Consider the following 115,343-nt stretch of genomic DNA (forward strand, 5'->3'; position numbering starts at 1 on the left):
AAATGTTTGCTACTATACTTTCTGTCTGGTGCCCGAATGTTCATTTCAGTATGTACTTAAAAATCTGCGCACTCTCCTGCTTCTCATCTCTTCACCCTTCCACTCACCTCCACCTCCATACTCTTCATTTCCTACTATCCATACTCAATTTTCAATTTCCAATTCTCAATTTTCACTTCTCATTCCCTCCTTTCACATTTCCTACTTCCTCACTCCCTCACTTCCGTACTGCCTTACTTCCTCACTCCTTACTCCCTCACTCCCTCATTCCCTCATTCCCTCACTCCCTCACTCCCTCACTCCCTCACTCCCTCACTCCCTTACTCCCTTACTCCCTTACTCCCTCACTCCCTCACTCCCTCATTCCCTCACTCCCTTACTCCCTCACTCCCCACTCCACACTCCACACTCCAAACTCCCCACCCCAATCTCCTCAATCTCTCACTTCTCTCCCCAACTTCCCACTCGACACATGTCCGCTCCCGCAGCAGCTCACAAACAACCAACTATAGCAGCCAGCCAAATCAGTTACACAAAAAAACGTTCCCCGGACCTACATCCAGAAGAACGCTTAACTATATTTCCTGAATTACTATACTTCGTACTTCCAATAGCAGATTTGTACAGCGCAATCAGCGCCGCACACCCCCAGGCAAGGAAGCCGCCGCAGCAACCGCAGCGCCAAGCGCAAGGATCGGATCAAACGCACGGATACCGAGCTGTTCTTCCAGTTCCGCCGCCAGACCGATGGTGGCAAACCCGGTGCAGGCCAGTACTATGGCCTCCGCACCGCGCTCCACCAGCCGGGCTGCTCCGGCAAGTGCGCCTGCCCGTCCGGCAGGGGTACCCAAATCAAGTGTGGTCGTTACCCCATCTGGCCGATCCATGCCGAGGTAAGCATCGCCGAGAATGCTGCGGATCAGCGGCGGCACTTCGGTCAGAATCGTCAGCACGCCGATCTTATCACTGTATGCCAGCGACATATGGGCTGCACACGAGCCTGCGCCCAGCACCGGTACGTTCACTGCCATCCTAGCTTCCAGCAGCGCCGGATCTGCGGCACAGCTGATGCCGATGGCCGTACAGCCCTGCTGCTCCAGTTCCCGGGCCAGGCTGATAATCTTCGGCACTGACTCCGCTTCGGTCTCGGCATTGTATACGCCCTGAGGCTGATCCGGAATGCAGCGGCTGATTACCGGCAGGCCATACCGGTGTTCAATCAATTCTCCGTGCAAATGAATTGCAGACTCCTCTTGCAGTGTAATTACACGTATAATTCCAAGCATCCTTATCTCCCCCTGGTCAGCCATTGTTGGGCGTTCTGAATATCCTTACCATATTCTCTTGCTTCATCCCGTACCGCGATAACCCTGACAACAACACAGCATCCGCGCAGCCTAGAGCAGTTCTCCTGCACGCATAATCAGCTTATCATCAATATATACATCCGGTTTCATAACTACAGCATCAATATGAACGCCAGCCGCTACAACCCCGCCGAACGTATTATTGCTGCCAAAAGCGACATGGATGGTCCCGTAGACCTTCTCATCCTCCAGCACCACACCTGTAATTCTGGCCTTGTTGTTTGTACCAATGCCGAACTCGCCCAGGAGCCTGCCGTCACCGGCACCTAGCATATCCAGAAGCCTGTCACCGCTCTCGCCTTCTGCACTAATTAATCGGCCCTGCTCCACTGTCAGCACCATCGGGCAGTTCAGCGCGCCAATACCTGCAATCGAACCGTCCACCTTAATCTGGCCGGTGGCTGTACCTTCCATCGGCGCAATATAAGCCTCGCCCGAAGGAAGGTTACCCGATTCGCCCGGATTCAGATATAATCCGGTGCTCAGCACGCCATCCCGGCCCTCAATCGAAAAGCTCAGACTCAGACCATCCTTCTCCACACGAACCTGGCTTCCCTCAGACAGCAGCGCAGCTACCTGCTCCGTTAATGTCTTCACCTGCGCATAGTCCGCAGTGATCGCGCCATGGCTGAACATGTCATCTGTCATGCCCGGCATGGTCGCCACCCGCGTTCCCGCTGCGGCTGCCTGCTTGCGCGCCGCCGTATGTGTCATCGAATGTGTCGTAATGCATACTGCCACATCCGCTTTGGCCATAGCTTCGGCAATCGGAGCCGGCGGCTCCTCGCCGGATTTGCTCCGCGCCTGCATAATCAATAGCATCGATTCCGCCCCGAGCCGCTTCCCTGCTTCATAGACGGATTCGGCAAGCTCCCGCTTGTCGTCATCGGCCACTACAGCCAGCAATTCACCGCTGCCAAGCCCCAGACAGTCCTTAAGGACATTCATGCTGATCAATATTCGTTGCTCACTCATTATACTTTCCTCCCGGTTACACCATTTCTGCTACCAGCTTGCCCATGAGGGCATTGGACAGCACGGCAGGCACTCCTGCGGAGGCCGCCCACTGTCTATGCTGCTCCACATATCCCATGCAGTCAAGCACAATCACATCCGCCAGGTCCCTCAGACGCTCAGCAGCCGCTCGGAAATCCGCTTCCGTACCGGTATACGGAGAAGCAGCTGCAAACGGCAGCCTCGCTCCGGCTCCCGCGAATTTCTCATTCATGCTCTCTTCCTGCTCGGGCAGGGGACCTATAAGCCCCAGCCGGCGTCCGTCAAGCATCGCCATTACGACCGGAGGGATAATCCGGTCCGGTTCAATCAGATGGGCCTTGGCCGTATGAAGTCCCGGAAAAACACCAGTACAGGCCAGCAGAATCGTCTCAATTCCAGCAGCTTCCATAGCATCAACCTTCCCCTGCAGAACTGACTTTATCCGTTCACGGGAGATCACCGCAGCTGATCCGTCCGCCATACGGGTTGTAAGCACATACTCCCCAGGACCAGGACTATAGAATTCGCGTACCTGGTCAGCAGTGAACCCGTCAAGCACCCCGGACTGAACCAGTCCTGCCTTACCCTCCAGATACTTCTCAATAATCGGCGCAACATCGTTCCTGGGAGCTTGTCCGATCGTGATTAACCCTATATTTTTACTCATCTTACTCCCTCCCGCTTCTCCATACGGATTGAAATCATGGCAACTCATGTCTGTATATATTGAGCAGGCGCTGAACCTTGCTCAGCGCCTGCCATTATTCCGTTCTATTCCTAGTGAGAGGTTACAGCCGGTTTACCCAGTGTCTGCAGCACTTTCATCGAACCGTACAGCTCAGTAATCTGTGCAAATTCAGCTTCGTTGTAGAAGGAGCATATGCCTTGGGTGAATTCTTTGGCTGTCTCAATGGCAAACCGCACCGCCTGGGCGATATCAATCTCGTGGCTTGCCCCTGTCCCGCAGCCGGGCACCATGGACTGGGCAGTAATCGCCAACCCTACAACGGGAGCCGAAGTCGCTACTGCGGGCTGCAGGATGGAATTGATATGATATAGTCCGTTACCGTAAGGCGTAATGTCCTGCGTAGTTACCGGAAAAGTTACCGGATACTGTCCTGTCGTCATTTCCTTAATGCGCAGCAGATCCTCACTGACCCGCAGAATGTACCCTTCTTTGACCGTAGGTGAGATTGCAATGCCTTTGTGATTCACCACACGGTTGCCCTTGGTCGTATCAATAGAAATAATCGCTTCCATCTCCGGCAGCACCTCATGCTCATTCATCTGCAGGATATCCACCGGGGAATCCATGAAATCAACGGGTTCATGCGGCAGTGTCGGAGCATCCGGGCAAATATGAGTCGTAACCAGGACGTCACCCTGCAGCACATCCCCTTTGGTCTGCATGTTTGCCAGCTTCAGTGCCGCAGCGATTGCCGCCACCGCTCCGTCTGCATCAGAGACAATGCCGATCCGGCTGGGGCGCGCCCCTATGCCGCCAAGCCTGCCGACAATTCCGAAGGTTGGCGCACTGCCGCCTCCAAGCTTGCCTTGACTGCCCGGAATGGTGATTTTGACGAATTCCGTACTGCCCTTTTCACCTTCCACTTTCTGAACCTCAACCTTAACCGCAGGATATGCTGCGAATAACTGCCTGACCTGCTCACCATTAACATAAGCGCTGTCCAGTGCGTTCAAAACTGTTATCGTCTGATGAAGTGCCATTATAATTCCTCCCCGGATGCATGCTCATGATTGTGATGTTTGAATTCATACTATCTTAAAATTCGAAACGTCCACAATGTACCGCCCTGCCAAAACTAAGTTGTTTTTCTTGTCCTTTGCACATAAACCTTACGCGCAAGGTACACTCTTCGGCCTTTCGGCAGCATCCGGCATCCATTAAACCCCTAAAATCCCCGCTCCATATCATACAGAAATATAAATAAAGGTTAATTATTCCATATTGGCGAATTACAAGAAGGTTACACATTATCAAGTTATGGAAGAGGGTTACTACATGAAGCAGAAACAGACTGAGCATCAAAAAGAGCTCCAACATATCATCGACCAGGAGGTTCTGCTGTCCGGATTTTCGGGGACGGTACTGGTTACGCAACACGATCAGACCCTCGCAGCGGCTGCTTGCGGACAAGCCAACGTAGCTGAGGAACGGATCAATCAGCTTAACACCCGCTTCGGGATTGCTTCCGGCAGCAAACTGTTCACAGCAGTAGCTATCTGCCAGCTGGCCGAGCAGGGGAAGCTTTCTTTTGACGGCAAGGTGCTGGAGGTCTTACATGAGCAGAAGTTCCCCTTGTTCAGCCCGGAGATCACGGTTCATCAGTTGCTGACGCATAGCTCGGGCATTCCGGATTATTTCGATGAGGAGGTTATGGACGATTTCGCAGCACTATGGGAGGACATACCGATGTATACGCTCAGGCGACCGGGTGATTTCTTGCCACTATTTGCAGCGCTGCCGATGAAATTCACTCCCGGTGATCGTTTCCACTATAATAATGCGGGTTATATCATGCTTGGCCTGATTGTCGAAGCGGTCAGCGGAATGAATTTCACGGATTATGTGGAGCAGCATATTTTCCAGCCTTGCGGGATGAAGGATTCCGGTTATTTCGCCCTGGATGCCCTCCCGGCCAATACAGCTCTCGGTTATATTGACAGTGAGACCGGAGAGAATATCAGCAACATCTACTCCATTCCGGTAGTGGGAGGCGGCGACGGCGGCGCTTTTGTCACGGCAGCGGATATGAAGAAGCTGTGGACATGCCTGCTCGGGCACAAGCTGCTGCAGCCAGAGACAACTGCCCTGCTGCTCACACCGCATATTCATGAGGATGAGGATACTTACTATGGCTATGGAGTATGGATTACGATCCGAAACGGCGGGGTGTTAAAATACCATCTCATGGGCTCCGATCCCGGGGTCTCCTTTCGCTCGGCAGTCTATCCGGCAAGCGGCGTAACTTTCACCGCTCTCTGCAACCGGAGTAGAGGGACTTACCGGATGATGCAGGTGGCTGAGAAGAACCTGCTGCTGAATTAGCTGCGCGCTCAAGCAGGAGCCCCGTTCTTCCACGGGCTACGAGCTACGAGCTACGGGTTACGGGTTACGGGTTACGGGTTACGGGTTACGGGTTACGGGTTACGGGTTACGGGTTACGGAATAAGTGGATTCCGTACACTTATTTTCATCGTGTGGACCGCATACCAAAAATAAGTGGATAAACGTCACCTAAATTTGCTGATTCCGCCGCCAAGTCGGTAAATCGGAAAATTAAATGTACTTTTTCCAACTAAAACCCAAATATCAGCGATTCAAGGATAATTAAATGCCCTTTTTCCACTTGTCTTACGGGGGCGGTCCTGAACAAACCAAAAAAGCCGTACAATCAGCGAATTGCTGATGTACGGCTTTTGGATTGTTAGAGTAACCGGAATCCGCTTTAGTACCGCGTTACGCCATCCTTAGTCACCAGCGCAAATACCAGCGGCTGCGGTGGAACCGGCTGCGCGGAGATGCGGTAAGCTTCCAGCACCTTGGCTTCGGCTTCCTGCACTTTGCTCTCGCTGGCATCGTTCACATGCAGCACAGCAAGCGTATCGCCTGCGGCTACGGCATCGCCGACCTTAATCGCCAGCTGAATGCCAACGGCCAGGTCGATGACGGATTCCTTCGTTTCGCGTCCGGCGCCGAGCAGCATCGCCGCTACGCCGATCTCTTCAGCCTGAATACTCTCCACATACCCTGCGGTTGCAGCCTTCACTTCGATGAACTTGCGCGCTGTCGGCAAAGTATCCGGCGACTCAATCTGCGTGGCATCGCCGCCTTGGGCAGACACCATCTGCTTGAACTTGTCCAGCGCACTGCCGTCATTGATATGGGACAGCAGAATGGAGCGCGCTTCTTGTTCGTCCTTCGCCTTGCCGCCGAGCACCAGCATCTGGCTGCCCAGAATGAGGCAGACCTCCTGCAGATCCTTCGGCCCGTGGCCGTTCAGGGTCTCAATGCCTTCTTTGATCTCCAGCGCATTGCCGATACCGAAGCCCAGCGGCTGGTCCATGTCGCTGATCACAGCGACCGTGTTGCGGCCGAGATGTGTGCCGATATCCACCATCGCCTGTGCGAGTGCAATGGAATCATCCAGCGTCTTCATGAACGCGCCGCTGCCGGTCTTCACATCAAGGACGATGGCATCCGCACCTGCGGCGATCTTCTTGCTCATTACGGAGCTGGCAATCAGCGGAATGGATTCCACGGTTGCAGTCACGTCACGCAGTGCGTACAATTTCTTGTCCGCAGGCGTAATGTTGCCGGACTGGCCGATGACAGCTGCGCCGATCTCCCCTACCTGGGTGAAAAAGCGCTCCCGGTCCATCTCCACGGAGAATCCGGTGATCGACTCCAGCTTGTCGAGCGTACCGCCGGTGTGGCCGAGGCCGCGTCCGGACATTTTGGCCACCGGAACTCCGGCTGCAGCTACAAGCGGGGCCAAGACAACGGTAGTCTTATCGCCCACTCCGCCGGTAGAATGCTTGTCCACCTTGATGCCGGCAATCGGACTGAGATCCACCTGGTCACCGGACATCGCCATTTCCAGGGTCAGATCGCCGGTTTCCCGTGCGTTCATTCCGCGGAAATAGACAGCCATCGCCCAGGCGGAAATCTGGTAATCAGGAATTTCACCTTTGCTGTAGCCTTGAATCAGAAAAGCTATTTCTTCACGGCTGAGCTCGCCGCCGTCTCGTTTTTTCTGGATAAGGTCAACTGCACGCATTATACCTGTACCTCACGGACAAAGGAGCGCACAAGGCCGATGAATTTCGGTTTGGTCAGGTTAGCTACTTTTACCACCTGCTCATGAGTAAGCGGCTCCAGCTCGTCCCCGATCGCCATATCGGTGATACAGGTAATGCCGAGCACACGCAGCTTGCTGTGGCTGGCTACGATCACTTCGGGCACGGTGGACATTCCAACGGCATCGCCGCCGAGGTAGGCCAGCATTTTGAGTTCAGCCGGAGTTTCGTAGGTAGGGCCGCTGATACCGGCATATACGCCTTCCTGCAGCACAAGCGCTTCACCGTCGGCACCCTTAACTTCACCGGCCAGCTTCTTCGCCAGCGCGATATATTCAGGGTCATAAGCACGGGACATATCCGGGAAACGTACACCCAGCTCCGGATCATTCGGTCCGATCAGCGGGTTGTCGCCGGTCATGTTAAGGTGGTCGGTAATCAGCATGAGGTCGCCGGCTTTGAACGCTCTGTTCATTCCGCCGCCTGCATTGGTAATCACAAGTGTGCCTACGCCAAGCTTAGCCATTACGTATACCGGCAGCACCACTTTGCGCATTTCATAACCTTCATAGTAGTGGAAACGGCCCTGCATGATAATAACATCCTTGCCTTCCAGCTTACCGATCACGAACCGTCCGGCATGGCCTTCTACCGTGGAGCGCGGGAAATGCGGAATTTCTTCATAAGGCAGATATACCGCATCTTCGATCTGGTCACCCAGATCCCCGAGGCCGGAGCCCAGAATAAGTCCGATAGCCGGTGTGTAAGAACCGAATTTGGATTGAATATATTCAGCAGCTTCTTTTACCTGCGTGCCGTATGGGACTGTTGATGGTGTTGTCATAGGTTGATCCTCCCGGATATGAATTGTCTTGTAAATAGCTTGAAGCAGGAACTACATCTTCGGAATAAAAGCCAGCACCAGCTTCAGGAATTGCTCGCGCACACGTTCCGCTGTCTCCATCACTTCTGCATGGTTCAGCGGCTGTTCCAGAATTCCGGCAGCCATGTTGGTGATACAGGAAATACCCAGCACTTCGATACCGGCATGACGGGCCACAATCGTCTCAGATACTGTGGACATCCCTACTGCATCTGCCCCTTGGCGGCGCAGCATAACGATCTCAGCAGGAGTCTCGTAGTTGGGTCCGAGCAGGCCGGCGTATACGCCTTCCTTGAACTCGAAGTTCAGCGCTGCTGCAGCTTCTTTGGCGGCTGCAATTAGGCGCGGGCTGTAGGCCGAAGACATATCCGGGAAACGTACGCCCAGCGCATTATCATTCGGTCCGGTCAGCGGATTGCGGCCTGTGAGGTTCAGATGGTCAGTAATCAGCATCAGATCACCCGGTGTGAAATCGGTGTTGACCCCGCCGGCAGCGTTAGTTACCAGCAGGCTGGTTACGCCCAGCTCTTTCATAACACGTACAGGGAAGGCAGTAGTCTCCGGTCCATAGCCTTCATACATGTGGAAGCGGCCCTTCATCATGACGACGCGGCGGCCTTCAATCATGCCGATCAGCAGCTCACCTTCATGTCCTTCAACAGTGGATACGGGGAAATGGGGAATTTCATTATAAGGAATGACTACTTCATCCGTGATCAGATCGGCCAGAACGCCGAGGCCGGAGCCGAGGATCAGCCCGATTTCGGGTGCGACGGTACACTTATCTTTGATATATACTGCTGCTTCTTGAATATTGCTTTGGGTAACTGCGGTCATGGTTGGTTCCTCCTTGAGGTGGGTGGGATGAACTTTAGTCATCGACGTAAAGCTGAGCCGTCACTACGGTGATATTTGGACTTCCGGCCGCTGTTGTCTACAGATTTCTTCAATTATGACCCGCTTAGCGGTTGAAATCCGTAGACAAAGGCGGTCGCTATCGCTCCTACAGTTCCAAATTTCCCCTTCGATTCTTCTCACTTTTAGTTATATCCTTCAGTTCATCTTGATTTATTATTTAAATTAAATTAATTCAGACAAAAAGCTCGTCCCGTACTGCGGTGCCTTCGCTCCGAAATTATCAGCGATGGTAGCGGCAACGTCAGAGAAGGTCTGGCGGATGCCCAGGCTGCCCGGAGTCTTGAATCGCGGGCTGTAGATCAGGAGCGGCACATATTCACGGGTATGATCCGTTCCGGCATGGATCGGGTCATTGCCGTGGTCTGCAGAGATGATCAGCAGATCATCTTCATCCAGGGTGGACAGCAGCTCAGGCAGCGCCTGATCGAATACCTCCAGCGCCTGGCCGTAGCCTTCCGGATCACGGCGGTGGCCGTACAGGGAGTCGAAGTCTACGAGATTAGTGAACAGGAATCCGTTAAACGGCTTGCGCAGCTCATCAATGGTGATCTGGATGCCGTGCTCATTGCTCTTCGTCGGGTAAGAAGCTGTTACACCTTCGCCAGTGAAGATATCATTGATTTTACCTACCGCAATCACGTCTTTGCCGATATCCTCCAGAGCGTTCATAACGGTCGGCTCCGGCGGCTTCACTGCGTAGTCATGACGGTTCGGGGTACGCACGAAATTCCCCGGTTCACCGATATAAGGACGGGCGATGACACGGCCGACAGAGAATTCGGGAGCCATCGTCAGCTCGCGGGCGATCCGGCAGGCGCTGTACAGCTCTTCAAGAGGAATGATATCTTCATGCGCGGCAAGCTGGAATACGCTGTCTGCCGAAGTATACACAATCCATGCGCCGGTCTTCATCTGCTCTTCGCCGTATTCTACGAGAATCTCCGTGCCGGAAGCCGGCTTGTTGCCAATCACCTTGCGTCCGGTTGCCGCTTCGAACTTCTCAATCAGCTCTGCGGGGAATCCGTCAAAATAAGTATTAAAAGGAACCTCAATCTTCAGGCCCATCAGCTCCCAGTGGCCGGTCATCGTATCCTTGCCTACTGAAACCTCCTGCATTTTGCCGTAATAGCCTGTTGGGGCAGCTACCGGTTCAAGCGGCGGCAGCGGAGCAATATTCGCCAGTCCCAGCTGCTGTAGATTAGGAAGCTTAAGACCCGGAACCCGCTCCAGAATATGGCCCAGCGTATGGGAGCCTGTATCTCCAAAATTAGCGGCATCCGGCGCTTCACCGATACCTACACTATCCAGAACAATAAATCCGATGCGTTTAAATGAGGACATTGCCGTCTTCACTCCTTCGTAGTTTGCATAATCGTAAGGTCTGCTCAAAACAGGAAGAAACTCCGGGAGAACCTCTCCCGGGAGCTATCCTTTCAGTATGATTCCATCATAACTTTCTTACTCACAAAAAGCATCTTTTCGGGCCAATCCAACCCATTACCCGTTATATCCACGGTTACACCATACCTCTGAATACAGGCTACCTCGCCCGGGGATGGTGATTCTCATAGACTTCCTTCATATTCTTGCGGGCGATACCGCTATAAATCTGAGTGGTCGAAATATCGGAATGGCCCAGCATCTGCTGCACAGAGCGCAGGTCTGCCCCGCCTTCCAGCAGATGAGCGGCGAAGGAATGCCGCAGGGTATGCGGTGTGATGTCCTGCTGGATGTCGGCTTCACGCGCATGTTTCTTGATAATCTTCCAAAAGCCCTGACGGGTCAGCCTCCCGCCCAGACTGTTCAGGAACAGCGCCGGCTCCTCCAGGTTCACCCGGAGCAGCTTGTCCCGCATCCCGCCGGTATAACGGGCCACACAGTCCGCAGCAATAGTACCAATCGGCACCACTCTTTCCTTGCCGGAGGCCACGCTGCAGCGGGCGAACTTCAGCCCGGTGTTCACGTCCTCCACATTCAGCGAGATTAGCTCCGTAACACGGATACCCGTAGCATAGAGCAGCTCAAGCATCGCCTTATCGCGCATCCCCTGGGCAGAAGATTCATCAGGGACGGCCAGCAGGCGTTCAATTTCTTCAATACTAAGAATCATCGGCGGTTTCTTGCTCGGTTTAATCGTTTCCATATCCAGTGTCGGGTCTTGCCCGATCAGCCGTTCTTTCAGCAAAAAATGAAAATAGGCGCGCAGCGATACCGTATTCCGGTTGACTGTTGCCGTTGCCTTGCCCGCTCCGCGCAGAGCGCCGAGGTAGAGCATAATATGTGATCTTCTGATTTCTTCCATCGCAGCCGTGCCGCGCTCTTCGGTAAACTCCAGAAACTGTGATATATCCCGTCCATAGGATTCCAGCGTACTAGGAGACAATCCCTTGTCCCCGGACAAATACTGCATAAACGGCTGCAAGTGTGACTTCATCTATTCACGCTCCTGTCATACTCAGGCTGCTTCATGCCGCTCTGCAGCGGTTGGGGTCCGGCAGCAGTCAGAACGCGGGGCGCCCCTTACATGCTCTAGATTCATTCGACAGGCTTCAAGCTTTTTCCTGCAACCGGCGGAGCGCTCACTCCCCGTACCAATAGTAGAACCGCAGGCGCTGACCTGCACTCAGCCCTTCATCGCTTTGCTTCACATCATGAAATGCCCGGATGGCTGTGCCCTCCGGAATATCATAGTTCTGAGCGGGGCTGATCCAGGCACTGACCCAGCTTAGGACATAATACAGCACACAGCTGATCGCAACGAGCAAGGTCATGAAATACAGCCGGCGTACGGTTTTGGGAATGGAGACAATCATCCGGACAACCTCCTAAAAGTTTTGGCAGCCTCTGCTTCACTATTCCACTTCGCAGAACTCGTCCTTCACTTTATGCGCCGGAGGGTGGTGTTATGTATTGCTCTTTGAATAATCAGTTAAAAAGCCCCCTCCGGCCATTCAGCCGGGGAGAGCTTGTGCGGTAATTCCTCATCTGTATAAGAGTTCATGCTCTATATAAGCTTATTCGGGAGTATTGCCTTCTGTAGGATTCTTATCCTTGCAGCGGTGGCAAATTCCGTGAAAATCAAGTCTATGATCAAGCACCGTAAAATTATAATCCTTCTCAAGACGCTCTTCCAGCGGACCCAGCCAATCCTCACGAATCTCATCCATGGTTCCGCATTGTACACAAATCAGATGATGATGATGATGTTTCGCTGTATCCGTCCGCAGATCATAACGGGCAACACCGTCTCCGAAATTAATCTTCTCCACGACATGAAGCTCGCTGAGCAGTTCCAGGGTACGATATACGGTGGCGAGACCGATCTCCGGAGCCTTTTCTTTCACCAGCATGAATACATCTTCAGCGCTTAAATGATCATCCTCGTTCTCCAGGAGAACTCTTAAGGTCGCTTCCCGTTGAGGTGTAAGCTTGTATCCTTGGGATTGTAGTTGTTGCTTAATCTTGTCTATCCGGGCTTCCATTGTCTGCCTCCCCCTTGGAAAATTACCGCACCGGGCTTCAAGCCACTTCTTCCATTATAGGGGGAGTTACTTTGAGAAGTCAAACGGTTTTAGCTTACACGGAGGCAGGACCCCGATGTTCAAGGAAGTGCCAGAATGGAAATTCATTCCACCGCATGTTCTAAGGACAGCTGCTGCTTCCTGAAGATTCCACGCTCATCCGGCTGACACCAGCATCGGCGTCACCCACCGCATCATCACCGGGGTCACCCAGGCCTCAAATCCGGAGATCCCCATAACCAGCAGGGCCATGCCGAGTGACAACAGGGTGTACATTACAAAAGGCCGTGTCACCTTGGTACGCCGCTGTTGTCCCAGCACCCGGCTGCGGATCATCAGCAGGGAGAAGGCGATCGCTGCCGCGCTGCATACAAGCAGTACCGGAATCAGCACCAGATTATGCGGGGCTACAGAAACCAGGGCAAACAGCATGCCATGCCAGGAATACTGGCTGACGAGACAGCCAACGGTGAAGCCGATCAGCACGCCTTTAAGGAAATCCAGAATCAGAATCCCCGGAAGTCCGATAACCGACAAGCCGAGTATCCAGATCAGTCCGACCCATTTCAGATTGAATGCGGCAATCCCCCAATACGAATCCTGCGCGGCAGGCAGTCCCTGCTGATCGACGGTCATGAAGAAATTACCCAGATAATCCCCCAGCTCCTGCTGCTGATCCAGCGTTAACGCACTGACAATGAGCGCTCCAAATACGACCCCGACCAGGAATAATACCGCGACAAAAATATAAAGAGGCGTCTGTTCCTTCATCATCAGCCTTAAACTGCGCATCAGGACATTCTCCTTTCCGGTCACATGTTACACCATATGAAGGAATGTCCCGCTCTATGACTTGTCCTTGGTTACTTGTCCTTGGTTACTTCCCCTTAATGACCTTGCCGTACGTCCCTCCGCCTCCTGAAGAGAGCGCAAGCCTGCCGGTACGGGCCAGTACGATCAGCTCTGCAAGCTCTTGTCCGGCAACAGCCGCAAGCTCAGCTTCACCCGCCTTGTGCAGTATATTCATCTCTGTGCCAAACGCCTGCAGCAGGGCATTCAGCTTACGCTTGCCAAGTCCCGGAATAAACTCCAGAGGCACCTGGTAATGGTAGGGCGGACGGTACGCCGGAACCAGCGGCTGCTCACGGTCAGCAATATCGAGAATACGGTCCAGCACCCCTTTCACCAGCTTGGGACTGCCGCAATACGGACAGCGCTCTGAAGTCGCATAAGCCTCATCGATAATGCTGCCGCAGCCGCCGCAATATGTGCGGTGGTATTTCCCCAGCCGGGGGTTCAGCCCGAAGTTGGCACTGATCCGGCGTCCCTCCGAGCGTTCCAGCGCCAGCTTCAGCTCATGGAAAGAGGGCTGCTGCATCTCAATCACATTATACTCACGGCCGATTTTGCCCAGGGAATGAGCGTCAGAATTGGTCAGGAAGCTGTACGGGTCAAGCTCTGAGATATATCCGGCCATTTCCGAATCCGCACTGAGTCCAAGCTCTACTGCCGCAATGCGTTCCAGGTCAAATAAGTCAGCCATGCGCTCCGCTGCACAGCCGTATAGCCCTTTGTGCGGAGTGAAAATATGTGCCGGAATCAGCAATCCTCCCCGTCCGGTAATCTCGTCCTGCAGCACCCGGGAGGGTGCATACAGGCGCTGGGAGCTTAGATTCACATTCCGCATATGGGCGCTCATCCAGCTGCTGAACTCTTCCATGGTCCCAAGGTCCGGCATGAAGGCCAGGACATGGCACTCTTTTCGCCCGGGCTCACGGATTTCAATCTCGGTTCCCAGAATGATCGTAGTCCCCCTGTAGGCAATACCTCCGCCTTCCGCCATCGTCATCTCGCCCGAATCCAGCGCCGCATGAATATCCCGCAGCACCCCCGGGGAGTGGCTGTCGATGATGCCGATCAGACCGATCCCCTTGCGCTCTGCCGCCTCTTTGGCAATCCCGGCGAAGGTGAGCTCGCGGCTGCCGCTGATTTTGACCGCCTGTCCCTCCGAAGTCCGCCCGATATGCACATGCAGGTCGCAGTAAACGCTCTGCAGCGTAGACTCTAGTGCCATTGTCCAGTCAGCGTATACAGATGCCAGGCGTAGACAGCCATCATGGTCTTGGCATCCGCAATACGTCCATCCGCGATATACTGGTACGCTTCCTCCAGCGTCAGCTCGGAAACCTCCAGGAATTCATCCTCATCCAGCGCCATCTCTCCCGGCTGGGCATCTTCGGTCACATAGAGGTGAATGATCTCGTCGGCGAAGCCGGGAGAGGTGTAGAACGACTTCAGCAGCTTCAGCCCGCCGCTGTGGAATCCGGTCTCCTCCTGAAGCTCACGGCCCGCAGCCGCCAGCGGATCCTCGCCTTTGTCCAGCTTGCCTGCCGGTATCTCCACCTCAGTCCGGTGCATCGGCTGGCGGTACTGCTCCACTACAAGCATTTTACCGTTATTCAGTGCCAGCACAGCTACGGCCCCCGGATGCTTCACGACTTCACGGGTTGCTGTATTGCCGTCAGGCAGCTTCACCGTGTCCACCTGCAGCGAAATAATGTTGCCAGTAAAGATCGGCTTCGTCGACAATGTTTCTTCATCCAATGCGGGGTTGCGGTTGATTTCATCGTTTTTCATAGATTTGTGGTCTCCTTTGGCATGGTTATGCATAGGGTGTATTATAGCAAACTTAAAAGGAAAGAAGGAATGCAGGCATGAATGATTGTCTTGTCCGAGCAAGCTCATCCGCAGTTACAATGGTAGGTAAACCGGAGCAGATCATGGCCGTAATGGCCGGATGGATGAAGCAGTACGGGCGCGATATGCCCCTATCCTATATCCTGCTGCTCCAGACGGAAACGCGGATCACAGCTTCCAAGGCAGGATAATGCCGCTTCGTTCTTCCGGATATCCGTGAGGAAGATTAGCTTCACCGAGTAACAAGAAGGAGCTGTCTCCCGGTGAATTCCGGAACAGCTCCTTTTTGTTACATTTAAGCGCAGCCGGCCCCATGATCGGCAGGCATCTGCGCAGTTTTTGAAATCAGCCTTTTTGGCTCTCGGCCACAATAGCTACAACCAGGCTGGCTACTTTGACAATATCTTCGGCTTTGATCCGTTCCTTCGTTGTGTGGATATCCTCATAGCCGACAGCCAGATTCACAGTAGGAACCTTCAGGCCGTTGAACACATTGGCATCACTGCCGCCACCGGAAGCGAACAGCCGGGTAGTCAGTCCAAGTGAAGTAATCGCGCGGTCTGCCAGCTGTACCACCGGATCATGCTCATTAAAGCTGAACGCCGGATAAATGATTTCACTGCGGAATTCACTCTGTGCGCCATTGTCACGTGCGGTTGTCTCCAAGGCTTCACGCATAGAGGCAATCTGCAGTTCTACCTTTTCCTGCACAATACTCCGGGCTTCCGCATCCAGCTGCACATGGTCGCAGACCACATTGGTCGGGCCGCCGCCGGCAAATTTGCCGATATTCGCTGTCGTTTCATTATCGATCCGTCCAAGCTTCATCGCCGAAATCGCTTTGCTCGCCACTTGAATCGCACTGATTCCATCCTCCGGATTAACTCCGGCATGAGCGGATTTACCGAAGATCTGCATCGTTACCCGCGCCTGTGTCGGCGCAGCAATGGCAATTGCTCCTACTTCACCATTGGAATCAAGCGCGAAGCCAAGATCGGCATCCAGATGCGCCGGGTCCATTGCGCGTGCGCCCATCAGCCCGGACTCTTCGCCTGCCGTAATGACAAACTGAATCTGCCCGTGCGGAAGCTTCTGCTCCTGAATTACCCGGATCGCTTCGAACAGGGCGGCAAGCCCCGCTTTGTCATCCGCTCCGAGAATTGTACTGCCGTCGCTGGTAATCCAGCCGTCTTCCCCAAGGGAAGGCTTAATATTCTGCCCGGGAACCACTGTATCCATGTGGCAGGTGAACAGCAGCTTAGGCGCGCTCACGCCGCTGTCCGCAGGCCAGGTCACGAACAGATTACCAGCTCCGTGTCCCGTTCTCTCCTGAGAATCATCTTCAACTGCTGTCAGTCCCAGAGTGCTGAATTTTTCCTTGAGTACATCGGCAATCCGCCGTTCATTTCTGGTCTCACTATTAATACGGACAAGCTCCATGAATTCATTGATCAACCGGTCTTGTGATATCACTTGGACTTCCCTCTCTTTCGCGGATACGTTACAATGGTTGTACTGCGTTCATTTACGCCTTCGTTCTTAACTTAAACTAATCTCAAAGGAGTCACTCATGCAACAGAAAAAATGGTTCCGCATCATTATCTACATTATGCTGATCGCTATGATCGCCTCTACGGTGCTGTTCGTCATCGAGCCGTTTATGGCCGGTTAGTCACGTTTAGTACTTGAATAACAGCGTCCGGGTTCTCCGGGCGCTGTTTGACGTTGCCCGGATTCAGCATTCCTTATTCTGCAGCACTTACAACCCCGGCAACCGCTTCATACGGAAACTGCTGCAGGAAATAAGGCACCAGCTCGGAAGCAACACTCTCCAGGCCAAAGGAGCGCCCGGTGCATTCCTCAAGTGAAGTAACCCCGTACTCGGCAATGCCGCAGGGTATGATTCCCGAGAAGCCGCTTTGGCTGATTCCGGCTGAGATGTTGAACGCGAAGCCATGACTGGTAATAAAACCTCTGCGGAATTTACTCTTGTTGAATTTGACGCCGATCGCACAAATTTTCTCATCGCCGACCCATACGCCCGTATATCCCTGCTTGCGGGTTCCTGATATCCCGTGTGAAGCCAGAAAGGCAATAATAACGGCCTCCAGCCTGCGCAGATATCCGTGCAGATCGACCTTGCCGTCTTCGCCAAGCTTCAGGAGAGGATAACCTACAAGCTGGCCCGGTCCGTGATATGTAATATCTCCTCCGCGGTCGATTTCAAACAGCGCAATCCCTTGTTTCCCAAGCTGTTCCACGCTAAGGAGCAGATGCTCCGGATGATTCTGTGAACCGATGGTATAGGTAGGCGGATGCTGCAGAAGGATCAGCCGCTCGGAAGCGGTGCCTGCGTCAATCCCCTGCACCGCTTCCTTTTGCAGCTCCCAGGCCGCGCCGTATTCCATCAGCGGGAGATAGGAAATTTCCAGTTTGCTTAAGTTCAGGTTGTCCATGGTCATAAGGTCCCCTTTGCTTCATATTCTCCCTGTCACAGGGTTCCGCAGCTGCCTTGTTCAAACATTAGTACAGCTTGGTGTCCGGCGTATAACCTTCCACATTATCCTTCACACGCTGCAGGAAGCGGCCGCTGATGACCCCATCCAGAATCCGGTGATCCAGCGACAGGCAGATATTGGCCATCGAGCGGACAGCGATCATATCATTGATGACTACAGGTTTTTTCACGATAGATTCAAAGGTTAGAATCGCCGCCTGCGGATAGTTAATGATCGGATAGGACAGAATCGAGCCGAATGATCCGGTATTGTTAACCGTAAACGTACCGCCCTGCATATCTTCCAGCCGCAGCTTGCCTTCACGGGTCTTCAGCGCCAGTTCGTCGATCTCGCGGGCCAAGCCTGCGACGTTCTTCTGGTCGGCTTTTTTGATGACCGGTGTCATTACAGAGTCCTCTGTGCCTACAGCGAGCGAGATGTTGATATCGCGTTTGACAATGATTTTGTCAACGGCCCAGACGGAGTTCATGATCGGATAGTCCTTGATTGCACTAACAACCGCCTTCATCAGGAAGGCCAGATAGGTCAGGTTAATGCCCTCTTTGCGCTTGAACTCATCCTTCAGCTTGTTGCGCAGCACGACAAGATTGGTCACATCGACCTCAATCATCGTCCAGGCATGCGGAATCTCCGAGACGCTCTGGCGCATACGGGTAGCGATCGTATTACGGATCGGCGTAACGTCGATCAGGTATTCCGAGCTGCTGCCCCGCCCGCCTTCCACTTCGATCGTCGGAATCTTCGGCGACTCGCTTAAGTGCAGGCCGGAGTGACGCAAATGCTGAAGCTCTCCGCGCACTTCTTCCTGAATAGGCTGGAATACAGGCTGCTGCGGCGCAGGAGCAGCAGCAGTTGGGGCTGTAGCTGCAGGCTGAGCCGCAGCTGCACCGCTCTCCAGGAACGCGAGCACATCCTTGCGTGTGATGCGTCCACCCAGGCCGGTGCCCGGCACGGCCGCAAGGTTGATGCCGTGCTCGGCGGCCAGCGTCTGCACAGCCGGAGAGTAACGGGAACGCATAGGAGCATCCGCGTCAAAAGCCGCAGCCGGCACAGACGGCCGGACGGAGGCGTGGGCAGGCTGCGGCGCTGCGCCGGGTGCCGCCGGGGCTGCGGCATTGGCAGGTCCCGCAGCGGCAGCTGCCGGGGCCGGGGCCGCTGCCGCAGGGGCAGCACCCGCTAATGCGATGCGGGCGATGATCTCGCCGACGCTGACCGTCTGGCCTTCTTCGGCAAGCAGCTCCACCAGCGTACCGTCTACGGTAGCCGGAAGCTCAGCATTTACCTTATCCGTAATCAGCTCACAGATCGGCTCATATTGCTCGATCGTATCGCCCGGCTGCTTCAGCCATTTTCCGATCGTCGCCGATACCAGCGATTCTGCCAGCTGCGGCATGATTACATCCGTCAGCTTTGTATTGTCAGACATAATGTCACTCCTTAAAGTTTTGTAAGCACAGGCTCCCTGAAGCAGCTTCGACAAAACTGGCTTCGGAAGCATGTAGCCACGAAATCCTGCCCAGAATACAACATTTCACCACTTAAATCGGCCAAAAATCAGAAAAGTTGTACAAAAGGCAGCATTTCTCTTTATTCAAGCGGATAAGCGTGCAAATTGTTGTATTTCATACAGCAATCCTGCCCAACCCACCGCTAATTTCGAATCTAAGCTGCAATAATTGCAACATTCATGCCCAATGTACATACAGGTTGAACATAAAAACCTCACCTGTTGTTCACATATATCAGTACTGCGCCAAACGCAGCATCTCCGCCTTTAATTTGTCCTTGCTCAGCATGAAGAACTTCTCCATCGGCGGGGAGATTGGCATCGCCGGCACATCAGGTCCGCACAGGCGGAAGATTGGCGCATCCAGATCAAACAGGCAGTGTTCAGCGATAATGGCTGCCACTTCGCCGCCAATGCCTCCGGTCTTGTTGTCCTCGTGGACAATCAACACCTTGCCGGTCTGGCGGACAGCGGCAATAATCGCCTCGCGGTCCAGCGGCTGCAGGGTGCGCAGATCCAGAATATGCGCGGTAATGCCCTGCTCGCGCTCCAGCTCTTCCGCTGCCTGCATCGCAAAATGCAGCGGAAGGCTATACCCGATCACCGTAATATCGCTGCCTTCACGCAGCAGATTCGCTTCACCGATAGGCACAATGTAGTCGCCCTCCGGCACATCTTCCTTGATCAGCTTGTAGCATTTCTTGTTCTCGAAGAACAGCACCGGATCAGGGTCACGGACAGCAGCTTTCAGCAGTCCCTTGGCATCGGCAGCCGAGTAAGGGGCTACAATCTTCAGTCCCGGAGTACCGAAGAAGATCGATTCCGGACACTGAGAGTGGTACAATCCGCCGAAGATCCCGCCGCCGATAGGCGCGCGGATTACCACCGGACAGTTCCAGTCGTTATTGGAACGGTAGCGGATTTTGGCCGCCTCGCTGATAATCTGGTTCGTTGCGGGCAGCATGAAATCCGAGTACTGCATTTCGGCGATTGGCTTCATGCCGTACATCGCCGCGCCGATCGCCACGCCGGCAATCGCTGACTCCGCAAGCGGTGTATCAAGCACGCGCTCTGCGCCGAACTGATCCTGCAGTCCTTTGGTGGTCGTGAATACGCCGCCCTTCACGCCGACATCCTCACCCAGCACGAACACCGAATCATCGCGCTCCATCTCTTCCTTCATTGCCAGCCGGATTGCATCGATATATTCCATCATCGCCATGGCTTATGCTCCTCCCTTAAGGCCGGATTCATCGTACACATGCAGCAGCGTATCTTCCGGTTTCGGGAACGGTGCATTTTCGGCGTAGGTTATGGCCTCTTTCAATTCAAGATTATATTCGGCAACCAGATCACGCTCCTGCTCGTCACTCCACAGACCCAGTCCGGTCAGGTACGTGCGGAACGCGGCGATGCCGTCCTTTTTCCAATTCTCGTCAACCTCTTCCTTGGTCCGGTAAGCCAGATCATTATCCGAGGTGGAATGCGGCGACAGGCGGTACATCATCGCTTCAATCAGGGTGGGTCCTTCTCCGGCGAGCGCACGCTCCCGCGCCTCTTTGACCACACGGTAGACCTCAAGCGGATCATTGCCGTCCACCCGTACACCCGGGAAGCCATAGCCGAGGGCGCGGTCACTGACCTTGCCTCCAAGCTGCTTGTGGGCCGGAATGGAGATCGCATACTGGTTGTTCTGGCAGAAGATGATGACCGGCAGCTTATTCACACCGGCGAAGTTACACGCTTCATGAAAATCACCCTGGTTACTGGAGCCTTCACCGAACGTGACAAAGGAAACAAACTTTTTCTTCTGCATCTTGGCCGCCAGCGCAAAGCCTACAGCATGCGGAACCTGGGTCGTAACCGGACTTGATCCCGTTACGATGCGCAGGCGTTTGCTTCCGAAGTGGCCCGGCATTTGCCGGCCGCCGCTATTCGGATCTTCCGCCTTGGCGAATACGGACAGCATCAGCTCACGCGTGGTCATTCCTACCGTCAGCACGAACGCATAATCACGGTAATACGGGAGGAAATAATCATTCTCCCGGTCCAGCGCAAAAGCCGCTGCGACCTGCGCCGCTTCCTGTCCGATGCCGGACACATGGAAATTGATCTTGCCTGCGCGCTGAAGCAGCAGACTGCGCTCATCGTATTTGCGCCCGAGCTGCATGAATCTGTACATATCGATAACCTGGCCGTCGCTGAGTCCAAGCTGTTTATGTCGGTTAACGGTTTCTACAGTACCTTGGGATTCCATATAAGAGGTACCTCCTAAAAGTTTTGTAAGCATAGCTTCCTGTATTCAGGTCGTACAACCGGCTCCGGAAGCGTTCGCTAACTTTGTTAAGCATGACTCAACAAAGTATATGCCCTGATCTTAAAACCAGGTACTAATTTCATTCTAAGTTCATTATAATCCCATTCCATACAAAAAGAAAAGCCAAGAAATGCCGCTATGGAGCTGTTTAGGCGCATCAAGCGCCCTCAGCTCCGTCCGGCATTCACTTTAGCCCTTTCATCTTATCCTAGAATCCAATTGCTCTTCCATCCACCGCCAGCATCGCTTCCCCGATGATCTCCGAAAGTGTCGGATGGGCATGGACCGCCTCGCCAACCTCCCAGGGTGTTGCATCCAGAATCTGTGCCAATGCCGCTTCACCGATCAGGTCCGTCACATGCGGGCCAATCATCTGCACGCCGAGGATATCCCCGCTCTTCGAGTCGGCGACCACTTTTACGAAGCCGTCCTTCATGCCGTAGACAATCGCTTTGCCGATAGCCGAGAACGGGAATTTGCCGGTTACAGTCTCATGTCCCAGCGCCTTCGCTTCCTTCTCGGTATAACCGACACTTGCCACTTCCGGCCGCGTATAGACACAGCGGGGAACAAGATGGGCTTCATACGGATGGAGCGTTTCGCCCGCCAGGTGATTCACGGCACGGATGCCTTCATGGCTGGCCGCATGTGCCAGCTGCAGTCCGCCGATGCAGTCGCCAATAGCGTAGATATGCGGCTCCCCCGTCTGCATGCTGGCATTCACTCCGATGACACCTTTGTCGAAGCGGATATCTGTATTTTCCAGGCCTATATTCTCGATATTCGCTACGCGTCCTACGGATACAAGCAGCTTCTCTGCCGACAGGCTCTGGCTCTGCTCACCCTTGCGGGCTTCAATTGTAATCCCGGATTCCGATATACTACAGCTCTCTGCATCCACGGTAGTACCGGTCAACACTTTGACTCCGCGTTTCTTGAGCAGACGCAGCAGTTCACGGGCAACCTCTTCATCTTCCTGTGGCAGCAGCTGGCCGGCGGCCTCAACTATAGTTACCTGCACACCGAAATCAGCCAGCATCGAAGCCCATTCCACGCCGATAACCCCGCCGCCCACAATAATAATCGAGGCCGGAAGCTCTTCGAGCGTCAGCGCTTCCTCACTGCTCAGAATCACCTTGCCGTCAGGCGCAAGGCCAGGCAGTATACGCGGACGTGATCCGGTAGCAATGATGAGATTGGTGGAGACTACAGTCTCCATCTCGCCATCCTCCAGCTCCACGGCAACTGCACCGCTTCGCGGAGAGAAAATAGACGGGCCGATGATCCGGCCTTTGCCTTTGAGAATCTGAATTTTATTCTTGCGCATCAAATATTGCACACCCTGATGGAGCTGCTCCACTACCGCTTCCTTGCGCAGCTGCACTTTGGGAAACACCAGCTCTACACCAGTTGTCGCTATACCGTAGCTTTCGCTCTCCTTGATTTCAGCAAATACCTCGGCACTGCGCAGCAGTGATTTGCTGGGAATGCAGCCGCGGTGCAGGCAGGTTCCGCCCAGCTTGTCCATTTCGATGACGACGACGGATTTGCCGAGCTGCGCGGCGCGGATCGCCGCCACATAACCGCCGGTACCTCCACCAAGTATCGCCACGTCACAGGTAATTGTCATGATATGTATCCTCCAGTCATTCCTCTAAAGTTCAGTTTAACCTATTATATTGTACTCTCTTTTGATTCTATTACAAAACTTATAAACGTCATGTATCCATGGACTTTTGCCAATTGAAGCGTTATCATAGGGGTGAATTCAAACGGCTGCGAAGAGGAGGGACGATTATGAAACTGCTCATTTCACGCTTCATTGCCATCCTTATCCTGGTGATCCCCGGCCTTCTGGCCATGAAGGGCTTCCTGATGATGAAAGATGATATTTTCAACTTTATCTCCATGCATGGCGACGAGTCCGTCACTCCGGATTTCGCCTGGCTGCATTTTGGCGGAGGATTGCTGCTGTTCCTGGCCGGAATGAGCTTCCTCGGCGGCTGGATACTAACCCGGGACCGCAAGAAGAACTACGTAGGACCACGGTTCAGAGAGAAACAGAAAGCGCAGCAGCCCCCGTCCACCAATGCCACACCCTAACAATAATCAATAACACTAATAAGCAGGGATGTCCCAAGCCAGGATTGAAATGGCTGCAGAGGCATCCCCTTTTGTCGTTCGAATATTCTGAAACCAACTGCATGTAGCTTGAGCTGGAGAAAATCCCGATCCGCACCCGGAATACAACACCCTCTTATACTTGATTCGTTTCGGACCTCGGAAGCACTGTCTATTAGGCCGCTGCAGACAAAAATGTTGTACGTTTTGCAACTTTGATACCCAGATAGCCAGGTGTTCAGATAGAATGTTGTATGAAATACAACAATAATCCGGCTAAGCCGCTTAAATAAGGTGAAATCCTGCATTTTCTACAACAATTTTGGTTTTAGGCCGGTAGGAAGAGGGAAATGTTGTATTTTGTGCAGGATTTCATTAAATTTGCCCGATCTCTGTCCACGGAAAGCGCATATAGTCGGGATATTCGTGAGGCTCAGCAACAGCAGCAGCCCGGAAGTCCATCCTGCACCGCCTATTTCAGCAAAGCATCTTCCCTATCCCATCCTTGCCGGCAGCACTTACTGCGCAGCAGCCCCCTTGCTCCCCTGTACCAGTTCGCTATAGAGACCGCCCTGCCGCAATAGCTCCTCATGGGAACCCTGCTGAATCAGCCGTCCGCCTTGGAGCACCAGTATGCGGTCAGCAGCCCGGATCGTGCCCAGCCTGTGGGCAATCACGAAGCTCGTCCGCCCTTTCATCAGCGCCTGAAGGCCTTCCTGAATCTTGATCTCGGTCACTGTATCAATACTGCTCGTAGCTTCATCCAGCACCAGCATAGACGGATTCGCGAGAATTGCCCGGGCAATAGCTAGCAGCTGCTTCTGCCCTTGACTGATGCCGCTGCCGTCTACGGACAGCATCCGGTCATAGCCCCCTTGCAGCCTCATAATGAAGGCATGGGCATTGGCAAGCTTCGCGGCTTCCTCCACCTCTTCATCGGATGCATCCAGTCTTCCGTAACGGATATTGTCGCGGATCGTTCCTTTGAACAGGAAAGAATCCTGCAGTACGAAGGCCATTTGGCTGCGCAGACTTTCCCGGGTAATCGTGGAGAGCTCTCTTCCGTCCAGCGTTATACTTCCTTTACTCGGATCGTAGAAGCGGGACAGCAGGCCGATTAGGGTGGTTTTGCCGGCTCCAGTAGGTCCAACCAGCGCAATCATCTCTCCGGGTTTAGCTTCAAAAGATATATCCTGCAGCGTATCTGCACCTCCATCATAGGAGAAGGATACGCCCGAGAACTTCACCGCGCCCTCCACATGCTGCAGCTTTACCGCTGCCCCCTCATCCCTGGCTTCGGTTTCTTCATCAAGTACTTCGAATACCCGCTCCGCTCCGGCAATTGCCGACAGAAGCGTGTTCCACTGGTTCGCCAGATCATTCAGCGGGCGGGTGAATTGACGTGCATATTCAGCAAAAGCAATAATTATCCCTACTGTTACGAGTCCGCGGATGGCGAGCAGCCCCCCGACTCCGGCAACGATTGCAAAGCTTAGGTTGTTCAGACCATTCATCAGCTTGGGAATGAAGCCGGAAATCGCCTGGGCCCAGTACCCTGACAGCATAATCCGTGTATTGCGCTCCCTGAAGCCGGTAATGACCCGCTCCTCCTGCGAGAACGCTTTGATAATCCGCTGGCCGGACAACGTTTCTTCTATAAAACCGTTCAGTTCTCCCATATTGCGCTGCCGTTCCTTGAACAGCGGGCCGGTCCGCCGGGTAATCCAGCGCATGCCCAGCATCATCAGCGGCACAACGATGAAGGTCAGCAGCGTCAGCAAGGGACTGAGCCACAGCATTACCCCCACCGTACCCACCAGCGTCAGGATACTGGAGAAAATCTGAATCGCCGAGCTGTTCAGCGTCGAGCTGATATTCTCAATATCATTGGTTAGCCGGCTCATAATCTCCCCCTGCTGCCTGCGGTTGAAGAAGGAGATCGGCAGACGGTGCAGATGAGAGAACAGATCCGTACGCATCCGGTATACGGTCTCCTGGGCAATCTCGATCATCCAGATATTCTGCAGCCAGGAAATCAGAGAATTAAGCAGATAGACAAGAGCCAGTGTGACCAGAAAAACCACCCAGGTTCTGCCCCCGTCCCCTTCAAGATAATGGTCCACCGCCCGGCTGATCAGGTAAGGTCCAAGCAAGGACAGTCCTGAGCTGAGCAGGACCATAAACAGTACCAATACCAGCTTAGCCCTGCGCTCCGCAAGGTAACTCCATATCCGTCCAAGCGTACCGGACCAGTTCTTGGCTTTGGCCTTCGGTTTCCGGGCGCCCATTGCCCCGAAGACCTTCCCTTCTCCCAGTCCGACCTCCAGCTTCGGATGGCGGAACGGCTCAATGAGTGCTTTGAACATGCTGCGCCTCCCCAGTCTGTGACTGATAGATTTTGCGGTACAGCGGGGACGCATCCATCAGTTCTGTATGCGTCCCCTGGGCAATCAGCCGTCCTTCGTCCAACAGCAGAATCAGATCGGCCGACACAGTGGAACTGATCTTCTGGGTGATGAGGAACGTTGTGCAGGACATCGTCTTCAGCTCCGCCAGTAAAAGCCCCTCCGTCACCGCATCAAGCGCACTGGTGCTGTCATCGAGAATCAGAATCGCCGGTTTGCGTACCAGTGCCCGCGCGATGGTCAGACGCTGCTTCTGTCCGCCGGACAGATTGACTCCGCGTTGCCCAAGCTGGGTATCGTACCCCTCCGGCAGTCCTGCAACAGTCTCATGAATCTGGGCGGCTGCGGCTGCCTGCTCAATGTCCTCCTGACCCGCCTGCCCGTTACCCCAGGCAATATTTTCCCGGATCGAGCCGGTGAACAGCAGTACCTCCTGCGGTACATAACCAATCGATCCCCGCAGTGCCTGTATGCCAATTTCCGTATGCTTCATCCCGTCAATCCTGATGACACCGCTGCCACACTCATACAGACGGGGGATCAATGTTACCAGAGAGGATTTACCTGAGCCCGTTGCACCCATAATCGCCACACGTTCTCCAGGCTGCACCGTGAAGGAAATGTCCTCCAGCACTTTAATCTCACTGCCGGGATAACTGAAGCCGACCTGCTGGAACTCGACCTTCCCCTTAATGGCTGGCAACTGATTCTGATTAAGAGAGCCCGTTTGCGCTGGCCCCATCCCGTTCAGAGGCGCCATTCCCAATTCCCCCGGACCTTCACTGGCCGACATCACTTCATCAATGCGCACGGAAGAAGCTCTGGCGCGCGAGAAGCTTACCATGATCCAAGACAGCGCAGACAGTGCACCCATGGTGCGCAGGGAGTAATTAATGACTGCAACGGTCTGGCCGAGCGTCGCATCACCTGTGGATATCTCAATCCGGCCAAACCATAAGACAGCCAGAATTCCAGCATTCACGATGATCATAATGAACGGTGTCGAGGTCTCCGTGAGCCGCAGCGCGGATACAGTCGATTGCATCAGCTTCCCGCTGAACGTGGCAAACCGGCCAATCTCATGACCCATGCGCACAAATACACGAATCAGACGGATACCGGTAAGGTTCTCCTGAATGACACCATTAACATCATCCAGCCGGTTCTGCACATTGCGGAACAGAACAGAGGCTCTCCGCATCAGCCATAAGAGGAAAATCACCAAAAACGGCAGCGTCACCGTCAGCAGCAGCCCCAGCTTGACATGCACCACGAGCGCCATAATTACGCTGCCCACCACTACCAGCGGGATACGGGTCATGAACCGCAGACCCATGAATATCGTATCCTGCAGCTGAGACACATCACCTGTAAGCCTTGTAATCAGCGATGAAGTAGGGAACCGGCTGAAGATTTCATAAGAGAAGGATTGTACCTTCTCATACAGCTTGTCCCGCAGGTCGAACGCGAACCCCTGGCTGGCATGCGAGGCAAAAAAGGAGCTGAGCACTCCGGCAAGAAACGCCACTGCAGCGCTTCCCACAAGCACACCGCCCCACAGCCAGACTACTGCTGTATCTTTTTCCCGGATGCCTTCATCAATGATTTTGGAGATCAGCAATGGCTGCGACAGCTCTACTGCCAGTTCGATCAGCATCATTACCAGTGCGGCAATGGCTGCGACACGGTATTTTTTAAGATAAGAGAAGGTTAGCTTCATCGGTTATACCCCATTTATTTATTCGTAGAGCGCATCCCGCAGACGGGTAGACATCGCTGAGCCTTGTCCCGATTTCAGGATGACCCGGCGCAATGCTTTATTGCTGCGGTGAAGCTCCGTCATTTCTGCCATCATTTCGACCAGTAAATCCTCCGACTCAGGGCTTAGTTCCCCCTTCTCCTGAAGTAGGTTTAACCGTTCCTTGTATTGCTCCAATTTCTCTGTCACCTGATAAACTTCCTTTCTGTTCACAAGATTCTCCTGCTGAAGACATAATTGCGTTCATTATATCACATCCCCGCTGGAGCAATCTTTTCACTGGCTACCCCGGCCCCGAATATGATACTCTAATAAGGTCGCATTTTTCGGATACTATTAACCAAGCTGAACAGCGAAAGGATAGATGGACGTGGCACAGTTATTTTTCAAGTATGGGGCAATGAATAGCGGCAAATCCATTGAGATTCTCAAGGTTGCACATAATTACGAGGAGCAGGGCAAGTCGGTACTCCTCTTCACTCCATCCCTTGACGACCGGGACGAAGTCGGTTACATCTCTTCCCGGATCGGACTGCGCAAGCAGGCCATCCCTATCGATGAGAATACGGATATCTACAGCATTGTCAGCAGCAATCTGCCGAAACCCCACTGTGTGCTGATAGATGAGTGCCAGTTCCTGACTAAGGACTGCATTCTCCAGCTCGTGCGCATTGTCGATGAGCTCGGCATTCCGGTCATGGCCTTCGGCCTCAAAAATGATTTCCAGAACAATCTGTTCGAAGGCAGCAAATACATGCTGATCTACGCCGACAAGATTGAGGAAATGAAGACCATCTGCTGGTTCTGCGCCCGGAAAGCCACCATGGCACTGCGGGTCGAAGACGGCAAGCCTGTATACAGCGGCAAACAGATTCAGATTGGCGGCAATGAAGCCTATTACCCGGTCTGCCGCAAATGCCACAAGAATCCTCCATTGTAAAAAAAGAATATATTTCTATTATTTAGCCTTTTGTTATTTCCTTTAATCACTTTATAGATAGAAAACACCAAAACGCATTCCAGCCATTGATAGGCTAAAATGCGTTTTTAGTGTGTTTTATTCTAATGAATAGCCTTCAGTGCTCTGTGCTCATCTTCCTTACGGACATACAGATCATGCTGAACCGTAGCCTTTCCTCCATAATTAGCACGCTGGGTGGTCGCTTTCATTCCCCCGTTAATCCTGGAGCGGTGCCGTACTCCTGCCGCCGTCAAAAGACCTTTTACCTTAAAATATTGTCCCTGGTCAAAAGTGGTATAAACTAATGTGCGTTCTCTCGGAATGAAGAAATGCCAGATGCCTTTTAGCAAGCTCATAAGCGCTCCTCTCCAGCCTAATTACAGCATTTTAGTTCAAGTAACGTTCATGAAGAATCCGCAGATGATGCAGCTCATGTCCGATAATCAGACAGGCCTGCGCCCGAACCGACATGGCTATACCCCCGAAGCTCCCCTTACGTGTATAGGAATCCTCCGGCAGGCTAACCAGCAGCGCCAGGGTGGACTCCCGAACGATCCGGTAATGCGTTATCATCTCCTGTAGCGAGAAGCAGTCGAATCCGCCAGCAGCAGCGTAATCATTCTCTTCATAGCCGGGCAGCGGCGCCTGCTCTCCTCTGGCAAAACAAAGCAGACGGTAGGACATAATCCGGTCGTTATCCGTTAGATGCCCTATCATTTCTTTGATGCTCCACTTCCCTGGTGCATACCGGTATGCGCCTTGCTCCTCAGTAAGTCCGCCAAACAGAGCCAATACTTGCTGCGTCTGCTCTCTTAGAATGACCCTCAAATCTCCTTCTGGCGGCACCAAAGTAATATATCTGGACTGGAATTCGGTGTATTCTCCCTGCTCTGGACGCTCCTGCATGGTAAAACTCCTCTCAAAATACATTTTTTAAGAAATATTTGCCGGAAAGTGTCAAAACCTGTTGTTGCATTTTATCCTATTATGTATAATATCACCAAGATTAGCTACTTTGGTGTTTGGGAGTGTAGGCATGTTGGATTTTGTGCTGTATATGGTATTTTCAATACTGGAGACATCTGCAATGTTTTATTTGGCTTTCAAGGTATTTAAGATTGATGTTTATCCCAAAGAAATCTTGTTCGCTGGTGCCCTTATGGCATTTGTGTCCTACGTTCTCCGTAACGACTATGGGCTTATACTTACAGACGTGGCTATTCAATATCTGTTAACTTTCTGCTTTTTATGGCTTTTGTTTCGAATTCATATTTTTTATGCTGCTATTATGACAGGATTAACTTATTTATCCTATATGCTCATTCAATCCACATGTTATTTTCTAATGAAATTGACAGGTTTATACTCTATAGAATTCCCTTTCTTGTCCGTTGGTGTGTATATTCTTCAATTAATCTCTGTTGTACTTACAATCATTATTGGTTTTAATATCGGTAAACATAGAAAGGGATTTGATTTTGTTCCTGACAAACAAAACGTCAAAGTAAAGATAGCCCTTCGTGAAATTAAAATCTTTATTCTAAGTGCGCCTGCTATATTCATCGTTATATTAATGCTAATTCTAACACAAAGATATTCTCAGTATTTCTTCCTAATGCCTATGCTTTATGGCATTTTGCTTTATGCCTACCTATATCTATCATATAAAAAGGATCGAACCGATGATGAATTCATTAGCCTTTAGAATTGCAATGGCAATAAAGAATGCAAATTCAGAGGAAACCCACTCTGTCGAAGTTATGCAGTATTCGCTGGGCATTATTTTAAATACACTGCTAATCATAGCGGGCACTTCGATAATAGGTTTTATTTCCGGAACATATGCCGAATGCTTAACCTTTCTATTCTGTTTCTCGATACTGCGCCTCGCCTCAGGCGGTTTTCATTTAAAAACAGCTACGGTTTGTAATATTGTTACTATTTTATTAAGCACCTTACTGCCTTCTTTAATCACCTTTCCAGACTCTGCCCTTTGGATTGCTAACATAATCAGTTTGATCATAATCGTTATATTTGCTCCAAACCCGGACAATAATGCAAGAATTCCCACTTCTATATTTCCATTATTGAAGTTGGTTTCTATATTAATGGTTTCCTCTAACTTTTTTCTTCAATCATCTGTAATCGGATTGGCTTTTATAGTCCAATCATTAACAGTAATTCCTTGGACAAGGAGGAGAATACATTGAAAAAAGCTATCGCTAAACAAATTTCAGCCGCTCTTGCCGGATCTGCACGTTTCTTTGTTTCAATTATGAAGCCAGCCTTTCACAGCCCGGAAGCACCCAAAGAATTGCGCAAGTAATTACACAAGGATGGGGAAAACATGCGTGTCTTACTAAACGACGGCTCTTCCCGGAGTATCCGGGAGGAGGATATATTGTATTTCTCAAATCATAAGAATACAATATTCGTCCATACGAAAGAAGGCGAATTTGTTCTCCCTACCACTCTTTCCGATTTATACGCAGCATATGGGGGCATCGGCTTTGAACGTCTTGACCGCAGTAATGTAGTCAACATTGGCAATATTGACGGTTATGACCCGGAACGGAAGATCGTTCTGTTCAATCAAGGAGAACAATTTGCTACCGTATCAGAATCGAATGAAGCACGGATCAGAAGATTTTTAGCCTCCCGGTGGAATGATTCACCGTAATCACAGAAGAATAGAATCATTCCCATTTCCCGGTGCCCATTGGCGCCGGGATTTTTCCTGCTATATAATTAATACAAAATCTTATACTTATGCTATTAATATATCCTCGCACCAAAGCCAATCATTATCCCATATTACCCATCTTTTGTAAAGATGAATTCAGAGGGCGAATGACAGCAGACGGATTAGCTTCCAAATGGTACCATTTTGATAGATTCGTAATGTTTTAAAACAATTCACTTATTTGTTAGCACTCTCAACTACAGATGGAGGAATCTAATGGAATATTATTTTCATCCTTCTCCGCGCCCCTCATCACTTGAGCTATTGTCTGACGAACAATTAATTAACATCTATGAATTGGCGCTGGAAGCTAAAGCTTCAGCTGATTTTATCGAAATCATCAGAAATGTCCTCTCTGGCCGAAATCTGTTAGGCTCAGATCATTATGATGCCTAATCCCTATTTTCAAGCCCTCCTATAAAACCATTCTGCTTATTGGTATATTGACCCGGCCTGCCGGGCAATATACTTTTTTGTCATTTTAAGATAATCAAATTTTAGTTTTTAATTTCAATTTCAATATCTTTCCTATATAATATTCTTTGTGTTTGTTACCTAACTTGACAATAGAAGGGATGAAAGATTGCATGAGGCATAATTTCCAGCACTTATTGCACAAAACTGTTCTATCCTCACTCGTAATTTCTATGACTGTATTGCCATTCAGTGGAATGTTCGCGGCAGCTGCGCCGGCTGACTCCACAATGAAGCTGCGCATCATGGAGACTACAGACATCCACACCAACCTGCTCCCGTATGACTATTATAAGAGCGCTACGTCTCTGACCGTCGGACTGGCCCGCACAGCTAATCTAGTGAAAGCAGCCCGCCAAGAGATTGGCAATACGCTGCTGGTAGACAACGGAGACCTGATCCAGGGTACACCTCTCGGCACATACAAAGCACTGGTGAACCCGATTAAGGGCACCGAGATTCATCCTGTGTACAAAGCAATGAACCTGATGGGGTACGATGTAGCCACCTTCGGCAATCATGAATTCAACTACGGTCTGGATTACCTGGATCAGGCGATCAAAGGCGCCAATTTCCCTTATATTAACGCCAATGTATATGTAGATGACAAAGACAGCAATCCGGACAACGATGTTAACAAATACAGCCCTTATCAGATCATTACCAAATCCTATAAGGATGAAGCCGGCAATGTGCAGACGCTGAAGATTGGTGTACTCGGCCTTGTCACTCCGCAGATTACCGAATGGGACAAGAGCAATCTGGAAGGCAAAGTCATTACCAAGGATATCGTAGCTACAGCTGAGAAATTCATTCCACAGATGCGCGCAGCCGGTGCAGATCTGATTATCGCCATGACCCATTCCGGGTTTAACGGCAGTGCCGAAGCTTACGTGAAGGCAGAGGATGCTATTTTCCCGCTGAGTAAGGTTGCCGGTATTGATGCGATCACCTTCTCTCATACACATAAAGTATTCCCTGCAGCGGATGAGAAGTCACTGGATGCTCTCTTCAAGGATGCATCCGGCAAAGTATTGCCTGGTGTCGACAATGCCAAAGGAACCATCAACGGTGTCCCTGCAGTACAGGCCGGCTACGGCGGCAGTAATCTGGGCCTCATCGATCTGACTCTGGAAAAAACAGATGGCAAGTGGAAGGTCGCTTCATCGCAATCCTCCACCAAGGCAATCTATGATGCTGTTGCCAAAAAATCTACGGTAGACGTGGATCAGGCCATTGTGGATGCCGTGCAGGCCGATCATGAAGCAACAATTGCCTATGCGAACAGTCCAATTGGCACAACGACCGCACCGATCTACAGCTACTTCGGACTGGTTCAGGATGATCCATCCGTACAGATCGTTACCACTGCACAGAAGCAGTATGTAGAAAATTACATCAAAGCTAATCTTCCGCAATATGCAGGTATCCCGGTTCTGTCCGTCGGTGCTCCATTTAAGGCCGGACGTAACGGCCCGGAAGAATATACTGATATTGCTCAGGGACCACTGGCCATTAAGAGCGCAGGCGACCTGTACCTGTACGACAATACGCTGAAGGCGATTCTCGTGAAGGGGTCTGTGGTCAAGGAATGGCTGGAAATGTCTGCGGGCAAATTCAATCAGATCAATCCGAACGCAACAGAAGCACAGGAGCTGCTTAATTCCTCCTTCGCCGTCTATAACTTCGACGTAATTGATGGTGTAACTTATCAGGTCGATGTTACCAAACCAGCCAAGTACAAACCGGATGGTACCGTGAATGACGCCTCCTCCAGCCGGATTATCAATCTGCAGTATAACGGCAAAGCGATTGATCCGAATCAGGATTTCATCATGGCAACCAATAACTACCGCGCAAGCGGCGGCGGTAACTTCCCTGGTGTCAAAGGCAGCAAATACATCATCGACTCACCGGATGAGAACCGCCAGATCCTGATGGATTATATAACGGCCAGCAAAACCATTAATCCGTCCGCCGATAACAATTGGTCGATTGCACCAATCTCCGGGAATGTGAAGGTCACCTTCACCTCATCTCCCAAAGCAGAGGCCTATGCCAAAACAACGGACAACATTGCCTATACAGGTCAAGTGGATGAGAAGGGCTTTGGTGTCTTCACACTGGACGTGAGCAAGGCTGTAACGCCATCTGTGCCCGCTGCTGATCCGGTTACGGAACAGCCTGCCGTTGAAGTATTCAAGGATGTTCCCGTGTCACACTGGGCGGCTGGTTACATCAATAGCCTCACAGCGGATAAGATCATTTCCGGCAAAACAGCCGATACTTTTGATCCGAACGGCCTGGTAACCCGCGCCGAATTCGCCAGCTTGCTGACCAAAGCTTTGAAGCTGCAAGTCAATGTATCTCCAGTCTTCAAAGATGTACCTGCATCCGCCTGGTATGCAGGTGCTGTTGCAGCAGCTCATGAGAACAAGCTGGTAAGCGGTGTAACCGCCGACACCTTCGCACCTAATGCTTCCATCACCCGTGAACAGATGGCGGTTATGGTGAAGCAGGGGCTGGATCTTCGTGCCGGTAAAATATTGACTGCCTCCACAGCAGTCAGCTTCAACGATTCGGCTTCCATCAGCGCTTGGGCAGCATCCGCTGTAGCTGTTGCTGTCGATAAGAAGATTATCGCCGGACGCACAGACGGCAGCTTCGCCCCTAAGGCTACTGCCACCCGCGCTGAAGCCGCCAAAGTAATCTCCAGCCTGCTGTCTGCTTCTGTAGAGTAACCCTCAGCTGCGAGGGCTGAAAGGCTATCCTGACCAGCATACACAGACGCAAAAAAGCCATCCTCCACATACGTGCGGGGATGGCTTTTTATGATGGTACGCAAGGATCTACTCGATGAATTCTGTTTTGAAGACATTCTCCAGCTTGCCGCCGAGTCTCTTCTTCAGCGGAACCTTGATATCGCGGCCCAGCTCTTTGAAGAACGTATCCACATCGCATTTCACATTCTGCGCCAGGGCAATGATCGTACCGTCGCCTACGATATTCTGGTTCACTTCAAGAGGCACATCCACTTCAATATCGTATTTCTTAGTAAGTGTTTTGATGTATCTTGCAAAGATCTCCAACAGCTCATCGTTATTGAAATTCTCGATTGCAGCTTTACCTTTGCTGGTAAACTTCATATTGATTCTCATGATTCGTATCCCCTTTTCTGTCTAACCATTTGTAGTTGTTTATGGATCAAGATGAATAGATGGCTGCAAGAAAGGGCAACATTATTCATTTTTGACAACAAGCTGAGCTAGGCCCTTCTTCACTTATACACGCCCTTGATCTGCTGAACTTTGAACTGGGTGAATTCCTTCAATGACTGGATAACCTGGTCCTGCTCTTCTTCCTTCAGCTCATAGATGCATTCGCGCAGCCATTCTCCGAACAAATAGGCCTGACGCCCTTTGCGGGGCTGTTTGCGGAGGCTGTCCAGACTTCCCACGAATTTATCGTTCAGGACATCGGTCAGGTTATATTTCTCGATCTTCTCTATTACCATTCCTGCCCCATATTCCGTTTCATAAACGATAACTTCGTCAGAATCAAACGAAACATATGACGTTTCTTTGTCTTCCTTAGCCCGGAACTCCTTCAGCTTGTTAAACGCCGTTTCATAGATGTAATCCTGGGACTGATTATGCTGCGGCAGCTTGTAGCCTTGCTTGAGAGTCTTAATGTATTCAATGTCAGGCATGTAGTCCGCCAAGTGATACATCCGGTTCTTAAGATCCCCTCCGAGCGCCTCAATAATCTTGTCCAGGTTATCTTTAAGCGGAATACTCTCTCCCCGTTCAATCTTGCTAAGCTGTGAATAGCTGATGCCGCTCTTCTCTTCAAGCCCTCGTAAGGTCAAACCTCGAGCTTTGCGGAAGTGCCGGATGAAATTCCCCAGCTCATCGGGATAGTTATCGAAATCGTTCATAGGAGCCACCTCTACCTATATCATAACACAAGATAACAATTTGTGTTTCATTATAACAATTGTTTGTGTAAATTCTTTAGGCAGAATCAATAAAAACTCCATTATTAGCACTCAGAGCAGCTAAGCTTAAGGCTAAATCCGCTCTAAATGGAGGTAATTCCCATAACTGTGAACTGATTCGATTTGATTTCCTTATTCTCTCAAATAGCCTGCATTCTTATCCGATAAAGACTAATGTAAAATCAAAATCACTACTGGGGGAATTATCATGTCTTACACCATGGAAGTAAATGTAGCGAAAAATCAGGTGATTGTTAGAGCCTATGGCCTCACCGAAGGTGACGTGCCTGCATACATAGCTGATTTCGAGAGTGCTCTGAAGAAACTGAAACCGGGATTCACCGGCGTAACCGATGTAACGGGTTCCCCGACTGTACTGTCTCCGGAAGTAGCAGCTTTGCTTGCTCCGACGGGCGACCTGGCAATTGCCGCAGGTGTCGGCGGCTGGGTCTACGTTGCAGATTCCCCGGTATGGAAAATGCAAATGAAGCGCTTGTTCGGCAAATTCGCTGTTCACTACCCGACCTATGAAGAAGCAGATGCTTACCTGAACGGCTTGTCTAACCAGTCGATCCACTAAAAAAACAGATAAAAGGTGATTCCTAACCGGTTGGGTTGGGATCACCTTTTTTTAATTTAAACAATTATTCAGGAAAGCTAATGTAGATTGAGGCATCATCGTTTGTTTTATTCCATTGAACCGCTGCCCCTAATGCTTCAGAGACAAACCTTAGATTAACGTAAAATATATTGTTGCTCGGTTCTAAGGTCGGAACCTGAGTTAAAGCAACCTTTTCTCCATTAATAACTCCATCATGAGAATTATGCGTTAATTTAATGACCGTACCCTCTTTCGTTGCAGTTACTGCTTTCGTAACATTATCCCATTCAATGCTCATTCCATATTTCTCAAAGATCGGCCGCATAGGGACCAGTGTCGTGCCCAGAGATGATACATTAGCATAAATATCTAATTTATCATTATTAATATAAATGCCTGGATGTTCTCTTGAAGCAAATGTACTTGTTACACCAAATACCATTGAAAGAACTGTTATACACAAGAATAATCTTAATGTTTTCATAATAGTCTCCTTTAACTTAAGAATACTATATAATTAAACCTTTATTTTCCATATCCATCATTTTATTTTACATCCTTACTTCAAAAAAAATCCCTCAAGGGATTTGCATACCCATGAAGGAGTGTGTTTTGTACATATTCTACGCAGAAACTGATTGACTCATCGTTTTCCCGTTAACCCTTTCACGTATCCTGATCCTTACCCCTTCAAGACACCTTATGCTCAATGCGCAGCTTGTCGGCTACCATGGCAATAAATTCCGAGTTAGTTGGCTTGGATTTGGAGATATTAATCGTATAGCCGAACAGATGGCTGATGCTGTCAATGTTGCCGCGGGTCCAGGCGACTTCGATCGCATGGCGGATGGCACGCTCCACGCGTGAAGGCGTTGTCTTGAATTTCTCGGCAATGGCAGGGTAGAGTGTCTTAGTGATGGCACCCAGAATCTCGATATTGTTGTAGACCATGGTGATGGCTTCACGCAGGTACTGATAACCTTTAATATGCGCAGGTACGCCGATTTCATGAATGATCGATGTAATATTGGCATCCAGATTCTTTCCTTTGGACAAAGGTACCACATTACTGGAAGATCTGGAACTCGAATAGCCGGACATGCTGGCAGAAGTGCTCATGCTGCCTTGGGCGCCCACAAGCTGACGCACACGGTTCGCCAGAACCTCCATATCGAACGGCTTCAAAATATAATAAGATGCTCCTAGCTGAACAGCTCTTTGGGTGATGTTCTCCTGGCCGAAAGCGGTCAGCATGATGATCTTCGGCTGCGGGTTCAGATCCATATCGCGCAGGCGTTCCAGAACGCCAAGGCCGTCCAGATGCGGCATGATGATATCAAGAATAAGGACATCGGGAACTTTACGTGCTCCGCTCAGCATTTGAAGCACTTCTTCACCATTATAGGCAATGCCTGTCACGGTCATATCTTCCTGTTCGGTAATGTACTCGGCAAGCAAGTTAGTGAACTCCCTGTTATCATCGGCCAACAACACTTCAATATTCTGCACTGGCTGCTTCCTCCTTATTATCTTCTCTCCCTTAAGTTTTCGACATGAAGATTGAATATCCTTCTGTCGAAAATTATTTTTCTTTATTTTTTTTCGGTGTTGATTTATAATTAAATATTTTGTTTCACGATTCGAGGTTTATCGCTGGCCTTCGACAAAAAAATCTTAAGGCTAAACCGCCTTAAGATTGTAGGGAAGCAAATTCTCTTGTTGCACCACACCGGAGTCACGAAGCATCCATTCGATGAAGCAGCCGTAACCCGACTTGGGATCATTGACGAATACGTGGGTAACTGCACCGATCAGCCGGCCATTCTGGACAATCGGACTTCCGCTCATCCCCTGAACAATCCCGCCGGTCTTATCAATCAGACGGGAATCGGTGATGCGCAGGACCATGCCTTTGGTCGCCGGAGTCTGCTGGCGGGCCACATGAATGATCTCCACATTGAAACGCTCCACCTGCTGACCATCGACTACTGTAAGAATCTGTGCCGGGCCTTCCTTCACTTCAGCGCTCATTGCAACGGGTATCGGTTCCTGGTACAGGCTGTGCTCCGGATTGCGGGTCATTTTGCCGAAGATTCCGAAATCCGTATTGCTCTCCACATTACCGAGAACCTGGCTTTCCTTCAGAAAATGTGCCCGTTTCTCCCCAGGATCGCCATCCTGGCTTTTGGAAATGGAGGTGACACTGGACTGGACGATATGGCCGCTGCCGACAACAATCGGTGTGCCGGTGTTCATGTCGGTAATGACATGCCCCAGAGCACCGTATACGCCTTGTTTCGGAGCATAGAAAGTCAGGGTACCCACACCTGCCGCGGAATCGCGGATGTAGAGCCCCAGTCTCCATACCTTGTCATTGCGGTCATACGCGGGTTTTAGCTGAGCTTTGTGCTCTTTGCCGCTGCGTTTGTACACAATACTTAAGGAATCATTGCTTTTACCGGCACGTTCCACAAGCTTTGCTACCTTGGATACCTCGTCCAGCTTGACCCCATTAATGGAGATCATCAGATCACCAGGCATCAGTCCGCTGTTCTCGCCGGGTGAAATCTTGGACTGCTCCGACACTTCAATCAGATGATGGCCCACAACCAGAACCCCTGCTGACTTCACTTTCACGCCAATCGTCTGACCTCCCGGGATGACTCTAAGCTCATTGTCATTCCCCTGAACCGCTTTATGCGGCTGATGTTCCAGCGGTGCTGCAAAGCTCTGTTGAGGTCCCGTTATGCCTGATAAGCTGAGAAAGAAGGCAAATAAAAGGCCGGGCATTAACTTCCTGAGGTTCGGCTTCAATGGCTGTCACGCTCCCTTTTGCTTCTTTCGCTTGACGAAAAAGGTGGTCGCCAATTGCGTACCTATAAGATAACCTTGCCCCCAGGCTTTTATTACTGTCAATCATTGTCCCGCTTACCCAGCAGCAGCTTTGCTGGCCTCAGCCAAACCGAGCATTTCCTGTGCGTGATGCAATGTTTTTTCGGTAATTTCCACACCACCCAGCATACGGGCCAGCTCCAGCACCCGGCCTTCCGCCGAGAGGGAGTCCACTTCGGTCATCGTGCGTCCGTCTTCGACTTTTTTGACAATCAGATATTGATGATCCGCCATACAGGCCACCTGCGGCAAGTGAGTAATGGAGAACACCTGACAGGTGGAGGACAGCTTGTATAATTTATCCGCAATGGATTGTGCCGCGCGCCCGCTGACACCGGTATCCACTTCATCGAAGATCAGGACAGGAATGGCGTCATGCCGGGCAAAAATACTCTTCATCGCCAGCATGATGCGGGACAGCTCACCGCCGGAGGCGATTTTGCCCAGCGGCCGCAGCGGTTCGCCCGGGTTCGGGGAGATCATGAACTCTGCGCTGTCAATCCCCTGCCGGGTAAGACGGTATCGCCGGTCCTGATACTCAATACCGCGCGGGTCTTCGAGCGTATCCATTTTGACCTGAAGCGAAGTCCGCTCCATCTGCAGATCCTTCAGCTCACCTTCCACTTGGGAAGCGAGATCCGTAGCACACTGGCGGCGTGCCGTGCTGAGCGCTCCGGCGGCTTTCATTAAAGTGCCGAGCAGGCCATCGCGTTTGGCCGTCAATTTCTCAATGTATTCGTCCTTATTCTCCAGAAGATCGGTCTCCCGGTGAATCTGCTCATAATACTCCAGAATCTGCTCTACACTGTCCCCGTATTTGCGCCGCAGCCCTGTGATCAGATCCAGACGGTTCTCAATTTCCTCCAGCCGTGCCGGATTGAATTCGATATCTTCGCGGTAGTCACGCAACTGGAAGGCCGCATCCTCCAGCTGGTAATACGACGACTGCAGCTGCTCGAACACAGCCCTCAGGCCCTTCTCGTCATAACGGATCGCATCCTCCAGCTTGGAGATGACACTCCCGATGGATTCCAGCCCTTGCCTGTCATACAGCAGCTCGTATGCGCCGGATACTGAATCCATCATTTTCTCACTGTGGGATAGTTTGACCCTTTCTTCGTTAAGTAATTCATCTTCTCCCGGTTTTAGTCCTGCAGCAGAAATTTCCTCCAGCTGAAAACGGTACAAATCAAGCATTTGATACGCTTTTTGACTGGATTCCTGAAGTTCCCGGAGTTCTTTTTCCACTTTGGCGAAGGCCGTATATTTCTCCTGGTAGTCAGCTTTGAGCGGGCCAATCACAGCTTCGCCGTAAGTATCCAGCAGCCCCAGATGACGTTCAGCCTTCAGCAGGTTCTGATGCTCATGCTGCCCGTGGATATTCACCAGCTGTTCACCGATTTCCCGCAGCATGCTGAGATTGACCATCTGTCCGTTCACCCGTGAAGTGCTTTTGCCTTGAGAGGTAATCTCCCGGCGGATCACCAGATGCTCTTCGCGTTCTGCTCCAATGCCAAGCCGTTCCAGCGTATCCCAGACCGGATGGGTTCCCGGCAAGCTGAAAAGCGCTTCCATTTCTGCCTTTTCACACCCATACCGGATAGAGTCCGCAGAACCGCGGCCCCCGGCAATGAGTGCAAGCGCATCGATAATAATCGATTTCCCTGCCCCCGTCTCCCCTGTAAGAACATGAAAGCCGGGATAAAAATGCACATCCACCGCCTCAACGACGGCCAGATTGCGGATTGATAACGTGTCTAACACGAATACAGCACCTCCGAAAAGATGATCGCTTATTTAAGTGTAAAAAGGTGATGAAGTTACGAGATGTAGCCCATAATTTGTGCAATAACGCCTTTGCTGTCCTCAGGCTGGCGGCAGATAATCAGAATGGTGTCATCGCCCGAGATGGTGCCCATAATTTGCGGCCAGTCAATATTATCAATCAGTGCAGCCACAGAATTGGCTGTTCCCGGAAGACATTTCATAACCACAAGGTTGGCGGAGAAATCGATCTGCACAAAATTATCCACCAGCACCCGCTTAAGCTTCTGGGTCGGATTATAGCGCTGGTCAGTCGGCAGGGAGTATTTGTAGCGCCCGTCATCCATCGGCACCTTAATCAGCAGCAGTTCCTTGATATCACGGGATACTGTGGCCTGGGTAACCTGAAATCCGGATTCACGCAGAGCCTCCACCAGATCATCCTGGGTCTCGATCTCCCTCTGCGTAATAATTTCTCTTATTTTGATGTGCCTGTGTCCCTTCATTGTTGCCTCCCGTATTTATAAGTTGATCTCAATTGGATTCACCATCGTCTTTGCCTAACTTAATCACATGAATTGCTGAATTCACCGTATCCACGTACAGCACACCGCTACAATCCGGATAAATTAGCAGATAAGGAAGCAGAGTGTCGCGAAGTCCGCTGCCGGTGAACTCAAGCCCTTTGCGCGGCCGGGACAGAATAACCAGATAGAAATGCTCCTCATCTTTGCTGGCCACATAATCAATGAACAGCCTGCTGTACATCGGTGCCCCGTTCACTTGAAAGGACAAAGGAATCTTCAGCTTGCCGCCTATGACCTCGTAACCGGCATCCTCTAATAATCCGATGGACGGATGAGGCTGAATAATGGTATTGATCGGTACCCTGTCCTTCATGAACGATCTTGGGGAACCTTGGAGCCAGATGTAGATCCGGTAAACGATAAAGATTGCCGCCGCCAGTCCAATGAGTGCTACAACGGCCTTGTCAGAGCTCGCCACTCCCATCACCTCGGTGAATCTATTCGCGTGAAGGCAGGCGAAATCCTGCTTGAGGGGAATAACAGAGCCTGATCCGGCAGCAAAAAGTTGAAGCTGACTGCAGATGAAGCGTTGCCTGCTTAAGTTCATTAATTATAACGTATAACACCGCTTGAAGCATGTATATTGCAGGCAGAAAACGATTATTTTTGCAGCAAAAGAAACTCATCGTTTAGATGAGTTTCCATTGTTCGTAGCGCTAAAGGTTGCATTCGCTTCCTTGATTACGGATTCGGCAAGCGCGGCGAAAGAATTCGGCTGTGCTTCAGCCGGGAAAAGCTGCTGTTCGTGCTGTTCGTCCGTAGAGTTATCTACTGCTACAGGCAGCAGCTTCCAGTGAGCCAGGAATTCAATATTGCCTTCCCCTCCGGTAATTGGAGAGAAGGTCAGCCCTTCCAGCTTATAGCCCAGCCCGGCCGCCATTGACAGCACATTAACAAGCACCTCTTTGTGAACGGCTGATTCGCGGACTACACCGGATTTCCCCACCTTTTCCCGTCCGGCCTCGAACTGCGGCTTGATCAGCGCAGCGATATCGGCCGGGCGGTTCAGGAGCGCCATCAGCGGCGGCAGAATAATCTTCAGTGAAATAAAGGACACATCAATACTGGCAAAGTCAGGTACCGGCCCCTTCAGGTCAGGCGGGGTCATGTAGCGGAAGTTGGTCTGCTCCATTACGGTTACCCGCTCGTCGTTGCGCAGGCTCCAGTCCAGCTGGTTATGGCCGACATCAATAGCATACACATGTGCTGCCCCGTTCTGGAGCGCACAATCGGTGAAGCCTCCTGTAGAGGAGCCGATATCCAGCATATTCCTCCCGTTCAGGTCAATGCCGAACTGCCGCAGTGCTTTCTCCAGCTTCAGGCCGCCCCGGCTGACGTAGGGATGCACAGCTCCTTTGACTCTTAAGACAGAGCTGCGCAGCACCTTCATTCCCGGCTTCTCAATCCGTTCTTCATTCGCCAGCACAAGACCCGCCATGATTGCTGCCTTGGCCTTCTCACGGCTGTCGTAGAAGCCTTGCTCAACTAACAGTACATCTATACGTTCTTTAGGGTGTTCCATGTTCATCTCCTGGTCACTTGGGTCCGGCTTCCACCCTGTACTCAGGAATTGGAAGTCGACTTGTAAGTATAAGTGCTTAGCGCCTTCATCGCCTTGATCCGCGTACACAAGGCTTCAACGGTGAGGCCGGTTTCCTGGCGCTGCTCCTTGATCGAACCATGCTCAACGAAGATATCCGGCACGCCCATCAAGTGAACTCGTGCATCATAAATCTCATGTTCCGCATAGAATTCGAGCACTGCGCTGCCAAGACTGCCTGCCTGGCTGGCTTCTTCAAGCACAACCATGCTGGTTCCGGCATGAGCCAGTTCAAGCAGCATGGTATTATCCAGCGGCTTCAGGAACCGGGCGTTCACTACGCTAACCTGAATGCCTTCACGCTTGAGCAGCTCAGCTGCCTCCTCGGCTAGCTGAACCATCGGGCCGCAGGCCAGCACTGCGTAATCATCCCCGGGACGCAGACGCTCCCAGGAGCCGATAGGCAGACAACGCAGTTCGGCATCTACAGCCGCCCCGGTGCCCTCTATCCGCGGATAACGGTAAGCAATAGGTCCGTCATTGTATTCCAGTGCCGTCTTCATCATATGGCGCAGCTCATTCTCATCCTTAGGCATCATAAGCACTATATTCGGGATGTGCCGCATGAAAGCTATATCATATACCCCTTGATGGGTCTCCCCGTCCGCACCGACAAAACCGGCGCGGTCGATGGCAAACATTACATTGGCATTATGTCTGCAGATATCATGGACAATCTGGTCATAGGCACGCTGCATAAAAGTGGAGTAAACGGCATAGACCGGCTTCATCCCCTCCATGGCCAGAGCGGCGCACAGCGTGGCTGCATGCTGCTCAGCGATACCGACATCGATCATCCGGTCCGGGAATTCCTTCGCGAACGGGAACAGGCCCGAGCCGCCCGGCATTGCCGGTGTGACCGCAATCAGTCTTGAATCCTGACGGCCCAGCTCAATCAGCGTCTCCCCGAATACTTCGGTATACATCGGGTGGCTGACAGCCTTCACAGCCTTAAGAGACTGGCCGGATTCAATTTTGTAGGGTGAGATCGCATGTGATTTATAGAAGTCCGTTTCGGCCGGCTTGTAGCCTTTGCCCTTCGTCGTCAGCACATGTACCAGCACAGGACCAGACACATTATCTGCCTGATGGAAGGTGTCGATCATTTTCTCCAGATCATGACCATCCACGGGTCCCAGATACGTGAATCCGAGCTCTTCGAACAGAACACCGGGAACCAGCATATTCTTCAGGCCGTCCTTCACATTCTGCGCCGTCTTGGCCAGCCGCCCGCCAATCGCCGGGATTTTTTTGAGCAGGCCTTCCACTTCATCCTTCGCACGCAGATAATGGCGGTCCGAGCGGATTTTGCTCAAATAATTATGCATGGCTCCTACATTCGGTGCGATAGACATCTCATTGTCATTGAGGATCACCATCAGCTTGCGGCGTTCATGTCCAATATGGTTCAGCGCCTCAAAGGCCATCCCCCCGGTAAGCGCACCGTCGCCGATCACAGCGATGACCCTATTGTCCTCGCCCTTCAAATCCCGGGCCATGGCCATACCCATTGCGGCAGACAAAGAGGTACTGCTGTGTCCGGCTTCCCAGACATCATGTTCGCTCTCCGAACGCTTCACAAACCCGCATAAGCCGCCCTGCTTGCGCAGTGTATCAAACCGGTCCTGGCGGCCAGTCAGTATCTTGTGCACATACGCCTGATGACCGACGTCATATATCATCTTATCCCGGGGACTGTCATAGCAGTAATGCAGGGCCAGCGTGAGCTCCACTACCCCCAGGTTGGATCCGAGATGCCCTCCGGTTACTGTAAGTTTGTCTATTAAAAACCGGCGGATTTCTTCCGCAAGGGCTGCCAGCTCCTCGACTGACAAAGATTTAAGTTGCTGAGGATCATTTATTTGTGGAAGCAGCACGAGTATTCCCCGCTTTCCTAGATGTTGTAAAATATAAACCCCATTATAACACAAACGAAACGGCTGTCGAAACACAGCCGTTTCCGAAATGTACCTAATGATCGCGTGACATCAAATAATCTGCAATTTCAAGCAGCCGGGTATGATCCTGAAATCCGCCCTCAAGGACCGCGCTGTGCGCTTCAGCGGTCAGCCGCTTCACCTCTTCACGCGAGGCTTCCAGGCCGATGAAGTAGGGATAGGTCACCTTTTGCTGCTTGATATCACTGCCGGTTTTTTTGCCCAGCTTGCTCTCATCGCCGACCAGATCAAGGATATCATCCTGAATCTGAAAAGCCAGGCCAATCTGCGTACCGAACTGGCGCAGCGCCTCCAGCCGACGCTCATCCGCACCGGCGATTCTGCCTCCCGCCAGCAGCGAGAAGATCATCAGATCGCCTGTCTTATGAAGATGGATATACTGAAGCTGATGCAGGTCGGTTAAGCCCTGCTCGCCTTCCATATCGGCAACCTGCCCGCCGACCATTCCGCGCGGACCGGCCATTTCGGCCAGATCCTCAACAATGGACAGCACATTCTCTGCCGGAACGCCAAATTTACGCGAAGCTTGTACCACACTATAGAAGGCATGCGTCAGCAGTGCATCCCCGGCCAGGATCGCCGCAGCTTCCCCGAAGACCTTGTGGTTCGTGAGCTTGCCGCGCCGGTAGTCGTCATTATCCATGGCCGGCAGATCATCGTGAATCAATGAATAAGTATGCACCATTTCAATCGCTGCCGCTACGGGCAGCGCAGCCTCACGGCTGCCGCCAAGCGCTTCACAGGCGGCGATGACCAGCAGCGGGCGCAGGCGTTTGCCTCCGGCCTGCAGCGAATAGTCCATCGCCTCCCTGAGCACCTGAGGCACAATCCACTGCGCAGGCAGGGTTGCCGTCAGTGCATCAGCAACCCAGTGTCCCACCTCTGCAATATACTGCTCAAGCGGTGCGCGCCCGTGTGCTTCCGCTTCACTGCTGCCCGGTTCCAGCTCAGAACGACTCATCGCCATCGCCTTCCAGCCGGGCTCCGAATGGCTTCTTGCGCAGCTCGCCATCCTCTACCGTAATCATCTCGATCTTGCGCTCTACCTGCTCCAGCTTACTGCCGCAGAGCTGCGACAGCTTCATTCCCTGCTGGAATAAATCAATCGCCTTCTCCAGGGGAACGTCGCCATGCTCAAGCTCGCGTACGATTACCTCCAGGCGCTCCATGGCTCCCTCAAAATCCAGTTCCGCTTCTTTTGCCATCGTCTTTAACATCCTCCTTCATTCCCCATACCTGGCAGTTTAGCTGTCCGTCATTAAGCTTTATGTTCACCTTATCGCCAACTTCAACTTCCTTCAGCGATTTGATTAAATGCTCTTCGTTCTCGTCGTACACGAGGCTGTAGCCCCGTGACATCACCTTGAGCGGGCTGAGCGCATCCAGATGGCGCAGCTCAGCCACATAGCGCGCGCGCTTATCCTGGAAGCGCGCCTGCATCGCCCCCGTCAGCTCACGGGTAAGGCTATCCGTGCGCCGGCGGGCAGCGCTAATGCTGTCCCGCGGATGGAAGCGCTGCAGGCTCTGATGCAGCAGCGCGCTGCGCCCCTGCGCGCTGCTGTGCCTTGCCTCGGCTGCGCGGACCAGGGCCGCGCGCAGCATGTCCAGCCGCTGCGCGTGCTGGGCCAGCTGCCGGCGCGGGCCGGCCAGCGCCAGCGAGCGCTGCAGCGCCGCGAGGCGCTCGCCGCTGCGCTGTGAGCGGCGCAGCAGCCCTTGGCGCAGCCGCTGCTGGGCGGTGCGCAGCTGCCCGGCGAGCTCGGCTGCGCTCGGCACGGCAAGCTCCGCTGCCGCCGTAGGGGTCGCCGCACGGAGATCGGCGGCGAAGTCGGCGATCGTGAAGTCGGTCTCGTGGCCGACGGCCGAGATGACCGGAATTCTGGAGGCCGCAATCGCGCGGGCGACGGCCTCTTCATTGAAGGCCCAGAGCTCCTCCAGGGAGCCGCCGCCGCGCCCTACAATCAGCACATCGGCCTCGCCCATGGCGTTCAGGTTCTCGATGGCCTTCACAATGGAAGGGCCGGCGCCTTTACCCTGTACAAGCACAGGATAGAGCACCACCGCCACCTGCGGATAACGGCGCTGCAGGGTGATGATAATATCCCGCACTGCCGCTCCTGTCGGCGAGGTAACTACACCGATCACGCGCGGGAACCGCGGCAGCGGACGCTTGCGCGCCGCTGCGAACAGCCCCTCCTGCTCCAGCTTGCTCTTCAGCTGTTCGTAAGCCAGATACAGGCTGCCGATTCCGTCCGGCTGCATGTGGGTGGCGTAGAATTGATACTGCCCGTCCCGTTCATAGACCGTCACGTTGCCTCTGGCAATGACCTTGGTCCCTTCCTTCGGTACAAAAGGCAGCCGCGAGTTATGTGAAGCAAACATGATCGCCTTGATCCGGCTGCTCTCATCCTTCAGCGTGAAATACATATGCCCGCTTCCGTGGTGGGTGAAATTCGATATTTCACCGCGGATCCATACATCGGAGAGCACCGCATCCGAATCCAGCTTCATGCGGATATACTTGTTAAGTTCCTTAATGGAGTAGACCTGCCGCTCTGCCGCCATAAGCTTAGCCTACTTCAGGCCGTGGCGGCGTTTGGCCGCGATCAGCGTGTTGCTCATCAGCATCGTGATCGTCATCGGCCCTACTCCGCCCGGCACAGGCGTAATAAACCCGGCGACTTCACGGGCACTCTCATAATCGACATCACCGGCAAGCTTGCCGGTATCCAGACGGTTCATTCCGACATCAATGACAACTGCACCCGGCTTCACGAAGGAAGCATCGATGAAGTTAGCCCGGCCGATGGCAACTACCAGAATATCCGCCTGGCGGCTGAGTTCAGCCATATTCGCGGTGCGTGAATGGCACATGGTAACCGTGGCATTCTCACGCTGCAGCAGCAGGGACACCGGCTTGCCGACAATATTGCTGCGGCCGATAACCACAGCATGCTTGCCGGAAATATCAGTGCCTGTCCGTTTGATCAATTCGATGACTCCCGCAGGAGTACAAGGGAGCAGACTGTCATCACCAATGACCAGGTTCCCTACATTGACCGGATGGAACCCGTCAACATCCTTCTCCACGGAAATGGCATTAATGACTGCCTTCTCTTCAATATGCTTGGGAAGCGGCAATTGCACGAGAATGCCGTCAATATCATCACGGCCGTTCAGATCAGCCACCAGAGCGAGCAGATCCTCCTGGCTCGTTGCTGCATCCAGCCGGTGAACCTCGGAATGGAAGCCCAGCTCAATACATGATTTCTCCTTGTTACGCACATAGACCTGAGAAGCCGGATCTTCACCGACTAGAACGACAGCAAGACCGGGCTTAACGCCACGTTCCGTAAGCTCTGCAACCTCCCGGGCAATGCTGATCCGAATTTCGTCCGATACCTGTTTACCGCTGATAATCGCTGCTGTCATGTAAGTCTCTCCCCTTTTGTCTATTTAACGATTACAGATCCGCTCTAAGCGTATCTACATCCTGAATCATCTTGCCGAGTACGCCGTTCACGAATTTACCAGAATCATCGGTGCCGAAATGCTTGGCCAGATCAATTGCCTCATTGACAGCTACCTTGGCCGGCACATCACTGGCAAAGATCATCTCGAACGTGGCCAGACGCAGAATCTGACGGTCAACACGGGACAGGCGGCTCATCTGCCAGCCTTTGAGGTAATGCTCCAGCATTTCGTCGATGGCCATTTTGTGCTCCCAGACGCCGTTTACATGGGCGATCACATAAGCCTTCAGCTCGGTCTCGTCAGTGATGACGCGTTCGGTTTCGTTCTCATCGGCAGCTTCCTCAATGAGCATTTCTACAGCCTCAGTAACTTCCACATCATTCATTTCCATCTGGTACAGGCTCTGGACAATAATTTCTCTCGCTAAACGTCTTTTCATTTGTTCCTCCTACAGTCTTTAACTAGCATACTTTGTATTTGAATTTCTTAAATCTTCTTACCAAAAAACCGCGCAGCCGTTCTTCCGCAGGTCAGCAACTCAAAGTAACGGGTTCCAGGCTTCCGGGAGAAAGACTATCGCGGTTCATTTGAAGGGACGCCAGCGTCCGGACAGCCGGCTCACGAGCTCCTGCCACTGAAACAGGGGAGCCTGTGCGGTATCCTTTCTTTTGCCAAGCGTATATCCGATGAACACTACCAGTGCAAAGAACAGCATATCCCAAAAACCGCTAATCAGATAAATCAGACCGAGAACGACCCCGAAGGTAACTCCGGCAATTCTACCCCCGTGACTTTCCCATACTTCTCTCCAAGACATAAGGGAAACTCACCTCTATTCCACTCGACTTTTGAAGCTTGGTGACTGTGTGAGGTTAGCAATATATACAGATACATCCGCTACCGGAATTCCGGTTGTTTCCTGCACGAAATCATGCACCTGGCGCTGAACCTCCGTAGTAAGCAGAGGCAGGGAATGCTCGCCGTCCACAACTGCCCGGATCATAATTTCAAGTCCGGCCTGCGAGACGCGGATGCGCGACTTCAGATCACGGATGCCCTTCACTTTGCCTGCAGCCTTGAGGCTGAGGTTCTCGATGGTTTCCATGGAGATCTGAATGTCCCCATACTCTGTACGCTGATCCACGGACGGCAGGGAAGCACGGTCGCGGCGCAGGGAGATGTAGAAGAAACGGATGCTCAGCAGGAAAAGAATAACCGCAGCTGTAATCGCAGCGATATAGGCCCCCGGCCCGTCAGGAATCTCAAACGTGTCCGGAATGGCGCCGCTCAAGAGGAGGATGGCAATTACAGATAGTATTCCGATACTTAAGCTGTAAAGGAACAGCAGAAGCCTGTCCAGAATTTTGGCCACGAGTCACATAACCTCCTTAAATTAAGGTAAACCCTCGACCTACGTCGGGGGTTTATGGAAGAACAAAGGCCTTTACTTCACGCGGATAACCGCGTCTGTATCTTCGCTTTTGTCAACACTTGTGGCGTTTCTGAACTGCACATCATGGATATGCACATTCACTTCTACAACCGTCAGGCCGGTCATGGTTTCGATGGAACGCTTAACGTTGCGCTGAATTTCAGCAGCCACTTCAGGAAGACGGTTGCCGTATTCAATGATTACGGATACATCCACTGCAGCTTCGCGTTGTCCCACTTCAACCTTAACGCCCTTAGACAAGTTCTTGCGTCCGAGAAGCTCCACGATTCCTCCGGCGAAACCGCCGCTCATTCCGGCCACGCCTTTAACCTCTACGGTTGCCAAACCTGCGATAACCTCGATCACTTCAGGAGCAATCTGGATCTCACCAATTTCCGTACGTTCGTATTCTGTCGGCAATGTACTCATTTTGGACTTCACACCTTTCCGGTAAAAAAGTTATTCGGGCATTTCAAGCAAGGCAGCACGTCTCTTATTAAACATACTATATCATTTGACGAACTTTATGACAAACAATGAGAAGTCGTCCTAAATTTCATACTCTTCCAGGAATTTGATATCGAAATTCCCGTCCAAAAATACCGGATGCTCCAGCAATCTCTGATGGAAAGGTATGGTTGTATGTATGCCTTCCACAGCGAATTCGGATAAAGCCCGTTTCATCTTGGCAATGGCTTCATAGCGCGTCGGCGCCCAGACGATCAGCTTGGCGATCATCGAGTCATAAAAAGGTGAAATGGTGTAGCCCGGATAAGCCGCGCTGTCCACCCGCACTCCAAGTCCGCCCGGCGGCAGATAGAAGCCGATTTTGCCCGGAGACGGCATGAAATTACGTTCAGGGTCCTCGGCGTTAATACGGCATTCGATTGACCAGCCGTTGATCACAATATCCTCCTGGGTGAAGGACAAGGGGTTGCCTTCCGCCACAGAGATCATTTCCTTGATCAGATCCACGCCGGTGACCATCTCCGTTACCGGATGCTCAACCTGGATACGCGTGTTCATCTCCATGAAGTAGAACTGTCCGTCCGGCCCCAGCAGGAATTCCAGCGTACCCGCTCCCGAGTAATTTACCGCCTGCGCAGCCCGTACAGCCGCTTGACCCATTGCATCACGGACCTCCGGGGTAAGCACGGAGCAAGGCGCTTCTTCAATCAGCTTCTGGCGGCGGCGCTGCACGGAGCAGTCCCGTTCACCCAGATGGACTACATTGCCATGATTATCGGCGATAATCTGAATCTCCACATGCTTCATGCCGGTCAGGAATTTCTCAAGATACACACCAGCGTTGCCAAAAGCCTTCTGCGCTTCCTGCTGGGCAGCCGTAATCTGCTTCACCAGTGATGCTTCGTCCTCGGCAATGCGGATGCCTTTGCCTCCGCCGCCTGCTGTAGCCTTGACGATGATCGGATAACCAATATCACGGCCCAGCATAACCGCTTCCTCTATGTCGCCGACAAGCCCGTCAGAGCCCGGAATAATCGGAACTCCGGCCAGCTTCATGGTTTCTTTGGCTACAGCCTTGTCACCCATCCGTGTGATCGCATCCGGAGAAGGGCCTATAAATGTAATATTGCAGGATTCACAAATCTCCGCGAAATCCGCATTCTCGGCCAGGAAGCCATAGCCGGGATGAATGGCATCACAGTCGGTGAGCGTGGCTACGCTCATAATATTTGTAAAATTCAGATAGCTGTCCTTGGCGGGCATCGGACCAATACAGTACGCTTCATCAGCCAGACGGACATGCAGTGAATCCCGGTCCGGCTCCGAATAGACTGCTACGGTGGAAATGCCCAGTTCACGGCAGGCCCTGATAATGCGGACCGCGATTTCGCCGCGGTTGGCAATCAACACTTTTTGAATGTTCATGCTTTTCCTCCCAAAGTTTAGCGAAGCTTGCAGGCTCCTCATGATTCTCGCGGCAATTATTCCGCTCTCACCAGAAACAGCGGCTGGCCGTATTCCACTAACTGGCCGTTCTCGGCCAGGACGGAGACGATTTCGCCTTTCACTTCCGCTTCCAGCTCATTCATCAGCTTCATGGCTTCAATGATGCAGACCGTTGATTTCTCATGAACCCGGTCTCCCACACTTACAAAGGACGGTGTTTCCGGAGAAGCAGCACTATAGAAGGTCCCTACCATCGGAGAGACGATTTTATGTAATGCGCCTTCAGCGGAGGATGCTTGCTGCTGCGTTACAGCAGGAACTTCACTGACAACCGGAGGAGCAACATGCTGCGGACTTTGCGGCTGCGGTGCTGGCGTAAAGGGGTAGGCATAAGGAGTCGCCTGGATTGCTGTTCCATCAGCTTCAGGGCGATCCGGTTTGCGGATAGCCAGCTTCATACCTTCGCTTTCAATCTCCAGCTCATGTACGGAAGAGGTCTGGTCCAGCAATTTAATTAATTCCTTAATCTCGCTTAACTTGAACATTGGGTAGTTCACTCCTTCAGCTTTCTCTCGAAGCCATTTTGGACGCAGATAAGCAGGGTACGATATTCCGTTCTTCCCGGGTAACCTGTGATTCGGTCTGCTTGCGGTTCTTTAGAATCGCTTTCAGGATAACCGCTGCCTGCGTATTCTTCTTATATTTCAAGATAACTTTATGTATTATATCACAAACGCTAGAAATGGAAAGAGCCCGGGACGTGCCCGGGCTCTTTCGGCATTTTATTCTATTTTCTTTCATTTAATTCAGGAGGCCTTACTGTTCCGATACGTATTGGACTTTAATCTTGTCCTGGGACACACTCAGTTCTTTCATTACAAGGTCAACGATGCCCACGGCCTGCTTCACATCCAGCTTATCGCTGAGCACTACGATTGTGTACGCATCTCCGGCTTCCTCTTTCACAATAGCTTCACCGTATTTCTGCTGAAGCTGCTCTTCAATTCCGGTGATTTTGGATTCTTTTTCCTCCAGCTTGCTGAGTTGTTCCTGGGCAACCGCGTTCTCCGCAGGTGTCTTATCCATGTCATTAATCAGGGCCAGCAGATCATTGTGGTCCTTAAGATTCTGCTGCTCGCGTTCATACAGGTAATTCGTGAACATGCTGCTGGCCGATACGCTCTGGGAAGCTACTTCATCCAGAATAGCCGCATCATCCTTGGCCGGAGTCTTCTCTGTGGAAGCTGCTGCTGATTTGTCGGCACTAGCAGCCGGTTTCTCTGTCTTGTCCGCTGTATCTGCTGCGGCCGTATCCTTGTCAACGCTGGAGCTGTTAGCTGCTGCGCTGCTGTCATCTGTTACTGCTGCGGATGTGCTGTCATCCGTCACGGCAGCGGCAGCGGTCTCGTCTGCAGCAGCTTTGCCGGCATCCTCAGTTACAGCAGCAGTTTTGCTGTCATCTGTCTGGGCTCCCGCATCGGCAGTAACGGAATCATCAGTTGTTACTTCGTTGATCACGAGCCCGCTGTCAAGCGTAGTAGCGGTCCCGCCGCCCGTCCCGTCCTTCACGGTGTCCACCTGAATGCTGCCCGCAGTTTCTTTGGGAATGGAAGCTCCAGTGTCTTCCGTGAACAGGTAATAAGCCGAGAGCACCACCATTAAACTGAGCATCGAAACCAGCCAAATTGTTTGTCTTTTGCCCTTCATTTGTGATTCCTCCTAAAAGTTTTATTGAATATGCCTCTACGAATTCGCTTGCGTATGTCTGGCTTGTAAGCTGAACGCCTATTCCTGCTTGCGCGGAACGACGGAGATCCGGTAGCTCGGCACGTTCAGCCCTTTCTCGACAGCCTGCTCGATCAGGTTACGCACCACTTTATTCTCTGCCCCTTTGGCGACAACCAGCACACCGCGCACCTGGGGTTTGATCCGTTTGGTGATAATCGGGGTTTCGTCGCCGGACTGGCTGTAGGTTACGATTTCGCCGTCCCTGGTGTATTGTGTAGTATGGCGTTTACCGCCGCTGGCATCGGTTTCCTCACTCTGCGCCTGCGAATCATTCATATTGCGCTGCACGACTATTTCCTCTGTGGAATCCACGGTGACCATAATGTCAACTGTGCCGACCCCGACGATCTTCTCCAGAATCTCCTTCGTCCGGTTCTCCATCGCCAGCTCGATGCTGTCAAAAGAATTGGGTTGCACCGCCTCCTGCTGCAGGACCGCCTGAGAGGTCTCGCTTACGGGCGGTTCACGTCCCGTATTCTCGCTGTCCAGCTTCTTCACATTCACGAAGGAGTTGAACAGCATGATAGCAACGCCCAGCAAGCCAATAATGATCAGCCAGCGGAAAGTATGACTCCTCTTCGGGTTGCCGCTTCCGCCACCGGCCCACTGCTCCAGCTTTTTCAGCCAATTGGCCATTGATTTCCCTCCTTCTGTATATGGCATTCTGCCTTGTGTTCCCTGGTCTCTGTCTTATGATTTCACGGCGCTGGTGCCGCCGCTCAGCACATGTATCGAATCCGGGTCCAGGTTCCAGTTCTGCTCGAGCAGCCTTTTGACCGATTCGGCCTCTATAACCGCTGCAGCCTGTTCCTCCTGCGTCCCGTTTCCTGCGGCTGAAGGCTGCGAAGCACCCGTTGCGGCTCCAGAGCCTTCACTTGCCGCCCCGTCCTTGTCCAGGCTGACCTGGACCGGTTCAACAGGGGTAATCCGTATCGGTTCGGATGCCGGGCCTGCTGCAGGCTGTGAGCCCTCTGCTGAACCCGGTATGCCGCTTGCAGCAACCGCTCCCGCCACTGGCATATCTACTGTGACCGAAGAGATCACCGGCACCTCTTCGCCCAGAGGCGCACTCGGATTCGGCCCCATGCCCAGCGTTACCGTAACATTCACCCCGCGGATGCCGGTGCTGCCGGCAATCTGATCGCGCATCTGCCCTGCTATTTCTTCGGCGGCAAGCTTCAGGCTCTGATCACGCGCCCCCTCTGCCAGCATCCGCCCGTCCGCCAGAATCTTCTCCAGCGAGTCCGCGCCGTCTCCTGTACCAGAGAGCAGCCCGCCGCTCCGCTCCTGCTGCTCCATGGCCAGACTAAGCTCCTTGCTGGCGTCCCCCTTGAGCATGGAGACGATCGGACTAAGCATCGTCAGCAGAACCAGCAGACTGAGCACCAGCCTGGCATAGCGTTCCATGGATTTGCTGGGCAGCAGCATCTCGACAAACGCGGCCATCAGCACCACCAGAATCAGTTCATGGAGCCATCCGCTGAGCCAGCTCATGGCGCACCTCCTGAAAGTTTGTTTACACAACCTGCCTCATATCTCATACAAACGGACCCGGATGATATCCGCCTCACCGCATCATTACGGTGACATTGCCTGCGGTCAGCATGATGGTGACGGCCAGGAAGAACATCAGCGATACGGCAGCCAGCGCGGCGAACACGTAGATCATGCTTTTGCCGATCGTCTGCAGGCAGGTCACAATCGGCGTTTCACCCAGCGGCTGCATAACAGCGGCGGCTACGTTGTAGATCAGGGCCAGCACCAGAATTTTGATTGCCGGGAAAGCACAGAGGAAGAGGATGATAATGACCCCTGAGAGCCCGATGGCGTTCTTCACCAGCAGTGATGCCGAGATTACGGTATCCGTGGCATCTGCGAACATTTTGCCGATAACCGGCACGAAATTGCCTGTGATATATTTGGCGGCGCGGATGGTTACACCATCAGTAACCGAGCTGGTGATTCCTCTGACCGAGATTACCCCGAGAAAGACGGTAAGCAGTACTCCGAGCAATCCGGCCCCGATATTGCGCAGCAGGTTGGCCAGCTGGGTCAGCTTATATTTCTCCGACATCGCACTCACCAGATGCAGCACCGCCGAGAAGAACAGCAGCGGGAACACTATGGTGTGAATCATCGTACCCACTGTATGGATCATGAACACGATCAGCGGATGGGTCACCGACACCGTTACGATATTGCCCATCGAAGCCAGCAGTGCGAACAGCAGCGGAATCATCGCCATCATGAAGTCGATCATCCGGTCAATGGCATCCTTGGCGTAGCCGATGGAGATGTTGAAGCTGTTCACGGCAATGACCAGTACCACCATGTAACAGAGCATATAAGCGATTTTACTGACGGATTTCCGTTCAAAAGCGGTCTGCAGCGTCTCCAGAATCATACTCAGCACGCTGATCATCACAATCGTAACCAGCAGCTTGCCGTTGTAGAGCACCTCATGCCACATGAAGCGGGTCAGGCCGGACAATACACTTTTGAAGCTTAATCCGTCTTCTCCGGGCAGCAGCATATCCATCAGCGAGGGAGTTTTACCTTCCGGGAAGAAGCCCCCGTAGTCCTTCATCAGCTGATCCCAGTACGTCTCTACCCCGTCTGTAGGAAGGTTCTCTACCTGCCCCTTCACCCACTGGTCTACAGGGGATGAGGAGCCTCCGCTGCCTCCCGTTTGCGTTTGCGCCTGTGTTTGCGCCTGTGTTTGCGCCTGTGTTTGTGTCTGCGCTTGAGAAGCCGGAGCTGCATAAGCGGTTCCTGCACACAGCAGAAGCAGCAGACAGGGGAGCAGAACGAGCAGCCTGCACCCTTTTGGCGGACGAAAAATACTGCGCTCCTGCACACCCTCACCCCGCTTTCCTGTGGCCTTCTGCTACTCCGTCTGAATCTCAGGCAGGCAGCAGCTTCATCACCGTTTCTATAATGATGCTGATAATCGGTACGGCCAGCACCATGATCAGCACCTTGCCGGCCAGCTCGATTTTGGAAGCGATCGATTCCTGTCCGGCATCGCGCACGATCTGTGCCCCGAACTCCGCGATATACGAAATGCCGATGATTTTAAACACGGTTTTGATGTAGATCATTTCCATCCCGGAGGATTCTGCCACCCGCTCCAGCGTGCCGAGAATCGTTCCGATCTTGCCGATCAGGAACAGAAAAATCAGTATGCCTGCCGCAGTAGTCAGCAGAAAAGCGAACATCGGCTTTTGTTCCTTCAGGACAAGGATGAGGACGGTCGACAGAATTCCTATTCCCACTACTTGAATGATTTCCATAACCCCAACCTATTGAAAAAGAAAGATCGTTTTGATTTCCTGAAGCAGTCCGTCCAGCATGCGGATGACCATGAACAGCACGATGATAAAACCGACAATTGTTACCCAGTGGGCGATGTCCTCTTTGCCCATCTGCTTAAGCACCGTGTGGATCATGGCGATAATGATGCCGATGCCGGCAATCTGAAAGATCGCGTTGACTTCAATATTCATTCCTGGCACCTCGCTAAAAGATCAAAATGACGATCAATGCTCCAAGCAGCAGACCCAGGCTTTTGCTCACTTTTTCATATTTGCCCTGATCTTCTCTGGCCGCTGTCTCTTCCTGCTTCAATTGCTGTAAAGCCAGTGCAATATGCGTGCTCTGATTCGATCTGTCACTGGTTCCGAGTGTGCAGCTGAGCTGCCGGAAAATTTCCTTCTCTGTTCCTTTCAGGGAAGCGCTGCTCCAGTGAATCTCCATGGACCGCTGCACGGCTTCCTCGGCGCTGCAGTTATGCGGCGGGCTCATCTCTTCCGCTGCGGTGAGGAAGAATGCTCTCAACGGCTCCTTGCTCTGCATCCCGATCCGGCGCAGCGCCTCCGGCAGCGGGGTATAGCCGTACTGGATCTCCGTCTCCAGCCGCTGCAGCGCTGCGATCAGGCCTCTGATATGCCGGGGCCTGTCAGCATACTGGGCAGCCCGCTTGAAGCCGGCCAGCGTGCCTGCAAGCACGATGAGCACTGCCCCGAGCAGCTTAAGCATGCCGGTCACCGCCTATCCGCTCTTCCGGAGAGATCAGCAGCAGCCCGCGCTTCTGGGCGTCCAGGATGCGGAAGGACAGGCCTGACTCCGAACGGTGCAGGATTACATACCGCTCGAACATCCGGTGCTCGAGCAGACCGCCAAGGCCGGGCCGGCGGGCCAGCTCGGACACTTCCTTGCCATGCGCGGAAGCGACTACCGAGATGCCGGCGTGCAGCGCCTCGGTTACTGCATCCGCATCCTCCAGGCGGCCGATCTCATCGGCGATCAGCACGTCGGGCGACAGCGAGCGGATCATCATCATCATGCCTTCCGCTTTGGGACAGCCGTCCAGGATGTCCGTGCGCGGGCCGACGTCGAAGGCGGGAATCCCGCGGCGGCTGCCGGCAATCTCCGAGCGTTCATCGACGATGCCGACCTTGAGACCGGGGCGGCTGCCCTCGCGTCCTCCCTGCCCTCCGGCCGAGATCTGTCTGGCGAGGTCGCGCAGCAGCGTGGTCTTGCCATGCTGCGGCGGCGAGAGGATCAGCGTATGCATAATCCGCTGCCGTCCCCGGTCCAGCAGATAAGGCAGCACGCCGTCTGCCAGCCCGTGCACTTCGCGGGCAACCCGCACATTGAAGCCGGTAATATCGCGGAGATGCTCAACCCCCCCGCCGCTTAAGACCGTCCGGCCGGATAAGCCGATACGGTGCCCGCCGGGAATCGTGATGAAGCCCTTGCGCAGCTCCTCTTCCATCGTATACAGCGAATGATTGCTGATCAGGTCCAGCAGCCGGTGCGTATCCTCCCGGTCCGGCTTGTAGGCTTCAACGGGAAGCTGTGTCAGACTGCCGTCCACGCCGACAAAATGATATTTGCCGGAGTAATTAATCTCTAGCGGCCGTCCTTCACGGACGCGCACTTCCTCCACCTTGTCCAGGAGCGCAGCGGGGAGGCCGCCGAGCAGCGCTCTTACTTTTTCGGGAAACAATAGAAGCCAATCATTAGCCATACAAAGTACCCCCAAGTTGTCCTCTACTTAATAGCTTTATTCCATATTTATGCTTGTACTTGTACTTTATGACTATCATCTATCATTTCTTCAGAATGCCGATTAAGAGAAAGGCTACGCCGCAGCCGATCCAGCCGAGCTTGCCCCACGACAGCTGCTGGGCCATCCCCGTCAGGCCGACCGCTGTGGTCAGAATAAGGATTGTCGGCCCGACCAGCGCCAGCCCGGAATTAACCGCAAGCGCCTTATCCACCTGGTTCAGCCTCAGCATAATCAGTGCAGCAGCAATCTCCACACTGCCTGACAGCAGCCGAAGTCCCGCCATCCAGCTCACATACTTGTCCAAACTGTTCAACTCCCTTGTACAAATCTATGGATACCAAAGAATCCGCTGCGCAATAAACAAGCTGTTATCCATGGATATGCAGAAGCTGTCCACTTTAGACAAGAAGAAATGCAGGAAGCTAGCAGAGATTTTAGCAGGTGTGAAAGAAATCATAGTGCTCTCCTCTATAAAAAAATATCATCGGTATGATAAAATTAATTTTGCGCGTGCAAAAAAATGGAGCTCTGGAAAATAGAAGGGCAGGCTGCTGGAGAAACTAAGCCTTCCTAACTGCTTCTGGAATGGGTCCGAGCGCCGCAGAAATGTAGATAAAGACATCGGAAAAAGAGGGGATCACAGTCATGCAAGTTCGTAATTTCGTAGTACCGCTCGTATCGGGAACAGTAGCCAGACAGGTAAAAGAAGTAGCCGTTATCATTTTTTCAGCCTTTCTGGTAGCGGGCGGGCTCCGGCTGTTCCTGATTCCGCATCAGCTGCTCAGCGGAGGCGTGGCAGGGACGGCATCCATTATTGGCTACTTAACGAATCCTAAGTATATCTCGCTGTATTATTTCGCCATTAACCTGCCGATCCTGATCTGGGGTTTCGTAGCCGTGGGGAAGAAATACATCTGCTATAGCATGCTGTCGGTTATCTCCACGACCTGGTTCCTGAATATCATCCCTGTGGTGAAGCTTACCAAGGACCCGATTCTGGCTAGTATCTTCGGCGGTGTGATCATTGCCGGCGGTGTCGGCTTCTCGCTGCGTGCGGGGGGATCTTCCGGCGGATTCGATATTCTGGGCTCCATTATTACCCGCAAACGGGACATTCCCATGGGAACGGTACTGTTCGTGATGGACGGTCTGGTAATCTTAAGTCTGGGCTTCTTCAAAAGCTGGGATTCGGCGCTGTACGCTATGCTCTGTATCTTCGTCAAAAGCCGTGTGGTAGATATGATCCACATCCGCCACGTCAAGCTGACCTGCTTCATTGTCACGAAGGAGCGGGAGAAAATGCTGAACCGCCTGACCTGTCTGCCGCACGGCGTCACCGTCGTGAATGCGGAGGGCGGATACAGTCATGAAGGCAATACGATGCTGATGACGGTAACTACCCGCTACGAGCTGGCTGACCTGCGCAAGACCATTCTTGAGACAGATCCGAAATCCTTCGTCAACGTGCTGGAGACTGTGGAGATTATGGGCCGGTTCAGACGGTTGAGTTAAACGAGGATAGTTGTATAATGTGCAATTAAAACCAGCGAAAAGGGATGCGGACATCTTATAACTGTATTCCGTACAACTAAATTTGCCCAAATGGGCGGGAATCAAGGTACAAAGTCAGTTTAATTGTATGAAATACAACTATATGGATAATCGCTAGTAAATCAGACGATTTAGTTGTACAAAGTACAATTAAGCATATCGCCTATACCGTTGCTAGCCACATTTACTATGCAAAAAGAGTGCTGCTCTCCGCTCGCGCGGGGAACAGCACTCTTTTTGACTAATGATGGTTAGTTACTAATAGGATGCCGACAGACGCCAAACAGGGATGCCCTCCAGCCTTCCGGCCAAAGAAACATCCCTGATATTGTCATGCTGCAGAATTATAGACCAGAAGCTTAGCGGCGGTCCTGCGGGCCGCCGACGAAGGCCTGCTCTGCGGTGTCGAGATTATAAGCCGTATGCAGCGCCTGAATAATCTGCTGCAGATTGCCGGATTCAATGACACAGGAAACCTTAATCTCCGAGGTGCTGACCATCTTGATGCTCACACCTTCGTTCGAGATCACCTCGAACATTTGGGCCGCCACCCCCGGATGGCTGACCATGCCGGCGCCGACAATGGACACCTTGACCAGACTATCCTCGGAAGTCACTTCACGGTACGGCAGCACACTGTGCAATCCTTCAATGACCTGCTTAGCCTTCTCCAGATCGCTAAGGGCTACGGTAAAGGAGAAGTCTGCGGTCTGATTCTGAACGCCGCTCTGTACGATAATATCGACGTCCACACCCTCTTCGGCCAGCTTGCCGAAGACCTGGGCGAGTACACCCGGAACATCCGGAACTCCCAGAATACTGATCCGGGCCACATTCTTGTCATACGCGATGCCGCTAACTACTACACCCTGCTCCATACTTGCTTCCTCCTTCACAACAGTTCCTTCATTATGGTTAAAGCTCGATCTGACGACCAGCTTCACTTGATATCGTTTGGCATATTCCACTGCACGCGGATGCAGCACAGCTGCACCGAGATTAGCCAGCTCCAGCATCTCGTCATATGAGATTTCCTTCAGCTTCCGCGCTGTCTTCACAATACGCGGGTCTGTGGAATAGATGCCGTCTACATCGGTATAGATTTCGCAGACATCCGCTTTGATCGCAGCAGCCAGCGCAACCGCCGTTGTATCCGAACCTCCGCGGCCCAGTGTGGTGATCTCACCGTCCAGTGTCATCCCCTGGAACCCGGCAACGATAACAATCTGCTCACGCTCCAGCGACTCCAGAACACGGCGTGGAACGATTTCACTAATCCGCGCACGGCCATGGGTCTCATCGGTTCGGAACCCGGCCTGCCAGCCTGTATAGGATACAGCATTCCGCCCGATTCCATGAAGAGCGATGGACAGAAGCGCTACAGAGATCTGTTCCCCCGTAGTCATCAGCATATCCATTTCCCGTGCGGGAGGCTGCCCGTTCAGCTGTTTTGCCTGATCGATCAGTTCATCTGTTGTATCCCCCATAGCGGACACAACCACAACGCAGCGATGTCCCTCATCCTGCTTATCTGCGATGCGCTTGGCGACACGCTTCATACGTTCAATATCGCCGACGGAGCTGCCTCCGAATTTCATGACATAAAGTGACAAAGTCCCATTCACTCCCTATTTCGCTGTAAGTAGTAGCTTTTATTTGGTTTTCGCTTTAACACAGTATAATACGAAAATCATAACATGCGTTAATGGTTTCACAAAAAAAGCGCCCAATTTTCCGAACATGGCCATTCCTCTATGCCTGGCACGGCAAATTATATTCAGCTGAAGCTGTACAAAAAACCTCCGCCGCATACTGCGGGGAGGCCGTCTTGAATAACGTTGAATCCGGAGCTACGTAAGCTCCTACGCGCGGGAGATGTATTTACCTTCACGGGTATCGATCAGGAGAACATCGCCTTCATTAATGAACAATGGAACCTGTACAGTATGTCCGGTTTCCAGAACAGCCGCTTTAGTTGCACCTTGAGCCGTGTTGCCTTTAACGCCCGGTTCTGTTTCAGTAACCTTCAGTTCAACACTTGTAGGCAGGTTGATCCCGAGGATTTCACCCTGGTAGCTGACGATATTTACCGTCATATTCTCTCTCAGGAAGTTAAGCTCCCACTCCAGCTGCTTCTCAGTCAACTCGAACTGGTCATATGTTTCGTTGTCCATGAATACATGCTCAGAACCGCTGGCATACAGGTACTGTACACCACGGTTCTCGATGATCGCGCGGCCGATTGTTTCGCCTGCACGGAATGTGCGCTCAACGGTATTGCCGTTACGCAGGTTCTTCAGCTTGGAGCGGACGAATGCCGCACCTTTACCCGGCTTCACGTGCTGGAAATCAATGACGGTGAAGATATCCCCTTCTACTTCTACGGTCAAGCCTGTCTTGAAATCATTAACTGAAATCACTAAAAACCCCTCCTGGAATCGATGAATTAACTGAATAAGTTTGTCTTACAGTACCGTGTATTCCTTAGACGAATGTGTCAGCAGCGCGATGCCGCTTTCGGTAATGACAATATCATCTTCAATCCGCACGCCGCCGAGACCGGAGAGATAAATTCCCGGTTCAACGGTAACAACCATGCCCGGCTCCATAATTTCATCGGCAAGCTTGGACAGACGCGGAGATTCATGAACCTCCATGCCCAGGCCATGGCCTGTGCTGTGGCCGAAATACTCCCCGTATCCGTAACGGGTGATAATATCACGGGCCAGGGCATCGCATTCGCGGCCGGTCATGCCCGGCTTGATATGTGCCAGCGTATGCAGCTGCGCTTCAAGCACAATATCATAGATTTCCTTCAGCTTGGGATCTGGCGATCCCAGAGCAATCGTACGTGTTACATCGGAGCAGTATCCGTCCAGCAGAGCGCCGAAATCGAAGGTTACGAATTCATTGTTCTGGATGATCTTGCTGCTGGCTACGCCATGCGGCATGGCCGAGCGTTCGCCGGAAGCAACGATCGTATCGAATGAAGACGAGGTTGCACCATGGGTACGCATGTAGAATTCCATTTCCAGATCGACATCACGTTCAGTCATGCCTGGTTTGATCACGTTCAGGATATGACTGAACGTGGCGTCGGCCAGATCGGCCGCCCGCTGCATGACAGCCAGCTCTTCTTCGTCCTTGAACATGCGCAGATTCTCCACGGCTTTGGATACCGGCACCATAACAGCCGGCTGCAGAGCCGCCGCATAGGCAGTGTACGCGCTGAAGCTTACATCATCCTGCTCGAATCCAACCCGGACTTGTCCGCCCTGCGGCAGCAGCTCGCGTACGGTGTCAATGAATTTCGAAGCATGCTGAACAACCTTCAGGCCGTTTACCTGTTCCGAGGCCTGTGTCATATACCTGAAGTCAGTCAGCAGATAACTGTCATCACCGGTAACCAGCACATAACCGGAGGAGCCGGTGAATCCGCTCAAATAGCGGCGGTTATAGCCGCTGGTAATTAACATCGCATCCAGTCCCTGTTCCTGCAAAACCTTACGCAGCTTGGAGACGCGCTTGTTGCTCATTTTCATTCTCCTCTCGAAATAGCCACATTGTATTTTAACATAGTGGCATGCCACCTGAGAAGTTTTTTCGGACGCTTAAGCCAGCTTTGTCTGCTGCTCCCGTTTCCGCTCATCGGTGTACTCAATCGCCGCCGTATATCCGATGAATAATCCCCAGAGCAAAAAGAGGCAAAATTCACTGATTACAGAGTTCCAGGGCAGTCTGAAAGGCGGCTGCATCAGGAACTGCCAGGAGCCGGCAAGGAACAGGGCCGACCACCAGAGCACACCGTAAATCATACCCGGCCAAGGCCCCTTCAGCTTGCGGAAGATAAGCACATAGATCAGGGAAACGATCACCGAGAAGACGATAAAGGATAAATATCCGAGCAGATGCCCGGCGGGCGACACCAAAAATTCATGTTTAAAGAAGGGCTCCGCCAAAAATCCCGGAATCACCTTGGTGAAATGCAGGACATACATCAGCCAGCGGGCTCCTCCCCAGATGATGCCGGCGAAAAAGCCCAGTTCAATGGCAAAATAAAACGGATTCGTATGGACTGACTTTTGCTTGTTGGAAGAACTCATAGAGCAGCCTCACTTTCAATATAGGGTTAATCCGGTTTCCACTCCGCTCTCTATAGACTAGTATGTACAGCAAACGGCAATCCAACTAGTAATGTGCTTAAAAATTAGTTACAATGTATTATATAAATCACATTAAAATACGGGAAGGTGAATTGGTTGTCCCAGGAAACTCCCAGTTACGGCGGCCAAGCCGTCATTGAAGGCGTCATGTTCGGCGGCAAGCATATCAACGTAACAGCCGTAAGAAGGAAGAATCAGGAAATCACATTTTTGGAGGTGCCGAAGAGCGATAAGAGCTGGGTCCTTAAACTGCGCAAGATTCCGCTGCTTCGCGGCATTGTCAGTATTATAGATTCCAGCGCCAAAGGCTCGAAGCACCTGAATTATTCGGCGGAATCGTATGCCGAGGATGAGACAGAGCCTGAAGAGCTTGCCAAGCAGAAAGAGAAAGATAAAGACAAGAAGAAAGATGAAGGCTGGAGCCTCGGTATGATTTTCGGCGTAGCTGTCATGGGTATTCTTTCTTTCCTTTTCGGCAAGATTATTTTTACACTGGTGCCGGTATTCGTAGAAGATTTTTTATTCAAGAATGCATTTGATAACTATATTCTGCACAACCTTGTTGAAGGCGGCATTAAGCTGATTCTCCTGCTCGTTTATCTGTTTGCGATTTCACAGACTCCTGTGATCAAACGGCTGTTCCAGTATCACGGTGCCGAGCATAAGGTAATCAGTGCTTTTGAAGCCGGCGAAGAACTGACTGTTAAGAATGTACAGAAATACAGCCGTCTGCATTACCGCTGCGGAAGCAGCTTCATGATGCTGACCATTATCCTCGGTGTGATTATCTACTCTGTTGTCCCATGGGATAATCTTATGGAACGGGTACTGCAGCGGATTATTCTCCTGCCGGTAGTTATCGGGATCTCCTTTGAGGTGCTGAAGGGCACCAATGCCGTGAGAGATATTCCCGGGCTCAAGTATCTGGGGTATCCGGGTCTGTGGCTGCAGCTGCTGACGACCAAAGAACCTAAAGACGATATGGTTGAGGTGTCCATCGCCTCGTTCAACCGGATGCGGGAGCTGGATGCCGCAATTGAAGCAAGAGGATATTCGGAGGCAAGTGTGTCAGGCGGCATTTTGGATCCTGCGAAAGGATGATTAGCCCATGATCAGACATGCTTTGATTTTTTGGATTTCAATAGCTCTCGCAGCATGGGGGCTGGTAACGGAATTTATGATACGCGGCCTTGCTGCCCTATCTATCTTTATTCTTCCGCTAGTCCTGCTGGCGCTGCTGTATTATGCGTACAAGATCGTTCCCGGCAGAACAAACGGTGGTCCCGGCCGGCCGCGCACCAAAGTCAAGCCTTCGGCCAAGACGATGTCCAAGGTTGCGGGTATCCGCAAAACCCAGGCCGCCTCACCCGGCAAGCGTAAAACCTATCCATTCCAGGTGATTGAAGGCAGCAAGGGTAAGAACGACGACCAGCTTCCCAAATATCATTGAACTCCAGGCTATCCGCTAAGATTCAAGCAACAAAAGGCATCTCCGCGTTGTCGTTACGACGTGCGGGATGCCTTTTTTGGTTATAATTCAGGTCCGGCGCGTTTAGGCCGGGTGAATATATGGACGGGTACTAAGCGGCGGCCGCCAATTTTTGAAAAAATCCGCTCCGGCCGTCAGCCCCGCAGTATAGATCGCCTCACTCTGTTCCGGGGAGATATGAAACTGGGTGGTGGAAATGCCCAGCGTGGGAATTTTGACAGTGCGTACGAATTTATCCGTCTCGATATAACGTTCATCATGGGCAGAGAGCATCGTCCCTACCATGGCCTGAAGCATGCTGAACGGCCCGGTAATGCGGTGAGGCTGCGGCTGTGTCTTACCGATCAACTGGTAGCCCACCGTGGGCGTACGCCGCTCTGGGGACTGGAAGCCATCCTTCTTCTCATCAAACAGCCACAGCGGAAAATTGCTGAGCATCCCCCCGTCTACCATATACACAAACTGCTCGGCAAAAGATTTTCTCCGGGCTGCCTCTCCGTTCAGCCGCAGCATCACCGGATCGAAGAAGTAGGGAATGCTGCAGCTCATCCGCACAGCCTTGGCGACTTCAAAGGACTCCGGTGAAATCCCGTAGAGCTCCAGATCATCCGGCAAGACGACTATCCTCCCGTTAGTAATATCTGAAGCGATAACAGTCAGCCTGCCGCGCGGCAGATCGCTGAACGTAACCACTCCCTTCTCCAACAGAATGCCACGGATCCAAGATTCCAGAGCCTGGCCCGAATACAGGCCTTTTTTGATCAGCACACGGATTGCCGGTCCTATTACAGCGGTGTTATATAGCGCTCCGCGCTTGAGAAAGGATGTGAAGGGCGTCTCCCTGATAATCCGGCTCATCGCCTCCCCGTTATAACCGGCGGCCAGCAGCGAAGCAATAATGGAGCCTGAAGAGGTTCCGGCTACTCTCCTGAAGGTTCGGCCCGCCCGCTCCGTTGCCTCCACCGCACCTGCGAGCGCAATCCCCTTCACGCCTCCGCCTTCAAAAACTGCGTTAATCTCCATACCTAAGAGTCCCCCGTTCCATAGATCTTATTGCTTATCTATGAGCACGGGGGACTATTCATGACTGACTATGATTTGAAATAAAAGCTGAGCAGGCTGGCCAGGCCAAATGGATCACGGACCACAATATCATTGGCCCGGAACAGAATGCTGCCGGAAACCTCATCGTATTTCTCGTTATATTTCAGCTGGTTGATAATCTGATCGCCGCTCTGCCATTCCGCGGTTTGTTTGGTATCCCCTACTTTGTAGGAGGCCAGGCCGATATACAGCTTGACGCCCGTGCCAGTGACCTCGTTCACCCACCAGTCGACCAGCTTGTCATAACGGGCGGCGCTGAAAGAGAGACTCCAGTATATCTGCGGAGCCACATAGTCGACCCAGCCGCTCTTAATCCATGTGCGTACATCCGCATACATGTCATCATACGCAGACACGCCTGCCGTGGTATCCGAGCCGGAGCTGTCCGCCTTTTTATTGCGCCATACCCCAAAGGGGCTGACGCCAAACGAAACTGCCGGCTTCACCGCATGAATCTCTGCACCCAGCTGCCGGATGAACTGATTGATATTATCCCGGCGCCAGTCTCCCTTGGTGGCAATTGCCTGAGAGTTGTAGGTCTTAAATGCCGTATCATCGGCAAAGGTTACGTTGGAAGGATAGAAATAATCATCCAGATGCACACCGTCAATGTCATACCCTCTGACCACTTCCATTACGGTGTCAATGATATGCTGCCGCGCTTCCGGAATACCCGGATTTATGTACAGCTTACTGTCAGCTTTGACGATCCACTCTGGATGCAGCTTGGCCACATGATTGGCGGCAAGGCCTGTAGTGGAGGCATCGGTAGTTGCCCGGAACGGATTGAACCAGGCATGCAGCTGCATGCCGCGTGAATGGGCGCTGCTGACCATATACTGGAGCGGATCATAGCCGGGCTCCTTCCCTTGGGTACCGCTAAGCACCTTGGACCAGGGAACCAGCTGCGAGGAATACAGGGCATCTGCGGCGGGTCTGACCTGTACGAATACACTATTGAAACCGGCAGCCTGCAGCTTGTCCAGCATGCTGTCGAACTCTTTCTTCTGCTTGTCCGCATTACCGGCCGAAGCCGTTGACGGCCAGTCCAGATTAAATACGGTGGACACCCACGCGCCCTTCATCGCCTTTCCGGTCTTGGCCCCGGGAATGGAAGGTACGGTTGGCGTTGGCACGGACGGTGCCGGCACTACAGGCGTTGGTACGGATGGTGTGGGCACTGTCGGAACAGACGGTGTCGAAGGTGTAGACGGCCCGCCAATCTCTACATTTGAATATAAAGCAATATGCTTAGCAGCCTGATTCCAGACTACCTGCAGCCCGAGCTGCTCGCTGACAAACCGCAGCGGCACCATTACTCTGCCCTGTGTAATCTGCACAGAGGTATCCAGAGGGACTGAAGCACCGTTAACGATAGCACTTTTGCTTCCGCTAGTCAGCTTAAGCACATTATTCCCCTTGCTGATTGTAGCCGTCTTACTGGCCTGATCCCAGACCACACCGGCACCTAGTCCTTTACTAACTACCCCGACAGGGACCATGGTAACATTGGTCCGCGTAATATAAGGCGGAACATCCGTGCTTAAGCTCTCTCCATCCAGTTCAATGGTAATCTGCACCGAAGCAGCGCGTGCACCGGTTGTCCACACAGGCAGACATAGCATAACCACCAGCAATCCTAATATCCATTTACGGTAATTCATAATTCCTCCCAAATGTTGTAGTGATATAACAAAGAAACGGCCTTCTCGTCCTTGAATCAGGGAGAAGGCCGTTTCTTTAGTAAACGGAGTCCTTCCTTAGGTGAAAAAGGAACGGTATCCGTTTTGACGTAATAAAACTGGAAAGGTTGCGCTAATCAAACAAAAACAGCCAAAATTATGAATCACTGACCATTTCATGGTGAATATCGTATAAGGTCTGCAGACGCGCTTCATCCCGGCGGAAGTACTCCACTAGTGTCTCGATCCGGGTGATAGAATCCCAGCTCAAATGATGCTCAATGCCTTCAACATCCTTATAAATATGTTCTTGCTGAACTCCAATAAGCCCGAGGAATTCCTCCAGCAGCTGATGGCGGTCCACAAGACGTTTTCCCACTTTTTTTCCTTTGCTTGTTAGGACAAGCCCACGATATTTCTCATAGATGAGATATTCGTCCTTATCCAGTTTTTGGATCATCTTGGTCACAGAGGAGGGGTGTACTTCCAGTCCCTCGGCAATATCCGAGACCCGCGCATAACCCTTCTCATCGATGAGCTTGTATATGCGCTCCAAATAATCCTCCATGCTGGGTGTTGGCATTAACTTTACCTCTTTTCTATATTGAGCGTGGCGATGGGGCCGGGCCTTGCTCTAACAATGATACATGTTTCTGCCGCTCCTTGGCAAGTCCTACAGGTCAGCCGCTTCTCCGCTTAGCGATGTTTACCATGATTTCATTCACCCGCTTAACGGCACAATAACGGTATCCTCATCTATAAGGAGCGTGAATTCATGAACGTTGTCACCCCTGAACGCCCTCCTGCCAAAAGACCGCGGAAGCCGACGGGTCTCTTCATTCCGGAGCTGGTTTTTTTCGAACCGGATGCCTTGAATTATCCAAAAGGGGAGCGGATTATGGAGTGGGTCAAGGCCCGCAACATTCCCTTCCGTATGACCACCTCGCATAACCGGATCACCAATTTGCCCGGCGAAACCGAAGTGGAGCAATACAAAATCGCTAAAAGAACACTTGTCGTCGGTCTCCGCAAAACGCTGACTTTTGACCAGTCCAAGCCGTCTGCCGATTATGCGATTCCGATTGCCACCGGCTGTATGGGCCACTGTCATTATTGTTACCTTCAGACTACATTGGGTTCCAAGCCTTACATCCGTGTATATGTTAACACTGGAGACATCATCGATGCGGCCAAAAAATATATCGGCGAGCGCGCACCAGAAATCACTACGTTTGAAGCTGCCTGTACCTCGGACCCGCTGGGGCTGGAGCATATCACGGGCTCACTGACCGAGCTGATCGAATTCATGGCCGAAGAGCCGCTCGGACGGCTGCGCTTCGTGACGAAGTACCAGCATGTGGAGCCTCTGCTTGGACTGAAGCATAACGGCCATACCCGCGTACGCTTCAGCGTGAACGCCGATTATGTAATTAAGAATTTTGAGCCGGCCACCTCGCGGTTCGAGGAGCGGATTGAGGCTGCCGGTCAGATTGCCCGTGCCGGTTATCCGCTTGGCTTCATCATCGCTCCGATCATCTGGCATGACGGCTGGGAAGAAGGATATGCCGAGCTGCTGGAGAAGCTGGCCCGTACGCTGCCGCCGGGAATTGGCAAGGGTCTTACTTTTGAAATGATCCAGCACAGGTTCACCAAGACGGCCAAAACCGTGATCGAGAAACGTTATCCGAAATCCAAGCTGGAGATGGATATCGAGAAGCGCAAGAAGAAATGGGGCAAGTGGGGCCAGAACAAATATGTCTACCCTGATGAACAGCAAACCGCCCTGCGCGAATTCATCACAGAGCGGATTTTTGAACATTTTCCGGAAGCGGCTATTGATTATTTCACTTAACATTTAGATCTTAGAAAATCAGCCACTCCGGCGTAACCCCCTGCAGCCAGATCGTTATCCGGAACATCTGGTCGGTGAACAGCAGAATGCCCATGAACACCATCAGTGTGCCGCCAAGCTTCATCAGCAGATTGGAATATTTCAGGATCTTCCGCGCGCCGCCCAGGAAAAAAGCAAGTCCGAAGAACGGCAGCGCAAACCCGATGCTGTAAGCCGTAATCAACGTAAACCAGGTTCCCGGATCACTGGCAGAAAGGGCAATAATCGCCGTCAAAATGGGACCGATGCACGGTGACCAGCCCGCTGAGAAGCCGATGCCGAAGATAAACGAGCCCAGATATCCCGCAGGCTTCCATTTCAGCTCCAGCTTGCGCTCCCGGAGCAGAAACTGCGGCTGAAAAATACCGAGCAGGAACAGCCCCATCACAATAATCAGAATAGCCGACAACTGGCGGATCAGATCCCGCTGGCCGTTGAAGAATTCACCAAACAGTCCCGCCCCGAAACCAAGGGTATAGAACACAGCCGAGAAGCCCAATATAAAGGCCAGCGTATGCGAGAGGGTCCGGAAACGGACCTCTTTGCTGTTGCCTCCACTCTTCAGCTCCTGCACTGATAATCCGGTAATATAAGATAGATAGGACGGGTAGAGCGGCAGACAGCAAGGCGATATGAACGACGCCACTCCGGCGGCAAAAGCGATTCCTGCATTCAGGTTGGACACTGGCGCATCTCTCCTTCCCTACTCGGGTTCAGTTCACGAAGGCAGCATTCAAGCATATGTAGTTTAGGCCGCTGGATGCTTCAGCCTTTAGGCTGGCAGGCCTTTTTTGCCGATCAGTGTTAGTGTCAGCAGTGCAATCAGGAGCAGAACAATGGTGGCTCCGGGAGCCAGATTCCACACACCGGCAATGACAAGTCCGCCGACTACGGCGATCTCAGCGATAGTCACGGACAGGATGACTGAAGACTTGAAGCTTCGGGACAGCAGCAAACTGATCGCCACAGGAATGGTCAGGAGTGCAGATACCAATAGCGAGCCGACAATTTTGATCGCCGTACTGATTACCAGCGCGGTCAACACGGTTATCAGCATATTAAGCAGCTTCACCGGCAGTCCGCTGACACTGGCTGCATCCTCCTCAAAGCTGAGCAGGAAGAACTCTTTGAAGAACAGCGAAACTACAACCACAACCGCAATGGTAACGATACCTACTACAATCAGATCGGTGTTATTCAGCGTATAAATGCTGCCGAACAGGTAACTCATTACATCCGCATTATAGCCTTTGCCCAGGGTGAAAAAAAGCGAAGCCAGCGCCACCCCGCCCGACATGATGATGGCAATGGAGAGTTCGGCGTAGCTTTTGTACGCCTTGCGCAGCTTCTCAATCGCAAACGAGGCCACTACGGCAAAGATCAGCCCCGCTCCAAGCGGGTAGAATCCCGTCAGGAAGCCAAGCGCCACCCCGGCGATGGTCACATGGGCCAGCGTGTCTCCGATCATTGACAGGCGCCGCAGCACCAGGAACACGCCTATCAGCGGCGCGGTAATCCCAATCATCAAGCCGCCGGCCAGCGCCCGCTGGAAAAAGTCACTAAATAGAATTTCCAAGATATTTTTCTCCTTTTATGATCAAACCTTATCGAGAATTTAGATCATAACCTTTTCGATCAAAAACTTTTAGATCAAAAACCTTTAGATTTAAACCTTTCGATCCCAACCTTTAGATCAAAAACCTTTCGATCCCACCCAAACCCTCCCTTCCAAGGGAGGGCCCCAAGGGCTCTGCCCTCTGGACACCCGTTTAAGTGCAATTAGCGTGGGACGGCAGACTTTCGCTGCTTAGGGACGTTGAGCTAGGACCGCTTTTCCTCCCTGCGGGATACGCTATACTATTGACGGATTTATCTGCACATTTAACTTCAAAGAAACTTACAAACAAGTTCAAAGACCAGGCCGTCCGATGTTGTACAATGGACGACCCAGGGGACAACTAAGAGCAGGGCAGAAGAGCCTTGTCCGTTGGAATCAAGCCGTTTAAATGTACTTTTTGTACAACTATTTGTCTTATTTAGAACCAGATCAGGAAAATAAGTGTATTTCATACAATTATAAAGAGGGGTAAGCGGATTATCGCCAGTTTTCCGCAAATATAAGTGTACAAACTACAGTTATAGCTTAAATCCGCGCCTACAATCTAAAAATAACTGTACGAAATACAGCTATCTTTAGGATGCTTGAGAAGCTGATTTTGCAGAATGTCTGAAACACCTCTGCGCTCCCTTTTTTCAAGAGAGTGTATGCTGCAGGTTATCGACAACGCAGTCCTGAACATCATGAGAATGGCGGCAATAGAAATTGATCTTGCCGTTCTTCTGCACCGGCTCGTTGCCGAGATAGTTCTTAATCATATCGATGTCATGCGACACCATCAGAAAAGTCATGTGGTGATGGGCATGCATATGCATGATCAGGTCGAAGAATCCGGCCTGCGTCTCGGCATCAATACCGACGGTAGGCTCATCGAGGATCAGCAGATCCGGATGATTGATCAGGGCGCGGGCCAGAAAGACCCGTTGCTGCTGGCCGCCGGACAGCTGGCCGACTCTTTTCTCCGCGATATCCTGAATCCGCATCACTTCAAGCGCATCCTCACACTGGCGGTGCTGGGCTTTGGATACGCGGCGGATCAGATTCTTGTTATTGTACAGGCCTGACAATACCACTTCGCGCACGGTAGCCGGAAACAGCGGATTGAAGGCATTCTTCTGCGGAACATAACCAATCCGTTCCCAGTCCTTGAACTTCCGGACCGGCTGGCCGAATAATTTGATCTCCCCGCTGGTAGCAGGCAGCAGACCGACAATCATCTTGAGCAGCGTAGTCTTGCCGGCGCCGTTGGAACCAATGATGCCCAGGAAATCGCGTTCTTTCACTGTATAATCCAGATTGGAGATTACCTTCTGTTCGCCATAGGAGAAGGACAAATCCTGTATTTCGATCATATGCTGATGGCAGTCCAGGGATACCGGTTGCATGTGAAGTACCACCTTTCAACTTATACTTTCCTTATTATTGTAAAGCCAGAATGAGATTTTGCAAATTTTTCTCCATTAGTGTGAAATAGTTGTCGCCATTCTTCTCCTGGGCTTCAGTCAGACCCTCTACCGGATTCAGCACCATCGTGGACACGCCGGTTTCACCAGCCAGTGTCTTAGCCAGCTTGTCGGATACCAGTTCTTCGAAGAAAATGTACCGGATGCCCTCTTCTTTGACCAATGCCGCCAGATCAAGCAGATCCTGTCCCCTTGGTTCGGCATCCGGTGACAGCCCCATAATAGCGTGCTGTGACAGACCGTAATCACGCGCCAGATATGAGAAGGCCTGATGAGAGACTACGATCTCTTTATTCGGCAGCTTGCCCAGTTCCTCGGTAAACTTGCTGTCGAGCGCACTCAACCGTTCAGCCAGCTTCTGGTACCGTTCTTCATAACCTGCGGAATGCTCAGGATCAACGGACTGCAGGCTTTCCTTGATGTTCTTCGCCATCACGAGCGCCGACTTCGGACTTACCCAGGTATGCGGGTCCGTGTGCAGGCTATCACTATGTTCTGCTTCTTCCTCCTCATGACCATGATCATGACCGTCTTCCTCGTCGGTCATAATCAAATCAATCCCTTGGCTGACTTCTACAGCCTTGGCTTCACTGTCACTGTCGAGGCTTTTGAGGAAATTGGGCACCCAGCCCTCCAGTCCTGCTCCGTTATACAGGAACAGCTGTGCCTTCGAGGTATTAATAATATCCTGGCTGCGCGGCGTCCAGTCATGCGGCTCTACCCCCACCGGAAGCAGATTGATCGCGTTGATATCTTCCCCGCCGATTTCACTGGCAAATTCATATATAGGATAAAAAGTAGTGATGACATTCACTTTTCCCTCGACGATACTTCCGCTGCTCTTAGGACCGCATGCGGCAAGCATCATTAGCAGCAATATGGTAACAACGAGCAAAAGCCCCTTATGCAAGCTTCTATATAACATTTCTCTATCGACCCCTTAAATCGTAAAATTTACTATGAGAATTATAATAGTAATCGTTACGATAAGTCAACTCTGATCTTCCAGCCAGACTCCCGATAATTAGCCTGAATCCGCTTATCCTTAAGACCAGCACCTAATAACGTATATTCTCTATTTACACTAAAATAATCCCCGCTGCATTAAGGCACACGGGGATCGTTCATATCATTCAACTATGCAGCTTGTCTTATTTCACAATAGCTCCATTCGGCATGCTGTCCGGCACGGTGGCGATCGTCAGCTGGTCGCCCTTGGAGGCTGCCAGGATCATACCCTGCGACAGCTCACCGCGCAGCTTCACCGGCTTCAGGTTCACGATGCAGATCACCTTGCGTCCCACCAGCTCTTCCGGTGTGTAGAACTTGGCAATGCCCGATACGACCTGGCGCTGCTCGTATCCAAGATCGAGCTGCAGCTTCAGCAGCTTGTCCGCCTTCTTCACCGGCTCGCAGGCGATGACCTGGGCTACGCGCAGCTCTGCTTTGGCGAAATCGTCGATGCCGATTTCTTCCTTATGCTCCTCTTCCTCCGGATCGGCAGCTGCCGCATCCGGCGTCACAGCAGCCCCTGCAGGCGCAGCTTCCGTAGCTGCTTCTGCAGGCTTGCCGGCTCCCATCGCTTCGGCGATGTACGCCACCTCCTGCGCCACGTCCAGGCGCGGGAAGATCGGGTCGCCCTTGGCCAGCTTGGTTCCCGCTGGAATCAGGCCGAATGATTTGCCGCTCTCCCAAGTGGTCAGCTCGCCCGGCTGAATGCCCAGCTGCTCCCAGATCTTCGCCGGAGCCCCGGTCAGGAACGGCTGCAGCAGGATGGACGCCGTGCGCAGTCCCTCTACCAGATGTCTCATCACCGAAGCCAGCTCGCCGGTTCTGCTCTCATCCTTAGCCAGCACCCATGGCTGGGTTTCGTCGATATATTTGTTCGTCCGGCTGATCAGGGCGCCAATCGCGGTCAGGGCTACGGAGAATTCCATTTTCTCCATCGCTTCTTCTACTTTGACATAGGTGCTCTGCACTACCGCTTCCAGTTCCCCGTCAAATGCCGTCACCTGGCCAGCATAAGCAGGAAGCTCACCGGCGAAATATTTCTCTACCATCGCCCCGGTCCGGTTCAGCAGATTGCCAAGGTCATTGGCCAGATCATAGTTGATGCGGTCCACGAAGCTCTCCGGAGTGAAGGTTCCATCCGAACCGAACGGAACTTCGCGCAGCAGATAATAACGCAGAGCATCCAGACCATAGCGGTCGATTAAAGTAACCGGATCAACGACATTGCCTTTGGATTTGGACATTTTGCCGTCCTTCATCAGCAGCCAGCCGTGCGCGAACACCTTCTTCGGCAGCGGTTCACCGAGCGCCATCAGAATGATCGGCCAGTAGATCGTGTGGAAACGGACAATCTCCTTACCGACAATGTGCACATCCGCAGGCCAGAACTTATCATACAGGCTGCGATCTTCCGAGCCATAGCCGAGAGCCGTAATGTAGTTGGTAAGTGCATCAATCCATACGTACACTACATGCTTCTCATCACCCTTTACCTTAACGCCCCAGTCAAAGGTCGTACGGGATACGGCCAGATCCTCAAGGCCCGGCTTGATAAAGTTGTTAATCATCTCATTCTTGCGCGATTCCGGCAGGATGAATTCCGGATTCTCTTCGTAGAACTGCAGCAGGCGGTCGGCATACTTGCTCATGCGGAAGAAGTAGCTTTCTTCCTTGACCAGTTCAACCGGATGTCCGCTGTCCGGACTTTTGCCGCCGGTAATATTGCCGTCAGCATCCCGTACAATATCCACCAGCTGTGTCTCGGTGTAGAAGGTCTCATCCGAAATACAGTACCAGCCTTCGTATTCCCCTTTGTAGATGTCGCCCTGCTTCAGCAGGCGGTCAAAAATATCCGCCACCACTTTCTTGTGACGCTCCTCGGTGGTACGGATGAAATCATCATTGGAGATATCCAGCTTGCGCCACAGATCCTTAATGCCTACGACAATTCCGTCAACGAACTCCTGAGGGGTCTTACCGGCCTTGCCGGCCTTCTCTTCGATCTTCTGCCCATGCTCATCCGTTCCAGTCAGATAACGGACCTCATAGCCGCGCAGACGCTTGTAGCGGGCCATCGCATCACCGGCCACTGTTGAATACGCATGTCCGATATGCAGCTTATCGCTCGGATAATAGATCGGTGTAGTTAAATAAAAGGTTTTGTTCTCACTCATTACATTGTCATCCCTTCGTTATACCTTCTCATTTTGACACAAAATAGCCCCACAAAGTGATGCTTTAATTTCGACGCTTACTCAGGTACTTTGGGGGGCCCCAAAACTTATAAATTCTTAAATAACAAAAAACTCCCGCCCCTATATGGGGCGAGAGTAAACTCACGCGATACCACCCAAAGTTCCCCGGCTCCTCACAGAGCACAGGCTTCGCCAGTCCCTTGCGGAACTGTCCATTAACGCTGGAACACGCCGTTATCTTACGCAAGCCGCAACAACAAGGCTCCCGCTCGAACACAGTTCCTCCCGGACCATATTCAATCTGGCATCCCATACCGGCTTCCAGCAGCCCCGGCTCTCTGTAATGGTTGTCCACATTTACTCATCCGTTCCTCGGAATATTGCTTATTATTCAAAATATACCCATCACAGCGGCTCATGTCAAGTCGTATGAACAGGCTTATCTCCTGGTGATTGCTCTTTGCGCGGCGGCACCGGGTCCAGCCCTCCCGGATGAAAAGGATGGCAGCGGGCGATCCGCCTTGCAGCCAGCCATGAACCCTTCAGCGGTCCATGGACCTCAATAGCTTCAAGCGCATAGGCTGAACAAGTCGGATAGAACCGGCAGGTTGCCGGCTTAAGCGGCGATATGAACCTGCGGTAGACCCGGATTGGAACCTGGACCGTTCTTCTTAAGGTAGCCATATTCAGCGGCCTTCTTTGCCGTGAGCAGCTACGGCGGACTCTTCTTCGCGGCCCTGTTCACAGTCCTTGCAGTAACCGAACACCTCAAATTTATGCTTGACCACCCGGAATTGATCCGGTGTATCTGTTAAATTCATCGGACAGAAATGAATCGGGTAAGTCTTCATACACTGAAGACAAATCATATGATGATGATGGTGGTCCTGACTGCAGCTTGCTTTGAATTTGACGCCGTCTTCAAAGACAATCTGCTCCAGCACACCAAGCTCCTCCATGACACGCAGGTTGCGGTAGACCGTATCGAAGCTGAGTCCGCTGTATTTGCGGCCCATATGCTCATATACATCCTTCGCAGACAAATATCCCGTATTCTCGCCGAATAACCTGGCAAGCGTTTTGCGCTGATCGGTGATTCGCAGTCCCTGCCCCGACATGGCTTCCAGTATTTGTTCTGTCGACAGCATTCGCTCATCTCCCATAACATAGGTCGTTTGTATTGCACTCTCTTTATAATGCCCCAAAAGTACTGCCCCGTCAATGAAGTGTGCCTGTCCTGCAGCCTTCTCCACATTCCTGCAGGTGCATAGCGCAAAATAACGCCGCAAAGCAGAAACTTATATTCCATGATTTCACACTAAAAAAAACGGCAGCCGTCCCCTCAGGAACGCTGCCGTTTGCATTTGCATTGAAGTTATATTTATTTTTTGGCCGGAAGCGGAGTAAACACAAAGTTTACAGGAAGATTGCTGCCGGAAGCTACGGAGAAGGTAATATCGACCGGACCTTCATATTCGCCGGTACGGAAGACTACTGCATTCATGTCCGAGCTGGACAAGCTTCCCTTGTTCGGCAGATTCACAATCGTTCCGTTCACCAGTAACGAACCCAGATAATTACCTCCACGTGGGTTGAAGGTGATCAGTGTGTTCGCTGCCACACGGTCCAGAACGATTTTGTACAGTACACCGAAGTTGCCGGAATTAGAAGCCTCTGTTCCAGTCATCGGATCAATACCAATCAGATTGAGGTCATTTTTATTATCCCCCAGGATCAGCTTGGATTGCGTTGTGCCTACAACATCAGTCACATTGATGATGCGTGTTGAATCCGGATACGTTCCCCGGTTATGCACACCGTCGCGGTCAAGAATTGGCAGTGTCGGCAGCAAAGCTACCGGATCTTTAGTCTGCTCAACCATTACCACATTATATAGAATAGGATAATCACTAATCAGATCGGCGCTGAGTGAGAGCACCTCTTTCGGTTTCATGGCAATCTTGTTCAGATCTGTCAGGATCGGCACACTTTGTCCCGGCTGCAGGACGATTTGGGATGCGCTTGAACCTGTAATCATGGAATTGTAGTATTTCTGAATCGAAATTCTGCCTGTATATTCCGGAGAAGTTACCGGACCGGCAATACCTGAGTATTCGGTCGTAATCGTCGCCGGATATATGCCGTTGTTCGTGGCGATCACATACAGCTTCTGTCGTGTAGTCATATTGTTCATATGGTGTACCAGGAAACGTGTCTTCCCTACGGAAGTCTCGCGGTACAGCACACCCTCGGTATTAACCGTTTCAGGGCTGTTACTGCGGATCAGCGTATAACTGTCAGATGAAAGATTGTACGGCAGGTTAGGAAGTCCCGGGATCAATCCGCCGTCAAACGTCAGAACATCCCCTGGAATAGTGAACAGCTTCGCTACTTCATCCTGGGTATACAGTTGTTCGCTTGTAATGTTAATGGTCTTCTCAAAAGTGCTGCTAAGACCATGCTTATCAGTTACTGTCAGCTGGATGGACGTAGGACCGGGGTTGAAATAGGCCAGGCCACGGTTGCTCCAGGTGGTCGTTAATTCTTCATACTCAGGGTCATAGCTGGTATCTGTCAGAATTACCGGCTCACCCATTTTGTATTCATCTTTATCAGTCGTGAACTGGGCCACAGGCGGCTGATTTGGCTGCAGCACCTGGATCGTTACAGAGTAAGGATCACTCCACAAATTATTCGCATCACGCACAGAATAAGTTACGGTATAGAATCCCGGCTGATCGTACATATCCAGTTTGTTGCCGCCCCATTGTTCTTCAGCCATCGGCGTACCATTCGGTGAAGAATACGAAGTAACATAATTCACAGTCGTTTGACCTGCATAAATCTCAGTTGGTTGGACTGTAAAGGATGCTGTCGGCTTCGTGTTCAGCGTAAGAATGACACGCTTCTGCACATTGTCCACCGTATAAGGAATATTCAGCGCATAGGTAATGGAGGTTAAAGGAACCATGAAGGTGCCTTTGAACTGGTAGGCCGGGCCTTTCATAGTATTCTTGGCGCCATTTACCGTATAGATCTTACTGTCGGTCTTGAAGCGCATAATACTGGTGCCTTTAGTAACGATAACTTCCTTGGTTTTGTAGTCGTAGGTATAGCTTACTCCGACCATTTCCACCATTGCACGGATCGATACATACGAGACCCCGTTCTTGACAGCCATCGGCTGGTTGGCAGTATACGGTGTACCGTTTCTGTACATTTTGTTACTGTTCATCATCAGGATGAGCTGGCCGCCGCCAGTGGCGGAGGTAGTCAGACCTGATGTTGTAAGCGTCTGCCCTTCCGGGGTGCTGACGGGAAGCGGGGTAGCCGTTGGAACAGCCCCGTCTGTTGAAACAGCACCATCAATAGGAGCCTGAGTCACTGCCGGAATTGGAGTTGCAGTTGCTGCCGGCACTGCTGGGACCTCTGTTGCTGCCGGGACCGGTGTTGGTGTTGGTGTAACCGTACCTGCTGGCGCCTCAGTAACCAATGGAGGTAATGGATCTGTAGCGGAAGGCTCCTCCTGTGCTGCAACCATCTGCGTAGTATTCACCGCTGCGGCAACGTTGCCTGTGGTACTCTGTGTGCTGACAGGGACTGCAAAGGCCGGAACCGCCGCTGCGGTTTGTGACACGGCCAATACTGCCACTAAAATCATTTTTTTCAAATTCATTGTACGACTCCTTCTGCTCCCAATTGTAGTGTATAAGGCGATATCTTTCTTTATCTTCACCTTATGTTCCCCGTAAAAACGGGGGCCGCCCTCTAGAGGACGGCAGAATTTTTTGCCACGTTCATTTTACAAAACATAGTATTAGACGCAAGCCACTCCGAAAAGTTTCATTCAGTGTAAAGAAAGATCTAATAAAATCCTTTTCTATCCATTTTTAAAGTGATGACCCGTAGATTCTATTTTCCCCTGGACACCCTGAGTATATTTTCGCTTGCGATAAGTAATGGGCCTGCTGTCACCAGCAGAGTATAATAGTAGCAGAATTCAAGTGAAAGGAGCATTTAAGCTGACGATATGAATCCAACTGACGGGTTATACAAATTAATTGACGCCCGGCGCGTAAACGCGGCTCCATCTGAATCTGAAATCCATAAGTCAGATCAGCATACCCTCCTTATAGCATTTCAAGGCAACGGGGAAGTTGAAGCTGATGGTTATCGCTCTGAATTTGATTCATGCGATGTAGTGCTGCTGCTCCCTGATACACCATGGCGTATATCCGTGAAGGAGAACCCTTCTCTGGAATATTACTCTTTCACCTTTGATGCATATGCTGTGGACGGACAGGGTACACTTCAGCGCGGAGAGCTGGAGGCCGCTATTTTCCCGCCCGCACATTGGTCTGAAGCGTCAGAAAAGGCTGGCCTAATCTGCTCTTGCTGGCAGGGCAGCCAGTGGGACCATATGGAATCGGCTATCCGTTTTCAGGAACTGCTGCTTCAGTTATGGAGACCAGCCCAATCAGGAACTAAGGATAAGAATGCTGCAAGCGGAGCGATTAATCAATCCAAAGCCTATATCGACAGTAATTTTGCGCAGCCCTTGACCAGAGAGAAGCTTGCCGGTTTGACAGGAATGAGCGTTGCCCATTATTCCCGGCTGTTTAAGAAATATGTGGGGCGGAGTCCGATGGAGTATCTGAATTCTATCCGCATACGCCATGCGGGTGATTTGCTGCTCCGCTCTGAACTCACCCTCCGTGATACTGCGAACCGTGTGGGCTATCAGGATGAATTCTATTTCAGCCGTAAGTTCAAATCAGTTACTGGCATTTCACCATCTGTGTATATCAAAAAACAGCGCACATCCACACAAATTGCTTCTATGGCCCATCCCTACACTTCTCATTTGCTGGCGCTCGGTTTAACACCTTATGCAGCGCTGGTGAATAATTCACGGGGGTCCGGCCACGGCTTGCATAACATAATCAGCCTGGGACATGACCAGCCCGACCTAGACAGACTGGCAGATGCCCGTCCGGAGCTGATAATCAGCTTCGAGCCTTCGGATTATGCGGAACCGGACAAAGCTTTCTTGTTCCCCCACATTGCGCCAACGTGCACTGTTCCATTCGAAGGGGAGTGGCGTGAACATTTCCGGATAATTGCGAGAGCGGTGAACCGCCTGGATATCGCGCAGCAGTGGCTGGCGGCATACGAAGAGCTCGCCGAGAGACTGCGGGTCAATGTTAGAGAAAAGCTGGCGGACGAGAACGTTGCTGTAGCACAATATGAGCAAGGCCGCTTCCGCTTGTTCGGCAACCGTAACTTGGGTACCGTCCTGTATAACGATCTGCAGCTGGCCAGACCCCGGCAATTGTTGAATGTTGCGCATTCTGCTCTTCTTACTGCAGATCAGCTGTCGGAATATAGTATTGACCATCTGATTTTATTTACATCGGGTAACACCGCACAGCGTAACATGATCCATCACTCGCTTGCTTCACAGGAAGCTTGGAAGGAATTACGCGCCGTGCAGCAAGGAAATGTCTACGAGCTCGGTGATTCAAGCCTCTATTCCTGCTATACTTCGCTGGCCCATGAATTATTTCTGCGTCGTTCAAGTGAATTGCTCATGAGCGATATGTCCAGGCGATGAGCATGTTTGTCCATGGAACCCAGGTACGCCACTCCTTATAATTAGGTGGTGATAATGATTATCAAACTCAATTATGAAAGGTGTGTGGCTTGTGTTTCCTAGTACTCAAAAGTTCAATCACAAATTTAACCTGGGGGTCATCGGCCTGCTTGGAGTACTCATGCTGGGATTAATCGTTGGATGCAGCAACAGCGGAAATAACGGAAGTTCAGCGGTTGCCGTGACTCCTTCACCAGCAGCTGCCAACTCGGCAGAGAATACAGAAACCCGGATGATCTCAACCATTAAAGGAGATATAGAAATTCCGGCACATCCGAAAAAGGTTGCGGGCATGCTTTATGTTTTTGCAGACCATCTGCTGGCGCTCGGTATTGAACCGCATGCCATGGTTACATACAATGACCTGGGATTCCCCGAATATCTGGCAGACCAGATGAAGGATACTATCGCTATCGGCTCGGGAGAAGCCCCTAACCTGGAAGCACTGCTCGAAGCGGAGCCGGATCTCATTCTTGCTTCCAAGACACTGAATGAGGCAAACTATGAGCAGCTGTCCAGGATAGCACCAACGATACTTTTCGACAATGAGAACGAAGAAGATTGGACCAGATTCCGGCAAACGGCAGAGATCTTCGGCAAAGAAGCCGAGGCTGACCAGATCCATGCCGATTATGAAGCGAAGATAGCCAAGGTTAGAGATGAATTGGCAGCTGCTGCCCCTAATGAAACAGTCGCTTATATGCGGATACAGGACAAGCAGCTCCAGCTGATCCAACCAGGGGATAACTTCACGCTGTTCGGCCCTCTCGGACTAACCCCGGCCTCCACAGATGACATAGATTTCAAGGACTCATGGAATGTAGCCATCTCTGAAGAAGTACTCCCCGAGCTGAATCCTGACCGTATGTTCATCATTCTCCGTCCCGGTGACAGTAATCAGACGGCTCTGGATAACATTATGAGCACTTCAATCTGGACTAACCTTACAGCTGTCAGGAACAAACATGTGTATATCGGAGATGCAAATCTGTGGTTTGCAGGCTATGGCCCCATTGGACTTAGCAAGGTCATCGATGAGATCTCGGGTGCCTACTTACCGGAATCATGAGGGAGAAGCCATGACCTCTCCTGACAGCCAGCTCATACAGACGATACGCGGCCGAAGAACCATACAGGAATTCAATGGCGTACCCATTGCCCGGAACACACTTCTCGGCTTGCTGGACAACGCGGTTTGGGCACCTTTTCACTCCAAAAAAGAGCCTTGGCGTTTCATCCTCTTCGCCGGGGCCGGCCGGAAGAAATTTGCCGGCGCTGTTCTGCAATCACGTCCGGAAGCCTTCATTCAACAATATGGTGCACAGATCTATGATACGTATTGCAGGCGGATTCCAGCCCACCTCCTCGTGATTATGAATAGCGCTCTTCCCCAGAAGGCCTGGGAGGAGGCCTTGGCAGCAACTGCCGCCCTGATTCAGAACATTCAGCTGCTGGCCTGGGAACAGGGAATCGGCGTGGTATGGAAGACAACAGCCTTTAATGAAGATCACTCATTCCGGGCTGCAGCAGGCGTCACTCCGGCCGAGAAAATCGTCGGGACCTTGCATATGGGATATTTCGACTCCCAAGACAAGCCTGCTCCGAAACCGCGCACCGCTGCTGCTGACTTGCTGACAGTCATAGAAGACGACTGAGGAGTTACCCGACAGGTGAACACACTTAAGCCAGCGGCTGCCTAGCCGCTGGCTTCTTTTTTTCACAAGCTCAAATGATATGCAGGGCAGACTTACCGTGCCTCAGCTGTCCTGTATTTATCCCGGTATTCCTTAGGGGACATCCCCGTCTGTTTCTGGAATACCTTGGTGAAATAACGCCGCTCCTGATAACCCACTCCCGAGCTGATCGCAGTAATGCTTTTGTCGCTGCTGGCCAGCATGAATTTGGCGGCTTCAATCCTCTGCAACGTTACATACTCCACAAAGGTCATCGCAAAACGGTTCTTGAAGAGCAGGCAGAAATAGCTGCTGCTGATGCCTATCCGGTTCGCCACCTCTTCAATGCCAAGGTCATAGCTCAGCCGCTCGGTAATATAATTCGCCGCATGGCTCATCAATTGATCCGGTGTTTTTTTGGCGGAATCCTCGGGTACAGTCATCTCCTGAAACAAGGGAATACTGTTATACAGTTTATCCTTGTACTGTTTGCTGCGGATCCGAGCTCCGATCTCCCGCACCTTGTTGCCAAGCTCCTCATAATGTATCGGCTTGCAGATGTATTCCTTCACACCAAGGCGGATGGCCTCGCGTGCATAATCAAACTCCTGATAGCCGCTTAGCAGCAGCACCTCACTCTCCAGTCCCATCTCACGCAGCTTGCCGATGAATGTAAGTCCGTCCATCACCGGCATACGGATGTCACAGAGCACCAGATCGGGCGTCTCCTCTTCAGCGATACGCAGAGCTTCCATTCCACTGCGGGCCATCCCCGTCACCTCCATCCCCATGTCATGCCAAGGCAGCACTTTGTTGAGGTTGTTCAGGATAGGCGCCTCATCGTCAACCAATAATACCTTTAGCATAATGATCTTCCCCCTGCCCGTATTTAGGTATGACGCACTGGATAATTGTCCCCTCACCAGGACTCGCACAGATGAAAATCCCGTATCTGCCTCCGTATTCTATACGGATCCGGTCAGCCACACTGCGAACGCCAAGCCCCCTCCGTTCCAGATGAATTCCGTGTTCCGGTTTGCCTTCAGGCTTCTGCTCCGCCGGATCATTAACCATGTACTGAAACATGGACAGCTGGGACGGCGTCATGCCGATCCCGTTATCCTGAATCCGCAGAATCAGATTCCCCCGTTCTTCCCAGACCTTAACGCTTACCAGACCTTTGTAGCTGATCCCTTCAAAGCCATGCTGAATGCTGTTCTCGACCAGCGGCTGCAGCGTAAGCTTCAGAATCCCGCAGCCCAGCAGGTCCTCCGGAACCTCAAGCTCGTAATCGAACAAGTCCTCGAACCGGAATTTCTGAATATCCAGATAGTTGCGCAGATGCTTAACCTCTTCTTCCAGCGTTATTTCATCCCTGTCCTGGATACTGATCCGCAGAATACTGGCCAGTCTGTAGACCATCTCACTGACCTTGCGCCCTTCATTCTGCACAGCCAGCACATTGATGGATTCCAGCGTATTGAACAGAAAATGCGGTTTGATCTGCGCCTGCAGCACACGCATTTCCGCCTGATTTTTGCGCCGCTGCTCTTCATTGACCCTGTTGAATAATGAATTGATTTTGTCCATGAGGTCATTGAAACCTCTGGCGAGCAGCGTCATTTCGTCACTGCCCTTCTCCTCGACCCGGGTTGTCAGGTCTCCATCCTCCACCCGGCGCATGAAGCGGACGATCACAGCAATCCCGCCTGTAATCCGGTTCATGAAGAACAGATTGAAGATCACTGCACCGAGCAGGCACAGGAACATAACCACCACAAACCAGCGGGCAAACACAGTTACTTCATGGGACAGCGAGCCCCAGGAGGTCACAGAAACCAGGCTCCAGGGATAGTCCTTCAGGTGGTAGACTGACAGAATGCTCTTTTCGCCGTCAAATTGGGTTTTGTAGCTCTGGAAGCCCGGTTTAAAGGTAATATCCTTCGTAGTAAAATCGCGGAAATCCTGTCCGTCCAGCTGCCTGTCCGGGTCCAGCAGGATCATCCCGTCATCGTTGACCAGCATAAAAGATACCTTCTGGCTGCTGTCCCCGATCTTGAGATTGCGGAATATCGATTCGAACTCCCAGTTCTTGATCTGGACTACCAGAATGCCGATGTTCTGAAAAAAGCTAAGCTCCTTAATCAGCCGGATCTGCGTAAATACAGCCTCCGTTCCCGTCAGTTCGGGATACTCATGCGGTGCCAGCCATTTCGGAACCCCGTTGAGCTTCATAACCTCCTGGTAGAGATCGCTCCCTTTGAACTTGTCGTAGGGGAGAGTGCGGAAATTTTCTTTGGTGAAGACCGATACGATCTCCGAGCTGCCTTTTCCATTAAAATTATAGAGAAAGGCATAGCTGATCGACGGATGATTATAGAGCAGACTACGGAAATTGCGCTGGCTGGCGTTCAGGCTGAGCTGCTCGGCATCGGTCAAATCCTGTTTGGAGGGATCATCCGCGCTAAGTGCCATATGAAAGACCGAGGTGGCAATTCCGTTGTCTGTCACATTGTCCATATCCTTAAACACATTCGAAATGCTGTAACTGATCGCCTTAAGTGAATATTCGGACTGCTGGCTGTACTTCTTCTCTATCGAATTATAAGTAACGAAGAACATAATCATGCCAAGAATGAATAAGGGAATGATAATCAGGCCCAGAAATGCCGTAAATAATTTGTAGCGCAAATTCATCGGCCCATGCTCCTGACATGAATAGGGTTATCCTTTTACACTGCCTGCCGTTACGCCTTCAATAATCTTCTCCTGCAAAATAGCATAAATGACGATGACTGGGACCACGCTGTAGACAATACCCGCCGACATTTGCGCGTAGTTCATCTGATATTGATCACGGAATTGAACCATGCCCACCGGAAGCGTGCGCAGCTCGTCATTAGAGAGGAAATAGTTAGCCAACAGGAACTCGTTCCAATTTCCCAGGAAATTAACAATGAAGACTGTAACCATGGCCGGAACTGTCAAAGGTACAATAATTCTAGCAAAGATACCCGGAGCCTTCAAGCCATCCATGACCGCCGCCTCTTCAATTTCACTGGGAAGTGAGCGCATGAATGCTGCCAGGATAATAATCGTGAATGGAATTGCATTGGCGATATAAGGAATTATCAGTGCCCAGTGTGTATTGAGAATATGAAGCTTGCGGACAATCGTGTAGATAGGCAGCATCAGTGCATTGTTCGGAATCAGCATGCCGATCAGGACCAGCGAGAACAGAATCTTGTTCCATTTCCCCTGGCGCATCCGCGTAACCGCGAAGGCAAACATAGAAGCCAGCAGAATGGATACCACCGATGACAGGATCGAAATATATAAGCTGTTAAAAAAGTATGTGCTGATCTTGGCGTTCACCCATGCTTCAACGTAGTTCGAGAATTCGAAGGTCTTCGGAATCCCGAACGGATTCAGGGCGATCGCATTGTTATCCTTCTTCACCGAGGAGAACAGGACAAAGAGAAACGGAAAGAGTACAACGATCAGGTATCCCAGCAGGGCAACGTGAGGTAAGCTTTTCTTGAGGCGCGGCATCAGTATTCAATCCTTTCATTACGACGGGCAAACAGCAGCTGATAGAGAGCTGTAACCACGAGCGTGAACATAAAGATCAGAACTGCAATGGTATTGCCGTACCCATATTTGAAATTGGTGATCGCATATTTAATCATATAGGTGGCCATAACCTCAGTTGAACCTGCCGGGCCGCCTTTGGTCATAACAATGACGATATCTGCGGCCTTCATCGCTCCGGCAATTGAGAGCATGATTACTACCGAGATAATGGGAACAATCAGCGGCAAAGTGATGCGTGTAGCGCGCTGGAAGCCCGTAGCGCCGTCGATGGCCGCAGCCTCATCCAATTCACCGGGGATGGAGAGAATGGCCGCCAGCACCATTACAATGTAGAATCCGGTCCATTGCCAGGCATTCGTAATCAGAATTGACAGCATGGCGAACCGCTCATCCGACAGCCAGTAGACAGGCTCAATGCCGACAAGGCCGAGCACTTTGTTGAACAAGCCGATATTCGGCTCATAAATGAAGCCCCACAGAATACCGATAACTGCAGTAGACATTATGGATGGCATGAATACTGCTGTCTTGTAAAGGCCCTTCAGCTTCTTCACATTAGCGATTAATAAGGAGAAGAAGACAATCAGCGGCACCTGAATGCATACGGAGAACAGAATGAACCAGCCGTTATTTTTAACAGACACCCAGAAGCGTTCATCTCCCAGGGCTTTTTTGAAGTTATCCAGTCCGGCGTATTTCACGGTATCGGATACACCGTTCCAGCTGGTGAAGCTATAGTAGAGTGAACTGAAAATGGGGTAAATGAAGAACATAATGAACAGAACCAGAGCCGGAATAACGAACAGAATGAACACCAGAGGATTTCTTAGTGCCTTATTCATGACTACCTCCAAGTTGCTTAGACATCTCACATTTTAAAACAACCCCACAAAGTGGGGCTTTGGCTTCGAAGCTTACTCAGGTACTTTGCGGGGACCCTGAAGCATATAAAGTCTTGTCTTTTAAAAATGTACCCTGGAGCAAGCACCAGGGTACATTCAATTTACCGCCTCTTATTCTACTGCTGCGTTGGCTTCTTCCTGAATCTTCTGCAGGGCATCGCCCATCTTCTCAGGAGTGGTCTGTCCGCCAATCAGGCTTTGAATCTGGATATTACTGATCTCGGTAGTCACATCTGCCTGCACCAGAGAGTCAAATGCCGGGAAGGAGGACTGGGAGCTGTTGAGTACTGCTACAATCTCACTCATCAGATCATCGGTGATATTCTCAGTCAGTACCGCCTGATCAATCTTCATAGCCGGCAGCACGCCGTCTTCCACCAGACCGCGCAGCTGCATTTCTTCATTGAACATATTCTTAATGAATGATTTCACTGCAGCGAGTTGACGTTCATCTTCACCTGCTGAAGCCGAGAAGCCATAGCCGTTGTTCACATCACGCATGAGTGCCGTCTGATCCCCCACTCCGCCGTCTACCGCCGGAATATTGAAGAATCCGACTTTACCGATCAGACCTTCACCGGATTGTCCGGCTTTGAATACAGAGGACTTCCATGTGCCGTCATACATCAGGATCGCTTCACCGCTGGTGAACTGGGTTGTATATTCAGCATACTCGAAGCCGAGCTCGCCTTTTTTGAAGTAGCCTTTGTCTACCCATTCCTTGTATTTCGCAAAGCCTTTGACTACATTAGGATCATTCCACTTAGCTTCGCCCGTAGCGAACTTCGCTGTAACATCCGGTCCGGCATAACGTGACCAGAGATGGTTGGCGAGCATAAGTGGTACCCAGCCAGCCTTGGAAGCACCGGCAAGCGGCACTTTGCCGTCAGCCTTGATATCAGCCAGCTGCTGTTCCAGCTCAGCGAAGGTGGCTGGAGCCTTCCAGCCCTTGCTGTCATAGTATTCTTTATTGTAGAAGAACCCTTCACCTGAGCCGCCGATTGGCAGGCCGTAGATTTTACCTTCATAAGTAAATGGATCAAGGTTGGAGAATTTGTCTTTAATGCCTAACTCATCGAGAATCGGCGTCAGATCAAGCAGCTTACCTTCTTTGGCGTAGATCTTGGAATCCGGACTGCCGAACAGGTCGAAGATCTCCGGCGGATTCCCGGCTGCCATTTCCCCGCGCAGCTTCTCTTTACGGTTTACATCCGAATCAACTCCATCGAGCTTGAAGGTCAACCCCGGTACTTCTTCCTGTACCTTGCCGACTACATCCTCCAGGATCGCTAGACGTTTCTGTTTATCTGCACCTACCTGAGTATGACGGACCGTCATTTCAAAAGGTTCAGCACTAACCGGTTCTTCGGTTGCAGCAGCATTGGTTGCAGCGGCCTCATTCGTTGTAGCCGGTTCTTCCGTTGCAGCAGCATTATTATTGTTGCCTCCACAACCTGTCAGCAGCGCTGAGGTAACGAACATCAGGGACAACAGCATAGTTAAGCTTTTTCTCATTACGGGTGACCCTCCCTATTTAATGGTTTCCCTTACAACTCTTATTATAGAAAACCCTGATTGTTATCGTAAGGTTAAGATTCATCTACAATAGGGATAAAATACTCTAATGTAAGCGAATTCAGTTGTGTTTTGTGACATAAATGAGTTACATTTCATTACACAATAACTTTCAAAAAGGCAATTCACTATATTTTCACGTTAGAATACTTATACATCCAAACTGCAAATATCATCAATTCCACATGTTGCTATGTATATGAACTCAAGATAATAAATTTATATTCATTAAGCGGATTCACTTCACCGTACATCAAAAAAAGCGAAACTCCTCAGACTGGAAGCTCCGCTTTCGTTATATATTGTGTATGAATTTATACCAGAGCAGACTGTTTACGGCCCTCTTCAATCAGCCGGTATGCACGCTGCACTTCTTCTTCGTCCGGTGACTCCACCCCTTCAAGCTCGTAGGGACGGCCAAGCTCTTTCCATTTATAAATGCCCATTACATGATATGGCAGGATTTCGAACTTCTCTACTCCATTGAGCGTGCCAATGAACCGGCCGAGATTCTGCAGATCCTCTTCCTTATTATGAATGCCGGGAACGTATACGTGGCGGATCCACATTTTACGGTTATTATCTGACAACCAGCGGGCAAGCTTTAAGGTACGGTCGTTGGATTTGCCAGTCAGCTTAATATGAGCTTCATCATCGATATGTTTCAGATCCAGCAGTACAAGATCGGTAACATCCAGCAAGTCGCTGATTTTCGAACCATCATTATAGCCGTTAGTATCAAGCGTAGTATGCAAATTCCAGCGTTTCTTCACTTCGGTGAACAGCTGTTTGACGAAATGCGCCTGCAGCGTGGGTTCCCCGCCGGATACGGTAAGTCCGCCGCCGGAAGTTTTATAATAATTCAGGTAAGGTTCAATTTCCGCCAGCACTTCTTCAACGGTCATTTCCTTGCCTTCATTCAATCCCCAGGTATCCGGGTTGTGGCAATACTGACACTTAAGTAGGCAGCCCTGCATAAAAAGCACGAAGCGGATACCCGGGCCATCCACCGTTCCAAAAGTTTCTAAGGAGTGGATATGTCCTTTAAGCATGAGATGTCATCCTTTCAAAAAGCTTAAAATTTTAATTACTTTTAAACAAGAGTGTACCGCCCTCTTGCAAGGGCGGCAGCTCTTTGATTTATTTTAATTCTTGATCTGTAAGAACAAATCTTACATGGAATCGTGGAACGTACGGTTGATAACATCCAACTGTTGTTCGCGGGTCAGCTTGATGAAGTTAACTGCATAGCCGGATACGCGAATGGTCAATTGTGGGTAATTCTCAGGGTGATCCATTGCATCAATCAGCTGCTCACGGTTAAATACGTTAACGTTCAAGTGCTGAGCGTTGTTGTGGAAGTATCCGTCCATCATGAATACCAGGTTGGACTTACGGGATTCTTCGTCTTTACCCAGAGCCTTAGGAACGATTGAGAATGTGTTGGAGATACCATCCTGTGCATCAGAGTAAGGCAGTTTAGCAACAGAGTTCAGGGAAGCAAGTGCACCCTTCTTGTCACGGCCGTGCATTGGGTTAGCACCAGGTGCGAATGGTTCGCCTTTTTTACGTCCATCAGGAGTAGTACCAGTCTTCTTACCATAAACAACGTTCGAAGTGATAGTTAATACCGATTGAGTCGGTACAGCATCACGGTAAGTTTTGTTTTTACGGATCATGCTCATGAAGGTTTCAACCAGTTCAACCGCGATGTTGTCAACAGCATCGTCGTTGTTACCGTAGCAAGGGAATTCACCTTCAGTTTCGAAGTCGATAGCAATACCTTCTTCGTTGCGGATCGGTTTAACCTTAGCGTATTTAATTGCGCTCAGGGAGTCGGCAGCAACGGACAGACCGGCAATACCGCAAGCCATAGTACGCAGAATGTCGCGGTCATGCAGCGCCATTTCGATACGTTCGTAAGAATATTTGTCATGCATGTAGTGAATGATGTTCAGCGTGTTGACATAAGTCTTAGCCAGCCATTCCATCATTGGTTTGAACCGTTTCATTACTTCGTCGTAATCAAGGTATTCGGAAGTGATCGCCGGATATTCAGGACCTACCTGAGCGCCGGATTTTTCATCCTTACCGCCGTTGATTGCATACAGCAGGGCTTTTGCCAGGTTGGCACGGGCACCGAAGAACTGCATTTGTTTACCGATACGCATTGGGGATACGCAGCAGGCAATCGCGTAATCTTCACCCCAGTATGGACGCATTACATCATCGTTCTCATATTGGATCGCACTGGTTTCGATGGAAACCTTGGCACAATATTTTTTAAAGCCTTCAGGCAGCTTTTCGGACCACAGTACGGTCAGGTTCGGCTCTGGTGCAGGACCCAGGTTGTACAGGGTATGCAGGAAACGGAAGCTGTTCTTGGTTACGCGTGTTGTTCCGTCTTCAGCCATACCACCGATGGATTCAGTTACCCAAGTAGGGTCGCCGGAGAACAGATCATTATAGTCAGGCGTACGCAGGAATTTCACGATACGCAGTTTCATTACGAAATGGTCAACGATTTCTTGTGCTTGCTCTTCAGTAAGAGTACCTTCTTCGAAATCACGTTGTACATAGATATCAAGGAAAGAGGATACGCGTCCGAGGGACATTGCCGCACCGTTTTGCTCTTTAACTGCAGCCAGATAACCGAAGTATACCCATTGAGTAGCTTCTTTGAAGTTATTAGCTGGTTTGGAGATATCAAGACCATGAGCAGCAGCCATTTGTTTCAGTTCGCCCAGAGCACGCATTTGCTCGGACAACTCTTCACGCAGACGAATTACTTCTTCTGTCATGGAATCTACTTCAAGCTCAGTCAATTGTTGCTTCTTGTCTTTAATCAGGAAATCAATACCATACAGAGCAATACGGCGATAGTCGCCGATGATACGTCCGCGGCCATAAGCATCAGGAAGACCTGTAATTACGCCGGATTTACGCACAGCTCTCATGTCTGGTGTATATGCATCAAATACGCCTTGGTTATGCGTTTTGCGGATGTTCGTGAACATGTCAACGATATTTTGCGGAAGCTCGAAGCCATAAGCTTTAGTGGCGTCGATCATCATTTTGATACCGCCGAACGGTTGAATGGAACGTCTGAAAGGAGCATCAGTCTGAACGCCGACAATTTGTTCCTTGTCCTTGTCGATGTAGCCTGGATTGTGGGAAGTGATCGTGGAGACAGTATCGAGGGATACATCCCATACGCCGCCTCTTTCTCTTTCTTCCTTGCTAAGCTGGGAGATAATCTTCCACAGTTCAGTGGTGTTGCTGGTAGGACCTACCAGGAATTCTTCATTTCCTTCATAAGGCTTGATGTTCTTGGCAATAAAGTTATTAACGTCAACTTTCTTAGCCCATGTACCCTTTGTAAAACTTCTCCAACCCGACTTAACCTCTTCTACTTCTCTTTCAATCACCGACATGCTAAATCCCTCCATTTATATTTAGTATATTTGTAGAGATCGCGGGCTTGAAGGTTAATCCCGTGTCTCGTGATCCCATAGCTATTGGTTGTTATAAAATTCACAATCGCGGCTTCATAACTGGGATCGTTGTTTATATAAACATTTTAGTTTATTTTCTGAAAAAGGACTGTGACAAATATCACTCTTTCGGTGATATTTGTCACTTCCATCCAGTCCCATATTAACCTTTAACCTTATTCTTTGCCAGACAATCTTAAATTAGTTGTCGAATCTTCCGTAGAATGCGTTGCGGTATACATCAGCAAGTTCAGATACCAGCGGCATTTTTGGATTGGCAGTTGTACATTGGTCTTCAAATGCACGGTCAGCCAGGTAATCTACACGGGATTCGAAATCCTTAGGATCAAAGCCAAGAGCCGAGAAGGATTCTTCGATACCGAGTTTTTTGTTCATGTCGCGGATTGCATTGATCAGGCTGGTTACGCCTTCTTCGGTTGTGCGTGCTGGCAATCCCAGGATACGGGCAATTTCAGCATACCGTTCGTCAGCTACAAAGTGCGAATATTTAGGGAACGAAGCGAACTTCGTAGGTTTCTTGGCATTGTAACGGATAACATGCGGCATCAGGATGGCATTGGTACGGCCATGTGCTGTGTGATACTGTCCGCCCCATTTGTGCGCCAAGCTGTGGTTGATACCCAGGAATGCATTAGCGAAAGCCATACCTGCCAGAGTCGAAGCGTTGTGCATTTTTTCACGGGCAAGCTTGTCGCCTTGCAGTGCGGATTTCTCCAGCCACTGGAATACCAGTTGAATGGCTTTGATTGCCAGACCATCGGAATAGTCACTGGCCATAACAGATACATAAGCTTCAATTGCATGTGTCAATACATCCATACCTGTATCGGCAACAGCAGTTTTCGGCAAGCTGTATACAAACTCCGGATCGATAATAGCTACATCTGGAGTCAGCTCATAATCGGCCAGCGGATACTTAGTATTATTGCCAGTTGTCTTGTCTGTGATAACTGCGAACGAAGTTACTTCAGAACCTGTACCGGAAGTTGTTGGAATCGCAACGAATTTGGCTTTGTTGCCGAGCTTAGGGAATTTGTATACCCGTTTACGGATATCCATGAACTTCTGTTTCAGGCCGTTGAAGTCTGCATCCGGGTGTTCGTAGAACAGCCACATTCCTTTTGCAGCATCCATTGGGGAACCGCCGCCGAGTGCGATGATGCAGTCCGGCTGGAATCTGTTCATCATTGCAGCGCCTTTTTCTACAGTAGTTGTCGATGGATCCGGTTCAACTTCCGAGAACACTTCGATCGCTACCGGAGTCTGGCGTTGACGCAGGTAATGCTCAACTCTTTCCACATAGCCCAGTTTAACCATCATAGGGTCAGTGATAATTGCTACACGAGTGATATCAGGCATTTTGGCCAGGTACTGTGTGGATCCCTTTTCGAAGTAAATCTTGTCAGGTACTTTAAACCATTGCATATTCACGGTACGACGGTTCACCCTTTTCACGTTGATCAGATTGATTGCAGTCACGTTTTGCGATACAGAGTTGCGTCCATAAGATCCGCAGCCCAGTGTCAATGAAGGGATATTAGTGTTGTAAATATCGCCGATTGCGCCGTGTGTCGATGGCGAGTTGACGAGAATACGTCCGGTTTGCAGACGGTTGGAGAACTTCATGATTACTTCTTCGTTGTTCGAGTGGATAGCCGAGCTGTGGCCCATGCCGCCAAATTCAACGATTTCAGCTGCGCGTTCGATACCCTGGTCTGCGTTCTTCACTTTGTAGCAAGCCAGAACCGGGCTCAGCTTCTCAGCGGACAACGGATATTTAGTACCTACGCCTTCAAGTTCAGCTACCAGGATCTTCGTGCCGGCAGGAACCTGAATTCCGCACATTTCAGCGATCTTCACAGCGGATTGGCCGACGATAGCCGGGTTAACCGCACATTTTTCTACGTTCATTGCGCCGCTTGTCAGCTTGGCAGCTTCTTCTTTGTTTACAAAGTAGCAGCCGTTCGCAATCATTTTCTTCTTCACTTGGTCAAAAATCGCTTCTTCAATGATAACCGCTTGCTCGGAAGCACAGATCATACCATTATCAAATGTTTTGGAAAGGATAATGTCTGTCACTGCCTGATCAATGTCAGCACTCTTCTCAATGAAAGCAGGAACGTTACCAGGACCTACGCCGAGTGCCGGTTTGCCGCAGCTGTAAGCCGCTTTAACCATTGCCGATCCGCCGGTTGCCAGAATCAGTGCAACGTCAGGATTGTTCATCAGTGCGTTTGTTTTGTCCATGGTCGGAAGTTCGATCCATTGGATGAAGTTCTCAGGAGCGCCAGCCTTCACACCTGCATCATGTAGAATTTTGGCGGCTGCCGCACTACACTCTTGCGCTGAAGGGTGGAATCCGAATATAATAGGGTTACGTGTCTTAGCGGAAATCAAAGCTTTAAACATCGTGGTGGATGTTGGGTTGGTTACCGGTGTGATACCCATAATGATTCCGACAGGTTCAGCAATCTTCTGGAAGTTGTCATAAGCGTTATCCTCAATAACGCCTACTGTCTTGTCGTACTTAATTCCGTGCCAGATATATTCAGTTGAGAAGATGTTCTTCGTAATTTTGTCTTCATAGACACCGCGTCCTGTTTCTTCAACGGCCAGCTTAGCCAGGTACATATGTTTGTCGAGTCCGGCCAACGCCATTGCATGAACGATTGTGTTAGTTTGCTCTTGATCCAGTCCCATGAACGCTTCATGAGCTTTCTTTGCTTTATCCACCAAAGTCTGAATATATTCTTCAGCGGTGGTTTGTTTCACTTGGGCGGCGACTTCGTTTTTAACTGCCATCTCCCTCGTCCTCCTGTCAATTTTTAGGTTGTTTTTCTCTACACATTTATCTTATCATATCCTTTTCACCTTGTATAGTGAAATCTTTCACAAAGTATAAAGTTTTTTTTGATTTGTTTTCAAAGCGCTTTCATTCGATCATATTCTAGTCTATTTTCCATTTGTTGTGTGAAAATTCATTTATATTTGTCCGATTTGCGAACGCCCGCCCTCTAGCCTCCCCTGCTTTTCTTGAATCCAGCTCTTCAGCCTTGTTTTTCCCCCAGAATAATGATGCTATCTGATGTTCTTCCTTATCTTCGTCAACTCTACTCTCCTGCCGCATTCTCTTACATAGAAGTATAAATATAAATCAGAGCAAGCAAAAAGGCAGGAGACCGGGTCTCCTGCCTTAGCGTTATAAATCCTCTATCAAGCATCGTAACCACTCATTCAGCAAGTGACTATTCCACTTTGATAGTATCGAAGAATTTCTCTTGTACAGTTTTGGCTGCAGCGTCGAGCTGGGCCTTGGAATCTGTACCATCCTTGGAGAATAGCTCCTGAATTACATTGGACATGGTTGCGTAATAATCCTGAGTATTGTATTGTGCTTCAGGCTTACCATCCAGCAGCGCCATGATTTCAGGGCTGTATTGATAAACGATGTCGTACTTGTCATAGACAGCTTTGGTCTTCTTGCCGAAGTCGGAATCAGCAGCATAGTAATCAAGGAGCGGCGGGATGTAGTATTTGCCGTCCGTTTTGCGCTGGCTGATAATCGCGTCAAGAGCTTCAAGGCCTTTGTCAGAGAAGTAATCGAAAGTAATATAGCGGAAGGCCATTTCCTGCTCGTCTTTGCTGGCGTTCGGATTGATAACCAGATAGTCACCGCCGAGTACGCCGGTATGCTTGCCGCCTTTTTCAGCAGCTGGCATCGGGTAAGTAAGTACATCTTCAGGCTTGAGTCCGCCCTGGTTGAGCGCCTGCTCGATAACACCGTCAGATCCGGCCATTACCATAGCAGTACGTCCCTGCTGGAACGCGCCTACAGCATCGCCCCAGCCAAGCGCCCAGTCCTGAGGAACAGCTTTGGCTTCCCATCTCAGCTTCTTATAGAAATCCAGCGCCTTCACACCGGCATCCGAATTGAATGTAGCCACAACCTTGCCGCCTTCAATCTTCTGGATTTCACCGCCTGCTTCGAACAGGAAGTTGGTCCAGTTCCAGCCTGCTTCGTTGCCTTTACCCATTGGAGCAATACCGGAGATCCCCTTTTTGGTATCCGCTACCCCTTTGGCGGTATTCAGCATATCATCCCAGGTCCAGTCCATTGGAGGGACGGCTACACCTTTTTCATCCAGCATCTTTTTATTAATCATTGTTGTAGTGACATAACCCTTTTGCGTTACGCCATACACTTTGCCGTCAATAATGAACTGGTTCTGCAGGACAGGGTTAATCTGATCCTTGAATTCATAGTTGTTCCACAGATCCGTAACATCAGCAACCCAGCCCTTCTCGACCAGGAATTTCGCTTCAGTTGCATAGGTGTTGAAGAAGGTAGGAGCTTCATTCGCCGCCATCTTCACACCGATTTCGCTTACATTGTACTGCCAGTCATCCTTGACAATCTCTACATTCGGATAGACCTCCTGGAACCGCTTGATCTTGTCATCCTCCTGTGCTCTTACCTCGGTAAGGTCAGGGGTAGGATAGTGAATTTTGATCGTTACTTTTCTCTGGGTGATATCATCTACCGGTGCCTCTGTCGGAGCAGCGGTCTCCTCTGCTGCATTAGTAGCTGCTGGTGCAGGTGTCGCCTCTCCTCCATTTGCCGCCGGTTTGTTCCCGTTATTATTGCCGCCGCAAGCGGACAATAACGATCCCGTCACCAGGAGACATGCTAATACGTTGGAAAATTTACGCATTGAAACTCCCCTTTTCAATTCATAATTAGCTTACAAATTCATCATAAAAGAGAAACCGTTTACAAACGAGGTGTATTTATATTCCTTTCATGTGCAGGTTTACGATCCGTATCCTACTGCAGCATAATTCTGATCACCCTTTGACAGCCGACAGGGAAACGCCACGCATAATGAACTTCTGGAAAACAAGGAAGACCAGAATAGGCGGCAAAGAAACAAGGAACAGAATGGCAAATTTGATGTTAGTGTTCAGTGCTTTTACATTAATAACGTATTTATAGATCGCTGTAGCGAGCGTGTACTTCTCCTCACTGTGCATGACAAGCGACGGCCAGAACCAGTCGTTCCAGGCTGTGGAGAAGATAAAGATCGCCAGTGTTGCAAAAATCGGAATGGACAGGGGAACCGCAATGGTGAAGAAGCTTCTCGGCTCAGAGGCCCCGTCAATCCGTGCGGCTTCAAGAATCTCCGGATGAATCCCGTCGAAGAAATTCTTAAGCAGCAGGAAGAAGAAGGTATTCGCCCCAGCCGGCAGCCAGAAAGCCGCATACTGGTTCAGCAGCCCGAGTTCCTTCAGATTGACAAAGTTCGGGATCATATAGCTCGTGGCCGGAATAAACAGCGTCATCAGGAAGAAGAAGTAGAAGGCCTTGCGGTAAGGCACATTCATCCGCGAGATGCTGAAGGACGCCAGGCCCAGTACAACCAGGGTAGCTACCATGTTCCCAACAAAGATGTACAGCGTGTTCCGCAGGAACATCGGCAGATTGATATAATCCAGCGCATCCTTAAGGTTGCTGAAATGCCACTCCTGCGGGAAAAAATGCGGCGGAAATGAGTTAACCTCCACGTTGGACTTAAGTCCGTTGAACATGGTCATCAATATGGGATACAGCATGCTGAAAATCATTAAAAGAATGAAAAACACCATGATTCCGTATACGATTTTGTTGCCGGTCTTCTTAAGATCATGTTCGGAGAGAATCCCTCTGTCTGCGCTCTTCATCCTAGTTGTCCTCCTTGTTAAGCTTGAACTGTAAAATGCCCAAACCGCCCAGAACAACAAACATCAGCATTCCCAGCGCAGTCGCCGTACCATAATCCAGTCTTGTAAAAGCATATTTCACAATGAGCAGCGCATAGGTCAGCGTAGCATTGTTCGGTCCTCCGTCAAGCAGGGCCATCTGTGACTGGTACCCTTGAGAGGTAGCAATAATCTGCAGAATCAGCATGAGCAGAATCAGATTGCGCAGCGACGGCAGGGTAATATGGCGGATGCGGGCCCAGACTCCGGCTCCATCAATCTCAGCAGCCTCATACCAGTCCCGGGGAATACTGAGCACCGCAGCGAGATAGATCAGCATCCCCGAGCCGAACTGCTGCCAGGTCTCCATGAAGACAAGCGAGATCATCGACCACCTGGTATCCGTCAGGAAAGCGATCTGATCTGCCCCCGTGCTGCCAATCAGGGCATTAATCGGTCCGACCGGATCATACAGCCATCTCCATAGTCCGTACAAGACAACCGCAGGCATTACATAAGGCAAATACGCCGCTACGCGTACGAATCCGCCGAATTTTCTCAGCTCGGAGATCGCAATTGCAAAAGCAATCGGTACCCAGAAGCCGATCACAAGGCAGAGCAGCATGTAGTAAAGCGTGTTTTTCACAGCAATCAGCACATCCGGGTCCGTAAGTGCTCTGGCATAATTGTCCATGCCTACGAATGTATTTCCTTTGACGAAGTCCACCGTGTAGAAGCTGTACAGGAATCCTTTGAAAATGGGCACCCACATAAACATAATGAAGATGATGATCGCGGGGACGAGGAACATAAAGCCCCAAAAATTCTTTTTCCAGCGGTTCTGTTTATACGGCTTGCTCTCGAGCTCCGCTGGCAGGTGATCATGTAACGCAGCAGACTGGTTCATTCTGGCTCCCTCATTCCTTTCGTCTTTCAGCACTTTCGCAAAGTGCTTCCTACCTTAATTGTAGAAAATGAGGGGGAGGCTGAACATGTCTATATCTATGGCAATCGTAAGCGTTCTTACTTCTTCAGTTCACTGGGGCTGATTCCGTAGTATTTTTTGAAAATCTTGCTGAAATGCTCCGGCGACTCATATCCCACCCGCTCGGCAATCTCATACCGGCGCAGATCGGTATTCAGAATCATCTCCCGGCTGTCCTCCATCCGCAGCTTGATCACATATTCCCACAGGTTATGGCCTGTATTTTTCTTGAACAGGTAACTCAGATAGTTGGGGCTGACATGGTTCTTCTTGGCAACCTCATGGATCGTTAAGCCCTTCTGGGCGTAATTCCCGTCAATATACTCCTTGGCCTTCTGCACAATCAGATTGCTGTGCGTATGCAGCTCCTCGGGTGACGGATCAGCGGCATAGTTGTTCCAGTTGAAATCGCCATAGTAGAACACATAGTGGTCGGCATGCTCTTTGTTCCATAGAATGGCCTTCGAGGCCTGGCGGTTCAGCACATCCATGAAGCTAATCCCCTTCAGAATCTGGCTGATGCCGATTACAGCATTCAGATGCAGATAGCGGTGGATATTGAAATGCAGACTGCGCCCGAGCACATCAAGCCGTCCTACCTGGCCGGTTGCCGATTCCTCGTAGCTCTTCTCATCCCACTGGATAATCACTGTAATCTCCTGGTCCGGTGAATAAAAGGCTGTAGAGTTCCACTCCTGATCGAGCAGCTCCTTGGCAATATTCAGGGCGGCATAACGCAGCAGACTGCGGTCACGGGAAGTATATTTCTGCTCACGCCGTTCTTCCGGCAAGGGGAGCTTGATTTTGATGACGGCAAAAAACGGCCCCTGCAGCTTAAGCTCATCCAGCTTACGCAGCTCCTCCTCCCTCCCCAGCACCGAAGCGGTTTCGGCAAGCAGCGTATTCAGCAGTTCGCTATACTCCGGGAGAGGCTCCTCCAGGCGGAAGCTTTCACTGATCCCGTCCATGTAGGTGGCCAGCTCCGGTGACGGCTTATCCATCTTGAGGACTACACTGCGCACCGAATCAAGGAATTGCTCACTGTTCAGCGGCTTGATCAGATAATCCTTAGCTCCCAGCCGGACGGCCATCTGGGCATACTGAAAGGTCTCATGCGCAGAGATGACGATCGTCTGCACCCAGGGTTTGGCCATTTTGGCATGCTGCATCAGCTCGATGCCGCTCATCGCTCCCATCTGAATATCCGTAACGAGCAGATCAATCTCTTCCATCCGGATACAATCCAGTGCCTCAAATCCGCTGTTCGCGGTATAAATATGGTCAATATCAAGGCCTGAAGCGGCCAGCAGACTGCTTAGCCCTTTACAAATAAGCGGCTCATCATCAACAACCAGTATATTGAACACCTTGATCTCTCCTCTACTCTATAGTCTCTGATTTCGGAAGCGTCACTGTCACCACGGTTCCTCCGCCGGTACGCGGTCCGTAGCTGATCCCGTAATCCGGGCCGAAATGCAGATGCACACGCTGATTGATATTGCGTATACCATATCCGCTGGCCGGGTTGGGGCTTTCATCATTCAGTACATGGTCAATTGCCTTATAATCGACCTGCTTATAGCCGTTATCTTCAATGGTAATCAGAATCCTGTCATTCTGCAGAACGGAGGTGATGATGATTTCGCCGTCCTCATCCATATTTTTGACACCGTGAATAATGGCATTTTCGATTAACGGCTGCAGGGTGATCTTGGGAATCAGATTGCTTTTGGTTTCAGGGGCAATATTCCAGATGACGGCGAACACATAGTCATACCGGTGCTGCTGCAGCTTGATATAGGCACTGGCATGCTCCAGCTCCTCCTCAAGCGTGATCAGCTCTCTCCCCCGGCTTAAGCTGATCTTCATCAGCTTGGATAATTCCTTGATCATTTCCGCGGATTCCACATTGCCCTCCAGCGAGCTTTTCCAATAAATACTCTCCAGGGTGTTGTACAGTAAATGCGGATTGATCTGCTGGTAGAGCAGCTGTAGCTGGGCTTCCTTCTGCTTGATCTCCATCTGGTATTTGTACATAATCAGGCTGTTGAGCCTGCGGGCCATATCATAGGTAGAAGCGATCAGCACACTGACCTCATCATTGCTGCCTCTCCGGGGAGTCTCGGGAACGCGGTTGCCAGGCTCATACTTGCGCACAAAAAAAGCCAGCTTCTGCAAAGGAGTCATCAGCGAACGCCAGAAGTAAGTGATAATGATCAGACCAAACAGCGCGTAAGCAACGGTTATGTATTGAATGACACGTTTCATTTCGTTCTGCTGCTGCAGCAGCGCCTTGACCGGAACCTTATACACCAGCTTCTGCTCGAAGGCGTGATTGTTGTTGACTACATATATGAAGTCATCCGTGATGATATCCTCGGTCCCCTCCGGGTCACCGGCTTCAGAACCCTCAGGCAGCGCGATAACTTCCCCCGTTGAATTCGTAGTAGAGGCAAGCACGCGGTTGTTCATATCCGTCAAATAAATTTCTCCGTCCGGCAGGGAGATGGATTTCAGTGACTCTCCGATCTTCGATTCCATCTTGGTCACCACCAGCACGCCGATTGTGCCTGCACCTCTATAGATATTATTAACTGCCCTGACATACGTGAGCGTCTTCAGATCCTCGGCCTGCGGGCTCAGCTTCTCGGTGAACATCAGATAACCGTGGCCCTTCTGCTGCACCACCTGCTCGAACCAATAAGGCATTTCACCCTTGGAGAAAAAATAAACCCCCGCCTTCTTCACCTGCGGAAAATTGGGAGCGAAAAAGTAATAGTTGTCCGGATCATACACGTACAACGAATAGTAAATCCCGTCGCCCCGCTCGGCTCCCTGGGAGTAGCTGCCCAGCAGCTTTTCAATAGTTTCGTACCGTTCAACGCGTTCAAGCACCGGATCATCCCCGCTCATATTCAGCTGCTGCAGGATCGGATTCTGGATGACGGTCGTCGTTATTTTGTTAACCGTATCAATGTCTCTGTTAATGATGGCGAAATTCTGCTTGTTCAGCTCCACATAGGCATTGGTCACATGGCGCTTGAGAATCTCTTCCGCCTTATAGTTGCCGTAGCTGTTCAGAATCAGGATGGGCGAGATCATAATCAGGAACAGCAGAATCAGCTGCTGCTTGACGTTCAGCTTAACGATAGGTTTAATAAGCATCGACAACATCTGGATACACCTCCAGTTTCAATAATATAACAAACCTACAAACGCTTACATAGGTTTATTTCAAAGTTCTTTATGTTCATTTGTATGGAGTTTCAACATTATTATATTTAAACAAAAACCAGCCATAACACGAAGCTACCGTGTCAGACTGGTTTTATCACAATCATTCTCTATCCGGTTCGTTCTCAATCGTTCTCAAAAAAGCAAGCACAGCAACAATCATCTGCTCCAGCCCCCGTTGTTCAATCGGAAAATGGCCGGCGCCTTCTAAACTCACATATTCTTTTCTGCTTTTGAGATTATCATAAAACGGTTTACTGAAGCGGTAAGGAGTCATAGGGTCTAATTGAGGATGAACGAGCAATACCGGGCAAACCTCAAAGTTCTCAGGTTTAATCACCGGTTTCATATTTAAGAACGTTCTTAGTAAGCGTAAGGGAATAGATGTGCCTGCCGCAAGAGGATCGTTCATAATGAGTCTGGTCAGTTCAGCGTTGTTCGTGATCCATTTCATCCGGGATACTTTATTCACAGAGATCTGCAAGGAGTCTAATAGGGAAGGGAATTGATTCATACACCATCCCCCTAACCGGCTAATGAGTTTGTTAGGAGCTAACTGATCACGAACTTTTGAATCACTCGTATCCACAAATGTTGTTGCAATTAACCCTTTGACCCGTTTACTTTGTACAGCAGTGTGATAAGCTAACATGCCTCCAATACTGGAGCCCAGCAGAATGATAGGCTTGCCGTCCCGTTTCAGCTCTTGATCGATCAATTCATTAAGGATGTCAATCCAGAGCTGATAATCCAATGATTCCGCTGAATCGGTATAGCTTAGACCATAAGGCGGCAGATCCGGCGACACTACTTCATAACCATAAGCTTGCAGCATTCGTGCATAAGGAGCGAGCAACCTGCCGTTACCGCCAGCTCCATGAATGAAAATAATTTTCAATTGTGCATCAGGAGCAGGCATACGATCCAGGTGAATATGAGCATTATTCCAGGTCATCCACTCTTCTGTGGGTAAGTGGTTTTCATTGATCTGCATGTCATCAGGGAAAAACTTTTGATATTGCTTCCAATAGGTCACCGATTGATTATAGGAAGAGTCCTTGTTCATAAATATGCCGTTCCTCTCTTAGGGGACCGGAATTTCTTTTTCCATAATAAAATCATCCATGACGAATCCATGCCCGATATCCGCTTTTTGTTCCCTTAGGGTCCGAAAGCCTTTTCTCTTATAGACTGCAATACTGGATTCATTATCACGATTGACCGTTAGCCAAATATGAGTCAGGTTTCGCTCTTGGCACAGCTTCTCCAGGAAGGCCAATGCCTGGCTGGCATAGCTGCGACCCCTGTACTCCTTGCCTATATAAAACTTGCTCAAGAAGAGCTTTCCATCCTCTTGTCTGGCCGACATATAACCGGCTGTGGAGCCTTCACCGTTATGGATTAAGTAATATTCATAACCCTGATGATGGATCTGATCCGTAATCGCCGGAACCGATTGGAACTTTCCAAGCATATAATCGATCTGCTCGGCAGTGATAAGGGAGACATAATGTTCTCGCCATATTTCTGCCGCCAATCGGGCAACCTCAGCGGTTTCTTCCGGTGTATGCACATGTGGAAATCTAAGCTTCATAATATGTACCTCCTTAGGGCGCGGACATAGAAGCAGAAGCTCACGCTTTGGTATAGCCGTTCAATTCCAGCCAGGAGGCACAGGCATCGGTCCACGTCCGTGTATGCGGCTCATCGGCTCCTAAACCAATTCCGTGTATCCCATGTGCATAAATGTGAAGATCGAACGGAATATGATGGCGGCTCAGTGCTCCTGCGAACAGCAGGCTGTTCTCGAGCGGAACGGAGGCGTCATCCGAGGTATGCCAGAGGAACGTTGGCGGAGTCTCCGCTGTTACTTGGCGTTCGCTGCTTAGACGTTGAGCCAATTCCTCATCGGGGCTCTCGCCCAGCAGGTTGGTCTTCGAGCCCTGATGCGTTACCCCTTCGGTCATGGAAATGACCGGGTAGCATAGAATCAGCCGGTCCGGCCGGCTGGAAAGCCGTTCGAGCGGCTCCTGATGATCCGGATTTCCGAGATCATACAGGACACCGGATGAAGAAGCTAGATGTCCACCGGCGGAGAAGCCCAGAATGGCCAGCCGGTCCGGATCAATTCCGAATTCATCTGCCCGGAAGCGGATCGTGCGCAGCGCTCTTTGCGCATCCTGCAGCGCACTCGGGTATTTATAAGGTGCAACACGGTAGCGCAGCACAAACGCTGAAATTCCGAGTGTATTCAACCATTCTGCAACCGGCCGTCCCTCGTGATCGGCACGCATCGCATAGCCGCCTCCCGGACAAATCACAACAGCGGCATTCTGCTTGCCTTCAACTAAATAAGGTGTAATCGCGGGCTGGTCCTCATCACTGGTTCCCAGCGCTCCAGGCGCACCCTCAGGCCATAGCAATAACGTTTCCATCATCATCCCTCAAGCTTTCCTTCTATAATAGAATAGGTAGTAGAGGAAATAAGTTCCTCTAGGCAATTCTATCAAGGTCTTACAGTTCATGCAATCCGGATACTACCAGATCTGCCTCCTTCAGCACTTCCCGTTTCCCGATGCCAACGACCTGCATTCCCGCAGCTTTCCCGGCGGCTACACCGGCCTCGGCATCCTCGAATACCACGCAGTCCTGCGGCTGCAGGCCCAGTTCCCAGCAAGCAGTCTGAAACACTTCCGGGTCCGGCTTTGCCCGGGACACCTTATTGCCGTCAACAACGGCATCGAACAGCCCTGCAATATTCAGCTTATCCAGTATAAATACGGCATTCTTACTGGCTGAACCGAGGGCAACCCCTACACCGCGCATTCTAAGACCGCTGAGGTATGCCTTGACACCAGGCAGCAGCTCCGATTCATCCAGTCCGGAGATGTATTCCACGTAAAGGCGGTTTTTCTTATCTGCCATGACAAGCTTCTCCGCTTCACTGAATTCCAGCCCGCCAATCTCCAGCAGGATATCCAGTGATCTCATCCGGCTTACACCTTTGAGCCGTTCATTATGCTCTTCCGTGAACTGGAATCCAAGCTCTTCTGCCAGCGAGCGCCACGCAAGATAGTGATATTTGGCCGTATCTACAATTACACCATCCAGATCAAAAATCGCACCTTTCATATGCTCCAGCATCTGTTATATGTCCTCCTTATTGCTTCTTGTTTGCTTATACAAGCTGAGTTTAAGACTTCTGCGTAAATCTGCCCTGCATTTCAGATGATATTTGAAGTTCAGCCTCTTGCGCTTTACCTTGGGCCCGCAGCCGCAGCTGTATACCCGGACCGCACAGCTCCGGTTCGCCGCCGAAGCCGGCGAATGCTACAGCTTCGCTGTTGTCCGGCGCTGCGGTAACGGTGATCTCTTCCCGGCTGATCTGCAGCCGGAAGCTGTCTCCGCGCAGCACAACCGGCAGCTCCACAGCTTTCCACGCCTTCGGCAGCGCCGGATTCATCACAGCAGTTATGCCATCAAACTGCAGACCTGCGAAGCCAAGTACCGCCGCCATCCATGCACCGCCGTTCGCAGCCGGATGGGTTCCGCCGATATAGAGATCGCCGACATACTGCTTCGATTCCCCGGTGAGATCTACAGTGGCAGTGCGCATGAAATACGGATATCCCCAGTCAGGCAAGCCGATATCGGCAGCGACAAGTGCGTAGATGCACGGGCTAAGGCTGGAACCATGCTCGGTTCGCGGCTCATAGAATTCCCAGTTGGCCTGCTTCACTTCCTTACTGAATTTGCCCTTGAACAGGTTCAGCATCAGCACGACATCAGCCTGCTTCAGTATTCTTGTGGTGGTGGCCAGCCCGTTGCCTCCACCCCAGTATTCATGTTTGTTGATCACCCGTGATTTCAGCTCAGCCAGCGCAACCTCTTCCAGCTTCAGATAGCGGTCGAACTGTTCAATAACTAGGGTCTCCGGGTCCGGCTGCGGAACATAGAAATGCTCCAGCATATCTGTGAACTCAGCCAGGAACGGCCCGTGAGCAAACTGCCCTGCCAGCTCCGCATACACAGCCGGATATTTGTCCTGCAGCAGACCCGCTGTCCGCAGTGCAATTTCCAGTGTCTCCTGCACCAGAGCATTGGTGAACGCATTATTGTTGATCCGCTCATGATATTCATCCGGTCCGGTAACATCCAGAATCTCATAACGTTTCTTCACCGGATTGTAATAAGCATACGAGTACAAGAAGCGTGCGCACTCCCAGATGACTTCAGCCCCGCCGTCCGCAAGCATACTGTCATCTCCGGTGAACTGGATATACTGCCAGATCCCGTGCACCACATCTGCACTGATATGCACCTGCTTATCCCGGAAATAGGTCCGCATCGGCCGTCCGGTAAACACATCATTCACATTGAATAGCGTGCAGGCGTCATCTCCCGAATCCTGGCTCTCCCAGGCATAAAAAGCACCCAGATACCCATACTCAGCAGCCTTACGGCGGGCACCGTCCAGTGTATGGATGCGGTACATCATCAGATTGCGGGCAATACCGGGATCACTATGCAGGAAGAACGGCAGCATGAACATTTCCGTATCCCAGAACACAGCCCCTTTATAGACTTGGCCGGATAGTCCGCGTGCAGGAATGGATACTTTCTCAGACAACGTTGGCGCAATAATCAGCAGCTGATAAATGCTGTACCGGAGAGCAAACTGCGCATCATCATCTCCTTCGATCACCACATCGCTGCTTAACCACCGCTCTTCCCATTTCCGGCAATGGGCTGCCAGCAGCTCTGCATAACCTGCCTCAGCCGCAGCCCTGACTGTTCGTACCGCCTGTACAGCAGGTTCCCCCTCCATGTCCAACCCAGTGAACACGGCCACATATTTGTACCATTCATAGGTCTCTCCAGCCTTGGCGTCAAAAGAAACCGTCCGGAGCGCTCCCTCCCCATGGATACGCTGCTCCGCAAACGCGAAATCCGCCTGCTCAGCAACCGCCACCGGCAGCTGTAGTTCACCGGTAACAGCCGTTGCCAGGAGCACGCCTTCCTTCAGCTGATTCCGCTGCTCAAACAGATGGGGGCCATTGATATCCCAGACCTCACCGTCAATCCCTGTCTCAATCTCTATCCGGCAATCCACCGTACTATGAATTGTCCATTTACCGGCCAGCACATGCAGCTGATCCATGCTGACGAACCGCTCCGCTGTGAGGGTCACCTGCCCGCCGTCCCGGATACTGAATACCGTCTCCCGCCGGTGGACTGCTGCGCGGAGTTCCAGGCTCTGTAGATGAGCCAGCGGCTCCGTCTCCAGAACGCTAAGCACTTTCCCGTCACAGCTGACCACAGTGAACATACCGTTCGGGGCATTCACCGGCTCGCGCCATTTGTCTCCCGCTCTGTCGTATACCCCGGCCAAGGTAACCGCCGTGAGCTGCTCCTTGCCGAACTCCTCGAGCACACCCCGGAAGCCCATGTACCCGTTACCGGTCATATATTTATTCCCGTTGGTCGTAATTCTGCCAGGTTCGAAGCTGCGTTCGCTTACGGTCCAGTTCATTATGCCATCATCCCTTCACCGAGCGGAAGCTTCGTACCAGCAGCATCCACTAGAACCGTCTGACCATAAATAGTAACCTCAGTGCTTCCACCCTCTATGGCTCTGAAGCTGACCGAATCTTTGTTCACAATAATTCCGAGCAGCACGCCCTCATACCTCACCTGGAAGCTATAGGAGGTCCAGCGCTGCGGCAGTGTAGGCTGGAAGGACAGACGGGCACCATCAGAACGCATGCCGCCGAAGCCGTACACAATGTTCATCCAGGCTGCTGCAATCGATGTTGTATGCAATCCTTCTCTGGTATTGCGGTTGTAGTTATCCAGATCCAGCCGGGTAGCGAACTCGAAGAAATGATAAGCTTCCTCATGTTTGCCGACTTCACTGGCCAGAATGGAATGAATGGACGGCGAGAGTGAGGATTCATGGATACATCTGGATTCGTAGTATTCATAATTCGCAAGCTTGGCATCTCTGGAGAACTGCCCGTTATATAAGAACATGAACATCAGCACATCCGGCTGCTTGATCATGTCATAGCGGTACAGGCGGTCATACGACCAATTCGAGTAGAGCGGGAATTCGGTCACCGGAATCGAGTGAATATCGATATGAGGCATATCAAAAAATCCGTCATGCTCCTCATACACCCCGCTCTCCGTATCCAGCGGAATCTTCATATGCTCGCGTTTGTTGTCCCAATCGGCCAATTCCTCTTCGCGGAGCTCCGTTTTGGCAACAACGTCCGCATATGCTTCAGGTGTCTTCACCTTCATCTCGGCAATAGTTTCGAGCGTGAATTCAAATAATTTCTTAGCCATCAGATTGATATAGCAGTTATTGTTGACCATCAGCTGAAATTCGTCAGGTCCCATTACGCCGAAATAACCGTATTCCCCGCTGCGCTGACCCCACTGGCCGCGGGTCGCATAGAAGCGGCTGATCTGAATCAGCATCTCGGCGCCCTTACTGTAGAGGAATTCCCGGTCACCTGTATTCTTCACATAATGCCAGATGCCGTAGGAAACGGCTGTTCCGACATGCAGCTGAAGGTTAGAGTGCTGCCACAGATCACAGCTCTCAGTCCCGTCAATCGTAGCAATGGGATAAAAAGCGCCTTGGCAATCCACATCCTTCCCGCGCTGCATGGCTTCCGGCAGTGTCTTATAGCGGAACTCCAGCAGGCTGCGGGCAGCCTTCGGATTATTGAACATATAGAACGGCAGGCAGTAGGATTCCGTATCCCAGAAGGCCAGACCGCGGTATGCTTCACCTGTCAGCCCTTTGGCACCGATATTATAGCCCGGATGATCTCCATGATAGGTCTGATACAGCTGGAAAATGCAGAACCGGATTCCCTGCTGGTTCTCGGGATCGCCTTCAATAGTGATATCGCTGGTTGCCCAGATACCGCTCCAGTAAGAAGCTTGGTCAGCAAACACCTGTTGCTCTTCCAGGCCGCTTACCCCTGCTGCAAGCTCCATACCTTCAGCCCAGAGGCTATCCGCCGTACGGGAAGCTTCGTTGTCCGCCGCATTCACGACGAGCTTGGTGAAGGAAGCCGGCTCTCCTTGAGACAGTTCAAGCGAGAATTTCCGTCCGATGAACCGGTCACGCTCCACAAGCTCTGTATTTAAAGGCTGGGAGGACTGAAGCATAAACCCGGAGAACAGTTTGTTCCCGGTTGTCAGCGTACTTCCCAGAATAGCTGTAACCGCTCCTTCGTCTCCGCTGCGCAGCTGCTTCCACATGCTCTGGCCGTGTTCTTCGTGGATCATGTTGAAATCAAGACCTGTACAGATATCTACACTCCCCGTGAAGTTAAGCGGCTCAAAGGTGATCTGCTGCAGACCCAGATGAGACAATGTCATACTTACCAGGCGCGTGAAGCTGATCTGCAGCTGTTTGCCGTCCGGCAGATGCCAGATGAATTCCCTCCGGTATGTCCCGGTACGGAAATCCAGTCTGCGGGAGTAATTCGTAACCTTGCTATGAGCCAGATCGAGCTGTGAGCCATTAACGGATATCCGGGTATACAGCCAGTCCACCGCATTTACCATATAACGTAATGACCGGATAATACCCTTATAATGGTTGCCGACATCCATCTGCTCGTTTAGCCCATTCAAGTAACTGCCAGGCAGTGAATCTCCGCTGTACCCTTCTTCGGCATACCCCCGCACGCCCATATACTCATTGCCCAGTGAAAAGATGGATTCCGAGGTCCGGTTACGCTCCGGATCAAAGCCCTCTTCTATAATCGCCCACGGATCGACCTTCAGATATTTGTCCGCTACTTTTGCCATATTTGATTTCTCCTTCTCTAGGGGAATGTTCCGCCCTTCCCGCAGTTGTCCACGGAGGTACGGACGCTCAGTTCCAGAGTATCTCTAAGCACCTTCAGGACCAAGGTCTGCTTATAACGGAGTTATGTGCATTTTTACGGAAATGGGGATATCCTGCAGTGTGGGGTATAATATTTTAGACAATTCAGTGCTTTTTCCCGCAAAAACAAAAAAAGCCGCAAGCTCCCAGGATCTTTCCAGATTAGGAGGCAGCTGCTATAATATCCTGTAATACAGGTTATGGACCCGCTTTTGGCGCGAAAACATATCATATCTCACACAAATGAAGTGAAAATTATCACAATGTAAAAAATTCGACACTTTTTCGCGAAAATTTTTACCCATAAAGAGGAATTTACATGTATAATTAATTTAAAATTTACTGAAAAACTGAGGGAATAAAGGGGATGTCGATTATGATAAAGGAACATTATAATGTTATCGAAGCCCGCGGCAATACAAACTGTTTCTCCGAACAGAACTTTAACCGGCTATTGGTCACAATGAAGGAGCGCATGGTCCCTGAAGGCTCTCACCTATTCTGGGAAGGCGACTATTCGGATAAATTGTTTTATATCAAACGTGGACGTGTGAAACTAACCAAATCAACTGACGAAGGCAAGGAACTAATCCTGTATATGTATCAGGCCGGTGACATGGTTGGTCAGGCAGACCCGTTCTTCAGCACGAAGCATAGCTTCACTGCCGAAGTGATTGAAGAAAGTGAAGTCGGCGTTATTGAGCAGAAGGATCTGGAGATTCTGATCTGCCAGCACTGCGATTTCGCAATTGACTTCATGAAATGGATGGGGATTCATCACCGTCTCACGCAGACGAAATTCCGCGATCTGATGATGTACGGCAAACCGGGTGCACTCTGCTCTACGCTGATCCGTCTGGGCAACACCTATGGAGAGAAGACCGGCGACAGCATTCTGATTAACAAAAAAATTACGCATACAGATCTGTCCAACATGATTGGCGCTACCCGCGAAAGTGTTAACCGTATGCTGAGCGATCTGCGTAAAAAAGACGCTGTAGAGTATGAGAACGGCATGATTGTCATCAAGGATCTGTCGATGCTTCAGGACATCTGCCACTGTGAATTATGCCCTAATGAAATTTGCCGGATTTAATTCCTAATAATAATACCCTCTATTCACCTCAATGAAACATATATGACCCAATAAATTAATAGAGTGGTCGAAGGCGCCCTGTCCGGCGTCTTTTTTTCTTGTCTGCTGATGAGATTCCCGCGCTGCCAACATTTCTACAAGGTCTTTATTTCCCAAAAATCATAGTATTCCGTCCTCATAGTCAGCTCATCCCCGCTAAGCCACTTCGCTGCCAGTACAGCTGCCGGTGAGGCCGAATCCAGCGTGATCCGGGCTAATTCCACCCATTCCATCCCGTTCGAATCCTGTTCCGCAAAAGCTGAAATAGCTGCTGGCGCCTGCTCCCCGTCCAATTCAACCTGGTACAACGCTGCCAGATGATGCATATGCGTGAAGTCATCCTCCTGATAACGGACAAAAAAATCGAATATGCCCAGGTTTCGTTCTGCCTTGACTGCAAATCCGGTCTCTTCCATGAATTCTCTGACCAGGCCGTCAAGCAGCGATTCGTTCTCTTCAAGTCTTCCGCCAGGCAGATCGTATCTTCCGGTGTATGGCCCTCTTGCCTTATGTATTACCAGCAGCTTGCCGTCACGCTGGCAAACTCCATATACGCCAAAATGGTTAAAGCTCTTCAAGACTGTCCACTCCCTGATTCGAGTCCTAAACAGCTTACCACAGATAGAGGCTTCCTTTCAGTGACAAAAAAGCCCCGCAGTAATTAAACTGCGGAGCTTGCGGAGCTTCTAAATTAACTTATTTTCTTAGTCTGCATGGCAGTTGATACTTTACGGGGACTACGCACAGGTGAGATCAGCCAGTATGCCATGCCGACGAATACACCGCCGCCGATCATATTCCCTAGCGTAACCGGAATCATGTTATGCACCCAGCCGGCAATGCTCACAGTCTCCGGATGATTCGGCAGCAGCACTGCCACGCTGAGCAGCGTCATGTTCGCTACACTGTGTTCGTAGCCGCTCGCGATGAAGGCGAACAGGCACCACCAGATCAGAACCAGCTTCGCCGCTTCACTCTTAGCGCGGGAGGACATCCACAGGGCCAGGCAGACCAGCCAGTTACAGAGAATACCGCGGAAGAACAGCTCCGAGAACGGCAGGCTCATCTTCTTGGCTGCTGCCGCGAAGATCAGATGCTCGGCAGGCGCTGCCTTAAAAAGACCCGATCCCTGAATCAGCAGGGCAAGAATCACTGCACCGGCTACATTGCCGAGGAATACCAGGACCCAGTTCTTCACGGTATCCCAGACCGTAGTTCTCCCGGCAAGCGTGCTTACCGTGAAGAACATATTATTTCCTGTGAACAGCTCCGACCCAGCGAATACAACCAGGGTCAGGGCAATTCCGAAGGAAGCTCCCATAATCAGCGGCTGGAACGGTGACTTGATCGCTGCCAGCGGCGCCCCCAGCGAGAAGATCAGAATAATACCAATTCCTACATAAGCTCCTGCCAGGAGTGCCGCCAAAAAATATTTGGGCAGGCTCTCATTCATCTTGTCGCGCTTGCCTACGGCTGTCTCAACGATATTCTCTACGCTCTGCGTAAACATATCTACACCTGCTCTTCTTTTAATTTATAGCCTTGCCACTGCCGCAGGCAGACTAACCTTGACGACTCCGTCCTCCACAACAACCGGATGGACTACTGCCTGACCGCGGTCCGGAGCCTGAACTTCTCCGGTCCGCAGATCGATTTTCCAGTCATGAAGCGGGTCATACAGATAATAGCCTGATACTATTCCCTCAGCGAGCGGACCGCCCTTCGGGTGGGGACTGTGGTTCTCCACGGCATAGAAAGTGCCATCCGATGTGCGGAATATAGCTAACTCCACCTCTCCTGCCTTTACTACCCGGCCAATCTGCAGCATGAAATCGTCTGCGGATCCTACTGCATACTCTCGATTACTGAGTTCCATAATTTCCTCTCCCTCTCCCTTCAGGCTAGACCCGTGTCTGTTCGAACAGTGCTGTGCGGGTGCCGTTGTCATCCAGCATCTTTTTCCATGGATCACTGACTTGTGCCAGGGCGAAGTCAATCCGTGCAGCGAGTTCTTTCCGGTTGTCGTCACTGCCCAGAATAACGGTCTGGATATGCTCAAGGCCCATACGTTCTACCCATTCTGAAGTTCTCTCCAGGTAATTGCCGGTTTCACGGTAATACTGCATTACGGCGGAACAGACCTCGACCAGCTCTTCATCGGTTCTTACCTTG

The 115,343-nt window shown here is 51.2% G+C and carries 111 protein-coding genes (1 of these 111 running past the window's edge); 19 read left to right on the forward strand and 92 right to left on the reverse strand.

The window, feature by feature from the left end; all coding sequences use genetic code 11:
* Positions 1-632: 632 nt before the first annotated feature.
* The 4 genes from GC101_RS07635 to GC101_RS07650 all read right to left on the reverse strand — a co-directional run bounded on the left by GC101_RS07635 (position 633) and on the right by GC101_RS07650 (position 4,091).
* Entirely contained in the window at positions 633-1,286 is a 654-nt protein-coding gene (locus GC101_RS07635; RefSeq protein WP_171716739.1) for an aspartate/glutamate racemase family protein, read from the reverse strand.
* A gap of 111 nt (positions 1,287-1,397) precedes the next feature.
* Positions 1,398-2,342 carry an aminopeptidase gene (locus GC101_RS07640; protein WP_171716740.1) on the reverse strand — a complete coding sequence of 315 codons (945 nt, stop codon included), beginning with the start codon at positions 2,340-2,342 and terminating at the stop codon, positions 1,398-1,400.
* 16 nt (positions 2,343-2,358) lie between these two features.
* Positions 2,359-3,030, reverse strand: a complete 672-nt coding sequence (locus tag GC101_RS07645; RefSeq protein WP_171716741.1) for an AroM family protein — start codon at positions 3,028-3,030, stop codon at positions 2,359-2,361.
* Between the two features lie 110 nt (positions 3,031-3,140).
* Positions 3,141-4,091: a DUF1177 domain-containing protein gene (locus tag GC101_RS07650; RefSeq protein WP_042138693.1), complete on the reverse strand. Its 951-nt coding sequence runs from the start codon at positions 4,089-4,091 to the stop codon at positions 3,141-3,143.
* A 295-nt stretch (positions 4,092-4,386) separates the two neighbouring features.
* On the opposite strand from GC101_RS07650, the gene GC101_RS07655 reads away from it, so the two are divergent.
* Positions 4,387-5,433 carry a serine hydrolase domain-containing protein gene (locus GC101_RS07655; protein WP_171716742.1) on the forward strand — a complete coding sequence of 349 codons (1,047 nt, stop codon included), beginning with the start codon at positions 4,387-4,389 and terminating at the stop codon, positions 5,431-5,433.
* Between the two features lie 400 nt (positions 5,434-5,833).
* Here the strand turns inward: GC101_RS07655 and GC101_RS07660 are convergent, their stop codons facing one another.
* The 10 genes from GC101_RS07660 to GC101_RS07705 form a co-directional block, all read right to left on the reverse strand.
* Positions 5,834-7,165: a pyrimidine-nucleoside phosphorylase gene (locus GC101_RS07660; RefSeq protein ID WP_171716743.1), complete on the reverse strand. Its 1,332-nt coding sequence runs from the start codon at positions 7,163-7,165 to the stop codon at positions 5,834-5,836.
* Positions 7,165-8,028: a purine-nucleoside phosphorylase gene (locus tag GC101_RS07665; RefSeq protein ID WP_171716744.1), complete on the reverse strand. Its 864-nt coding sequence runs from the start codon at positions 8,026-8,028 to the stop codon at positions 7,165-7,167. Before GC101_RS07665 ends, GC101_RS07660 begins: the two co-directional genes overlap by 1 nt.
* Positions 8,029-8,079: 51 nt before the next feature.
* A complete protein-coding gene (locus tag GC101_RS07670) occupies positions 8,080-8,904 on the reverse strand; it encodes a purine-nucleoside phosphorylase (RefSeq protein WP_076245560.1) in 825 nt (274 codons plus the stop codon).
* 243 nt (positions 8,905-9,147) lie between these two features.
* Positions 9,148-10,326 carry a phosphopentomutase gene (deoB, locus tag GC101_RS07675; RefSeq protein WP_171716745.1) on the reverse strand — a complete coding sequence of 393 codons (1,179 nt, stop codon included), beginning with the start codon at positions 10,324-10,326 and terminating at the stop codon, positions 9,148-9,150.
* 199 nt (positions 10,327-10,525) lie between these two features.
* Positions 10,526-11,419 (reverse strand): site-specific tyrosine recombinase XerD, encoded by an 894-nt coding sequence (xerD, locus tag GC101_RS07680; protein WP_171716746.1) that lies wholly within the window; start codon positions 11,417-11,419, stop codon positions 10,526-10,528.
* Between the two features lie 145 nt (positions 11,420-11,564).
* The gene (locus GC101_RS07685) at positions 11,565-11,798 is read right to left on the reverse strand and encodes a DUF4227 family protein (RefSeq protein ID WP_039300347.1); all 234 of its coding nucleotides are present in this window, start codon (positions 11,796-11,798) and stop codon (positions 11,565-11,567) included.
* A 201-nt stretch (positions 11,799-11,999) separates the two neighbouring features.
* Positions 12,000-12,467 carry a ferric iron uptake transcriptional regulator gene (gene fur / locus GC101_RS07690; protein ID WP_171716747.1) on the reverse strand — a complete coding sequence of 156 codons (468 nt, stop codon included), beginning with the start codon at positions 12,465-12,467 and terminating at the stop codon, positions 12,000-12,002.
* A gap of 195 nt (positions 12,468-12,662) precedes the next feature.
* On the reverse strand, positions 12,663-13,298 hold the full coding sequence (spoIIM, locus tag GC101_RS07695) for a stage II sporulation protein M (RefSeq protein ID WP_042138701.1): 636 nt from the start codon (positions 13,296-13,298) through the stop codon (positions 12,663-12,665).
* 85 nt (positions 13,299-13,383) lie between these two features.
* A complete protein-coding gene (locus GC101_RS07700; RefSeq protein WP_171716748.1) occupies positions 13,384-14,580 on the reverse strand; it encodes an endonuclease Q family protein in 1,197 nt (398 codons plus the stop codon).
* Positions 14,571-15,143: an NUDIX hydrolase gene (locus GC101_RS07705; RefSeq protein ID WP_042138703.1), complete on the reverse strand. Its 573-nt coding sequence runs from the start codon at positions 15,141-15,143 to the stop codon at positions 14,571-14,573. The genes GC101_RS07700 and GC101_RS07705 overlap by 10 nt, the downstream gene beginning before the upstream one ends.
* A gap of 77 nt (positions 15,144-15,220) precedes the next feature.
* On the opposite strand from GC101_RS07705, the gene GC101_RS07710 reads away from it, so the two are divergent.
* Entirely contained in the window at positions 15,221-15,394 is a 174-nt protein-coding gene (locus tag GC101_RS07710; RefSeq protein WP_156118672.1) for a hypothetical protein, read from the forward strand.
* 154 nt (positions 15,395-15,548) lie between these two features.
* On the opposite strand, the gene GC101_RS07715 is transcribed toward GC101_RS07710, so the two are convergent.
* On the reverse strand, positions 15,549-16,676 hold the full coding sequence (locus GC101_RS07715) for a M20/M25/M40 family metallo-hydrolase (RefSeq protein ID WP_171716749.1): 1,128 nt from the start codon (positions 16,674-16,676) through the stop codon (positions 15,549-15,551).
* A 97-nt stretch (positions 16,677-16,773) separates the two neighbouring features.
* Here GC101_RS07715 and prli42 point away from each other — a divergent pair, with 97 nt between their 5' ends.
* Positions 16,774-16,875 carry a stressosome-associated protein Prli42 gene (prli42, locus tag GC101_RS07720; RefSeq protein ID WP_099052488.1) on the forward strand — a complete coding sequence of 34 codons (102 nt, stop codon included), beginning with the start codon at positions 16,774-16,776 and terminating at the stop codon, positions 16,873-16,875.
* 73 nt (positions 16,876-16,948) lie between these two features.
* On the opposite strand, the gene lipB is transcribed toward prli42, so the two are convergent.
* The 5 genes from lipB to lpdA form a co-directional block, all read right to left on the reverse strand.
* On the reverse strand, positions 16,949-17,659 hold the full coding sequence (gene lipB / locus GC101_RS07725; RefSeq protein ID WP_425497136.1) for a lipoyl(octanoyl) transferase LipB: 711 nt from the start codon (positions 17,657-17,659) through the stop codon (positions 16,949-16,951).
* Between the two features lie 67 nt (positions 17,660-17,726).
* Positions 17,727-19,148 carry a dihydrolipoamide acetyltransferase family protein gene (locus tag GC101_RS07730; protein WP_171716750.1) on the reverse strand — a complete coding sequence of 474 codons (1,422 nt, stop codon included), beginning with the start codon at positions 19,146-19,148 and terminating at the stop codon, positions 17,727-17,729.
* A 316-nt stretch (positions 19,149-19,464) separates the two neighbouring features.
* Positions 19,465-20,451, reverse strand: coding sequence for an alpha-ketoacid dehydrogenase subunit beta (locus GC101_RS07735; protein ID WP_076245571.1), 987 nt, complete (start codon positions 20,449-20,451; stop codon positions 19,465-19,467).
* Positions 20,452-20,454: 3 nt separating this feature from the next.
* Complete coding sequence (locus tag GC101_RS07740; protein ID WP_039300370.1) at positions 20,455-21,486, reverse strand: thiamine pyrophosphate-dependent dehydrogenase E1 component subunit alpha; 1,032 nt, start codon at positions 21,484-21,486, stop codon at positions 20,455-20,457.
* A gap of 268 nt (positions 21,487-21,754) precedes the next feature.
* Entirely contained in the window at positions 21,755-23,176 is a 1,422-nt protein-coding gene (lpdA, locus tag GC101_RS07745) for a dihydrolipoyl dehydrogenase (RefSeq protein WP_171716751.1), read from the reverse strand.
* 167 nt (positions 23,177-23,343) lie between these two features.
* Here lpdA and GC101_RS07750 point away from each other — a divergent pair, with 167 nt between their 5' ends.
* Positions 23,344-23,649, forward strand: a complete 306-nt coding sequence (locus GC101_RS07750) for a DUF2627 domain-containing protein (protein WP_042138708.1) — start codon at positions 23,344-23,346, stop codon at positions 23,647-23,649.
* Positions 23,650-24,185: 536 nt separating this feature from the next.
* Here the strand turns inward: GC101_RS07750 and GC101_RS07755 are convergent.
* The 3 genes from GC101_RS07755 to GC101_RS07765 are packed head-to-tail and all read right to left on the reverse strand — an operon-like array spanning position 24,186 to position 28,044.
* A complete protein-coding gene (locus tag GC101_RS07755; protein ID WP_171716752.1) occupies positions 24,186-26,033 on the reverse strand; it encodes an ABC transporter ATP-binding protein in 1,848 nt (615 codons plus the stop codon).
* Positions 26,014-27,792, reverse strand: a complete 1,779-nt coding sequence (locus tag GC101_RS07760) for an ABC transporter ATP-binding protein (RefSeq protein ID WP_171716753.1) — start codon at positions 27,790-27,792, stop codon at positions 26,014-26,016. Before GC101_RS07760 ends, GC101_RS07755 begins: the two co-directional genes overlap by 20 nt.
* 18 nt (positions 27,793-27,810) lie before the next feature.
* Positions 27,811-28,044, reverse strand: coding sequence for a hypothetical protein (locus GC101_RS07765; protein ID WP_171716754.1), 234 nt, complete (start codon positions 28,042-28,044; stop codon positions 27,811-27,813).
* A gap of 157 nt (positions 28,045-28,201) precedes the next feature.
* Here GC101_RS07765 and GC101_RS07770 point away from each other — a divergent pair, with 157 nt between their 5' ends.
* Entirely contained in the window at positions 28,202-28,771 is a 570-nt protein-coding gene (locus GC101_RS07770) for a thymidine kinase (protein ID WP_042138712.1), read from the forward strand.
* A 122-nt stretch (positions 28,772-28,893) separates the two neighbouring features.
* Here the strand turns inward: GC101_RS07770 and GC101_RS07775 are convergent, their stop codons facing one another.
* Positions 28,894-29,148: a hypothetical protein gene (locus GC101_RS07775; protein ID WP_171716755.1), complete on the reverse strand. Its 255-nt coding sequence runs from the start codon at positions 29,146-29,148 to the stop codon at positions 28,894-28,896.
* Positions 29,149-29,179: 31 nt separating this feature from the next.
* Positions 29,180-29,698 carry a DinB family protein gene (locus GC101_RS07780; protein ID WP_171716756.1) on the reverse strand — a complete coding sequence of 173 codons (519 nt, stop codon included), beginning with the start codon at positions 29,696-29,698 and terminating at the stop codon, positions 29,180-29,182.
* 130 nt (positions 29,699-29,828) lie between these two features.
* Between GC101_RS07780 and GC101_RS07785 the strand changes: the two genes are divergently transcribed.
* The 5 genes from GC101_RS07785 to GC101_RS07810 all read left to right on the forward strand — a co-directional run bounded on the left by GC101_RS07785 (position 29,829) and on the right by GC101_RS07810 (position 34,750).
* Positions 29,829-30,497 carry a hypothetical protein gene (locus tag GC101_RS07785; protein ID WP_171716757.1) on the forward strand — a complete coding sequence of 223 codons (669 nt, stop codon included), beginning with the start codon at positions 29,829-29,831 and terminating at the stop codon, positions 30,495-30,497.
* Complete coding sequence (locus tag GC101_RS07790; protein WP_171716758.1) at positions 30,475-31,002, forward strand: accessory gene regulator ArgB-like protein; 528 nt, start codon at positions 30,475-30,477, stop codon at positions 31,000-31,002. Before GC101_RS07785 ends, GC101_RS07790 begins: the two co-directional genes overlap by 23 nt.
* Positions 31,003-31,139: 137 nt before the next feature.
* On the forward strand, positions 31,140-31,472 hold the full coding sequence (locus GC101_RS07800; protein ID WP_171716760.1) for a LytTR family DNA-binding domain-containing protein: 333 nt from the start codon (positions 31,140-31,142) through the stop codon (positions 31,470-31,472).
* Between the two features lie 279 nt (positions 31,473-31,751).
* On the forward strand, positions 31,752-31,931 hold the full coding sequence (gene sda, locus GC101_RS07805; protein WP_039300400.1) for a sporulation histidine kinase inhibitor Sda: 180 nt from the start codon (positions 31,752-31,754) through the stop codon (positions 31,929-31,931).
* 251 nt (positions 31,932-32,182) lie between these two features.
* A complete protein-coding gene (locus GC101_RS07810; RefSeq protein WP_425497137.1) occupies positions 32,183-34,750 on the forward strand; it encodes a bifunctional 2',3'-cyclic-nucleotide 2'-phosphodiesterase/3'-nucleotidase in 2,568 nt (855 codons plus the stop codon).
* 108 nt (positions 34,751-34,858) lie between these two features.
* On the opposite strand, the gene GC101_RS07815 is transcribed toward GC101_RS07810, so the two are convergent.
* Together GC101_RS07815 and GC101_RS07820 are read right to left on the reverse strand one after the other, a co-directional pair.
* Positions 34,859-35,167, reverse strand: a complete 309-nt coding sequence (locus tag GC101_RS07815; protein WP_039300408.1) for a hypothetical protein — start codon at positions 35,165-35,167, stop codon at positions 34,859-34,861.
* Positions 35,168-35,286: 119 nt separating this feature from the next.
* Positions 35,287-35,946, reverse strand: a complete 660-nt coding sequence (locus GC101_RS07820) for a helix-turn-helix domain-containing protein (protein ID WP_171716762.1) — start codon at positions 35,944-35,946, stop codon at positions 35,287-35,289.
* A gap of 268 nt (positions 35,947-36,214) precedes the next feature.
* On the opposite strand from GC101_RS07820, the gene GC101_RS07825 reads away from it, so the two are divergent.
* Entirely contained in the window at positions 36,215-36,586 is a 372-nt protein-coding gene (locus GC101_RS07825; RefSeq protein ID WP_171716763.1) for a hypothetical protein, read from the forward strand.
* Between the two features lie 64 nt (positions 36,587-36,650).
* On the opposite strand, the gene GC101_RS07830 is transcribed toward GC101_RS07825, so the two are convergent.
* The 27 genes from GC101_RS07830 to GC101_RS07960 all read right to left on the reverse strand — a co-directional run bounded on the left by GC101_RS07830 (position 36,651) and on the right by GC101_RS07960 (position 59,391).
* A complete protein-coding gene (locus tag GC101_RS07830; protein ID WP_171716764.1) occupies positions 36,651-37,091 on the reverse strand; it encodes a copper amine oxidase N-terminal domain-containing protein in 441 nt (146 codons plus the stop codon).
* A 206-nt stretch (positions 37,092-37,297) separates the two neighbouring features.
* The gene (gene spo0A / locus GC101_RS07835) at positions 37,298-38,116 is read right to left on the reverse strand and encodes a sporulation transcription factor Spo0A (RefSeq protein WP_042138725.1); all 819 of its coding nucleotides are present in this window, start codon (positions 38,114-38,116) and stop codon (positions 37,298-37,300) included.
* Positions 38,117-38,287: 171 nt separating this feature from the next.
* On the reverse strand, positions 38,288-39,421 hold the full coding sequence (spoIVB, locus tag GC101_RS07840; protein ID WP_171716765.1) for a SpoIVB peptidase: 1,134 nt from the start codon (positions 39,419-39,421) through the stop codon (positions 38,288-38,290).
* A gap of 114 nt (positions 39,422-39,535) precedes the next feature.
* The gene (gene recN / locus GC101_RS07845; RefSeq protein WP_171716766.1) at positions 39,536-41,263 is read right to left on the reverse strand and encodes a DNA repair protein RecN; all 1,728 of its coding nucleotides are present in this window, start codon (positions 41,261-41,263) and stop codon (positions 39,536-39,538) included.
* A gap of 56 nt (positions 41,264-41,319) precedes the next feature.
* Positions 41,320-41,769 carry a transcriptional regulator AhrC/ArgR gene (gene ahrC, locus GC101_RS07850; RefSeq protein WP_039300423.1) on the reverse strand — a complete coding sequence of 150 codons (450 nt, stop codon included), beginning with the start codon at positions 41,767-41,769 and terminating at the stop codon, positions 41,320-41,322.
* A 28-nt stretch (positions 41,770-41,797) separates the two neighbouring features.
* A complete protein-coding gene (locus GC101_RS07855) occupies positions 41,798-42,268 on the reverse strand; it encodes a hypothetical protein (RefSeq protein WP_052421957.1) in 471 nt (156 codons plus the stop codon).
* A 204-nt stretch (positions 42,269-42,472) separates the two neighbouring features.
* Entirely contained in the window at positions 42,473-43,372 is a 900-nt protein-coding gene (locus tag GC101_RS07860) for a TlyA family RNA methyltransferase (protein WP_171716767.1), read from the reverse strand.
* A gap of 41 nt (positions 43,373-43,413) precedes the next feature.
* The gene (gene dxs, locus GC101_RS07865) at positions 43,414-45,327 is read right to left on the reverse strand and encodes a 1-deoxy-D-xylulose-5-phosphate synthase (protein WP_042138729.1); all 1,914 of its coding nucleotides are present in this window, start codon (positions 45,325-45,327) and stop codon (positions 43,414-43,416) included.
* Between the two features lie 94 nt (positions 45,328-45,421).
* Complete coding sequence (locus GC101_RS07870; protein ID WP_171716768.1) at positions 45,422-46,369, reverse strand: polyprenyl synthetase family protein; 948 nt, start codon at positions 46,367-46,369, stop codon at positions 45,422-45,424.
* Positions 46,356-46,613: an exodeoxyribonuclease VII small subunit gene (xseB, locus tag GC101_RS07875; RefSeq protein WP_171716769.1), complete on the reverse strand. Its 258-nt coding sequence runs from the start codon at positions 46,611-46,613 to the stop codon at positions 46,356-46,358. Before xseB ends, GC101_RS07870 begins: the two co-directional genes overlap by 14 nt.
* Positions 46,585-47,970 carry an exodeoxyribonuclease VII large subunit gene (xseA, locus tag GC101_RS07880; protein WP_171716770.1) on the reverse strand — a complete coding sequence of 462 codons (1,386 nt, stop codon included), beginning with the start codon at positions 47,968-47,970 and terminating at the stop codon, positions 46,585-46,587. Before xseA ends, xseB begins: the two co-directional genes overlap by 29 nt.
* A gap of 9 nt (positions 47,971-47,979) precedes the next feature.
* The gene (gene folD / locus GC101_RS07885; protein WP_076245597.1) at positions 47,980-48,837 is read right to left on the reverse strand and encodes a bifunctional methylenetetrahydrofolate dehydrogenase/methenyltetrahydrofolate cyclohydrolase FolD; all 858 of its coding nucleotides are present in this window, start codon (positions 48,835-48,837) and stop codon (positions 47,980-47,982) included.
* Between the two features lie 31 nt (positions 48,838-48,868).
* On the reverse strand, positions 48,869-49,318 hold the full coding sequence (nusB, locus tag GC101_RS07890) for a transcription antitermination factor NusB (protein WP_042138733.1): 450 nt from the start codon (positions 49,316-49,318) through the stop codon (positions 48,869-48,871).
* A gap of 144 nt (positions 49,319-49,462) precedes the next feature.
* On the reverse strand, positions 49,463-49,696 hold the full coding sequence (locus GC101_RS07895; RefSeq protein ID WP_042138734.1) for a DUF2273 domain-containing protein: 234 nt from the start codon (positions 49,694-49,696) through the stop codon (positions 49,463-49,465).
* A gap of 15 nt (positions 49,697-49,711) precedes the next feature.
* Positions 49,712-50,251, reverse strand: a complete 540-nt coding sequence (gene amaP, locus GC101_RS07900; protein ID WP_039295507.1) for an alkaline shock response membrane anchor protein AmaP — start codon at positions 50,249-50,251, stop codon at positions 49,712-49,714.
* Between the two features lie 72 nt (positions 50,252-50,323).
* Positions 50,324-50,740 (reverse strand): Asp23/Gls24 family envelope stress response protein, encoded by a 417-nt coding sequence (locus tag GC101_RS07905; RefSeq protein WP_039295505.1) that lies wholly within the window; start codon positions 50,738-50,740, stop codon positions 50,324-50,326.
* 120 nt (positions 50,741-50,860) lie between these two features.
* Positions 50,861-52,204: an acetyl-CoA carboxylase biotin carboxylase subunit gene (gene accC / locus GC101_RS07910; RefSeq protein ID WP_039295502.1), complete on the reverse strand. Its 1,344-nt coding sequence runs from the start codon at positions 52,202-52,204 to the stop codon at positions 50,861-50,863.
* Positions 52,205-52,260: 56 nt separating this feature from the next.
* Entirely contained in the window at positions 52,261-52,770 is a 510-nt protein-coding gene (gene accB / locus GC101_RS07915) for an acetyl-CoA carboxylase biotin carboxyl carrier protein (RefSeq protein ID WP_039295500.1), read from the reverse strand.
* Positions 52,771-53,041: 271 nt separating this feature from the next.
* Entirely contained in the window at positions 53,042-53,932 is an 891-nt protein-coding gene (locus GC101_RS07920; RefSeq protein ID WP_171716771.1) for a SpoIIIAH-like family protein, read from the reverse strand.
* A 78-nt stretch (positions 53,933-54,010) separates the two neighbouring features.
* Positions 54,011-54,649 (reverse strand): stage III sporulation protein AG, encoded by a 639-nt coding sequence (spoIIIAG, locus tag GC101_RS07925; protein WP_039295496.1) that lies wholly within the window; start codon positions 54,647-54,649, stop codon positions 54,011-54,013.
* Positions 54,650-54,703: 54 nt separating this feature from the next.
* On the reverse strand, positions 54,704-55,507 hold the full coding sequence (locus GC101_RS07930) for a stage III sporulation protein AF (RefSeq protein WP_171716772.1): 804 nt from the start codon (positions 55,505-55,507) through the stop codon (positions 54,704-54,706).
* A gap of 73 nt (positions 55,508-55,580) precedes the next feature.
* Entirely contained in the window at positions 55,581-56,870 is a 1,290-nt protein-coding gene (gene spoIIIAE, locus GC101_RS07935) for a stage III sporulation protein AE (RefSeq protein WP_171716773.1), read from the reverse strand.
* Between the two features lie 46 nt (positions 56,871-56,916).
* Complete coding sequence (gene spoIIIAD / locus GC101_RS07940) at positions 56,917-57,306, reverse strand: stage III sporulation protein AD (protein WP_039295491.1); 390 nt, start codon at positions 57,304-57,306, stop codon at positions 56,917-56,919.
* A 9-nt stretch (positions 57,307-57,315) separates the two neighbouring features.
* On the reverse strand, positions 57,316-57,519 hold the full coding sequence (spoIIIAC, locus tag GC101_RS07945; RefSeq protein ID WP_020426549.1) for a stage III sporulation protein AC: 204 nt from the start codon (positions 57,517-57,519) through the stop codon (positions 57,316-57,318).
* Positions 57,520-57,532: 13 nt separating this feature from the next.
* The gene (gene spoIIIAB, locus GC101_RS07950; RefSeq protein ID WP_039295486.1) at positions 57,533-58,051 is read right to left on the reverse strand and encodes a stage III sporulation protein SpoIIIAB; all 519 of its coding nucleotides are present in this window, start codon (positions 58,049-58,051) and stop codon (positions 57,533-57,535) included.
* Positions 58,044-59,045, reverse strand: a complete 1,002-nt coding sequence (spoIIIAA, locus tag GC101_RS07955; RefSeq protein WP_171716774.1) for a stage III sporulation protein AA — start codon at positions 59,043-59,045, stop codon at positions 58,044-58,046. The genes spoIIIAB and spoIIIAA overlap by 8 nt, the downstream gene beginning before the upstream one ends.
* Before the next feature lie 82 nt (positions 59,046-59,127).
* On the reverse strand, positions 59,128-59,391 hold the full coding sequence (locus GC101_RS07960; protein ID WP_042138738.1) for a YqhV family protein: 264 nt from the start codon (positions 59,389-59,391) through the stop codon (positions 59,128-59,130).
* A 341-nt stretch (positions 59,392-59,732) separates the two neighbouring features.
* Between GC101_RS07960 and GC101_RS07965 the strand changes: the two genes are divergently transcribed.
* Positions 59,733-60,599 carry a YitT family protein gene (locus GC101_RS07965; protein WP_076245612.1) on the forward strand — a complete coding sequence of 289 codons (867 nt, stop codon included), beginning with the start codon at positions 59,733-59,735 and terminating at the stop codon, positions 60,597-60,599.
* 398 nt (positions 60,600-60,997) lie between these two features.
* Here GC101_RS07965 and GC101_RS07970 read toward each other — a convergent pair whose 3' ends face one another.
* From GC101_RS07970 to GC101_RS07985, 4 genes are all read right to left on the reverse strand, one after another.
* Entirely contained in the window at positions 60,998-62,251 is a 1,254-nt protein-coding gene (locus GC101_RS07970) for an aspartate kinase (protein WP_039295541.1), read from the reverse strand.
* A 249-nt stretch (positions 62,252-62,500) separates the two neighbouring features.
* Positions 62,501-63,058, reverse strand: a complete 558-nt coding sequence (gene efp / locus GC101_RS07975) for an elongation factor P (RefSeq protein WP_039295482.1) — start codon at positions 63,056-63,058, stop codon at positions 62,501-62,503.
* Positions 63,059-63,103: 45 nt separating this feature from the next.
* Complete coding sequence (locus GC101_RS07980) at positions 63,104-64,174, reverse strand: M24 family metallopeptidase (protein WP_042138741.1); 1,071 nt, start codon at positions 64,172-64,174, stop codon at positions 63,104-63,106.
* 75 nt (positions 64,175-64,249) lie between these two features.
* Complete coding sequence (locus GC101_RS07985) at positions 64,250-64,741, reverse strand: YqhR family membrane protein (RefSeq protein WP_171716775.1); 492 nt, start codon at positions 64,739-64,741, stop codon at positions 64,250-64,252.
* 207 nt (positions 64,742-64,948) lie between these two features.
* On the opposite strand from GC101_RS07985, the gene GC101_RS07990 reads away from it, so the two are divergent.
* Together GC101_RS07990 and GC101_RS07995 are read left to right on the forward strand one after the other, a co-directional pair.
* Positions 64,949-65,902, forward strand: a complete 954-nt coding sequence (locus tag GC101_RS07990) for a DUF1385 domain-containing protein (RefSeq protein ID WP_152679709.1) — start codon at positions 64,949-64,951, stop codon at positions 65,900-65,902.
* A 7-nt stretch (positions 65,903-65,909) separates the two neighbouring features.
* Positions 65,910-66,251: a hypothetical protein gene (locus GC101_RS07995; RefSeq protein WP_039295475.1), complete on the forward strand. Its 342-nt coding sequence runs from the start codon at positions 65,910-65,912 to the stop codon at positions 66,249-66,251.
* 102 nt (positions 66,252-66,353) lie between these two features.
* Here the strand turns inward: GC101_RS07995 and GC101_RS08000 are convergent, their stop codons facing one another.
* From GC101_RS08000 to mntR, 3 genes are all read right to left on the reverse strand, one after another.
* On the reverse strand, positions 66,354-67,313 hold the full coding sequence (locus GC101_RS08000; protein WP_171716776.1) for a patatin-like phospholipase family protein: 960 nt from the start codon (positions 67,311-67,313) through the stop codon (positions 66,354-66,356).
* Positions 67,314-67,381: 68 nt separating this feature from the next.
* Positions 67,382-69,058 carry a family 10 glycosylhydrolase gene (locus GC101_RS08005; protein WP_171716777.1) on the reverse strand — a complete coding sequence of 559 codons (1,677 nt, stop codon included), beginning with the start codon at positions 69,056-69,058 and terminating at the stop codon, positions 67,382-67,384.
* Positions 69,059-69,233: 175 nt separating this feature from the next.
* Positions 69,234-69,659 carry a transcriptional regulator MntR gene (mntR, locus tag GC101_RS08010; protein ID WP_039295471.1) on the reverse strand — a complete coding sequence of 142 codons (426 nt, stop codon included), beginning with the start codon at positions 69,657-69,659 and terminating at the stop codon, positions 69,234-69,236.
* 192 nt (positions 69,660-69,851) lie between these two features.
* Here mntR and splB point away from each other — a divergent pair, with 192 nt between their 5' ends.
* Entirely contained in the window at positions 69,852-70,928 is a 1,077-nt protein-coding gene (splB, locus tag GC101_RS08015; RefSeq protein WP_171716778.1) for a spore photoproduct lyase, read from the forward strand.
* A gap of 10 nt (positions 70,929-70,938) precedes the next feature.
* Here splB and GC101_RS08020 read toward each other — a convergent pair whose 3' ends face one another.
* From GC101_RS08020 to GC101_RS08055, 8 genes are all read right to left on the reverse strand, one after another.
* Positions 70,939-71,652, reverse strand: coding sequence for a cytochrome c biogenesis protein CcdA (locus tag GC101_RS08020; protein WP_171716779.1), 714 nt, complete (start codon positions 71,650-71,652; stop codon positions 70,939-70,941).
* A gap of 87 nt (positions 71,653-71,739) precedes the next feature.
* On the reverse strand, positions 71,740-72,543 hold the full coding sequence (locus tag GC101_RS08025) for a metal ABC transporter permease (RefSeq protein WP_171716780.1): 804 nt from the start codon (positions 72,541-72,543) through the stop codon (positions 71,740-71,742).
* Between the two features lie 677 nt (positions 72,544-73,220).
* Positions 73,221-73,970: a metal ABC transporter ATP-binding protein gene (locus GC101_RS08030; protein WP_042138751.1), complete on the reverse strand. Its 750-nt coding sequence runs from the start codon at positions 73,968-73,970 to the stop codon at positions 73,221-73,223.
* A gap of 34 nt (positions 73,971-74,004) precedes the next feature.
* Positions 74,005-74,973, reverse strand: a complete 969-nt coding sequence (locus GC101_RS08035) for a metal ABC transporter solute-binding protein, Zn/Mn family (protein WP_171716781.1) — start codon at positions 74,971-74,973, stop codon at positions 74,005-74,007.
* Positions 74,974-75,199: 226 nt separating this feature from the next.
* A complete protein-coding gene (gene metG, locus GC101_RS08040) occupies positions 75,200-77,233 on the reverse strand; it encodes a methionine--tRNA ligase (RefSeq protein WP_171716782.1) in 2,034 nt (677 codons plus the stop codon).
* A gap of 441 nt (positions 77,234-77,674) precedes the next feature.
* Positions 77,675-77,938 carry a membrane protein insertion efficiency factor YidD gene (gene yidD / locus GC101_RS08045; protein ID WP_171716783.1) on the reverse strand — a complete coding sequence of 88 codons (264 nt, stop codon included), beginning with the start codon at positions 77,936-77,938 and terminating at the stop codon, positions 77,675-77,677.
* Between the two features lie 2 nt (positions 77,939-77,940).
* Complete coding sequence (locus GC101_RS08050) at positions 77,941-78,402, reverse strand: Fur family transcriptional regulator (RefSeq protein ID WP_039295454.1); 462 nt, start codon at positions 78,400-78,402, stop codon at positions 77,941-77,943.
* A 233-nt stretch (positions 78,403-78,635) separates the two neighbouring features.
* Positions 78,636-80,930, reverse strand: coding sequence for a copper amine oxidase N-terminal domain-containing protein (locus GC101_RS08055; protein WP_171716784.1), 2,295 nt, complete (start codon positions 80,928-80,930; stop codon positions 78,636-78,638).
* 561 nt (positions 80,931-81,491) lie between these two features.
* On the opposite strand from GC101_RS08055, the gene GC101_RS08060 reads away from it, so the two are divergent.
* The 3 genes from GC101_RS08060 (at position 81,492) to GC101_RS08070 (ending at position 84,562) form a co-directional block, all read left to right on the forward strand.
* Entirely contained in the window at positions 81,492-82,868 is a 1,377-nt protein-coding gene (locus tag GC101_RS08060; RefSeq protein WP_171716785.1) for a helix-turn-helix domain-containing protein, read from the forward strand.
* A gap of 91 nt (positions 82,869-82,959) precedes the next feature.
* Entirely contained in the window at positions 82,960-83,976 is a 1,017-nt protein-coding gene (locus GC101_RS08065; protein ID WP_171716786.1) for an ABC transporter substrate-binding protein, read from the forward strand.
* 10 nt (positions 83,977-83,986) lie between these two features.
* A complete protein-coding gene (locus GC101_RS08070) occupies positions 83,987-84,562 on the forward strand; it encodes a nitroreductase family protein (RefSeq protein ID WP_171716787.1) in 576 nt (191 codons plus the stop codon).
* A 92-nt stretch (positions 84,563-84,654) separates the two neighbouring features.
* Here GC101_RS08070 and GC101_RS08075 read toward each other — a convergent pair whose 3' ends face one another.
* The 19 genes from GC101_RS08075 to GC101_RS08165 all read right to left on the reverse strand — a co-directional run bounded on the left by GC101_RS08075 (position 84,655) and on the right by GC101_RS08165 (position 111,957).
* Entirely contained in the window at positions 84,655-85,446 is a 792-nt protein-coding gene (locus GC101_RS08075) for a response regulator transcription factor (RefSeq protein WP_171716788.1), read from the reverse strand.
* A complete protein-coding gene (locus GC101_RS08080; RefSeq protein WP_171716789.1) occupies positions 85,424-87,277 on the reverse strand; it encodes a cache domain-containing sensor histidine kinase in 1,854 nt (617 codons plus the stop codon). The genes GC101_RS08075 and GC101_RS08080 overlap by 23 nt, the downstream gene beginning before the upstream one ends.
* A 27-nt stretch (positions 87,278-87,304) precedes the next feature.
* Positions 87,305-88,132: a carbohydrate ABC transporter permease gene (locus GC101_RS08085; protein ID WP_039295446.1), complete on the reverse strand. Its 828-nt coding sequence runs from the start codon at positions 88,130-88,132 to the stop codon at positions 87,305-87,307.
* On the reverse strand, positions 88,132-89,016 hold the full coding sequence (locus tag GC101_RS08090; protein ID WP_039295444.1) for a carbohydrate ABC transporter permease: 885 nt from the start codon (positions 89,014-89,016) through the stop codon (positions 88,132-88,134). Before GC101_RS08090 ends, GC101_RS08085 begins: the two co-directional genes overlap by 1 nt.
* Before the next feature lie 171 nt (positions 89,017-89,187).
* Complete coding sequence (locus GC101_RS08095) at positions 89,188-90,591, reverse strand: ABC transporter substrate-binding protein (RefSeq protein WP_171716790.1); 1,404 nt, start codon at positions 90,589-90,591, stop codon at positions 89,188-89,190.
* Positions 90,592-90,965: 374 nt separating this feature from the next.
* Entirely contained in the window at positions 90,966-91,703 is a 738-nt protein-coding gene (gene pflA, locus GC101_RS08100; RefSeq protein ID WP_039295441.1) for a pyruvate formate-lyase-activating protein, read from the reverse strand.
* Between the two features lie 120 nt (positions 91,704-91,823).
* Entirely contained in the window at positions 91,824-94,085 is a 2,262-nt protein-coding gene (gene pflB / locus GC101_RS08105; RefSeq protein WP_171716791.1) for a formate C-acetyltransferase, read from the reverse strand.
* A 261-nt stretch (positions 94,086-94,346) separates the two neighbouring features.
* On the reverse strand, positions 94,347-96,968 hold the full coding sequence (gene adhE, locus GC101_RS08110) for a bifunctional acetaldehyde-CoA/alcohol dehydrogenase (protein WP_042138761.1): 2,622 nt from the start codon (positions 96,966-96,968) through the stop codon (positions 94,347-94,349).
* 443 nt (positions 96,969-97,411) lie between these two features.
* Positions 97,412-98,878 carry an ABC transporter substrate-binding protein gene (locus GC101_RS08115; protein ID WP_171716792.1) on the reverse strand — a complete coding sequence of 489 codons (1,467 nt, stop codon included), beginning with the start codon at positions 98,876-98,878 and terminating at the stop codon, positions 97,412-97,414.
* A gap of 133 nt (positions 98,879-99,011) precedes the next feature.
* On the reverse strand, positions 99,012-99,884 hold the full coding sequence (locus GC101_RS08120) for a carbohydrate ABC transporter permease (protein ID WP_042138763.1): 873 nt from the start codon (positions 99,882-99,884) through the stop codon (positions 99,012-99,014).
* 1 nt (position 99,885) lies between these two features.
* The gene (locus tag GC101_RS08125) at positions 99,886-100,809 is read right to left on the reverse strand and encodes a carbohydrate ABC transporter permease (RefSeq protein ID WP_042141372.1); all 924 of its coding nucleotides are present in this window, start codon (positions 100,807-100,809) and stop codon (positions 99,886-99,888) included.
* 116 nt (positions 100,810-100,925) lie between these two features.
* Entirely contained in the window at positions 100,926-102,254 is a 1,329-nt protein-coding gene (locus GC101_RS08130) for a response regulator (protein WP_171716793.1), read from the reverse strand.
* A gap of 13 nt (positions 102,255-102,267) precedes the next feature.
* On the reverse strand, positions 102,268-104,061 hold the full coding sequence (locus GC101_RS08135; RefSeq protein ID WP_171716794.1) for a cache domain-containing sensor histidine kinase: 1,794 nt from the start codon (positions 104,059-104,061) through the stop codon (positions 102,268-102,270).
* Positions 104,062-104,224: 163 nt separating this feature from the next.
* Complete coding sequence (locus GC101_RS08140; RefSeq protein ID WP_171716795.1) at positions 104,225-105,187, reverse strand: alpha/beta hydrolase; 963 nt, start codon at positions 105,185-105,187, stop codon at positions 104,225-104,227.
* Positions 105,188-105,205: 18 nt separating this feature from the next.
* Entirely contained in the window at positions 105,206-105,715 is a 510-nt protein-coding gene (locus GC101_RS08145; RefSeq protein ID WP_171716796.1) for a GNAT family N-acetyltransferase, read from the reverse strand.
* A 40-nt stretch (positions 105,716-105,755) separates the two neighbouring features.
* Positions 105,756-106,556, reverse strand: a complete 801-nt coding sequence (locus GC101_RS08150) for an alpha/beta hydrolase (protein ID WP_171716841.1) — start codon at positions 106,554-106,556, stop codon at positions 105,756-105,758.
* 79 nt (positions 106,557-106,635) lie between these two features.
* Positions 106,636-107,265 (reverse strand): beta-phosphoglucomutase, encoded by a 630-nt coding sequence (pgmB, locus tag GC101_RS08155; RefSeq protein ID WP_171716797.1) that lies wholly within the window; start codon positions 107,263-107,265, stop codon positions 106,636-106,638.
* A 49-nt stretch (positions 107,266-107,314) separates the two neighbouring features.
* Positions 107,315-109,654: a glycosyl hydrolase family 65 domain-containing protein gene (locus tag GC101_RS08160; protein WP_171716798.1), complete on the reverse strand. Its 2,340-nt coding sequence runs from the start codon at positions 109,652-109,654 to the stop codon at positions 107,315-107,317.
* Complete coding sequence (locus GC101_RS08165) at positions 109,654-111,957, reverse strand: glycoside hydrolase family 65 protein (RefSeq protein WP_171716799.1); 2,304 nt, start codon at positions 111,955-111,957, stop codon at positions 109,654-109,656. Before GC101_RS08165 ends, GC101_RS08160 begins: the two co-directional genes overlap by 1 nt.
* Positions 111,958-112,412: 455 nt before the next feature.
* On the opposite strand from GC101_RS08165, the gene GC101_RS08170 reads away from it, so the two are divergent.
* Positions 112,413-113,132 (forward strand): Crp/Fnr family transcriptional regulator, encoded by a 720-nt coding sequence (locus GC101_RS08170; RefSeq protein WP_216626496.1) that lies wholly within the window; start codon positions 112,413-112,415, stop codon positions 113,130-113,132.
* 134 nt (positions 113,133-113,266) lie between these two features.
* On the opposite strand, the gene GC101_RS08175 is transcribed toward GC101_RS08170, so the two are convergent.
* The 4 genes from GC101_RS08175 to nirB form a co-directional block, all read right to left on the reverse strand.
* Positions 113,267-113,749: an NUDIX hydrolase gene (locus GC101_RS08175; protein ID WP_171716800.1), complete on the reverse strand. Its 483-nt coding sequence runs from the start codon at positions 113,747-113,749 to the stop codon at positions 113,267-113,269.
* Positions 113,750-113,862: 113 nt separating this feature from the next.
* Entirely contained in the window at positions 113,863-114,681 is an 819-nt protein-coding gene (locus GC101_RS08180; protein ID WP_171716801.1) for a formate/nitrite transporter family protein, read from the reverse strand.
* Between the two features lie 24 nt (positions 114,682-114,705).
* Positions 114,706-115,047 carry a nitrite reductase small subunit NirD gene (gene nirD / locus GC101_RS08185; RefSeq protein ID WP_171716802.1) on the reverse strand — a complete coding sequence of 114 codons (342 nt, stop codon included), beginning with the start codon at positions 115,045-115,047 and terminating at the stop codon, positions 114,706-114,708.
* Positions 115,048-115,072: 25 nt separating this feature from the next.
* Positions 115,073-115,343, reverse strand: the final stretch of a protein-coding gene (gene nirB, locus GC101_RS08190; RefSeq protein WP_171716803.1) for a nitrite reductase large subunit NirB. Its footprint extends 2,156 nt past the window's final position; only the last 271 of its 2,427 coding nucleotides appear in the window; the start codon falls outside the window, past its right edge — the gene reads right to left on this strand; the stop codon is at positions 115,073-115,075.

This window comes from Paenibacillus phytohabitans (assembly GCF_013141775.1).
Classification (GTDB): Bacteria; Bacillota; Bacilli; order Paenibacillales; family Paenibacillaceae; genus Paenibacillus_AQ; species Paenibacillus_AQ phytohabitans.

Coding starts and splice junctions, on each gene's coding strand:
- GC101_RS08030 (WP_042138751.1), bottom strand. CDS start 73,970: ATGCAACCGGTATCCCTGGACTGCCATCAGCATATGATCGAAATACAG.
- GC101_RS07775 (WP_171716755.1), bottom strand. CDS start 29,148: ATGAGCTTGCTAAAAGGCATCTGGCATTTCTTCATTCCGAGAGAACGC.
- GC101_RS07870 (WP_171716768.1), bottom strand. CDS start 46,369: ATGAGTCGTTCTGAGCTGGAACCGGGCAGCAGTGAAGCGGAAGCACAC.
- GC101_RS08140 (WP_171716795.1), bottom strand. CDS start 105,187: ATGAACAAGGACTCTTCCTATAATCAATCGGTGACCTATTGGAAGCAA.
- nusB (WP_042138733.1), bottom strand. CDS start 49,318: ATGAAAAGACGTTTAGCGAGAGAAATTATTGTCCAGAGCCTGTACCAG.
- GC101_RS07815 (WP_039300408.1), bottom strand. CDS start 35,167: ATGAGAATCAATATGAAGTTTACCAGCAAAGGTAAAGCTGCAATCGAG.
- GC101_RS07990 (WP_152679709.1), top strand. CDS start 64,949: ATGTTCGGCGGCAAGCATATCAACGTAACAGCCGTAAGAAGGAAGAAT.
- GC101_RS07895 (WP_042138734.1), bottom strand. CDS start 49,696: ATGTCTTGGAGAGAAGTATGGGAAAGTCACGGGGGTAGAATTGCCGGA.
- pflB (WP_171716791.1), bottom strand. CDS start 94,085: ATGTCGGTGATTGAAAGAGAAGTAGAAGAGGTTAAGTCGGGTTGGAGA.
- GC101_RS07930 (WP_171716772.1), bottom strand. CDS start 55,507: ATGAGCTGGCTCAGCGGATGGCTCCATGAACTGATTCTGGTGGTGCTG.
- GC101_RS07790 (WP_171716758.1), top strand. CDS start 30,475: ATGATGAATTCATTAGCCTTTAGAATTGCAATGGCAATAAAGAATGCA.
- GC101_RS08115 (WP_171716792.1), bottom strand. CDS start 98,878: ATGCGTAAATTTTCCAACGTATTAGCATGTCTCCTGGTGACGGGATCG.
- GC101_RS08135 (WP_171716794.1), bottom strand. CDS start 104,061: ATGTTGTCGATGCTTATTAAACCTATCGTTAAGCTGAACGTCAAGCAG.
- ahrC (WP_039300423.1), bottom strand. CDS start 41,769: ATGAAGGGACACAGGCACATCAAAATAAGAGAAATTATTACGCAGAGG.
- GC101_RS07635 (WP_171716739.1), bottom strand. CDS start 1,286: ATGCTTGGAATTATACGTGTAATTACACTGCAAGAGGAGTCTGCAATT.
- GC101_RS07750 (WP_042138708.1), top strand. CDS start 23,344: ATGAAACTGCTCATTTCACGCTTCATTGCCATCCTTATCCTGGTGATC.
- spoIIIAG (WP_039295496.1), bottom strand. CDS start 54,649: ATGGCCAATTGGCTGAAAAAGCTGGAGCAGTGGGCCGGTGGCGGAAGC.
- GC101_RS08090 (WP_039295444.1), bottom strand. CDS start 89,016: ATGAATAAGGCACTAAGAAATCCTCTGGTGTTCATTCTGTTCGTTATT.
- spoIIIAB (WP_039295486.1), bottom strand. CDS start 58,051: ATGCTTAAGCTGCTCGGGGCAGTGCTCATCGTGCTTGCAGGCACGCTG.
- GC101_RS08145 (WP_171716796.1), bottom strand. CDS start 105,715: ATGAAGCTTAGATTTCCACATGTGCATACACCGGAAGAAACCGCTGAG.
- GC101_RS07700 (WP_171716748.1), bottom strand. CDS start 14,580: ATGGCACTAGAGTCTACGCTGCAGAGCGTTTACTGCGACCTGCATGTG.
- GC101_RS08035 (WP_171716781.1), bottom strand. CDS start 74,973: ATGTTATATAGAAGCTTGCATAAGGGGCTTTTGCTCGTTGTTACCATA.
- GC101_RS08055 (WP_171716784.1), bottom strand. CDS start 80,930: ATGAATTTGAAAAAAATGATTTTAGTGGCAGTATTGGCCGTGTCACAA.
- GC101_RS08095 (WP_171716790.1), bottom strand. CDS start 90,591: ATGAGAAAAAGCTTAACTATGCTGTTGTCCCTGATGTTCGTTACCTCA.
- GC101_RS07650 (WP_042138693.1), bottom strand. CDS start 4,091: ATGGCACTTCATCAGACGATAACAGTTTTGAACGCACTGGACAGCGCT.
- GC101_RS07760 (WP_171716753.1), bottom strand. CDS start 27,792: ATGAAGCTAACCTTCTCTTATCTTAAAAAATACCGTGTCGCAGCCATT.
- GC101_RS08150 (WP_171716841.1), bottom strand. CDS start 106,556: ATGGAAACGTTATTGCTATGGCCTGAGGGTGCGCCTGGAGCGCTGGGA.
- GC101_RS08180 (WP_171716801.1), bottom strand. CDS start 114,681: ATGTTTACGCAGAGCGTAGAGAATATCGTTGAGACAGCCGTAGGCAAG.
- GC101_RS07800 (WP_171716760.1), top strand. CDS start 31,140: ATGCGTGTCTTACTAAACGACGGCTCTTCCCGGAGTATCCGGGAGGAG.
- spoIIIAD (WP_039295491.1), bottom strand. CDS start 57,306: ATGGAAATCATTCAAGTAGTGGGAATAGGAATTCTGTCGACCGTCCTC.
- GC101_RS07810 (WP_425497137.1), top strand. CDS start 32,183: ATGACTGTATTGCCATTCAGTGGAATGTTCGCGGCAGCTGCGCCGGCT.
- xseB (WP_171716769.1), bottom strand. CDS start 46,613: ATGGCAAAAGAAGCGGAACTGGATTTTGAGGGAGCCATGGAGCGCCTG.
- nirD (WP_171716802.1), bottom strand. CDS start 115,047: ATGGAACTCAGTAATCGAGAGTATGCAGTAGGATCCGCAGACGATTTC.
- GC101_RS07685 (WP_039300347.1), bottom strand. CDS start 11,798: ATGATTGTCTCCATTCCCAAAACCGTACGCCGGCTGTATTTCATGACC.
- pgmB (WP_171716797.1), bottom strand. CDS start 107,265: ATGCTGGAGCATATGAAAGGTGCGATTTTTGATCTGGATGGTGTAATT.
- spoIIIAC (WP_020426549.1), bottom strand. CDS start 57,519: ATGAATATTGAAGTCAACGCGATCTTTCAGATTGCCGGCATCGGCATC.
- GC101_RS07920 (WP_171716771.1), bottom strand. CDS start 53,932: ATGAAGGGCAAAAGACAAACAATTTGGCTGGTTTCGATGCTCAGTTTA.
- fur (WP_171716747.1), bottom strand. CDS start 12,467: ATGGAAGCCCGGATAGACAAGATTAAGCAACAACTACAATCCCAAGGA.
- GC101_RS07780 (WP_171716756.1), bottom strand. CDS start 29,698: ATGCAGGAGCGTCCAGAGCAGGGAGAATACACCGAATTCCAGTCCAGA.
- GC101_RS07825 (WP_171716763.1), top strand. CDS start 36,215: ATGTCTTACACCATGGAAGTAAATGTAGCGAAAAATCAGGTGATTGTT.
- GC101_RS07830 (WP_171716764.1), bottom strand. CDS start 37,091: ATGAAAACATTAAGATTATTCTTGTGTATAACAGTTCTTTCAATGGTA.
- GC101_RS08085 (WP_039295446.1), bottom strand. CDS start 88,132: ATGCCGCGCCTCAAGAAAAGCTTACCTCACGTTGCCCTGCTGGGATAC.
- deoB (WP_171716745.1), bottom strand. CDS start 10,326: ATGTCCTCATTTAAACGCATCGGATTTATTGTTCTGGATAGTGTAGGT.
- GC101_RS07665 (WP_171716744.1), bottom strand. CDS start 8,028: ATGACAACACCATCAACAGTCCCATACGGCACGCAGGTAAAAGAAGCT.
- adhE (WP_042138761.1), bottom strand. CDS start 96,968: ATGGCAGTTAAAAACGAAGTCGCCGCCCAAGTGAAACAAACCACCGCT.
- GC101_RS08160 (WP_171716798.1), bottom strand. CDS start 109,654: ATGAACTGGACCGTAAGCGAACGCAGCTTCGAACCTGGCAGAATTACG.
- GC101_RS07860 (WP_171716767.1), bottom strand. CDS start 43,372: ATGGAACACCCTAAAGAACGTATAGATGTACTGTTAGTTGAGCAAGGC.
- folD (WP_076245597.1), bottom strand. CDS start 48,837: ATGACAGCAGCGATTATCAGCGGTAAACAGGTATCGGACGAAATTCGG.
- GC101_RS08165 (WP_171716799.1), bottom strand. CDS start 111,957: ATGGCAAAAGTAGCGGACAAATATCTGAAGGTCGATCCGTGGGCGATT.
- GC101_RS07755 (WP_171716752.1), bottom strand. CDS start 26,033: ATGTTCAAAGCACTCATTGAGCCGTTCCGCCATCCGAAGCTGGAGGTC.
- GC101_RS08005 (WP_171716777.1), bottom strand. CDS start 69,058: ATGAATTACCGTAAATGGATATTAGGATTGCTGGTGGTTATGCTATGT.
- lpdA (WP_171716751.1), bottom strand. CDS start 23,176: ATGACAATTACCTGTGACGTGGCGATACTTGGTGGAGGTACCGGCGGT.
- mntR (WP_039295471.1), bottom strand. CDS start 69,659: ATGCCAACACCCAGCATGGAGGATTATTTGGAGCGCATATACAAGCTC.
- GC101_RS07670 (WP_076245560.1), bottom strand. CDS start 8,904: ATGACCGCAGTTACCCAAAGCAATATTCAAGAAGCAGCAGTATATATC.
- GC101_RS07980 (WP_042138741.1), bottom strand. CDS start 64,174: ATGAGCAACAAGCGCGTCTCCAAGCTGCGTAAGGTTTTGCAGGAACAG.
- GC101_RS07905 (WP_039295505.1), bottom strand. CDS start 50,740: ATGAGTACATTGCCGACAGAATACGAACGTACGGAAATTGGTGAGATC.
- GC101_RS07660 (WP_171716743.1), bottom strand. CDS start 7,165: ATGCGTGCAGTTGACCTTATCCAGAAAAAACGAGACGGCGGCGAGCTC.
- prli42 (WP_099052488.1), top strand. CDS start 16,774: ATGCAACAGAAAAAATGGTTCCGCATCATTATCTACATTATGCTGATC.
- splB (WP_171716778.1), top strand. CDS start 69,852: ATGAACGTTGTCACCCCTGAACGCCCTCCTGCCAAAAGACCGCGGAAG.
- GC101_RS07705 (WP_042138703.1), bottom strand. CDS start 15,143: ATGAAAAACGATGAAATCAACCGCAACCCCGCATTGGATGAAGAAACA.
- sda (WP_039300400.1), top strand. CDS start 31,752: ATGGAATATTATTTTCATCCTTCTCCGCGCCCCTCATCACTTGAGCTA.
- GC101_RS07785 (WP_171716757.1), top strand. CDS start 29,829: ATGTTGGATTTTGTGCTGTATATGGTATTTTCAATACTGGAGACATCT.
- GC101_RS07730 (WP_171716750.1), bottom strand. CDS start 19,148: ATGTCTGACAATACAAAGCTGACGGATGTAATCATGCCGCAGCTGGCA.
- GC101_RS07735 (WP_076245571.1), bottom strand. CDS start 20,451: ATGGCGATGATGGAATATATCGATGCAATCCGGCTGGCAATGAAGGAA.
- GC101_RS08170 (WP_216626496.1), top strand. CDS start 112,413: ATGATAAAGGAACATTATAATGTTATCGAAGCCCGCGGCAATACAAAC.
- GC101_RS07820 (WP_171716762.1), bottom strand. CDS start 35,946: ATGAACGATTTCGATAACTATCCCGATGAGCTGGGGAATTTCATCCGG.
- GC101_RS07640 (WP_171716740.1), bottom strand. CDS start 2,342: ATGAGTGAGCAACGAATATTGATCAGCATGAATGTCCTTAAGGACTGT.
- GC101_RS08120 (WP_042138763.1), bottom strand. CDS start 99,884: ATGAAGAGCGCAGACAGAGGGATTCTCTCCGAACATGATCTTAAGAAG.
- GC101_RS08075 (WP_171716788.1), bottom strand. CDS start 85,446: ATGCTAAAGGTATTATTGGTTGACGATGAGGCGCCTATCCTGAACAAC.
- GC101_RS08125 (WP_042141372.1), bottom strand. CDS start 100,809: ATGAACCAGTCTGCTGCGTTACATGATCACCTGCCAGCGGAGCTCGAG.
- yidD (WP_171716783.1), bottom strand. CDS start 77,938: ATGGCTACCTTAAGAAGAACGGTCCAGGTTCCAATCCGGGTCTACCGC.
- lipB (WP_425497136.1), bottom strand. CDS start 17,659: ATGGACAACCTGAACTTAAGCAAACTGGAAATTTCCTATCTCCCGCTG.
- metG (WP_171716782.1), bottom strand. CDS start 77,233: ATGAGTGAGAACAAAACCTTTTATTTAACTACACCGATCTATTATCCG.
- GC101_RS08070 (WP_171716787.1), top strand. CDS start 83,987: ATGACCTCTCCTGACAGCCAGCTCATACAGACGATACGCGGCCGAAGA.
- accC (WP_039295502.1), bottom strand. CDS start 52,204: ATGAACATTCAAAAAGTGTTGATTGCCAACCGCGGCGAAATCGCGGTC.
- xseA (WP_171716770.1), bottom strand. CDS start 47,970: ATGGCGGCAGAGCGGCAGGTCTACTCCATTAAGGAACTTAACAAGTAT.
- GC101_RS08050 (WP_039295454.1), bottom strand. CDS start 78,402: ATGCTGTCGACAGAACAAATACTGGAAGCCATGTCGGGGCAGGGACTG.
- pflA (WP_039295441.1), bottom strand. CDS start 91,703: ATGCTTAAAGGACATATCCACTCCTTAGAAACTTTTGGAACGGTGGAT.
- GC101_RS08000 (WP_171716776.1), bottom strand. CDS start 67,313: ATGGAGATTAACGCAGTTTTTGAAGGCGGAGGCGTGAAGGGGATTGCG.
- xerD (WP_171716746.1), bottom strand. CDS start 11,419: ATGAAGTCACACTTGCAGCCGTTTATGCAGTATTTGTCCGGGGACAAG.
- spoIIIAA (WP_171716774.1), bottom strand. CDS start 59,045: ATGGCTAATGATTGGCTTCTATTGTTTCCCGAAAAAGTAAGAGCGCTG.
- GC101_RS07740 (WP_039300370.1), bottom strand. CDS start 21,486: ATGGAATCCCAAGGTACTGTAGAAACCGTTAACCGACATAAACAGCTT.
- GC101_RS07655 (WP_171716742.1), top strand. CDS start 4,387: ATGAAGCAGAAACAGACTGAGCATCAAAAAGAGCTCCAACATATCATC.
- GC101_RS07995 (WP_039295475.1), top strand. CDS start 65,910: ATGATCAGACATGCTTTGATTTTTTGGATTTCAATAGCTCTCGCAGCA.
- GC101_RS07985 (WP_171716775.1), bottom strand. CDS start 64,741: ATGAGTTCTTCCAACAAGCAAAAGTCAGTCCATACGAATCCGTTTTAT.
- accB (WP_039295500.1), bottom strand. CDS start 52,770: ATGTTCAAGTTAAGCGAGATTAAGGAATTAATTAAATTGCTGGACCAG.
- GC101_RS07710 (WP_156118672.1), top strand. CDS start 15,221: ATGAATGATTGTCTTGTCCGAGCAAGCTCATCCGCAGTTACAATGGTA.
- GC101_RS08080 (WP_171716789.1), bottom strand. CDS start 87,277: ATGAATTTGCGCTACAAATTATTTACGGCATTTCTGGGCCTGATTATC.
- GC101_RS07965 (WP_076245612.1), top strand. CDS start 59,733: ATGCAAGTTCGTAATTTCGTAGTACCGCTCGTATCGGGAACAGTAGCC.
- GC101_RS07645 (WP_171716741.1), bottom strand. CDS start 3,030: ATGAGTAAAAATATAGGGTTAATCACGATCGGACAAGCTCCCAGGAAC.
- spoIIM (WP_042138701.1), bottom strand. CDS start 13,298: ATGCGCAGTTTAAGGCTGATGATGAAGGAACAGACGCCTCTTTATATT.